This window comes from Phycicoccus sp. Soil802 (assembly GCF_001429605.1).
Lineage (GTDB): Bacteria > Actinomycetota > Actinomycetes > Actinomycetales > Dermatophilaceae > Pedococcus.
In genome coordinates this window covers 172,054-285,729 of record NZ_LMSS01000005.1, presented here as the reverse complement: position 1 = coordinate 285,729, position 113,676 = coordinate 172,054, and the positions used below count along the sequence as shown (strand labels likewise).

Sequence of the window (113,676 nt, the reverse complement as noted above, 5' to 3'; positions counted from 1 at the left end):
AGCGACTCCCTGCACCTCGGCAACTACCTCGGGGCGCTGGTCAACTGGGTGAAGCTGCAGGACGAGTTCGACGCCTTCTACTTCGTGGCCGACCTGCACGCCCTGACGGTCCCGACCGACCCGGCGGTGCTGCGCCACCGCACCCGCGCGACGGCAGCCCAGTTCATCGCCGGCGGCGTCGACCCCAAGCGGTCTGCGGTGTTCTGCCAGAGCCACGTCACCGAGCACGCCGAGCTGGGCTGGGTGATGAACTGCCTGACCGGTGACGGTGAAGCGCGGCGGATGACCCAGTTCAAGGACAAGGTCGCCAAGGGCCAGAACGCCAACGTCGGGCTGCTCACCTACCCGATGCTGATGGCCGCCGACATCCTCATGTACGACGCGGCCTACGTGCCGGTGGGCGAGGACCAGCGCCAGCACCTGGAGATCACCCGCGACCTGGCCGAGCGGTTCAACACCCGCTTCGGCGAGACCCTCGTCGTGCCGGACGCGTACATCGTCAAGGGCTCGGCCAAGATCATGGACCTCCAGGACCCGACTTCGAAGATGAGCAAGACCGGGTCCTCGCCCAAGGGCCTGATCGACCTGATGCAGGACCCGGCCAAGATCGCCAAGAACATCCGCTCGGCCGTCACCGACACAGACGGCGAGGTGCGCTACGACCCCGAGCACCAGCCGGGCATCTCCAACCTGCTCGTCATCCACTCGGTGCTGTCCGGCACCCCGGTCGAGGAGGTCGCGGCGTCCTTCGCGGGTCGTGGGTACGGCGACTTCAAGAAGGAGGTGGCCGACGTCGTGGTCGAGTGCCTCACCCCGTTCCAGGAGCGGCTGGCCGAGCTGCTCGACGACCCGGCCGAGCTCGACCGGATCCTAGCCGACGGCGCCGACCGCGCGCGCGAGGTCGCCCGGGCCACGATGGCCCGCGTGCGCGACGCCGCGGGACTGCTGCCCAGTGCCCGCTGAGCCGACAGTGCGCCCACAGAGCTTGGTCCAGAACGGCGTTGGGTAGGGTCGCCGTCGTGCCCACCATCGGTGTGTCCATCGCCATCCCGTCCCCCCACGCGGAGATGCTCCAGTCCAAGCGTGCCTCCTTCGGCGACCCCCTGGCCGACTCGATCCCCACCCACGTCACCCTGCTGCCGCCGACCGAGGTGGAGGGCGACGACCTGTCAGACGTGGTCGAGCACCTGGCCGACGTCGCCGCCCAAGGCCGCTCGTTCCCGATGGTGCTGCGGGGCACCGGCACGTTCCGGCCCATCTCGCCGGTGGTGTTCGTCCAGGTCTCCGGTGGGCTGGCCGACTGCGAGCTGCTGGAGAAGTCGGTGCGGCGCGGGCCGCTCAAGCGCAAGCTCGACTTCTACTACCACCCGCACGTGACGGTGGCCCACCACGTCTCCGACGACAACCTCGACCGCGCCTTCCACGAGCTGGCCGACTTCGAGTGCACCTTCGAGGTGACGGACTTCCACCTCTACGAGCACGGGACCGACGGCGTCTGGCGCCCGGTCCGGTCGTTCGAGCTGGACGGGGCCTGAGGGTGCAGACCCTCAGGGGCTGGTGGGCGCGCATCCAGGCGACCCCCGCCTGGCGGGCGTGGAAGCGGTACAGCGACCACCGGGGCAACCTCATCGCGGGTGGCGTCGGCTACTTCGCCTTCTTCTCGGTCTTCCCCGCGGTGCTGCTGGCCTTCACGGTGTTCGGGATCCTGCTGCGCAGCCAGCCGCAGCTGCTCGCTGACACCAAGGACGCCATCAACAACCTGCTGCCGGGCTTCGTCAAGACGCCCAGCCAGCCCAACGGCGTCATCGACGTCAGCGCGCCGACGGGCGCCGCGCTGTCGGTGCAGGGTGTCATCTCGGTCGTCGGCCTCGTGCTCGCCGGCACCGGCTGGCTGGGGGCGATGCGTGAGGGCATCCGAGCCATCTTCGGCGTGGAGGGCTCGCCGGGCAACGCCGTGCTGGCCAAGCTCCGTGACCTCGGGGTGCTCCTGCTGCTGGGTGTGGCGATCCTGCTCTCGGCGGCAGTCGGCGCCGTCGCCGGATCCACCGCCACCTGGGTGGCCGACCTGGTCGGTCTCGGCGGCCAGGAGTGGGTGCTCGGCGTCGTCGCCTTCGTCGTCGGTGTCGTCCTCGACGGCGCGATCGTGGCCGTCATGCTGCGCATCCTGTCGGGGCTCCCGCTGCCCTGGCGGGCCGTCCGCAACGGCGCGATCTTCGGTGGGGTGGGGCTGACCGTGCTCAAGACCTTCGGCGCCCTCCTCCTCTCGAGCACCACGAACAACAAGCTCTACCTCGGGTTCGCCCTGGTCGTCGGCCTGCTCGTGTGGCTCAACTTCATGTCGCGGGTCATCCTCATCTCCGCGGCCTGGGCGGCCAACGACCTCGACACGGGCGCCGCCGCCTCCGGCCTGACCGCGGGGCAGGTCGACAAGCTCGTCGAGGGCCCGGACAGCGAGGCCCTCGTCACGATCCGCCAGCGCACCGACGCGGGCCTGCCCACCTTCGGCCAGCGCGCCGCCGACCGCACCAGCGTCGCAGCGGGAGCGGTGCTCGGCGCGGTGGGCGCGGTCGCCCTCGGCACCATCGGCCGCGGCATACGGAGCCTGCTGCGCCGTAGGTGAGGCTCAGCGCTGCCGGCCGGCTCAGCGGTGCCGGCCGGCGCGCGCTCGCACGACCTGGCGCCGGGCCCGGACCGCGAGAGCGAGGGCCAGCAGCACGACGACCGCACCGACCAGGCCGGCTTGGCCCAGCCGGCTGCTCGGCCAGAACCCGGCTCCGGCCTCCGGGACGGCGGCAGCCCTGGCGGCGGCACCGGTCGCCGGGGCCGTGGGGGAAGCGGGGGCGAGGCTGTCGGAGTTGCTCGGCAGCGGGCTGGGCGGCGTCGTGACGGTGCCGGGCTGCACGAGCTCACCGACGGACCCCGCACGGTCGCCGTAGGCGAAGGCCCAGTCGTACATCGCCGCCTGCGGGCGCCACGACGAGTCCAGCCCGTACATCTCGCTCAGCAGGTAGGTCTTCCCACCACGGGTCACGGCCGAGATGAAGGTGCGGTTGGCCTTCTCGGTGTAGCCGTTCTTGATCCCGATGGTGCCCTCGTAGTTGTAGAGGAGCTTGTTGTGGTTCTGGATCTTGAAGCTCGCGCGCTTCTTGGTCCTGGGGTCGACCCGACCCGGGAAGTCGACCTGCTTGGTTGCGACGTAGGTGCGGAAGTCCTTCAGCCCCAACGCAGCCCGGCCGATCAGGGCAAGGTCGTACGCACTCGAGGTCTGCCCCGGTGCGTCCAGCCCCGACGGGTCCTTCGCGACCGTGTCGTGCGCCCCGAGGTATGCCGCGTGCTCGTTCATCGCGGCCAGCGTCGCCTCGCGTCCGCCGCCGGCCTCGGCCAGCGCGTAGGCGGCGTCGTTGCCCGACGACATCAGCAAGCCCTGGAACAGCTGGCGTCCCGTGTAGGGGAGCCCGGGGACGATGCCGACCCGGGTGCCGTCCGCGTTCGCGTCCTGCTGCGTTGCGACGATCCTGCGGGTGGCAGGGACCTCGGGGATCAGCGTGAGGGCGGTGAGCGTCTTCAGCGTGCTCGCCGGCAACAGGCGGGCGTGGGCCGCCTTCGCGGCGATGACCTCGCCCGAGTCGAGGTCGGCCAGCACCCACGACACGTCCTTGAGCGGCGGTGGAGCAGGCACCCCGGCGGGGAGGTCGGTGACGACCCCCATCGAGGCCAGCTGCGGCCCCCCGATCGACAACAGCGGCTCCACCGTCGCCCGCGGCACCGGCAGCGTCTTGGTCGTCGCCGTCGGTGTCGGCTTCGGTGTCGTCGCCGCGTGGGCAGCAGCGGGCGCCAGCGCGCTCGTCGCGACCAGGAGTGCGAGGAGTGCGCGCGACGACGCTGTCACGAGGGCCAAGAGGTCAGAAACGCGAGGTCAGGAGCGCGCGCTTCACTTCCTGGATCGCCTTCGTCACCTCGATGCCACGAGGGCACGCGTCGGTGCAGTTGAAGGTGGTGCGGCAGCGCCACACCCCCTCCTTGTCGTTGAGGATCTCCAGGCGCTGCGTGCCGCCGTCGTCGCGGCTGTCGAAGATGAACCGGTGGGCGTTGACGATCGCCGCGGGACCGAAGTACTGGCCGTCGTTCCAGAAGACCGGGCAGCTCGTCGTGCAGGCCGCGCAGAGGATGCACTTGGTCGTGTCGTCGAACCGGTCTCGGTCGGCCTGGCTCTGGATCCGCTCACGGGTCGGCTCGTTGCCCTCGGTGATGAGGAACGGCATGACCTCGCGGTAGGCGTCGAAGAACGGCTCCATGTCGACGATCAGGTCCTTCTCGACGGGAAGGCCCTTGATCGGCTCGACGGTGATCGGCTTGTCTGGGTTGACGTCCTTGATCAGCGTCTTGCAGGCGAGCCGGTTCTTGCCGTTGATCCGCATGGCGTCCGACCCGCAGACGCCGTGGGCGCAGGACCGGCGGAACGACAGGGAGCCGTCCTGGTCCCACTTGATCTGGTGCAGCGCGTCGAGCACGCGGTCGGTGGCGTGCGCGGTGACCTCGTAGGTCTCCCAGTGCTGCTCGCTGTCGGTCTCGGGGTCGAACCGCGAGATCTTGAGCGTGACGGTGAAGGACGGGACCACCCCGGCCTTGGGGGAGTCCTGGCCGCCGGTCTGGTCGGTCTTCTCGGCAGTCGCGGTCATCAGTACTTGCGCTCCATCGGCTGGTAGCGGGTGACGGTCACTGGCTTGTAGTCCAGGCGGACCTCGTCGGCGAACTTCGGGCCCTGCTCGACGTCGGTGACCGGCGCGCGGTAGGCCATCGTGTGGCGCATGAAGTTCACGTCGTCGCGGGCCTCGTAGTCCTCCCGGAAGTGTCCGCCGCGCGACTCCTTGCGAGCCAGCGCACCCAGCGTGATCACCTCGGCCAGCTCGATGAGGAAACCGAGCTCGACGGCCTCGAGCAGGTCGGTGTTGTAGCGCTTGCCCTTGTCCTGCACGACGACGGCGGCGTAGCGCTCCTTGAGCTCGTCGATGACGCCGAGGGCCTCCTTCATCGAGGCCTCGGTGCGGAACACCTGGACGTTGCGGTCCATGGTCTCCTGCAGGGCGCGGCGCAGGTCGGCGACGCGCTCGCCGCTGTCGCGGGTGCGGATGGTCTCGACCATGCCCTCGACGAGCGCGGCCGGGTTGGCGGGCAGGTCCACGAACGGTGCGTTCGCGGCATACTCCGCGGCGGCGATGCCGGCCCGGCGCCCGAAGACGTTGATGTCCAGCAGGCTGTTGGTGCCGAGGCGGTTGGACCCGTGCACGGAGACGCAGGCGACCTCGCCGGCGGCGAAGAGGCCGGGGACGATGTCGGTGTTGTTGCGCAGCACCTCGGTCTCGACGTTGGTCGGCACGCCACCCATCGCGTAGTGCGCGGTCGGGTAGACCGGCACCGGCTCGGTGTAGGGCTCGACGCCGAGGTAGGTGCGCGCGAACTCGGTGATGTCGGGCAGCTTGGCGTCGATGTGGGCCGGCTCGAGGTGGGTCAGGTCGAGCAGCACGTAGTCCTTGTTGGGACCGGCGCCGCGACCCTCGCGGACCTCGTTGGCCATCGACCGGGCGACGATGTCGCGGGGGGCGAGGTCCTTGATGGTGGGGGCGTAGCGCTCCATGAAGCGCTCGCCGTCGGCGTTGCGGAGGATGCCGCCCTCACCGCGGGCCGCCTCGGACAGCAGGATGCCGAGACCGGCCAGGCCGGTCGGGTGGAACTGGAAGAACTCCATGTCCTCCAACGGGATGCCGCGGCGGAAGGCCACGCCCATGCCGTCGCCGGTGAGGGTGTGGGCGTTCGAGGTGGTCTTGAAGACCTTGCCCGTGCCGCCCGTCGCGAAGACGACCGACTTGGCCTGGAACACGTGCAGCTCGCCGGTGGCCAGCTCGTAGGCGACGACGCCCGCGGTGTGCTCGACGCCGTCGGGGCCGGTGTTCATCAGCAGGTCGAGGACGTAGAACTCGTTGTAGAACTCCACGCCCTGCTTCACGCAGTTCTGGTAGAGCGTCTGCAGGATCATGTGACCCGTGCGGTCGGCCGCGAAGCAGGACCGGCGGACGGCGGCCTCACCGTGGTTGCGCGTGTGCCCGCCGAAGCGGCGCTGGTCGATCTTGCCCTCGGGCGTGCGGTTGAACGGCAGGCCCATCTTCTCGAGGTCGATGACCGCGTCGATCGCCTCGCGGCACATGATCTCGGCTGCGTCCTGGTCGACGAGGTAGTCGCCACCCTTGACGGTGTCGAAGGTGTGCCACTCCCAGTTGTCCTCCTCGACGTTGGCGAGGGCGGCGCACATGCCGCCCTGCGCCGCGCCGGTGTGGGAGCGGGTCGGGTAGAGCTTGGTCAGCACCGCCGTGCGGGTGCGGGTGCTCGACTCCAGCGCGGCGCGCATGCCTGCGCCGCCCGCGCCGACGATGACCACGTCGTACTTGTGCGTCTGCATCAGTGCTGGTTCCTTCGGGTTCCTGGGTCGTCCGTGGTCATCGTGCGCACACGGAGAGGGTGGAGGACGGGTCGAGGCACGGGTCGAAGGTGAAGATGACCAGGGTGCCGAGCACCATGACGAGCAGCGCGCTTGCCACCAGCAGACCCTTGAGGATCCACCGGGTGCGGTCCTTCTCGGTGTAGTCGTTGATGATCGTGCGGACCCCGTTGAACCCGTGCAGCTCGGCCAGCCAGAGCATCAACATGTCCCAGGTCTGCCAGAAGGGGCTGCTCCACTTGCCGGCGACGAACGCGAAGTCGATGCCGTGGATGCCCTCGCCGAGCATGAGGTTGACGAACAGGTGGCCGAAGACGAGGACGAGCAGCAGCACGCCGCTGGCCCGCATGAACACCCACGACCAGAGCTCGAAGTTGCCGCGGCCCTTGGAGACCCGGCGGTAGCGGGACTTCTTCTTGGAGACGGCGTCGGGGCCGGCGTGGTAGTTGGTCTCGGTGGTGGCGCTCATGACTTCCCCCGGCCTCTCAGCGCGTGAACACGATGGTCAGGTGCCGGATCGCGAAGGGCGCGAAGAGCACGACGAAGCCGATGACGACCGCCCAGAAGAGCTGTCGCTGGTACTTCGGGCCCTTGGCCCAGAAGTCGACGGCGATGATGCGCAGGCCGTTGAGCGCGTGGAAGATCACCGCGGCGACGAGGCCGGCCTCACCGAGCCCGACGATGGGGTTCTTGTAGGCCTCCATCACCTCGTTGTAGGCGTCGGGGGAGACCCGCACCAGCGCAGTGTCGAGCACGTGCGCGAAGAGGAAGAGGAAGAGGAGTACGCCGCTGATGCGGTGGGCCACCCACGACCACATGCCTTCGCGGCCGCGGTAGAGGGTCCCGTTGGCTGCCTGCGCCACTGCGCGTCCCTTTCGAAGCAGATGTCACGGCAGTCGTCGTCCAGCGTCGAGGGCCGTAGTACGCCCGTCAGGTTATCGGCCCGGCAGCGTGCACCGTGAACGCCCCTGCTGTGAGAAAGCAGACAGGCCGGGTTACCAGTCGGTATGCCGCGTGGTGGCCGGTGGCCCGGTCCTTGCCGACGTGTGGGCCGCGCTGCTCCGGGGCTTGACTTCGAGCACACTCCAACCCCCACGCTGGGACCATGGAGCTGACCACGGAGCTGACCATCGCCGAGACGGCCGAGCGGACCGGGCTCACCGCCCACACGCTGCGTTACTACGAGCGGGACGGGCTGATGCTCGACGTGCCGCGATCCACCAGCGGGCACCGCCGCTACCGCGAGGGTGACCTGGGCTGGATCGAGCTGATCACCCGGCTGCGCACCACGGGCATGCCGATCCGGGACGTCCGTCGCTACGCCCAGCTGGTGCGCGCCGGGGAGGGCAACGAGGCCGAGCGCCTGGAGATCCTCTGTCGCCATCGCGACGCAGTCCGCGCGCGCCTCGAGGCGGAGGCCCGGCACCTGGCCGCCATCGAGCGCAAGATCGCGGTCTACCTCGGCGAGGCCGACACCTGCCACTGAAGACGTGACCGTCGCCCGGCGTGACCCGGCGCCGGCGCGACGCCGGTTCACGGCGGAGTGGTCACCAGACCCGCTCGCGCTCGCCGTCGAGCATGGCCTGCTGCTCCGCCGTGAGCTCGAGGTCGACTGCCTCGATGCTCTCGTCGAGCTGGGCCACCGCCGAGGCGCCGACCAGCGGGATGGCGGGCACGGGTGCACCGAGCATCCACGCGAGCACCACCTGGTTCCGGGTCGCCCCGGTCTGCCTGGCCACCTCGTCCAGCACCGCGAGCCTGGCGGGCGTGCCCGGGTGGTCGAACGACTCCGGAAGGGGCTTGTCGGCACGGGTGTAGGCCCCCTTGAGCAGCGGCGAGTAGGCCACCAGGCTCAGGCTCGGGTCGTCGGCGAGCCAGCTCAGCACCGCACCGTCCGCGACGCCGACGGTGCCCTCGGGCGACGCGAGCCCGGGCTGGTCGGTGCGCGGCCGCAGGTAGGAGTGCTGGAACTGCACGACGTCGTAGGACGGCCGACCGCCCGCAAGGCTCCGCGAGCGCTCCAGCTCCCACGCCCAGAAGTTGCTGGCGCCGAGCATGCCGACCGCGCCGTCCTCGACCAGGCCGGCGAGCCCGTCGACCTGGTCGGCCAGCGGCGTGCCGGGGTCGCGCAGGTGCGCGTAGTAGAGGTCGATCTGCTCGATCCCGAGCCGGTCCCGGCTGCGGTCCACCTGCTCCCGGACCACGGCGGGGGACAACCCCTCGATGCTGCGGAAGTCGCGGGCCGGTGCCAGCGGGCGGGCCCCGACCTTGGTGGCGACGACCATGCTGTCGCGCTTGCCGCTGCTGGCCAACCAGCGGCCGAGCAGCGCCTCGCTCTCGCCACCCTGGGTCCCGTTGGCCCAGAAGGCGTAGTTGTTGGAGGTGTCGACGAAGGTGCCCCCGGCCTCTGCGAACCGGTCCAGCAGGGCGTAGGCGGTCGGCTCGTCCGTGGCGGTGCCGAACCACATGGCGCCGAGGGCGAGCACGCTCACCTCGCGCTGGCGGGCGGGCTGGGTGCCGATCGTGCGGTACTTCATGGTGCGCTCCTGTTCGCTCTGGTGCGAACGACCGTTCCGCTTCGAGCGCGCTGCAAGTCAAGCCCGCACCGCGTCCAGTCCTGACGGCGTCTGACGGACTGCCTACCCGACGAGCGTCCGGGACCGCTGGGCATCGGCGTAGTGCCCGAGCAGCTGGTCGGTGAGGGTGGCCCACGACCGGCCGGTCACCTGCACCCGCCCGGCGGCACCCATCGCCTCGCGCTTGACCCGGTCGCCGGCGAGGTGGGCGACCGCGTCGCGCAGCGCCGTCGGGTCGTCGGGGTCGAAGAGCAGTCCGGTGCGGGAGTGGTCGACGAGGTCGAGCGGGCCACCGCGGCCGGGTGCCACGACCGGCAGCCCGGTCGCGGCGGCCTCCTGGAGGGTCTGGCCGAAGGTCTCCCGGGTGCCGGTGTGCACGAAGAGGTCGAACGCGGCATACGCCCGGGCGAGGTCGTCGCCCTCGCGCCGGCCGAGGAAGACGGTGTCGACACCGGCCGCGGTGAGCGCGGCGCCGTCCTGGACGCGGGTGGGTCCGTCGCCGACGAGCACCACGCGCACGCCGGCCAGTCCCGCGAGGCTGGTGAGTCGCTGCAGCTCCTTCTCGGGGGCGAGCCGCCCGACGTAGCCGACGAGGACCTCGCCGTGCGGGGCCAGCGAGCGGCGCAGGGCAGCGGTGCCCGCGTCGAGCCGCCACCCGGGGTGGAACTGCACGGCGTCGACCCCCCTGGCCCAGAGGGTGACGCGGGGGATGTCGTGGGCGCGCAGCTCGGCCAGCGTCGCGGACGACGGGGCCAGGGTGAGGTCGGCCAGCTCGTGCATGCGACGGATCCACCGCCAGGCCGCCCGGGCCGCCCCGCGGCCCACCGCGCCGGGACCGTGCTGGCGGATGTAGCTCGGCATGTCGGTCTGGTAGACCGCGACGGTGGGGAGGCCGAGGCGGTCGGCGGCCGACAAGGCGCTGGCGCCGAGGACGAAGGGTGAGGCCACGTGCACCACGTCGGGCGCGAAGCCGCGCAGCAGGGTCTCCACCTCGCCACCCAGCGGGAGGCCGACCGGGAACTGGCGCACCGGCACGGACGCGAGGCCGTGCACGGCATACCCGGCGTAGCTCGTGGGGGCGGGACGGGGGGCGATGACGACCACCTCGTGGCCGCCGTCGCGCAGGCACTCGACCACCCGGCAGACGCTGGTCGTCACGCCGTTGAGGTAGGGGAGGAAGGACTCCGTCACGATGGCGACTCGCACGACTCCAGCGTCCGCACCCCGGGTGAGGGGACGGCCACGGCCAGGGGTGTGTCGGGTGAGCGGCAGGTGACCGGCTGGTGCGTGGGCTAGCGTTCCGGCCATGTCATCGCCGGCGACCACGGAGGCTGCACCACGGACCGACCACTTCTGGGCGGTGGTCCCGGCCGGCGGGGCGGGCACCAGGCTCTGGCCGCTGTCGCGGGCCAGCTCGCCCAAGTTCCTGCGCGACCTCACCGGCACCGGGCGCTCGCTGCTGCAGTCGACCTGGGACCGGTTGACCCCGTTGACCGGGCCGCGTGTGCTGGTCGTCACCGGCGTCGCCCACCGTGCTGCCGTCGCCGACCAGCTGCCGGACCTGCCCGCCGACCAGCTGCTCGCCGAGCCGGCCCCACGCGACTCGATGGCCGCGATCGGCTGGGCCGCGGCGGTGCTCGAGGCCCGCGACCCGTCGGCCGTGCTCGGGTCGTTCGCGGCCGACCACGTGATCGGCGACGAGGACGCCTTCCGGGCCTGTGTCGCCGAGGCGGTGGCCGCCGCCGAGCTGGGGTACGTCGTGACGATCGGCATCGAGCCGACCCACCCGGCGACCGGGTTCGGCTACATCGAGCTGGGCGATGCACTGGGGTCGGGCTCCGCCCATGCCGTGACCCAGTTCGTGGAGAAGCCGGACCGGGCCCGGGCCGAGGAGTACCTCGCCACCGGCCGGTTCCGCTGGAACGCCGGGATGTTCGTCGTCAAGGCGACCGTGCTGCTCGACCTGCTGGCGCAGTGGCACCCCGAGCTCGCGACCGGCCTGCGGGCGCTCGCGGCCGACCCGTCGCGGCTGGCCGACGTGTGGCCCGGCCTCGAGAAGATCGCGATCGACCACGCGGTCGCCGAGCCGGCGGCCGCCGAGGGCCGGGTTGCCGTGGTGCCCGGTGGGTTCGGCTGGGACGACGTGGGCGACTTCAGCTCGCTGGGTGCCCTGCTCCCCGACGCCGACGGTATGCCGGGGGTGCGGGTCCTCGGTGACGCCTCCGCCGTGCGGGTGGTCGACGCGAGCGGGGTCGTCGTCCCCGGGGGTGACCGCGTGGTGGCGGTCGTCGGGCTCGACGACGTGGTCGTGGTCGACACCCCGGACGCGCTCCTGGTGATGTCGCGCGACCGCGCCCAGGACGTCAAGGCGGTCGTCGACGCCCTCCGGGCCGAGGGCCGCACCGACCTGCTCTGACCGGCCCGTTCAGGTGGCGAGGTCGCGGCGCCGGAACGCGGTGGCACCGACGGCGGCCACCAGCGCGGCCACGACCAGCAGCCCCACGAGCCCGGCTGCGTTCGGGTCACCGCCGGGCAGGCTCCCGAGGTGGTCGAACGGCGACAGCCCGAGGGCCCAGCCCGGCAGTGACAGCAGCGCGCCGAACTCGCCCAGCACCACGAACTCCGCCAGCACCGCCCACGCAGCAGTCGAGAGCCGCGGGACCAGGCCGAACAGCAGCAGCGTGAGGCCGACGCAGACCAGCACGGCAGGTGCCGTGGCGAGCGCCGCAGGCAGCAGCTCGGCGACGCCCGTCGTACTCACCGATCCTGCGGCGACACCTGCGGCGACGCCCACCACGGCGAGCAGCCACACGGACCCGGCGCCCGCGATCACGAGGTGGCTGGCGAGCCAGCGCCAGCGGCTGACCGGGGTGGCCAGGACGATCTCGCCGCGCCCGGCGTTCTCCTCCGACCGCAGCCGTAGCGCGGTCGCGATGCCGTAGGCCGCTGCCCCCACCGCGAGGAAGCGCAGCTCGGTGCCGAAGAAGGCGTCGAGGAGGGAGCCCTGTCCGCCACTCATCTTTCGGAGCATCTCCTCGACGTCGGGGCTGTCGGCGATCTGGTCCACCGACGAGGCGATGTTGCCGATGACCAGGCCGAGCACGGCATACCCGATGGTCCACCCGAGCAGCGAGCCGCGCTGCAGCCGCCAGGCGAGCCCGTAGGGCGTCCCCAGCCGGGCGGCACCCCGCGCCGGTCCCGGGCGGGCGGCCCACAGCCCCGAGCCCAGGTCGCGGCGGTGCAGCAGGGCGTCGGCGACGGCGAGCAGCAGGGCGGTGGCGACCACGGCCGGGACCACGAGCCACAGCCGGTTGGCGCCATAGGGGCTGACCTTCTCGGCCCAGCCCAGGAACGACAGCCACGCAAGGTCCTGGCCTGCGCCGGTGGCGGTGTCGGCGGTGGCCCGGATGACGAAGGCCAGCCCCAGCACTCCGATCGCGATGCCGCCGGCGCCCCGCGTGGTCGAGGTCAGCTGGACGGCGACCGCGGTGACACCGGTCATGACCAGGCCGGCCACGACCTCGACCGCGCCGAGCGCGAACGACCCCACCGCGTCGACGCCGGTGGCGAGCAGGCTCAGCGCGGACAGCAGGCCGGTGGCGAGGACGGTCAGGCTCGCGAGCGCGAAGGCTGCGGCAAGGGGCGCGCGTCGCCCGACCACCCCGGCGGCGAGGAGCTCGAGGCGGCCGTCCTCCTCCTCGCTGCGGGTGTGCCGGCGGACCAGCGCGAAGGCGAGGAACGCGGTGGCCAGGCTGCCCATCATCACGGTCTTGAGCACGCCGATCCCGGCCACCGTCGCTGACGGGAGCGGTCCGTAGAGTGCGGTCAGCGACGGGTTGTCGACCATCGCGGAGGCGCCACTCGCTGCCGCGGCGTCGCTGGGGTAGAGGTCGAGGGTGGCGGCCATCGAGCCGTAGGCCGTGGCCACGAGCGCGAGCACGCTGGCGACGACGATCCACCGGTCGCGCCGCCAGGCCAGTCGCAGGAGGGTGCCGGTGCCGGCGAGCGACGTCATGCCGGGACCTCCTCCCGCGGGGCCGGGTCGGTGAGGGTGTCGCGGTACTGCGAGAGGAACAGCTCCTCCAGGGTCGGCGGCTGGCAGGTCAGTGCCTCGATGCCGTGCGCACCGAGGCGCTGGAGCACGTCGCCGACCGCGCTGGTCTCGACGGACAGCACGATCCGGTCGCGGTCCTCCCGCGCGGAGTCGACCCCGGGCCAACCGCCCGCCTCCGACCCTGCGAGCGGCCGCGCGAGGGACGCGGAGATGCTCGTGCGGGTGAGGTGGCGCAGGTCGGCGAGCGTGCCGGAGTCGACGATCCGACCGGCGCGCACGATGCTCACCCGGTCGGCGGCGGTCTCCACCTCGGACAGGATGTGGCTCGAGAGCAGGACGGTGCGGCCTTCGGCGCGGACCCGGGCCAGGTGCTCCTGGAACACCTTCTCCATCAACGGGTCGAGGCCGGAGGTGGGCTCGTCGAGGACGAGCAGCGGCACGTCGGAGGCGAACGCCGCGACGAGGGCGACCTTCTGCCGGTTGCCCTTGGAGTAGGAGCGACCCTTCTTCGTGGGGTCGAGCTCGAAGGCCTCGAGCAGCTCCGCGCGACGGCCCTCGTCGATGCCTCCCCGCAGCCGGCCGAGCAGGTCGATGACCTCGCCGCCGGTGAGGTTGGGCCAGAGCACGACGTCGCCGGGCACGTAGGCGAGCTGGCGGTGCAGCTCGGTGGCGTCCGCCCAGGGGTCCCGGCCGAGCAGGGTCACCGTGCCGCCGTCGGTGCGCAGCAGCCCGAGGAGGACGCGGATGGTGGTGGACTTCCCGGCGCCGTTGGGCCCGAGGAAGCCGTGGACCTCGCCCTCGTGGACGGTCAGGTCGAGACCGTCGAGGGCGGTCGTGGTGCCGAACTTCTTGGTGAGGCCGACGGCCTCGATGACAGGAGCCATGACTCCGACCATACACTGTTTTCAGAAAACTCTGAATGATCTAAACTTCCCTCATGACGCCCACTCCTGCTGCCGACCCCTCGCGCTTCGTCGAGCGCTTCGGGTCGGCGCTCACCGCGGCCGGGATGCAGCGGCTGCCGGCGCGCGTGTTCGCCGCGTTGCTGGCCGACGACGACGGGCGGATGACGGCGGCCGAGATCGGGGAGGTGCTCGCGGTCAGCCCGGCGTCCGTGTCCGGTGCGGTGCGCTCGCTGCAGCAGATGCGGATGATCCACCGGGAGCGCGAGCAGGGGACCCGGCGCGACGTCTACGTCGTCGCCGACGACGCCTGGCACGACATGATGATGAACTCGGCCAACATCTACGCCCCCCTCACCCAGTCGCTCAGCGAAGGCGTCGACCAGGTCGGCGGTCGGGGCACGACGGCCGGCGACCGGCTGGCGCTGAGCGTGGCGTTCCTCGAGTTCGTGACCGAGGAGATGCACCAGCTCTCCGAGCGGTGGGACAAGCGCCGGGCCGAGCTCGGCTACTGAGCGCCACACCTTTATCGGGTCTGGCAAGAACCTTGACCTTCACTCGACTTCCGAAGTGGGGTGAGGGTCAACCTTCCTCCTTGACCCGATAAAGCTGGGAGGGGGCGGGGGCTGGGTGGCGGGGTGGGGTGACCGAGGCCACGGTGAGGTGGGCCACGAGCGGCGACCACACGGCATACCGGCTCACTATCGTGGGCGGCATGGCCGCCGATGTCCCCGAAGCACGCTCCGAGTCCGACCTCCCGATCAAGGCCGTGTATGCCGCGGGCGACCTCGAGGGCTTCGACGCGGACTCCCAGCTCGGTCACCCCGGGCAGTTCCCCTACACGCGGGGCGTCTACCCGAACATGTACACGGGACGCCCGTGGACGATGCGGCAGTACGCCGGGTTCGGCACCGCCAAGGAGTCGAACGAGCGCTACCACGAGCTCGTGGCCAACGGCACCGGCGGGCTCTCGGTGGCCTTCGACCTGCCGACCCAGATGGGCTACGACTCCGACGAGGCCATCGCCAGCGGCGAGGTCGGCAAGGTCGGGGTCGCGATCGACTCGATCGACGACATGCGGACGCTCTTCGGTGGCCTGCCGCTCGGTGACCTGTCGACGTCGATGACCATCAACGCCCCCGCCGCGACGCTGCTGCTGATGTACCAGCTGGTGGCCGAGGAGAACGGCGCGGACGCGTCCCGGCTGGCCGGGACGATCCAGAACGACGTGCTCAAGGAGTACATCGCCCGCGGCACCTACATCTACCCGCCGAAGGAGTCGCTGCGGCTGATCAGCGACATCTTCGCCTACTGCCACAAGGAACTGCCGCGCTGGAACACCATCTCCATCAGCGGCTACCACATGGCCGAGGCCGGGGCGACGCCCGCGCAGGAGATCGCCTTCACGCTCGCCAACGCCAAGGAGTACGTGCGCGCGGCCCAGGCTGCCGGGCTCGACGTCGACGACTTCGCGCCGCGCCTCTCCTTCTTCTTCGTGGCGCGGACGACGTTGCTGGAGGAGGTTGCGAAGTTCCGTGCCGCCCGGCGGATCTGGGCGCGGGTCATGCGTGACGAGTTCGGCGCGAAGAACCCCAAGAGCCAGATGCTGCGGTTCCACACCCAGACCGCCGGGGTCCAGCTGACCGCCCAGCAGCCCGAGGTCAACCTGGTCCGGGTGGCCCTCCAGGGCCTCGGCGCGGTGCTCGGCGGCACCCAGTCGCTGCACACCAACTCGTTCGACGAGGCGATCGCCCTGCCGACGCAGAAGGCCGCCCGCCTCGCCCTGCGCACCCAGCAGGTGATCGCCTACGAGACCGACGTGACCAAGACCGTCGACCCGTTCGCCGGCTCCTACGTCGTCGAGTCGATGACCGACGACGTCGAGGCCGCCGCGCTCGACCTCATCCAGGCCGTCGAGGACCGCGGGGGAGCGGTCGCCGCGATCGAGCAGGGCTTCCAGAAGTCCGAGATCGAGCGCTCGGCCTACCTCCGCGCTCGACCTCATCCAGGCCGTCGAGGACCGCGGGGGAGCGGTCGCCGCGATCGAGCAGGGCTTCCAGAAGTCCGAGATCGAGCGCTCGGCCTACCGCATCGCCCTCGAGATCGACAGCAAGGAGCGCACCGTCGTCGGCCTCAACCGGTTCGCCCTCGACGAGGAGGAGCCCTACGAGCCGCTGCGCGTCGACCCGCAGATCGAGCACGACCAGCGCGAGCGGCTCGCCGCGCTGCGGGCCGAGCGCGACAACGCCGCCGTCGAGGCGGCCCTCGAGGCGGTCCGCGAGGCGGCGAGGGGCACCGACAACCTGCTCTACCCGATGCGCGAGGCGCTGCGGCTGCGGGCCACCGGCGGCGAGGTCAGCCACGCGCTGCGCGACGTCTGGGGCCTCTACGTCCCGCGTGAGACCTTCTGACCTGGCCGGGGCGTCGAGTTCGCGCGAGTAGAGTGCGCGCTGACATGACCGACAACCTCCTGATGGCGCTGTGCGCCAGCATCGACGCGCTCGCCCCGGAGCTTCTCGACCTCCAGCACGACGTGCACGCCCACCCCGAGCTGTCCCGGGGTGAGGCCCGCACGACGGCAGCGGTCGCTCGCCGACTCGCCGCGGCCGGGATCACCCACCGCACCCTGCCCGTCAGCGGCCTGGTCGCCGACCTCGGAGCCGAGCAGCCGGCCTACCGGGTGGCACTGCGCGCCGACCTCGACGCCCTGCCGGTGGGGGAGCGCACGGGACTGCCCTGGGCCTCGACCACCGAAGGCATCTGCCACGCCTGCGGACACGATGTCCACGTGGCCGCCATGCTCGGCGCGGGACTCGCCCTCAAGCAGCACGAGGAAGCCCTGCGCGAGCGCGGCATCGGCGTGCGACTGCTCTTCCAGCCCGCCGAGGAGGTCATCCCCGGCGGCGCCGTCGACCTGCTGGCCGAGGGTGCGCTCGACGGGGTCGACGCCATCTTCGCCGTGCACTGCGACCCCAGCCTCGACGTCGGCTCCGTGGGCCTGCGTGACGGCGCCATCACCGCGGCCGCCGACCGGGTCAGCGTCCACCTGAGCGGTCGCGGGGGCCACACCTCGCGTCCCCACCTGACCGAGGACCTCACCTTCGCCCTGGCCAAGGTGGTGACCGAGCTCCCCGCCGTGCTCTCCCGACGACTCGACCCGCGCACCGCGTTCGCGCTGGTCTGGGGCGAGGTGCACGCCGGCCAGGCGGCCAACGTCATCCCGTCCAGCGGCGCCATCGCCGGCACCCTGCGGATGCTCGACGCGAAGGCCTGGACCACGATCGGACCCCTCCTCGCCGAGGCGGTCGAGCACGTCGTCGCCCCGTATGCCGTGACGGCAGTCCTCGAGCACGTCCAGGGAGTGCCGCCCGTGGTCAACGACCCCGAGGCGATCGAGGTCCTCCGGGCCGCTGCCGAGGGTGCCGGGCTGGTGGCCGTCGGCACGCCCCAGTCCCTCGGCGGCGAGGACTTCGCGTGGTACCTGCGCCAGGTGCCGGGCGCGATGGCGCGGCTCGGCACCCGCACCCCCGGTGGCCCCACCTACGACCTGCACCAGGGCGACCTCGTGGTCGACGACGGCTCGGTCGTCCAGGGGGCGAGGCTGCTCGCCGGGGCGGTCGTGGCTGGTGTGGTCAAGACCCGCGCGGGTGCTCCTGCAGCTGTATGAGGGACAGTCGCGGATCGGTAACGGTTTGTGCCCCAACACCGTCAAGGCTGACCAACCTGTCGATTCGTCGGGCTATCCTCACGGCCTAGTGGCGCACCAGAGCGCCTCGTGCATACCAAAGAACAGGAGACAGCCTTGCGTCACACGATGAAGGTTGCAGCGGTGATGTCGGTGGCAGCACTGACCCTCGCCGCATGTGGTGACTCGGGCAACGGCTCGGGGTCCAGCAGTTCCAGCTCGAGCACGACCAAGAAGAGCGACGTCAAGGTCGGCATGGCCTACGACGTCGGTGGTCGTGGTGACCAGTCCTTCAACGACTCCGCTGCGGCGGGTCTGGACAAGGCCAAGTCCGAGCTCGGCGTGGACACCAAGGAAGCCGCCGCGGTCAACGGCGAGAACGAAGCAGCCCGCGAGGAGCGCCTCCAGCAGCTCATCGACGCCGGCTACACCCACGTCGTCGCGGTCGGGTTCGCCTACGCCAAGTCGGTCGGCAAGGCCGCCAAGGACAACCCCGAGGTCCACTTCGCCATCGTCGACGACGCGTCGGACGACTCCAAGGGCGCGAACGTCGACCAGATCACCTTCGCCGAGAACGAGGGCTCCTTCCTCGTCGGTGCGGCGGCTGCCCTGAAGTCCAAGACGGGCCACATCGGCTTCGTCGGTGGCGTCAACGTCCCGCTCATCAAGAAGTTCGAGGCTGGCTACATCGCCGGTGCGAAGGCCGTCAACCCGGCCATCAAGATCGACTCGCAGTACCTCACCCAGCCGCCGGACTTCAGCGGCTTCGGTGACCCGGCCAAGGGCAAGACCGCGGCTGACGGCATGTACCAGAAGGGCGCCGACGTGGTCTACCACGCCGCCGGCGGCTCGGGTGGTGGCGTCTTCACGGCGGCCAAGGCGGCCGGCAAGCTCGCGATCGGTGTCGACTCGGACCAGGCCCTCACGGCCCCCGAGGCGGTGCGCTCGGTGATCATGACCTCGATGATCAAGAAGGTCGACGTCGCGGTGTACGACTTCATCAAGTCGGCGTCCGAGGGCAAGGAGCTCACGGGCAACAACATCTACGACCTGAAGGCCGGCGGTGTGGACTACTCCACGACCGGTGGTCAGATCGACGACATCAAGTCCAAGCTCGACGACTACAAGGCCAAGATCGTCTCCGGCGAGATCAAGGTGCCAGTCACCCCCTGATCAACCCCCCTTGTAGGGCAAGTGGGCAACACACGGCCCGGGCGGCGCGGTAGCGTCAGACCCGGGCCGTGTGCTTGTCTGATCGCCCACCGCACCCGGCGGCCACCGCTGTCGGATGCGCCCCAGTTTGCGCCACCCGCCCGCGATGCCGCGGGCCCGGACCAGGAGTGTGAGCCATCACCGCCTCCCCAGCGCTGACCCCGACCTCGACCTCGGAAGGTGGTGCCCCGGCCGTCGAGCTGGAGGGGATCACCAAGCGGTTCCCGGGTGTGGTCGCCAACAAGGACATCACCTTCTCGGTGCGACGTGGCACGGTCCACGCGATCGTCGGGGAGAACGGCGCCGGCAAGTCCACCCTGATGAAGATCCTCTATGGCGTGCAGCGCCCGGACGAGGGCACCATCAAGGTCAACGGGCAGGTCGTCAACCTCCACTCGCCGTCGGACGCCATCGCGGCGGGGATCGGCATGGTCTTCCAGCACTTCATGCTGGCCGACAACCTCACCGTCCTCGAGAACGTCGTCCTCGGCGCCGAGAAGCTGCACGGCATCGGTGACGGCGCGCGCCGCGAGATCAAGCGGATCTCCGACGCCTACAAGCTCGACGTCGACCCCGACGCGCTCGTCGCCGACCTCGGCGTGGGCGCCCGCCAGCGGATCGAGATCCTCAAGGTGCTGTTCCGCGGGGCGCGGACCCTCATCCTCGACGAGCCGACCGCCGTCCTCGTGCCCCAGGAGGTCGACGAGCTGTTCGACCAGCTGGCCGAGCTGAAGGACGAGGGCCTCACCGTCCTGTTCATCTCCCACAAGCTCGACGAGGTGCTCAAGGTCGCCGACTCGATCACGGTGATCCGCCGCGGCACCACCATCGACACGGTCGACCCCAAGGCGGTCAACGCCCGTCAGCTCGCCGAGCTGATGGTCGGCTCCGAGCTCCCGTCACCCACGACCGAGGAGTCCACGGTCACCGACCGGGTGCTGCTCCGGCTCGAGGGCATCACCCTCGGCGGTGGCACCGGCCGCCCGGTCCTCGACGACATCTCGCTGACGATCCACGCCGGCGAGGTGCTCGGGATCGCGGGGGTCGAGGGCAACGGGCAGGCCGAGCTCGTCGAGGTGATCATGGGGATGCGCGAGCCGAGCGCCGGCGAGGTGTTCCTCGGCGACACCGACATCTCCGACTGGCACGTGCGCGAGATCCGTGAGGCCGGGGTCGGCTACATCCCCGAGGACCGGCACCGCCACGCGCTGCTCCTCGAGGCCCCGCTGTGGGAGAACCGGATGCTGGGCCACCAGACCGAGTCCCCCAACGTGAAGGGCCAGCTCATCGACGCGGCCGCCGCGAAGGCCGACACCGAGCGGATCGTCAAGGACTACGACGTCCGCACCCCCTCGATCTTCGTGACCGCCGGCTCGCTCTCCGGCGGCAACCAGCAGAAGCTCATCATCGGCCGCGAGATGAGCCACAAGCCCAAGGTGCTCATCGCCGCCCACCCCACCCGGGGGGTCGACGTCGGCGCCCAGTCGAGCATCTGGGACCACATCAGGGCCGCCCGTCGCGAGGGCCTGGCCGTGCTCCTGATCTCCGCAGACCTCGAGGAGCTGATCGGCTTGTCCGACACGATCCGCGTCATCCTGCGAGGCAGGCTCTCGGGTGACTTCGACCCCGACGACGTCACGGCAGAGGACCTCGGTGCCGCCATGACGGGCGCCGGCGAGAAGGAGGAGTCGCGGTGAAGTCGCTCAACGTGCGTCGCATCCTGATGAGCCTGGCCGCCCCCGTGCTGGCGCTCGTCGTTGCGTTCATCGTGACCTCGCTGGTCCTCGTCGCCGTGGGCGACCCGGTGGGCGACGTCTGGAAGACCATCCTCGCGGTGCCCAAGCCCCGCCAGACCGTCAACATCATCAACGCCGCGTCGGTCTTCTACCTCTCGGCCATCGCGGTCGCGGTGGGCTTCCGGATGAACCTCTTCAACATCGGGGTCGACGGCCAGTACCGCGTGGCAGCCTTCGCTGCGGCCATCTTCGCCGGCCAGGCCTGGCTCCCCGGGTGGCTCAACATCCTCGTCGCCATCCTCGTCGCGATGGTGGCCGGTGGGCTGTGGGCCAGCATCGCGGCATACCTCAAGGTGAAGCGTGGCGTCTCCGAGGTGATCTCGACGATCATGCTGAACGCCATCGCCACCGGCGTGGTGAGCTGGCTCCTGCTCAAGGTGTCCAGCCGCGGAGAGGGCTCCAACAGCATCGAGACCAAGACGATCCCCGAGTCCTCCCAGCTGGAGGGGTTCAAGCTGATCCCGGGGGCGACCAACCGGGTCTACACGCTGCTGATCCTCGCAGTCCTCGTCGGCTTCCTCTACTGGTTCGTGCTCAGCAAGACCCGGTTCGGCTTCGACCTGCGCGCCACCGGCCGGTCCGAGAGCGCCGCCGTCGCGAGCGGCGTCAACGTGCCCCGCATGGTGATGACCGCGATGATCGCGTCCGGCGCGCTCGCGGGGCTCGTGGGCATGCCGCTGCTGTTCGGACAGGACCACAACTACGGCACGACGTTCCAGTCGGGACTCGGCTTCGCCGGCATCGCGATCGCCCTGCTGGGGCGCAACAACGCGGTCGGCATCGGCTTCGCCGCGCTGCTGTGGGCGTTCCTCGACGTGCAGTCCAACGCGCTGCAGATCCAGGCCGACGTGGCCCAGGAGCTCGTCAACATCATCCAGGGCGTCATCCTCTTCGCCGTCGTCATCGCCTACGAGCTGATCCGCCGGGCCGACAAGCGGATCGAGCAGACCAGGGTCGCGCGCGAGCTGGCGGCACAGCGGCAAGCCGCCCCCGCCACGGAAGGAGCCCCGGCATGAGCGCCACCGGACTCGAGGTCGGCACCCAGGCCGTCGCCGACCGCCCGAAGCGCCGCCGGTTCGGCCTGCGCGAGTGGTCCATCGTGGCCATCGGCGCGATCGCCGTGATCTCGGTGCTGCGCCTGGTGACCGGCGCCGACGACATCGCCTCGTCCGGTGCCCTCGCGGCCGCCATCGGCCTCGCCGTGCCGATCGGCCTCGCCGGTCTCGGTGGTCTCTGGTCGGAGCGCGCCGGTGTGGTCAACATCGGGCTCGAGGGCATGATGATCCTCGGCACCTGGGGAGCCGGGTTCTTCGGCTACCACATGGGCCCGTGGGCGGGCGCCCTCGGCGCGATCGTCATGGGGATGCTCGGTGGGCTGATCCACGCCGTCGCCACCGTCAGCTTCGGGGTCGACCACATCGTCTCGGGTGTCGCGATCAACATCATCGGCCTCGGCGTCGCCAAGTACCTCGCCGCCCGGTTCTTCAACGGGCTGCCCGGTGGTGGACCGACCCAGTCGCCCCCGATCGACTCGCTCCCGGACTTCACCATCCCCGGGGTGTCCGACGGGCTCGGCACGATCGAGAAGAAGGACTGGTTCTTCGTCAGCGACGTCGCCGCGGTCCTGCGGGCCCTGTGCACCGACGTCTCGATCCTCACGATCATCGCGGTGCTGCTCTTCGTCGCGACCTGGTGGGTGCTGTGGCGCTCCGCGTTCGGGCTGCGGCTGCGGTCCGTGGGTGAGTCCCCGGTCGCGGCGGAGTCGCTCGGCGTCAACGTGCTGCGCTACAAGTTCCTCGCCGTGGTCGTGTCCGGTGGCCTGGCTGGTCTCGGTGGCGGGTTCCTCGCCCTCGTCGCCGCCAACATCTACCGCGACGGCCAGACCGGTGGCCGTGGCTACATCGGTCTCGCCGCCATGATCTTCGGCAACTGGCGTCCCGGCGGGCTGCTCACCGGCGCCGCGCTGTTCGGCTACACCGACGCGGTCCAGCTCCGCGGTGGCGCCACGGTGCACGCGTTCCTGCTGCTGTTCGCGGTCCTGCTCGTGGCCATCGGCGTCTGGCAGATCGTCCGCAACCAGCGGGTCGTCCAGGGCGGTCTCGCGATCGTCGTCGGCGTCCTCGTCGGCTGGTGGTACTTCGCCGTTGACGCCGTGCCCGCCGAGCTCACCGGCACCACCCCCTACGTCACCACGTTGCTGGTCCTCGCCTTCGCCTCCCAGCGACTGCGGATGCCCGCGGCCGACGGCCAGATCTACCGCAAGGGCGAGGGGCACTAGGTGTGCCCTGACCCAGGGACGGAGGGGTATGCCGCGGAGCTGGCCGCGCGGCATACCGCACCTCCTGCTCCGGAGGACGTGGACTGGGACGCCTTGCGCGCCAAGGCGATCGAGATCATGGGCAAGGCCTACGCGCCGTACTCGAACTTCCCCGTCGGGGTCGCCGGGATCGTCGACGACGGTCGGGTCGTCGTGGGGTGCAACGTCGAGAACGCCGCCTACGGCGTCGGGCTGTGTGCCGAGTGCGGCATGGTCTCCGAGCTGCACGCGACCGGTGGCGGCACGCTCGTCGCGGTCTCGTGCGTGGGTGGTGACGGGCAGCCGCTGATGCCGTGCGGGCGCTGCCGCCAGCTGCTCTGGGAGAACGGCGGCCCCGAGTGCCTGCTGCTCACCCCCGAGGGCGTGCTGCCGATGCGTGAGGTGCTGCCCCAGGCGTTCGGCCCCGACAACCTGACCGCGGCGCGCCACCCCGCCTGACCCCGCGCGCCGCCCTCCCCGAAGGACTCGGCGTCCCCGAGAGGCTCGGCGCCCCCCGAGAAACTCGGCCAATCGCCCGGTTCTGTGGGCTCTTTGCGCCTCGTGACGTCGAACTCGGCCAATTGGCCGCGTCCAGTCCGGGGCGGACGTGGGACGCCCGCGCGGATGGTCGGGGCCGTCGCCGGTCTGACACGATGGCCCCATGAGTGAAGCCTTCGATGCCGTCGACGTCATCATCGCCAAGCGGGGCAAGGGCGAGCTGTCCGATGCGCAGATCGACTGGGTCATCGACGCCTACACGCGCGGTGCCGTGGCCGACGAGCAGATGTCGAGCCTCGCGATGGCCATCCTGCTGAACGGCATGAACCGCCGGGAGATCTCCCGCTGGACCGGCGCGATGATCGCCAGCGGTGAGCGGATGGACTTCTCCGGGCTGTCCCGCCCGACGGCCGACAAGCACTCGACCGGCGGCGTGGGCGACAAGATCACCCTGCCGCTGGCGCCCCTCGTCGCGGCGTGCGGCGTCGCCGTGCCGCAGCTGTCAGGGCGCGGCCTCGGCCACACCGGCGGCACCCTCGACAAGCTCGAGTCGATCCCGGGCTGGCGGGCGGCGATGAGTAACGAGGCGATGATGCAGCAGCTCGAGGACGTCGGTGCGGTCATCTGTGCCGCGGGTGACGGCCTGGCCCCGGCGGACAAGAAGCTCTACGCCCTGCGTGACGTGACCGGCACCGTCGAGGCGATCCCGTTGATCGCCTCCTCGATCATGAGCAAGAAGATCGCCGAGGGGACCGGCGCACTGGTGCTCGACGTCAAGGTGGGCAGCGGCGCGTTCATGAAGAACGTCGACGACGCCCGCGAGCTGGCCCGCACGATGGTCGACCTCGGCACCGACGCCGGCGTGAAGACCGTGGCGATGTTGACCAACATGCAGGTGCCGCTCGGCCTGACCGCAGGCAACGCCCTCGAGGTGCGCGAGTCGGTCGAGGTGCTGGCCGGCGGCGGACCCGAGGACGTGGTCGAGCTGACCCTGGCACTGGCCCGCGAGATGCTCGCGTGCGCGGGTCGTGAGGACGTCGATCCGGCCGACGCCCTCAAGGACGGTCGCGCCATGGACGCGTGGACGGCGATGATCCGCGCCCAGGGCGGAGACCCGGACGCGACCCTGCCGGTGGCCAGGGAGAGCCAGGACATCCTGGCCCCCGCCGACGGGGTCCTCACCCAGCTCGACGCCCTCAAGGTCGGGGTCGCCGCGTGGCGGCTGGGTGCCGGCCGGGCCCGCAAGGTGGACCCGGTGCAGGCCGGGGCCGGCGTGGAGATGCACTACAAGCCGGGAGCCACGGTCCGGGCCGGCGAGAAGCTGCTGACCCTGCACACCGACACGCCGGACCGGTTCGACCGAGCCATGGAGTCACTGGAGGGCGCCTTCACGATCGCCCCCGAGGGCTCGCGACCCGACCTGCTGCCGTTGGTCATCGAGAAGATCGCCTGACGCGGTCGGCGGCCGCGGCCGCGAAGGCCGCCACCCGTTCGACGACCTCGGGACTCCACAGCACCCGGCGGTGACCGCGACCCTCGGTCGCCATCAGCCGGGCGTCGTGCCACGCATCGGTGATCCGCACGCCCGCGGCGAACGGCGCCTCCTGGTCGCTGCGGTCGTGGACGACGAGCAGGTGGGGCAGGGACGGGCGACGGGCCGCCATGGTGAGCAGGTCGAGCTCGGCCACCGGTGTGCCCACCCGCCGCTCGGCGCGACGCACCATCACCTGCTGGGACCGGGGGCCGACCCCCAGCGCCGCCGAGAAGACGGGCAGCATCGCCTCGACGCCGTCCGGTGGCGCGACGAGCACGAGCGAGTCGGGCTGCACGCCCAGCCCGAGCGCGTGCACCGCGGCAAGGCTTCCGGCAGAGTGCGCCACGACGAGCGTGGGGCGGCCGAACTCGGCGACGACCGCGGCCAGTCCCTCGGCCATCTCCAGGAACGTCGTCGAGCGACCCCCGTGCACCCCGGGTCCGGAGTCGCCGTGGCTCGGCGCGTCGAACGCGACCACGCACAGGCCGCGGTCGACCAGCGGCTGGACGTGGGCGCCGAGCTGCTGCCACCAGCCGCCCCACCCGTGCACGAGGTATGCCGTGGGGTTGCCCCAGTCGCCGTACACCCGTCCGCGCACGGTGCCGTGGGCCCACTGCACGGCGAAGGGCTCACCGCCGGCCGGGGTCCGGGCCGCCCGCACCGCTGCGGCCGGGCTCGCCGGCAGCCGGAACCAGAGGCGCTCGGCCAGCAGCCCGCCGAGCGCGGGGGACCGTCGCTCGAGCTGGGCGAACACCCTCCGCAGGGCGGGCGAGCCCGGGAGACCCGTGGCCGGAACCGCTGCGTCGACCGTCGGCTGGGTGACCTCAGGAGTGAAGGCGGTAGCGGGTTGGGGGAGCGTCACGAAACGATCGATCGTGCTTTTTTGAACGGACATGTCTGGACCTCTCTGCGTTTCCGGGATTCTGTGGGTGGGTGCTCAGCTGCGGATGTGGTCGAGCAGGCGGTCGAAGGCGTCCTGGGCCCGAGCCGCGGCGGCCGGGTCGTGGAGCAGGCGCGCCGAGAAGGCGTACCCGAGCATGATGGCGAGCAGGTCGTGGGCGAAGGCTGCCGCGTCGGTCGACTCGCGGAACTGACCCTCGGTCACGCCGCCGCGGACGATCGTCTCGATGGTGTCGAGCAGGTCCCGCTCGATCTGCACGACCTTGGTGCGGACCGGGCCCTCGGGCTCGTCGTCGTACTCGCTGGCCACCGAGATGAAGATGCACCCGCCGGGCAGGGCGTAGTCGGCGTAGCCGCCCCAGCCGAGCCACCGGTCGAACAGCGTGCGCAGGCGGGGCTCGCCCCGGGGCTCCTTGAGGGCTGGCCGGATGACGAGCTGGGTGAAGGCGTCGGCCGCGTAGTCCATCACGGCGGTCTGCAGCCCCTCCTTCGACCCGAAGTGCGCGAAGAGACCGCTCTTGGACATCTCCATGGCCTCGGCCAGGCCGCCGATGGTGATGCCGCGCAGGCCCACCCGGCTCGACTGCGCCAGCGCCACGCGAAGCACCGAGTCGCGGGTCTCGTCGCCTTTGCTCACCAGCCAATAAAAGCACGACCGTTCGCACTGGTCAACCGCCTTTCCGAGGCTGGCCTCGCGGGCGCCAGGCCCGGGTGGAGAGGCGGCACTAGGCTGGCCTGGTGCCTGAGCTCATCGCGACCCCCACGACCATCCCCGTCCCCGGCGGCAAGATCATCGACGAGCACGTCGGCCGGGTGAACACCGGCAGCGAGGCTGTCTCGGTGGCCCACATGAAGGCGCCGGCCGCCTGGACCGAGCCGTTCCAGGCGCCGGACTTCGACGAGATCACCCTGGTGATCTCGGGCACCGTGCTGGTCGACCACGACGGCGGTCAGCTCCGCGTCGAGGCCGGCCAGAGCATCGTGACCCGCGCCGGCGAGCGGATCCGCTACTCCACCGGGTCCGAGGGCGCCGAGTACGTCGCCGTGTGCCTGCCGGCGTTCAGCCCCGAGACCGTCAACCGGGACGAGGAGGAGGGCGCGTGATCTTCGGTCGCAAGGGGTCCAAGGACGACGACGACACCTCGGGCCTCGAGGACCAGGTCCTGCGCGCCCCCAAGGCGCTGCTGCACGACCACCTCGACGGTGGGCTGCGCCCCCAGACGATCATCGAGATCGCCGACCAGGTCGGGTATGCCGGGTTGCCGGCGTCCGACGCCGACAGCCTCGGCGCGTGGTTCCGGGACAGCGCGGACTCCGGGTCGCTGGTGCGCTACCTCGAGACCTTCGACCACACCCTGGCGGTCATGCAGACCACCGAGGGCCTGCGCCGGGTCGCTCGCGAGTGCGTGCTCGACCTCGCGGCTGACGGCGTCGTCTACGCGGAGAGCCGCTATGCCCCGGAGCAGCACATCTCCGAGGGGCTGGTGCTCGAGGACGTCGTCGAGGCCGTCAACGCCGGGTTCCGTGAGGGCGAGGAGCTGGCCGCCAAGGCGGGCACCCCCATCCGGGTGACCGCGCTCCTGACCGCCATGCGGCACGCCGCCAAGAGCACCGAGATCGCCGAGCTCGCGGTCCGCTACCGCGACCAGGGTGTAGCGGGGTTCGACATCGCCGGGGCGGAGGCGGGGTTCCCTCCCACCCGGCACCTCGACGCGTTCGAGTACCTCCGTCGCGAGAACGCCCACTTCACCATCCACGCGGGTGAGGCGTTCGGCCTGCCGAGCATCTGGGAGGCGATCCAGTGGTGCGGCGCCGACCGGCTCGGGCACGGTGTCCGGATCGTCGACGACCTCACCGTCGGTGACAAGGCCTTCGGCGACGACGTCGCGGCCTCGGTCGCCGCCGACCTGGACGACGTGCACCTGGGCCGCCTCGCGGCATACGTGCGGGACACCCGCATCCCGCTCGAGATGTGCCCCAGCAGCAACGTGCAGACGGGGGCCGCGGAATCCGTTGCGCTGCACCCGATCTCGCTGCTCAAGCGACTGCGTTTCCGGGTCACGGTCAACACCGACAACCGGCTCATGAGCGGCACCTCGATGTCGCGGGAGATGGGCCTGCTCGTCCAGGACGCCGGGTGGACGGTCGAGGACCTGCGCTGGGTGACGATCAACGCCATGAAGTCGGCGTTCATCCCGTTCGACGAGCGCCTCGCCATCATCGAGGGCATCGTCAAGCCCGGCTATGCGGCCCTGATGGAGCCGGTCCAGCAGGACTGAGGCGCGTCCGCGTCAGGGAGCGAACTGGTCCGGGGGCAGCAACCGGGCGAGCCGCTGGTCGTCGCGGGCCAGCCGCTCGGCGTCCCTGCGACGACGGTCGGCGATGACGGCAGCGAGCACGTGCTCGGCGTGGAAGCCCACCGGCGGCGGGGGCGAGACGTGCGGCAGCACCGAGCGCAGCAGGGCCTGGCCGAGCTCGTGGCGAGAGGCCGGGTTGAGGCCCTGTGCCCGCCCCAGGAACTGCCGGACGGCGATCGCCAGGCCGGGCGGGAGGGCGGCCAGGTCGGCGCCGGCCGCCCACTGGGCCAGGGGCGGCGGCATGACCGGCGGCGGGAGCAGCCGCAGTGACGCCCGTTGCGACACCACGTAGGTGCCGGCCGCCATGTCGCCGAGCCGCTTGGCCCGCGGGCTGACCAGGGCCGCCACCAGGGCACCGGAGCCCAGGAGCAGGTAGATCTCGGGCCACCCCACCAGGGCGCGGGTGAGGGCGTGTCGCGCGGTGATGGGTCCGCCGTCGTCACGCACCACGCGCAGGCCGAGGGCGAGCTTGCCCAGGGTGCGCCCGCGGGTGAGCGTCTCCACGACGGCGGGGAGGGCGACGGTGACCCCGACCACCAGCAGGATCGACACCGTGCGGGCCACCGCCGACGAGGTGCCGCCGAAGACGATGCCGACGAGGATCGCGCCCAGCACCAGGACCACCGCGGCGACGAGCAGGTCGATGACTCCCGAGGCCGCCCGCGAGGGCACCCCGGCGATCGGCAGCTCGACGGCGACCCCCTCGCCGGTCACCATGTCGTCGCCCGCGTAGCTGCGGTAACCGGCCCCCGTGCTCATGGCCGAAGCATAGAGTGGCGGCGTGGACCTGGATGCGTACGTCGCCGCACGCAGCCGCTACTGGGGGCGCCTGGAGGAGCTGGCCAGTCGACGTCGCCTGACCGGCGCCGAGGGCGACGAGCTGCTCGACCTCTACCAGCGGGTCTCGACCGACCTGTCGGTGGTCCGGTCAGCCACTCCCGACCCCTCGGTGGTCTCGTACCTGTCGATGCTGCTGACCCGGGCGCGGGTCACCATGGTGGCCACCAAGACCACCACCTGGTCCGACCTGCTCGGCTTCTTCACCCGCACCTTCCCGGCTGCGCTCTACCGCACCAGGTGGTGGTGGGTGACGACGGCGCTGTCCAGCGTGCTGGTGATCGCGCTCGTGGCGGCCTGGACGCTCCGGCACCCGGAGGTCTACACCAGCCAGCTCACCCCGGCCGAGATCAACGCCTACGTCGGCACCGACTTCGAGCACTACTACAGCGAGTTCCCGCACCACGAGTTCGCCACCCTGGTGTGGGTCAACAACGCCTGGGTCGCGGCCCAGTGCATCGCGCTCGGCGTGCTGGGCCTGCCGGTGCTCTACGTGCTGTTCAGCAACGTGCAGAGCGTCGGGGTCATCGCCGCGCTGATGATGGCCAACGACCGCACCAGCCTGTTCTTCGGGCTGATCCTGCCGCACGGGCTGCTCGAGCTCACCGCCGTGTTCGTCGCCGCCGCGGTGGGCCTCCGGCTGTTCTGGTCGTGGGTCGAGCCCGGCCCGCGGACGCGCTTGCAGGCCTTCGCCGCGGAGGGTCGCACCGCGGTCGCCATCGCGCTGGGGCTGGTGGCCGTGCTGCTGGTCAGCGGCACGATCGAGGGTTTCGTCACGCCGTCCGACCTGCCCACCTGGGCGCGGATCGGGATCGGCGTGGTGGCCGAGTCGACCTTCCTGGCCTACGTCTTCGTGGTCGGCCGCCGCGCCCACGTCGCGGGCGTGACCGGCGACCTCGACGCCCGCGACGTCGGGGACCTCGAGATCGTCGCCGCCTGAGTCAGACCCGCCTGGGTCAGAGCAGTCCCTGCCGCTTCAGCATGAGGTAGTGGTCGGCGAGCCGGACCGGTAGGAGCTCCGGTGGCTCGTCGAGCACGTCGACGCCCAGGTTGGCGAGGGCCGCGGCGGTGCGTCGGCGCAACGCCGTCGTCCGCTCAGCGGCGGCCGCGTCGTAGACCTCGGCCACCGTGCTGCGGGCCGTGCGCATCCGTCCGACGGCCGGGTCCGCGACCGATGCGACGACGACCCGGTGGTGAGCGCTGAGGGACGGCAGGACGGGCACCAGCCCCTGCTCGACGGCTGAGGACTCGAGCGGCGTGAGCAGCACGACGAGGGCCCGCTGCGTGCCGAGCCGCTGGATCTCGGTCGCCAGCAGACCCCAGTCGGCCTCGACCAGCCTGGCCTCCACCGGAGCGAGCGTGCTGATGGTGTCGTGCAGCAGGGTGGCCCGGTCGGCCCCGGCGACCCGCGCCTGCACCACGCGGTCACCGGCGAGCACCTGCACGCGGTCGCGGGCGTGGCCGGCCAGGGCGGTCAGGAGGAGGGCGGCGTCCATGGCGGCGTCGAGTCGCGGTGCGTCGTCGACCCGGCCGGCGGAGGTGCGCGAGGTGTCGACGACGATGACGATCCGGCGGTGCTGCTCCGGCTGCCAGGTGCGCACGACGAGGTGCTGGCGGCGAGCCGTGGCACGCCAGTCGATGCTGCGGACGTCGTCGCCCTCGACGTAGTCACGCAGGCTGTCGAACTCGGTGCCCTGTCCGCGGGTGCGCAGCGCCGCCCGGCCGTCGAGCTGGCGGAGCACGGCCAGCCGGCTGGGCAGGTGCTTGCGGGCCGGGAACGGGTGCAGGGTCCGCAGCCGTCCGGGCACCTCGAAGGAGCGCTGTCGCGCTGCCAGCCCCAGCGGCCCGGCCGAGCGGACCGTCACCCGGTGGGCGACCCGGTCGCCGCGGCGGGTGGGGTGCATGGCGGTCGTGATCCGCACGCGCTCGCCAGCGGCGAGGTCGAGGGGGTGCCGGGTGGTCTCGGCTCCGGCCGAGGGCGGCCACGCGTCGCGGATCGCCCCGCGCACCCTGCGCCGGCCGCTGTTGGTGGCCAGCACCGAGGTGGCGGTGTCCTCACCGAGGCGCACCTGGCCGGGCCCCTCGCGGGTCAGGGTCAGCCCGCGCGGCGAGGGCGCGAGCAGGACGTCGAGCCCGATGAGCACCACCATGACGACCCACCCCCACCGCACCGTGTCCCCCTCCGGCCACACGGCGACCGGCACCAGCCCCAGGAGGGCCAGCGCGACGGCGCGGTAGGTCAGGGACATCAGCGCGGGACCGGCACCGCTCCGAGCGCGCTCTCGAGGACGGCGGTCACGCTGACGCCTTCGAGCTCGGCCTCCGGGCGCAGCGAGAGCCGGTGCGCGAGGGTGGCGTGGGCGAGCGCCTTGACGTCGTCGGGGGTCACGAACCCGCGACCGTTGATCCAGGCCCACGCGCGAGACGTCGCCATCAGCGCCGTGGCACCACGGGGGCTCACCCCGAGGGCGAGCGACGGGGAGTGCCGGGTCGCCCGGGCGATGTCCACGATGTATGCCGTGACCTCGTCGGAGATCTCGACGGTGCGGACCGCTTCGGTGCCGGCGGCGAGGTCGGCGACCGAGGCGACCGGACGAAGCCCGGCCGAGTGCAGGTCGCGCGGGTCGAAGCCGGTGGCGTGCCGACGCAGGACCGCGATCTCGTCCTCGCGCGGCGGCAGGGGGAGGGTGACCTTGAGCAGGAACCGGTCGAGCTGCGCCTCCGGCAGCGGGTAGGTGCCTTCGTACTCGACGGGGTTCTGCGTGGCAGCGACCATGAACGGCTGCGGGAGCGGGTGGGCCCGGCCGTCGACGCTGACCTGGCGCTCCTCCATCGCCTCCAGCAGGGCGGACTGCGTCTTGGGGGGTGTGCGGTTGATCTCGTCGGCCAGCAGCAGGTTGGTGAAGACCGGGCCCGGGCGGAAGGTGAAGTCACTGTTCGCGGCGTCGTAGACCAGTGAGCCGGTGAGGTCGCCGGGCATCAGGTCGGGGGTGAACTGCACGCGCTTGGTCTCGACGTCGAGGGCCGCGGCAAGGCTGCGCACGAGCAGCGTCTTCGCCACGCCGGGCACGCCCTCGAGCAGGATGTGCCCCTGCGCCAGCAGGGCGACCAGCAGGCCCGCGACCGCGGCGTCCTGCCCGACGACCGCCTTGGCCACCTCGGCGCGCACGGCGAGCAGGGCGGCTCGCGCGTCCGGGGCGGCTGCGGGGGGACCGGCCGCCGCCGACGGGGGAGTGACGGCGGGGGCCGGTGCCGCGCCCGCTGCGGGCGCGTCGAGGTGGGCTGGCGGCGGGAACTCGTGCTGGTCGGTCATGACGTACGGACTCTCTCCTCGAGGTCGGCCAAGGCATTGGCCAGGGTGTGCAGCTCGACATCGGTGGTGGGCGGCGGGCCGGCGAGCAGCGCCGCGACCTGCGTCGGCGGCATACCGGCTGCGGCTGCGGCAGCAGCCTGCACGGCCTCCACGGCGTGCGGCGGCAGCGCGAGCCGTCGCGCGAGCCGCTCGGTGCTGCCGAGCCGGAGCACCGCCGCGGCGCGGCCCCGGTCACGGGCCCGGCGGTAGATCCGCCCGCGGCTCTCGGTGGTCTCGACCGCGCGGACGACGACCGGCAGCGGCTCGGTGACCAGTGCGCCCATCCGGCGTCCGCGCACGAACGCGAGGACGACCACCGCGGTGCCGAGGATGACCGCCGCCGGGGTGAGCCAGTCCGGCCAGGCGGACAGACCGGCCCCGCCCGCGCTCGCGAGGTCGCCGATACCCGGCTGGTACCAGACGAGGCGCGGCGAGTGGCCCAGCGCCCGGACGGCCAGACCGGCATGGGACTCCTCGCCCACGAACCGGTTGGTGAGGCCACTGCCGACCCCCACGGCGACGACCTCGGGGTGTTCGGCGCCAGCGGGCACGGTGGCCAGGGCGGCGCCGAAGCCGAAGTCGGCAGGGGCGGCCTCGTCGTCGCCCCGCGGGTTGGGCAGGGCGAAGCAGAGCGTGGCCGCAGGACCGCCGCCACGGTTGACGGGCACGAAGCGGGTGTCGACCACCGACGCGGTGTCGTCGGGGCGGGCGACCGTGGAGCGGCAGCCGGCCGTGACCGTCACCTGCGCGCCGAGGTCGCTGGAGGTGAGGGGCAGGTCGAGCGTGGCCAGCTGCTCCGCCGTCGGCGCGACCAGGACGAGCCGGTCGGCCTCGGACGTCGCTTCCCCCAGGAGCTCGGTGCTGTCGCTGCCGAGGTGGGCGGGATTGCCCACGACCACCGTCGTGCCCGGCCCGGGGTCGACGTCGAGGAGCTCGTCGACGGAGCGGACCACCTCGACCTCCACCCCGTGGTCGCGCAGCACCTGGACGAGGACCCTGCCGCCCTGGGGTCCGGCCTCGTCAGGGTCGAGGACCTGGTCGGGAGCACTGGTGGACAGGGCCATGGCTGCGAGGGCCGCCACCCCGATCGCGACCACGAGGGCCCACACCACCCGGCGGCGCACCCGCGTGGCGAGGCCGGCGCGGGCCGGCAGGTCGGTCACCGCGTCCGTCGGTGCCGTCGAGGTGGCGGCGGGGCCGGAGTCGGTCACGGGCCGACCAGCTGGCCGAGGGTCGGGCGGGACGCGAGCAGGGCGGTGTCGAGGTCGGCGGCGGCCACGGCCCGGGCCTGCGTGGTGTGCCGGTGACCGTAGCGGACCGCGTCGAACTCCGTCGCGCTCGCGGCCAGCGACTCGGCGTGGGCGGGAAAGACCAGCTCGAGCGCGAGGGCGACCTCGTGGGCGGTGCGTCCGGGCAGGTCGGTCAGCAGGGTGCGCTCCACGGCGGAGGCGGCCAGGGCGCGGTAGCTGTCGAGCAGGACGGCGTCCCAGTCGCCCCGGGTCCTCGCCGCGGCGGCGCGGGCCCGGTAGTCGGCGGCGCTGAGCCCTTCGTCGTCGAGCACCGCCTTGCCTGCGCGGCCGCCTCGGGTCGACGGCTCGGCCCTGAGCAGGCGGGCCACCACGAGCGCGACGACGGCGAGGAGCACCACCACGACGAGGGCGGCGCCCCAGGCGGGGATCAGCCCCGCCCCCGGCTGGCCGGTGAGGAGGTGCTGCAGCCACTCGACGAACCGCTGCCAGACCGAGGGCTCGGTCGTGTACCGCCCTTTGGCCAGCTCGTCGAGCACCCACTGCCGGGCCTCGGGCGAGCTCGGGTCGAGCGGTGGCCCGGCGAACACGGAGGATGGGGTCATCTCGCGGCGGTGGCTCCCGGCGCCTGACCGGCGGCGTCAGCCTGGGCTGCGGTGATCAGCTGGACGTCGAAACCTTCCCGGCGGATCCGCTGGTCGACGTAGAGCAGGGCGTCGACGCCGGCGGTGAACGGCGTGGTGAGGGCGCCGGTGAGCAGCCCGGTAAGGCCCGCCACGATGGCCTGGAAGACGTAGAGGTTCTCCGGGTCTCCCGTCGCGACGGCGCCCACCCCGCCGATCAGGCCCAGCGGGAAGGCGACGATCTGGGCTGCGAGGCCCACGATGAAGCTGGTGAGCAGCCGGATGCCGAAGACCCGCCAGAACTGGCTCCCAGAGGTGAGTCGCCACGACCGCGCGACACCCTGTCCCACGCCGACCTTCTCGAGGACCACGGCGACCCCGACGAAGGCCAGCCGGGTGGACAGGAACAGCACGAGCAGGACGGCCACGAGGCCGGCCAGGACCGCGAAGAGGATCGCCCCGACGAGCCCCGAGTTGTCGTAGGAGGTGGCCGCGCTGACCACCGCGATCACCGGCAGCACGAGGATGACGGCGAGGGCCAGCAGGATGGCCAGGCCGGTGACGAGGGTGGCCCCCACGAGCGGCAGCAGCCGAGCTCGGGTGCCCTCCCAGGTCTGGCCGGCGGTGACCTTGCGCCCCATCACGGCCTGGCTGATGACGAACGCGACGAACCCCGTCAGCAGGACGGCGGAGGCCGACGTGCCGAGGGACGGGACCAGGGAGCCGAGCGCGCCGGCCAGCGGCACCGGGTCGGAGGCCGACGACGGGTCGAGCTCTATGTCGAGGGAGTCCTTCGAGGCCACCCAGGCACCGAGCGCGGTGGTCGGCACGAGGAAGATCAACGTCGTGACGAAGGCCAGTCCCATGGTGGCGGCGACGTTGCCCCGGATCGCCTTGATGACGGCTCCGTAGAGGTCGCCCAGGTTGAGCGGGCGCAGCGGGATGATCCCGGGCCGGAACTCCATCGCGGGGTGCCCGCCCCACGGCTGCTGCCCGTGCGTCGCCATCCCTGGTCCAGGGGGCGGCTGGGGCGCGGTCAGGGGCTGTGCCGTGGGCACCGCCTGGTGTGTCGGGTGCACACCCGGCGTGGTGCCCTGCGGCTCCGCGGGGCCACCGGTGCCCGGAGCCACCCACTGTGGGTCGGTCATGTGCGTAGTCTCCCCCTCGCTGACGTGCTGGAACCCTAACCGACGGAGGTGTCGTCCGGGTGCCGAGCCGCGAGATTGGGCGAGGCTCGGACGGCCGGTGGCCACGCGGCATACCGGGGCGTGGTGGTCGCCCGGCCGGCGGGTCAGCGGGCCAGGGCGGACAGCAGCGGCTCGAGGTCCTTGGCCCGCGCGGAGACGGCGCCCAGGGACTCCTGACGGGCCACGACCCGCGGCTCGTCGCGCATCAGCGCCAGGCCGCGGCGCACCAGGGTCCAGGGCGGCTTGCGGTGCTCGGACAGGTCACGCAGCAGGCGCCAGACGAAGGTGACCACCCGGTGGTGGTGGACGCAGTAGGCGCCCGCGAGCAGGCCGCGCTCGCGCAGGTCGGCGATGATCTCGGCCGCGAAGATGCCCTCGGCGAGGACCAGGTCGTGGGGGTCCGCCCGCACGGTCGTGGTGTCGACCGCCCGGCTCAGGGAGATGTCGTAGACCGGGGTCCGGACCTCCCCCGTCGCCACGAGGGTGCTCAGCGCGTCGACCGCGGCCTGCCGGTTCCAGGAGTCGGGGTGGTCCCAGTCGACGATGCCGAGCTCCTCGCTGCGCGGCATCGCCGGGTCGTCCTCGTCCCGGTAGAAGTCGTCCAGCCGCACGATCGGCCAGCCGTGCGCGCCCTGGAGCCGGGCCGCCAGCCGGGACTTCCCGGCGCCGCTGGGACCGGCCAGGACGACCACCCGGGCGGTGGTGGTGGTCATGCCGCCCCTCTCGTCGCCGGTTCGATGTGAACGCGCCGGAGTCTGCCGGCGCGTTCACATCGAACGGACGGAGTGCCTGGGGTCAAGGGTCAGCGACCCTTGGGGTGCCAGACCGTCTTGGTCTCGAGGAACGACGTGATCCGGCCGAGGTCCGGAGTGGTCGACCAGTCGGGCTCGACCGCGCCGGAACCCTCACCTGCGGGTCGGACGACGCGCTTGAGGTTCTCCGCAGCGGCCAGCTCGAGGTCGCCCCAGCTCACGCCGTCGGCGTCGGCGGCACCGGTGAGGTCGATGGCGTTGACATCGCGGTGCGACGCCAGCCACGGGGCCACCTCGGCGGTGCGCCCGGTGATGAGGTTGATGACCCCACCCGGGACGTCGGAGGTGGCCAGCGCCTCGGACAGCGTGATGGCCGGCAGCGGTCGCAGCTCGCTGGTGAGGACGACCGCGGTGTTCCCGGAGCAGACCACGGGGGCCAGCACCGAGACGAGGCCGAGCAGGGAGGAGCGCTGGGGGGCCAGGACGGCGACGACACCGGTCGGCTCAGGCGCGGAGATGTCGAAGTACGGGCCTGCGACGGGGTTCAACCCACCCAGGACCTGCGCGAGCTTGTCGGTCCACCCGGCATACCAGACCCAGCGGTCGATGGCCTGCGAGACGATCGTCTCGGCCCGGCGCTCGGCCACGCCCTCACTGGCGCGCACCTCGGCGACGAACTGGGCCCGACGGCCCTCCATCACCTCGGCGACGCGATAGAGCACCTGACCGCGGTTGTATGCCGTGGCGCCGGCCCAGCCGGCGAAGGCACCCCGGGCGGCGACGACCGCGTCGCGGGCGTCCTTGCGTGAGCCCTGGGCGGCGTTCGCGAGGAACTTGCCGCGGCCGTCGACGACCTCGTAGGAGCGGCCGGACTCGGAGCGGGGGAACTTGCCGCCGATGTAGAGCTTGTAGGTCTTGCGCACGTCGACGCGTGCGTCAGTGCCTGTCGACCGCGTGGCGGTGGGGCTCACTTGCTGTCTCCCGTCGTGACGTAGGCGGCCAGGCCGTGCCGGCCACCCTCGCGGCCGTAGCCGGACTCCTTGTAGCCACCGAAGGGGCTGGTCGGGTCGAACTTGTTGAAGGTGTTGGCCCAGACGACACCGGCGCGGAGCTGGTCGGCCATCCAGAGGATGCGCGAGCCCTTCTCGGTCCAGATGCCGGCGGACAGGCCGTAGGGCGTGTTGTTGGCCTTGGCGACGGCCTCGTGCGGGGTGCGGAAGGTGAGGACCGACAGGACCGGCCCGAAGATCTCCTCCTGCGCGATGCGGTGGGTCTGGCTGACGCCGGTGAAGACCGTCGGCCGGAACCAGAAGCCCTTGCTCGGCAGCGCGCAGCCGTTGTCCCAGCGCTCGGCACCCTCGGCCTCGCCGGCAGCGGTGAGGTCGACGATCCGCTGCAGCTGGGCCTTGGAGTTGATCGCTCCCACGTCGGTGTTCTTGTCCAGCGGGTCGCCGACGCGCAGCGTCTCGAGGCGGCGCTTGAGCCGCTTCTCGACGTCGTCCGCGATGTTCTCCTGGACCAGGAGGCGTGACCCGGCACAGCAGACGTGGCCCTGGTTGAAGAAGATGCCGTTGACGATGCCCTCGACGGCCTGGTCGAGCGGTGCGTCGTCGAACACGATGTTGGCGGCCTTGCCACCGAGCTCGAGGGTGGCCTTCTTGCGGGTGCCGGCGATGGAGCGGGCGATCATCTTGCCGACGCCGGTCGAGCCGGTGAAGGCCAGCTTGTCGATGTCGGGGTGGTCGACGATCGCCTGTCCCGTGGCGCCGGCGCCGGTGATGATGTTGACGACGCCGGGCGGTAGGTCGGCCTGCTGCACGACCTCGGCGAAGAGGAGCGCGGTCAGCGGCGTGGTCTCGGCCGGCTTGATGACCACGGTGTTGCCGGTGGCCAGGGCGGGCGCGATCTTCCAGGCCAGCATGAGGATCGGGAAGTTCCAGGGGATGACCTGGCCCACGACCCCGTGGGGCCGGGGGTTGGTGCCCAAGCCCGCGTAGTCGAGCTTGTCGGCCCAGCCGGCGTGGTAGAAGAAGTGCGCCGCGGCCAGCGGCACGTCGACGTCGCGGCTCTCCTTGATCGGCTTGCCGTTGTCGAGGCTCTCCAGGACGGCGAACTCGCGGGCGCGCTCCTGGAGGATGCGGGCGATGCGGAAGAGGTACTTGCCGCGGTCGGCACCGGACATCCGACCCCAGGCGCCGTTGTAGGCGCGGCGGGCCGCGGCCACGGCGCGGTCGACGTCTGCCTCGCTGGCCGAGGTCACCTCGGCGAGGACCTCCTCGGTGGCGGGGCTGATCGTCTTGAAGGCGGAACCACCCTGCGACTCGGTGAACTCACCGTTGATGAACAACCCGTAGGAGGGCTTGATGTCGACGACGGCGCGGGACTCCGGCGCCGGTGCGTACTCGAACTTGGCCATGGCTTGGGGTTCCTCAGGATCCGTCGGGTGCGGGGGGCTGCTGGGGGCTGCTGGGGGCTCGCACGGTCAGTACAGGCTGGGCGAGTCGTCGGTGACGTAGTCGGCGCCGGAGTAGGCGCCGATCGCCATCCGCTGGCGTTGCAGGAGGAGGTCGTTGAGCAGGCTGGAGGCGCCGAACCGGAACCAGTGCGGGTCGAGCCAGTCGTCGCCGGCGATCTCGCTGACCGTGACGAGGAACTTGAGCGCGTCCTTGCTCGTGCGGATGCCACCGGCCGGCTTGACGCCCACCATCTCGCCGGTGAGGTCGCGCCAGTCGCGGACCGCCTCGAGCATGATCAGCGTGACCGGCAGGGTGGCCGCAGGGGAGACCTTGCCGGTGGAGGTCTTGATGAAGTCGCCGCCCGCCAGCATCGAGAGCCAGGACGCCCGACGGACGTTGTCGTAGGTGACCAGCTCGCCGGTCTCCATGATGACCTTCAGCCGGGCGCGGGTGCCGTCCGTGCGAACGCAGGCCTCGGCGACCTCGGCGATCTCGCGGAACACCGTGAGGTAGTCGCCGGAGAGGAACGCACCACGGTCGATGACCATGTCGATCTCGTCGGCCCCGGCCGACACGGCGTCGCGGGTGTCGGCCAGCTTGACCGGCATGAGTGCCCGACCGCTCGGGAAGGCGGTGGCCACGGCAGCGACCTTGACGCCGCTCTGCCCCAGGGCCTCCTTGGCGGTGGGGACCATGTCGCCGTAGACGCAGATCGCGGCGGGTCGAGGAGTGGCCAGGTCGGTGGGGTCGGGAGTGATCGCCTTCGCGCACAGGCCGCGCACCTTGCCGGGGGTGTCGGCGCCCTCGAGCGTCGTGAGGTCGATCATCGAGATCGCCAGGTCGATGCCCCACGCCTTCGAGGTCGTCTTGATCGACCGCGTGCCCAGCCCGGCAGCACGCGCCTCGCAGCCGACCTGGTCGACGCCCGGGAGCCCGTGCAACCAGCTGGTGAGGGCCGCGTTGGTGAGGCGGGAGACGCCGAGGAGATCGCGCGCCCTGGCCGTCGCGTCGACGGAGGGGGCCGCAGCTGTGGGGGTGCTCACCGACCAATCCTATCCGTGTGCCCGGGTGGGGGGAGTCCCCGGATGTTCCCCTGGTCGGAGGGGCTTCGGCGTCCTCAGTCGGCCGGGCCGGCCTGCTCAGTCGGCCGGGCCGGATCCTGTGGACATCGGAGTCGCGCGCCTCGCCCTGTGGACAGCGCGTGCGGTATCGGCGCCGGATCTGGTGGCCATCCCGGCGTGCGAATCGGATTGTGTACCAACAGGTTTCGTAGCCGGTGGGTTGTCAGACCCGGCCGGTAGGTTCGGTGGCATGGATCGGGGGATGACATTCGAACAGCGCCGCACGGCTGTCCAGGACGCCTGCGCCGCGCTGACCGGGATCGACGCCGAGCTGTGGTCCGCCGACGGTGCCGGGCTGGGCGAGTTCGCGGGGCTGCTCGACCAGCTCGCGGTGCGGGCCGACGCGGCCCGGGTGGACGTGCTCCGCGAGGCCACCGACCGGGGTGAGACCGGGGCGGGCCGGTCCGGCGGGTCCGCGTGGCTGCTGGACCACTGCCCGGCCCTGCGGGCGGGCGGGTCCGCGCGGGTCGTCCGGGTCGCCGAAGCCGCCACCGACGACCGGTATGCCGCCCTCGTGGCGGCGGTGCGTGAGGCGCGGGTGCCGCTGGTGACCGCGGTCGTGGTGGTCGAGGAGTTCGACCGGCTCGCCCCGCGGCTGGCCCCCGGGGCGCACGGCCCGGTGATGGACGGGCTGGTCGACGTCGCGTCGTGGGGCCGGCCCAAGGACGTCCGCGGGCTGCGGGAACGACTGGTCGCCAAGCACGGCGCGGCCGGGGAGCTGCAGGCCGAGCACGACCGGGCGGGTGAGCGGCGGTCGTTGTCGCAGCCGTTCGCCGACGGGACCGGGCTGTTCGAGTACACGATGGTCGTCGACACCGAAGCCAAGACCGTGATCGAGGCCGCCGTCCAAGGATTGTCCGCGCCCCGCCCCGCGCAGGGGGAGCCAGACCGGCGCCCGTCCGGGCAACGCCGGATGGACGTCCTGCTCGAGGTCGTCCGCCGCGGCGTCGCGTCCGCCGACGGGGTCGCCACCACCGACAAGGCGCAGCTGTTCGTGACCGTCACCCTCGAGGGCCTGACCGGCCGCACCCGCGCCGCCACCGTGGTCGGGTCCGGTGAGGCCGGGACCCTGCTGCCGCCGCAGACCGCCCGCAAGATCGCCTGCGACGCCGGGATCCTCCCGGTCGTGCTCAGCAAGGCCGGGCAGGTCCTGGACCTCGGCCGCAGGTTCCGGCTCTTCACCTCCGCCCAGGCCCGGGCCTTGTGGTTACGCGACCGCGGCTGCACCTTCCCCGACTGTTCGGTCCCCGCGACCTGGTGCGACGCACACCACCTGTGGCACTGGGCCGACGGCGGCCCCACCGACCTGACCAATGCGGCTACTCCTAAACCAGCCCTCTGTGAGGCTGCAGCAACCAAGCCTCGTTGACGCGCGTCCAATTGCCCGCGATCGGCGGGGCATGGCCCCGACGTCGGAGTGCAGGCCATGGCAGGATGGCTTTTAAGAAGGGAGGGGCCATGGATTGGTTCTTTGATGGTCTAGGCACCATGCTCATCGGCTTGGTTCTTGGAGGGTCAGCTGGCGGCTTCATTGGGTGGCGAGTCGGCATCAATAGCACCCGCCAATCGCAGCGTGGGGGTGACCGGTCGAGGCAAACCCAGGTCGGGCGGGACTACACCGAGGGGCCTAAGCAGTGATCGTACGGGGACAGGGGCAAAAGGCTGGCGACAATTCGAGCCAGGTCCAAGTCTCTGGCGATTTGGTAATTGTCCAAGGGGTGACAGAAGATCGTGCTCGGGAAATTGCGCGAGAGAGCGCACGTGAGGCAATAGATGGGTACACGGTAGAGGCGCAAACTATTGCGGCGGAACGCATCGCGCGGTTCGACGGCATCCTTATTGATGGTTTGGCGAGGCAAGGGCTACTTGGCGCTATGGCGGACCCGGCGTTCCAAGTCGCTCTGCGAAAGGCTCAAATCGGCGCAGCGAGTACCGAGCGCGACAACGACTACGACATCCTTGCTGCTTTGATTGAGGATCGTGCCAAACGTGCAGACGATCGGCCGGTTCGGGCGGGAATTAATCGGGCGATCGAGATCGTCGACCAAATGGATTCGCAGGCACTCCGTGGCCTCACCGTCTATGCCGCAGCGGCCCAGTATTCGCCTCTGAACGGGGACGTGGATGAGGGTCTCGGCGCGATGGATCGAATGCTTGAACAGTTGTCCGAGGGTTTGGAACTGCCGTCGGGGCGGGCGTGGATCGAACATCTGGATGTACTCGGCGCAGTACGGCAGGACTCAATACAGTCATTCAAGAAGCTCGCTGACTACTGGACTGAAAAGACACCAGGCTATTTGTCCGTGGGCTTGCCTGCGGGCGCCGAGGAGGGGACTGCCGCGATTGCAGAGCTGCGGGACGTCCACCGGATCAGCGTCGCGCCGGTGCCACACACCTTCAAGCCAGGCTACGAGCGATTGCCATTCACGGGTAGCAACGGCTTTAGGTCGCTGCTGGTGGGAGCGGGCAAGTCCGATGCGGAAGCGGAGGCCGCCGCGGCGGTGGCGAGTTCGGCCTACAAACTGGACGAGCGCGACGACTCCCTAGTGCCTGCCTACCGCGAACGCCTTTGCACGCTCCCAACCCTGAACCAAATCGCTGGGTGGTGGGATGAGTTCGCAGTCTTCTTCAGCGTCACCCCAGTTGGTTCCGTGGTCGCGCGGGCGAACTCGAAGAGGCTCGACAAGGCTGGCTTCCTGCCGCCAATTGAGTAGGCGTGGCAGGTAAGCAGGCCCATTTGGTTCGCCTGCGGATCATCGACGGTCAACGGGTCGAGATCAGATGCCCGACGTCGATCTCTTCGACGGGTCCACGAGTCGGACGATAAGCGCGCCAACTATATGGACCATTAGCCAGGCATCCGCCCGCGTGGCATCGGAGACGTGGTGGCCATCGCCAGTTTGACTACGGTCAGCCGAAGCCCAATTCAAGAAATTCTCGAGCCCATTGTTGAGCGCATCGTCATGCGGCGCTAGGAGACCCTTCTTCTTGGCGCTTTTGATGAGAGGGCCAAGCGCGTTTCCGGCGCAGCCCACGGCCGTAAGGACTTCCTGGAGGGCAGTGCCCGCATCGGTTATAGCGTTGGCAGGGCTGGCCGGAATCTCCTTGAGTGCGTCCAAATAGGCGGCGTGGGCCTTACTGAACTGCGCTCCAACAAGCAAGCGCAAAGCGGGGGCGACGACCTCGGTATGCAGTTCATCCGAACCGATGGGGATGACCTCCTGATCCACCATTCGATAGGCGACCCGGTAGTCCTCGAATACGGTATTAACGAACTGATCAAAGTCGGAAGCGAACCGCGAGATGGACCGACCGTCCTTAACGTAGAGGGCAAAGGATCCAATAACGTCGAGAGCCACATCGGCGTTCGTCGCTTTGATGAGCGAGTCCCCATCAATGGATCGGACGTTGTAACCCCCGCCGAGTCGCATCAGGTCGGCGACTTCTCGATTAATGGTGCCGACGTACTCAGAGGACTTCTCCTGTAGGAGTGCCCAAAAAGTAGCAATCTTGACGCGAGCTGCTTGGGGGACGTCCTCCACCCAGAGGTTCTCGCCTTCCGCCTCACGAGCGTCACGGTCGGCGCGTCGTTTCCGTTGCGAGTGCAGCATCACGGCAGGCTATACGCCCGACCGCGCTCTTCACTTGAAATAGCAACACAACTCGGACTCCGCCTCGGGGCATGAGGGGACGTTCTCACTGGGACCTTCCGGACTACGGCACTCCCAAGAGTTGGAGCAACAGGCGTCCCTCGGCCTCGGAAATGTGGCCATCCACCTCGTCTCCAAGCTCGTCCATACGTGAGACGGCCTCGACTATGGCGTCTTCGTAGAAGTCCTCATAGTCGACGGCAATCGGCAGGATCGGACTTCGCCAACTAGGCACGTAGCCTCGGCGCACGAAGAACGCCCACGCCTGAGCGTCCTGCCACGCGCACGAGCCATCGAGCAGGTCTCCGAGCACGGCGGCCGTCGCTGCCCCCGTCAGGATCAATGTGTGTGGCAGAGACGCAGCGGCTTTCCCAAGGTCGGCCTGATCTGCCGACTGGACTGCGGCCATGAACTTCAGTTCCCCGTTGGCCACTTGTTCCAGAGCCAAAGCCAGACTACCGATCAGCCTTCTCTCCTGGGTCTGGTCCACGGGAGCATCCTCTCCTGTTGGCACAGCAGCCGCTCGTGCTGGATCGAATTACGGCATGAAAGGGCGTCTCGCTAGGCGTCCTCGATGCTGGGGAGGAACGGGATCGACGGGTGAAGCCTGTCCAGCAGGCAACGACCATGGCAGTAGAGCCCTTGGGTTTCGCCCTCCGACCGTGGTGGGGCAACGGCCAAGGTTGTCGCCCATGCGGCCTTCAAGGCTTCACCACAGAAGCAGCAGATCATGGGCACCACACCATCCAAGCGGGTGGTCTGCGGCTCTCGGAGGTCATGGGCCGAAGCATGCCAGCCCTAGAGCGAGACGTCCGCTCATCGGCAGCATGCGTAGACGTTGCTGGGCTGCAGCCACCGCGCCCGTTTTCGTGGGGGCTCGTCCGTTCGGGTGATCTTCGCTAGCGGGTATTGCATCGTTGTGATTCGCCTTGATAGTCATGGGGTCTGCGGACGTCACAGACCGGTGGCGATACCACCCATAACTCACTCATCACGCCCCTGGTCCCGGGGGAAAAAGTAGTCGCAGTCGTGCGGCAGGGATGCGGTAACGGAATCGGAGCGCGGTCCGCAGCGCGCCTCGTGGTTGCCGTCTGAAAGGTGCCACCTCACTTAGGGCCGGTCGAGCACTCGCTCCCGGCCTTTTGTTCTGCCCCGGCTCGGGGGTGAGCGCGCTTCCCATTGGCGCTATCCCAAGAGGTGTTTCGATGTCGTCATTTTGTGTCCCTGAGCCGCAACTGCAACGCGGTTGGATGCTCACGCTGTACCCCGGTGCCGGTGAGGCCGGGGGTTGTTTCCAGTCCGCCCGTGAACGAGTCTCCGGGCATGTGGGTGGTCCCGCTGCGGACCCTGAGCGTGCGGCGGTCGAGGCGGGTCGTCGCGCCCGCGCCAGGTTGCGCCGCTACTGCGCGGCCAACCTGTTGAACAGGCTGGGCACGCTGACCTACGGCCCGCCGCGGTGCACTGACGCCCGCCAGGTGCGCCAGGACGTCGGGGTGTTCTTCCGGAATCTGCGGGAGCAAGTCGGGGAGCCGTTTCCCTACGCGTGGGTGCCCGAGTTGCACAAGGACGGGGTGCACTTCCACGTCCACTTCGCCGCAGGACGCTACATCGCCCGCAAGGACCTCGATACCGCATGGGGTCGCGGCTTCGTCCACATCAAGCTGCTAGGTGACCTGCCGGTGGGGTCGGGCAAGTTGGCAGAGGCACGACGGGCTGCGGGCTACCTGTCGAAGTACGTGGCCAAAACCTTCATGGATGAGCAGGCTGGCCACCGTCCCCGTGGGCTGCACCGGTTCGACGTCGCACAGGGCTACACCCCGGAGGTGATCCGGTTGCGTGGTGCCACCCGTGAGGACGTTCTAGCTCAGGCTGCGGACCTGATGGGTGGACTCCCCGCGACGTCCTGGTCCTCCGATGAGGTCGAAGACTGGCAAGGTCCGCCGGCCGTTTGGGTGCAGTGGGCCGGCTGAGATGACAGGGACAGGTTCCCAGCAGGTGCCGCAGGAGGTGGTGCGCCGCTGGCTGATGGATTCGTGTGCAGCCCAAGGCGTTCCGGTCCTGGTGGGCGATCCGCGGATCCTGTCCGAGGTGGCTGCCCTGATCGGCGGCGTGGGTGGGAGGCGGCCGCGGCAAGCGAAGCGCGCGCCCGCCTCCACCCTGCCGCCCTCAGAGTCGCCACACGGGTTGGACTCGGCTCGGGTCCAGTCCGCGGGCTCCTGGGGTCCCCGGACCAACGACGGCGTGCTCGAGGAGTGCGCTGATCACGGCATGCTGCCGGTCGAGGTTCAACCCCGCCCACTTGGGTCCTAGGTCCCCATCCAGTCCGGTCAAACCGTCAAGGGCGGTGCTGGCGGTCATCCGGTTCAGCCGTCGCTGTCCCTCACGCAGCCTGGCCTCGATGGGGTTGCGAGCGGCAAGCCACTCCGCCGCGTTGATCGCCTTCCGCCCGTAGAGTCCTGCCAGTTCGTCGAGCTGTTCCCGGTCGGAGTCGACCTGGTCAGCAAGGCTCGATGCTTGCTCGTCGGCGGCTGCCCTACCCGCCAACGCTTCGGACAGGGCAGGGGAGGAAAGGCGCATCAGTACCGCGTCAGCAATCATCTGCTCCACAGGCTCCGCGACGACGGTCAAGCGCCCGCACCCGCCGTGGTCAGGCCCGGAATTGCAGACGTACCGGCGTGTGGTGGCTCGGGCCGCGGAGTACAACCGGTTTCCGCATTTGCCACACCTGAGCAGACCCGACAGCAGATACCGACGCGGCGCTCGGCGTCCACTCGTCTTGCGGCTCTCGATCCGCGCGAGGACCCGGTTCCGCTCGTCGGTGCTGATGATCGGGTCCCACACCGCAGGACCAATGACCTGTCCCTGGTGCTCACGCAGACCGGCGATGCGCCCCGAAGCAATCAAGGTCCGCAGCGTTGGCGTCTTCCACGGTCCACCTGCGACCGTTCGCACCTCCTGCTGGTCCAGCCACACCGTCAGCGACCGCAGCGACTCTCCGGCCAAGAACCGCGCGACCAGTGTTCGGATCACGACGGCCTCGTCCTCACGCACGGTCACCTTGTCGTCGGCGTACCCAAAGGGTCGGCGGGGTCCTCCGGCGTGAGGTTCACCCCGCTCTGCCTTCTGCTGGAACTTCCGCTTGACCCGTCGTGACTTGGACGCCGACTCGTTCGCAGCGACCGCTGCCAGGAAGCGGACCACCATCAGGCCGTCGCCGGTCATGATGTCGCTGTCACCGACGACGAACCGCACATGCTTGACCCCGGCCGTATCCAACGCTTCGCGGAACTCTTCAAGCTCCACAGGCCGCCGAGTCAGCCGGTCCACGTGGTACACCAATACGGCGTCGCGGATGCCGTCGCGGATGTCGTCCAACATCTGCGCGTATGCGGGTCGCTTCTTGCCCGAGTAGGCCGAGAAGTCGTTGTCCGTATACACCTCAGCCACTGTCCACCCCAGTTGCTCGGCAAGACGTTCGCAGTCCTGGACCTGCCGTGTGACACCCAAGCCCGTGCCTTCGGTGTCACTGCTGATCCGTGCGTAGATCGCCGCCGCGCGAGGTGTCGTCACAAGGGGTCATATTAGCGATCAGCCGACAACGCCGCCCTGTTGTGCGGGCGACACCACACCATCGTCCACAAGCACGGCTACCACGCCCAGCTCACCCACGACGGGGTGCACTGGGACCTGACCCCCGGCGCCTACGACCACTGGCTCACCCACCGCCACACCACAGCCGGCGAGCGGGCAGCGGCAGCGACTACTGCGGCCTGGCGCCCTTGACGGTCAGGGACTGGACACGACTGACCAGCTCGCGCCCCCGAAACGGCTTGACCATGTAGTCATCGGCTCCGGCGGTGAAGGCCTGGTCGATGTCGCCCTCCTGGGCCTTGGACGTGAGCATCAGGACCGCGACGCCCTTGGTCCGAGGGTCGGCCCGGATGGCCCGGCACACCTCGACCCCGCTCAGGCCCGGCATCATCCAGTCGAGGACCACCAGGTCAGGTACGTGAGTCGTCGCGGCGGCCAGTCCGGCGTCGCCGTTGTCCCGGACGACGACGTCGTAACCGGCCCGACTCAGCAGGGCGACCACGAGGTCCTGGATGTCGAGGTCGTCCTCGACCACGAGAACCTTCATCGGGGATCCCTCCTGAGCGGACCGTCGCGGCGGCGGGTGATCTGCCGCACGCTTCACCCGCACCCTACGGCGCGAAGACTCTGACGACGAGCCCACGCGCGGGTGGGGCCCAGCCTCACGACGCAGGCCCGGATTGCCGATTCGACTCGCGTGGGACAGTCTCACCCGCATGGACCGCGTCGAATTCGTGCAACTCAGGGAGGCGATGACGGTCAACCTGCCGCCGGCCTCCGGCGCACAGACCGCTGACGCCGCCGCCAAGCTCCGGCGACGACTGGTGTCCAGCGTCATGTTCGCCGCGGTCGAGGTCGAGGCGACGGACGACCCCGAGCGCCTGCTGATCGCCATGGTCCGGTTCCGGCCGGGCACCCCGGAGCGTCAGGTGGCCAGCTTCCTCGAAGCGGTGTGGATCACCGAGCTGCGCCTGGACGGTCTCGACGTGTTCAACTTCCTCGTGGAGGACGGCCACGTCGAGTTCGAGGCCGCCACCGGGGACCAGGACTCCGGCTACTACCTCAGCCTGCAGCTGATCGCCGTCGAGGGCGCGCCACAGGACTTCGAGGGCAGGTCCAGCTCCCCGAGCGAGGTTCCCGTGGAGACCGAGACCCCGACCACCAAGAAGCGCTTCTGGAAGAAGTAGGCCGGTACGAGGGACGACGGACGAGGACGCACCTCAGACCTGGACGAGGCCCTCCATGGCGGCGCGGATGCCGGCCAACCTCGTGGCGGCGGTCTGCCGCGCCGTCTTCAGGTCGGAGGAGACCGGCTCGATCACCTCGAGGTAGACCTTGAGCTTGGGCTCGGTGCCGGACGGTCGCACGATGATCCGCGAGTCGTCGGCGAGGAAGTAGCGCAGCCCGTCGGTGGGCGGCAGTGCCTCGCTTCCCTCGGCCAGGTCGTCGGTGCGCACGACAGCGGTGCCGGCCACGTCCTGGGGCGGGTCCTGGCGAAGTCGCGCCATCACCTTCCCGATCAGCGCCAGGTCGGCCACCCGCACGGACAGCGCGTCGGTCGCGTGCACACCGTGTTCGACGGCGAGGTCGTCGAGCAGGTCGGTGAGTGAACGTCCCTCGGCCTTCAGGCTGGCCGTCATCTCCGCCACCACCAGGGCGGCGCTGACGCCGTCCTTGTCGCGCACGTGCGGTGGGTCGACGCAGTAGCCCAGCGCCTCCTCGTACCCGTACCGCAGACCCTTCACGCGCGAGATCCACTTGAAGCCGGTCAGCGTCTCCTCGTGCGGGACGCCGGCAGCCTTCGCCATCGCCGCCAGCAAGCGGGACGACACGATCGAGTTCGCGAAGACGTCACCGTTGCCCACGCCGCGGGCGAGGATGTGCGCGCCCAACAGGGCACCCACCTCGTCGCCGCGGAGCATCCGCCACCCACCGGGGCCGGGCACCGCGACGGCGCAGCGGTCGGCATCGGGGTCGTTGGCGATGACCACGTCGGGTCCGGTCTGCTCGGCCAGCTCGAGGGCCGCATCCATGGCCCCCGGCTCCTCGGGGTTGGGGAAGTGCACCGTCGGGAACGCCGGGTCGGGCTGGGCCTGGCTCTCGACCGGGATCGGCGCGGCGTACCCGGCGCGGACGAAGGCCTTGGCCACGGTCTCGGAGCCGACCCCGTGCAGGGCGGTGTGGACCACGGTGACCTCGCGGGGGGTGTCCTTCGCCACGACGGTGACGGCGTCGTCGAGGTACGCCTCGAGCACGTCGTCGCCCAGGGTCTCCCAGCCGTCGTCGGCGCGCGGCACGTCCGCCACGGCGGCGACCCGCGCGATCTGGGTCGCGATGTCGGCGTCGGACGGCGGCACGATCTGCGAGCCGTCGCCGAGGTAGACCTTGTAGCCGTTGTCCTCGGGCGGGTTGTGGCTCGCCGTCACCATCACGCCCGCGTCGGCGCCGAGGTAGCGGATCGCGTACGCCAGCACGGGAGTCGGCAATGGTGACGGCAGGATCGCCGCGCGACCGCCGGCGCCCACGACGACCGCGGCGGTGTCCCGGGCGAACACGTCGGAGTTGCGGCGCGCGTCGAAGCCCACCACCACGAACGGCGCGGGCTTGCTCGCCTGCAGGTATGCCGTGAGGCCGGCGGCCGCGCGGATCACGACGGAGCGGTTCATCCGGTTGGGACCGGCGCCGATGGCGCCGCGGAGCCCTGCGGTGCCGAACTCGAGCATCCCGGAGAACCGGTCGCCGAGGTCGTCGATGGCAGCCTGGTCGCCGGTCTTGGCCTGCGCGAGGAGGTCGCCGAGCTCGACCCGGGTCTCGTGGTCGGGGTCGTCGTCCACCCACGCCTGGGCGGCGTCGATGAGCTCCTGGGCGTGTTGGGCGGCCCGTGCCTCGATGCTCGCAGGTGAGTCGGCTCCGCGGCCGTGCCGCGCGGCATACGTCATGGCTGGGCTCCTCTCAGATGGTGGCGACGACCGCGGCCATGAGCTTCCCGCACCGCTCGGCGGAAGCCTGGCCGGTCTCCATGACCTCCTCGTGGGACAGCGGCTGGTCGCTGATCCCCGCGGCGAGGTTGGTCACGAGCGAGATGCCCAGGACCTCGAGCCCGGCCTGGCGGGCCGCGATGGCCTCCAACGTGGTCGACATGCCGACCAGGTCACCTCCGAGCACCTTGGCCATCCGCACCTCGGCGGGGGTCTCGTAGTGGGGGCCACGGAACTGCACGTAGACCCCTTCGTCGAGACCGGGGTCGACCGCACGGGCCAGGTCGCGCAGCCGCGGTGAGTACAGGTCGGTGAGGTCGACGAAGTTGGCGCCCTCGATGGGGGAGGCGGCCGTGAGGTTGAGGTGGTCGCTGATCAGTACCGGGGTGCCGGGACCCCACGCGGGGTTGAGGCCGCCGCAGCCGTTGGTGAGCACGATGGCCCGGCACCCGGCCGCTGCTGCCGTGCGGACGGCGTGCACGACGGCTCGAACGCCCTTGCCCTCGTAGAAGTGGGTGCGGGTGCCGTAGACGAGCGCCCGACGGCCGGTGTCGGCGATCGCCACCGAGCGCATCGTGCCGCTGTGCCCCGCGACCGCGGCCTTCGCGAAGCCGGGGACGTCCGCGTTGTCGATCGTGGCCAGCGTCTCGCCGATGAGGTCACCGGTCTGGCCCCACCCGGAGCCGAGGACCAGGGCCACGTCGTGCCGGTCGGTGCCGCTGCGCTCGGCGATCACCGCGGCAGCCGCCTTGGCCACCTCGAACGGGTCGGCCGCGGGGTCGGACAGGTCGGGGACGCCCGGGGACGGGCTGCTCTGCTCGCTCACTCCCGAAGACTACCGAGGCCCGGACCGGGCGGCGACGGCGACGGAGTGGACGGGTTCCGGCACGGACGCCAGACCGTTCGCCTCCGCCGGGGTGGTTGGATGGTCGCGTGAACGCGCCCCAGTCCTCAGTGGTGATCCTCGGCGGTGGCCCCGGTGGCTACGAGGCCGCCCTGGTGGCTGCCCACCTGGGTGCCCGCGTAACGGTCGTCGACCGTGATGGCGTCGGTGGCGCAGCGGTGCTCACCGACTGCGTGCCGTCCAAGACGCTGATCTCGACGGCCGACTTCATGAGCCAGTTCGAGACCGCCTCCGACCTCGGCGTGCACCTCGAGGACCACGAGGGCGACGAGGTCTCCGACTCGGTCGCCGAGCTCACCGCGGTGAACCGCCGCATCCTGGCCCTCGCTGCTGCGCAGTCCCGCGACATCGGCGCCCGGCTCGCGGCCGACGGCGTGCAGGTGCTGGCCGGCACGGGCCGGCTGCTCGAGGCGGGGTCGGTCGAGGCCACTCTCGCCGACGGGACGACCCAGACCCTCAGCGCTGACGTCGTCCTCGTCGCCACCGGCGCCACGCCCCGGGTCGTGCCCTTCGCCCAGCCCGACGGCGAGCGGATCCTCACCTGGCAGCAGATCTACTCCCTTGCCGAGCTCCCCGAGCACCTGGTCGTCGTCGGCTCCGGTGTCACCGGTGCCGAGCTCGCGCAGGCCTACCTCGGTCTCGGCTCGCGCGTGACGCTCGTGTCGTCGCGGGACCGGGTGCTCCCCGGCGAGGACGCCGACGCCGCCACCGTGATCGAGGACGTCTTCCGCAAGCGCGGCATGGACGTGCTCGGGCGCTCGCGGATGGCCTCGGTGTCGCGCACGGAGTCGGGCGTGGTGGTCCGGCTCGTGGACGGTCGCGAGGTCGAGGGCAGCCACGCGCTCCTGGCCGTCGGATCCGTCCCGCAGACCTCCGGCATCGGCCTCGAGGACGTCGGGGTGGCCGTGAGCGAGTCCGGCCACATCGTGGTCGACAAGGTCTCGCGCACCTCCGTGCGCGGTGTGTATGCCGCGGGCGACTGCACCGGCGTTCTTCCCCTGGCATCCGTGGCCGCCATGCAGGGACGCATCGCGATGGCGCACTCCCTCGGTGACGCGGTCGCTCCGCTCAACCTGCGGGCCGTCTCGGCCAACATCTTCACCGACCCCGAGATCGCCACGGTCGGGTTCTCCCAGAAGGACCTCGACGAGGGCACCGTCGACGCGACCTCGGTGATGCTGCCGCTGTCGACCAACCCCCGCGCCAAGATGCAGGGCATCACCGACGGGTTCGTGAAGCTGTTCGCCCGCAAGGGTGGCGGCACCGTCGTCGGCGGCGTCGTCGTGGCGCCGCGGGCCTCCGAGCTGATCTACCCGGTGACCTTGGCGGTGCAGCACGGGCTCACCGTCGACCAGCTGGCCGGGACCTTCACGGTCTACCCCTCGCTCTCCGGCTCGGTGGCCGAGGCCGCCCGCCAGCTCCACCAGCGCGACTGACCTGTCGGGCGCTCCGGCGGCATTTCCCCCGGGTTGGTGGGTAATGTCCCCACTGAGCGTGCTGTGGCGCGCGGACTCGGAGACTTCCGAGACGGCTCCCTAGGAAGGGCGAATCAATGGCTGGCTCCTGGCTGGACAAGGTGAAGAACTACGTCAAGGGCAACCCGCAGCAAGCGGACTCGGCTCTCGACAAGGTCGAGGACGTGATCGACAAGCAGACCGGGGGCAAGTACTCGGACCAGATCGACCAGGGCAGCGATGCCTTGCGCGACAAGCTGGGCCTGCCCGAGGAGCAGCCGGCCCCGGCACCCGAGCCGGCTCCCGAGCCTGCCCCCTCACCTGCACCCGAGCCGGCTCCGGCGCCCGCACCCGAGCCGGCTCCGGCGCCCGCCCCTGAGCCGGTGCCGTCACCGGAACCGGGGCCCGCGCCCACCCCCGAGCCGTTCCCCGCGCCCGGTGACCCCGTGCCGTCCGAGCCGGCCCCCGACCGCCCGAGCTGGGACGAGCCGGCGCCCACCACGCCGGCCCCGAACCCGTCTCCGTCCACCGGTGACCCCCAGCCGGGCTCCTCCGACGGGCCGCTCATCCCGGGTGAGCCGCAGCAACCCGGACAGCCCGGCGGCCCGCTCGACCCGGCCCTGCGCCCCGACGCGGAGTCCGGCGAGGACACCGACGGCCCGGCACAGATCCCGACCGACGCGCCGGGATCCAGCACCGTCCCCGAGCCGGGTCCGGACACCGGCGAGGAAGGCACCAAGGAGCTCCCGCCGTTCGGTCGCTGAGGCCAGGCACACGGCATACGACAGCGGCGCGGTCTCCCGGCTGGGAGGCGGCGCCGCCGTCGTGGGCGAGGTCGTGAGTAGGGCCGCCCGGCGACGTAGGCACTTTGCCGGTGGGCGGCGACCCGGGTCGTTGCCACGATGGGGTCAGCAGGGATCACACACACCAGCCGCACCTGGGAGGTCCCATGTTCCACACCATCGCGTCCATCCACACCGGCGTCCGTCCCCTGCTCGCCGCACTGTGTGCGGGGGTCATGACCATTGCGCTCGCGCCGGCCGCAGCAGCCTCCGGCAACGTGGTCTTCCGGTCCCACGAGACGTTGAAGGACAGCCACATCGAGCAGGAGGAGCACGGCGACGAGTGGTGCCCGGAGGTTTCCTTCCTCGTCCGCTGGGACGGTCGGGTCACCATCACCGAGACCGGCATCGCCCGCGGAGGTGGGGAGCTGGAGTACTTCTCGTTCCACGTCTCGGCGGAGGACACCTTCACCAACGTGGAGTCCGGGGCCTCGTTCCGGTCTGTCAACACCTTCAACGGCCGTGACCAGAAGCTGACCCTGAACGCCGACGGCACCCTCACCGTCGAGTTCATGGACCGGTTCTCGTCCAAGCTGTTCGCGAGCGACGGCAAGCTGGTCGGCCTCGACGCAGGCACCGTTGCGGGCACCTTGGTCATCGACCTCGGCGACCCCGAGGATCCTGAGGACGACACCGTCCTCAGCGAGACGATCACCAGGGACCACGGCACGCGCACCTTCGGTGAGCGGGACTTCTGCGAGGACGTCCTCGAGTTCCTCGGCTGACGTCAGTCCTTGATCTCGGCGATCACGGCGCCGTTGGTCACGGTCTGGCCGACCTCGGCGACGAGTCCGGTGATGGTGCCGGCCTTGTGGGCGTTGATCGGCTGCTCCATCTTCATCGCCTCGAGGACGACCACCAGCTCACCGGCGGCGACCTCCTGGCCCTCCTCGACGGCGATCTTGACGATGGTGCCCTGCATGGGCGCGGTGAGGGAGTCGCCCGAGGCGGCGGCACCGGCCTTGGAACCGCCGGAGCGTCGGGGCGCCTTCTTCTTCGCGGCGCTGGAGCCACCGCCGAGGGAGAGCCCGCCGGGGAGCACCACCTCGAGGCGCTTGCCGCCGACCTCGACGACCACGCTCTGGCGCTCGCCGGTCTCCTCGGGGGCCTCCGCCACGACCCCGGAGTAGGGCGGGATCTGGTTGTCGAACTCGGTCTCGATCCAGCGGGTGTGCACCGTGAACGGCTTGTCGCCCTCGGGGGCGAACGCGGGGTCGGACACGATGACGCGGTGGAACGGCAGGACGGTCGGCATGCCGTCGACGACGAACTCCGCGAGCGCGCGGCGGGACCGTTCGAGCGCCTGGTGGCGGTCGTGGCCGGTGACGATCAGCTTGGCCAGCATCGAGTCGAACGCGCCACCGATGACGTCGCCGGCGACGACGCCGGAGTCGAGGCGCACGCCCGGGCCGGACGGCGGCTCGAACACGGCGACGACGCCGGGGGCCGGGAGGAAGCCGCGGCCCGCGTCCTCGCCGTTGATCCGGAACTCGAAGGAGTGGCCGATCGGGGCGGGGTCGTCGTAGCCGAGCGGCTCACCGTTCGCGATGCGGAACTGCTCGCGGACCAGGTCGATGCCGGTGACCTCCTCGGTCACCGGGTGTTCGACCTGGAGGCGGGTGTTGACCTCGAGGAAGGAGATGGTGCCGTCCTGGCCGACGAGGAACTCGCAGGTGCCGGCGCCGGTGTAGCCGGCCTCGGTGAGGATGGCCTTGGAGGCGCGGCGCAGCTCGGCGTTCTGCTCGTCGGACAGGAACGGCGCCGGGGCCTCCTCGACGAGCGGACAGGAACGGCGCCGGGGCCTCCTCGACGAGCNATCGTCGGCAACGGTGTAGCCGGCCTCGGTGAGGATGGCCTTGGAGGCGCGGCGCAGCTCGGCGTTCTGCTCGTCGGACAGGAACGGCGCCGGGGCCTCCTCGACGAGCTTCTGGTGGCGACGCTGCAGCGAGCAGTCCCGGGTGGAGACGACGACGACGTTGCCGTGGGTGTCGGCCAGGCACTGGGTCTCGACGTGGCGGGGCTGGTCGAGGTAGCGCTCGACGAAGCACTCGCCGCGACCGAACGCGGCGACGGCCTCGCGGGTGGCCGAGTCGAACAGCTCGGGGATCTCCTCGATGGTGCGCGCGACCTTGAGGCCGCGACCGCCGCCACCGAAGGCCGCCTTGATCGCGACCGGCAGTCCGTACTCCTTGGCGAACGCGACGACCTCGTCGGCGTCGGCGACCGGGTCGGCGGTGCCGGGCACCAGGGGGGCGTTCGCGCGGGCGGCGATGTGGCGGGCCTTGACCTTGTCGCCGAGGGAGTCGATGGCCTCGGGGGAGGGGCCGATCCACCTCAGCCCGGCGTCCATCACGGCCTGGGCGAAGGAGGCGTTCTCGGCGAGGAAGCCGTAGCCGGGGTGGACCGCGTCGGCCCCGGACTTGCGGGCGACCTCGAGCAGCTTCTCCTGCACGAGGTAGGAGTCGCCGGGGGTCGCGCCACCGAGCGCGTAGGCCTCGTCGGCGACCTTGACGTGCAGCGCGTCCCGGTCCGGATCGGCATACACGGCAACGGAGCCGATGCCGCTGTCGGCGCACGCGCGCGCGATGCGGACGGCGATCTCGCCGCGGTTGGCAATGAGGACCTTGGAGATCGGCTTCGTCGTCGTCTCGGAGATGGGCGCCATGCGCCGGAGCCTAGCCCGTTTCCGTGACGTCACCCCCACCCAGCCGGTGTGGCCTGGCTGACACCTGCGCACCCCACCAGTCCCAGCTTTATCGGGTCTAGCAGGAACGTTGACGCTCACACCGGAAGCGAAGTCGTGTGAAGGTCAACCTTGTCCCTAGACCCGATAAAGATGTGACGCGGGGGGCGGCCCTAGGGTGGCGGCATGAGCAGTGACGACGCGCGGTCGGTGCGTGAGATCGAAGAGGGCGTGCAGCGGGACTTCTCCGCGGCGATGTCCTACGGCGACTACCTGGGGCTGGACCAGCTGCTGTCGGCACAGCACCCACGCAGCCAGCCCGAGCAGCACGACGAGCTGCTGTTCATCATCCAGCACCAGACCTCTGAGCTCTGGCTCAAGCTGATGCTGCACGAGCTGCGGTCGGCCCGCGCGCTGCTCACGGCCGACGAGCTCGCCCCGGCCCTCAAGCGGCTGGCGCGGGTCAAGCGGATCCAGGAGATCCTCACCGACCAGTGGTCGGTGCTGGCGACCCTCACGCCGAGCGAGTACGCCGAGATCCGCCCGTTCCTCGCGACCAGCTCGGGGTTCCAGTCGTGGCAGTACCGCGCCGTGGAGTTCCTGCTCGGCAACAAGAACGCCGACATGGTCAAGGTCTTCGAGCACGACGAGGCCGCGCGCTCGATGCTCGCGGAGCTGCTCGGTGAGCCCAGCCTCTACGACGAGTTCCTGCGCTACCTCGCCCGCCGCGGCTACGCCATCCCGGCCGAGCTGCTCGAGCGTGACGTCACCCAGCCGTACCGGGAGAACGACGCCCTGGTCGACACCTTCGCCGCCGTCTACGCCCGCCCGACCGAGCACTGGGGCGTCTACGAGACCTGTGAGGAGCTCGTCGACCTCGAGGACAACTTCCAGCAGTGGCGGTTCCGCCACCTGCAGGTCGTCACCCGCACGATCGGCCACAAGAAGGGGACCGGCGGCTCGTCCGGCGTCGACTTCCTGCGCCGCGCCCTCGACCTGACCTTCTTCCCCGAGCTCTACACGGTGCGCACCCGCGTCTGACGCGCCTCGCTAGGGCACGAGCCAGCCCTCGGGGCCGTCGGAGCCGGCGGCATACGTCTCCAACGGCACCCGCCCGTCGGCCCAGGCCTTGATCACCGGCTCCATCACCCGCCAGCACTCCTCGGCGGCGTCGCCCCGCACGGTGAGCAGCTGGCTGCCGTCGAAGATCTGCGCCAGCACCTCGCCGTAGGGCTGCATGCGCGGAGCGGCCAACCTGGCCGTGAGGGCCTTCTGCTCCAGGTCGACGGGGTCGCCCTCGGCATTCATCGTCAGGGTGAGGGAGACAGCGCCCGGCTTGAGGTCGATGGTGAGCCGGTCGCCGTCGGACCCGCCGACGAAGCCGGTCGGCAGGTGCGGGACGTCGCGGAAGTGGGCCACGATCTGCTTGCGCGGCGCACCCAGGGCCTTGCCGCTCCGGACGACGAACGGCACCCCGGCCCAGCGGCTGTTCGCGACCTCGAGGGTCACCTGCGCGAGCGTCTCGGTGGACCGCTTCGGGTCGACGCCCACCTCCTTCGCGTAGTCCGGCACCTTCCGCCGACCGATCGTGCCGGCGGTGTAGCGGGCCCGCCGCGACGAGCGCTTGGGGGAGCCGCCCCAGACCTTCGTCGCCCGCAGCACCTGCGCCTTCTGGTCCTGCAGCTCCCGGGCGTCGAGGGTCGCGATCGACTCCATCGCGAACAGCGCGAGCACCTGGAGCAGGTGGCTCTGCAACATGTCCTTCAGCGCGCCGGCCCCGTCGTAGTAGCCCGCCCGTCCCTCCAGCGCGAGGTCCTCGTCGTAGACGATCTCCACGCGCTCGATGTGCTCAGCGCTCCAGATCGGGGCCAGCACGCGATTGGCGAAACGAAGTCCCACGAGGTTGAAAACCGTTGCCACGCCGAGGAAGTGGTCGATCCGGAAGATGTCCTCCTCAGCCACCACCTTGTGCAGGAGGGCGTTGAACGCCACCGCCGACGCGTGGTCGGTGCCGAACGGCTTCTCGAGCGCCAGCCGCGTGGTGTCCGGCAGGTCGACGTGCTGGAGCAGGCCGCAGACCTTCATGGTCACCTGCGGCGGCAGGGCGAAGAAGATGACCAGCGGCCCGTCGCCGCACCCCTCGACGAGCGCGCGCAGGGCGCCTTCGTCGAGCAGGTCCGTGCGGATGTATGCCGTGTGCTTCGTGATCGCGGCGGTCACCCGGGCTGCGGGCTTGGCTGCGGCGAACGAGTCCTTGACCCGGGCCTTCCAGTCCGCGGCCGAGATGTCGACCCGGTCGGCGCCGACGACGCGGACCGCGCGTTCCGGCTCGACGGCCAGCAGGCTGGCCAGCCCGGGCAGGAGGAGCCGGTGGGTCAGGTCACCACCGGCGCCGAGGATCAGCAGGGTGGTCTCGGGAGGGGGCGCCATGTCTCGCAGCATTCCACGGGCACCTGGACGACGCGGGGGGAGCCCGGGGCGTGCGGAGAGCGTGGTCGGTGACCACGCGGCATACTCCCTCAGCATGACCACGCACGAGGGGCAGCGGCGCGGACCCCGAGTCATCCACACGGCGCAGGCCCTGGTCGACGAGGTGGTGGAGGTCGACGCGCTGCCGGTGCGTGGTGGCAATGCCGTCGCGCTGTCCTACGCGCGGTACGCCGGCGGCGCCGTGAACATCCTCGTCGCCGCTGCCCGGTCGGGCGCGGACGCGGTCCTCGCCGGGGCGGTCGGCACCGGCGCGAACGGCGACCTGGTGCGTGCGGCCCTGGCCGCCGAGGGCGTGGCCGTGAGCAGCCCCCCGGTGCCGGACCTCGACACCGGGATCTGCTTCGTGATGATCGAGCCCAGCGCCGAGCGCACCTTCGTGACGACCCAGGGTGCCGAGCGACGGATCACGGTGGAGTCGCTCGGGACCGCGGCTCCGGTGGACGGTGACCTCGTGTGCGTCAGTGGCTTCTCGCTCGTCGGGCTGACCCGTGACCCGCTGCTGGCCTGGCTCGACGGCCTGGACCACGGGGTGGTGGTGGTCCTCGATCCTGGCGCGGCGTTCGCCGACCTCACGGACGACCTCCGGGAGCGGGCGCTGGCCCGCACCACGGTGTGGACCAGCAACGCCGACGAGGCGGCCCAGCTGACCGGGCTGTCCGACCCGGTCGCAGCCACCGGGGCGGTGGCCGACCGGCTGCCGGCCGGTGCGGTGGCCATCGTCCGGGACGGTCCGAAGGGCTGCTGGGTCCGTGAGGTGGACGTCGTGGGCGAGCCGACCTACCTGCCCGGGTTCCCGCAGGACGCCGTCGACACCAATGGGGCCGGCGACACCCACACCGGGGTCCTCGTGGCCTGCCGCGCTGCGGGTGCCGACTGGGAGACCGCTGCGCGGCGGGCCAACGCAGCCGGCGCCATCAAGGTGACCAGGCGTGGCCCGGCGACGGCCCCCACGGCGGCTGAGATCGACACACTTCTCGACCAACGCGGCCTGGACCAGCAGGGCCTCGCCCGGCAGCGCGGCTAGCCCCAGGCGACGGCGAGCTGGAGGGCGGCGAGGACGGTGGCAGCGGCGCAGACGAGGACGAAGGAGGCGTTCCAGACCACCGGTGGCACGTGCGTGAGCGAGGCCAGCACGCCTGGGTCGCTGCCCGCGGTGCGCGACGCCATGACCGCGCCGAGGTGCCGCCAACCCCCGACGAGGAGCACGATCCCGGTCGCGACCAGCACCTGCGGCTGCAGACCGTCGTCGCGCCACCACCACAGCGCGCCGGTCGCCGCGAGGGCCACCAGGATGACCGCAGCGGTGAGCAGCGAGCGCACCCGCACCAGGGCGAGCAGCCAGACGCCGAGCAGCATGGTGAGGACCGGCGCGGCCCACCCCCTGCCGGCCGCCCAGACCAGTGCGGCGCCGACGACCGCGGGGGCCGGGTAGCCGGCCCACGTGGAGACGACCCGCCCGAGGCCGCGGGCGGGACCCACGGTGACCGCGTGGCCCGACATGTCGCCACGGAGCACGAACCCGGTGAAGCGGCGACCCACGGCCAGGCCCACGAGCGCATGCCCGAGCTCGTGGACGAGGGTCACGACGAGCCGCAGCACCTGCCAGACCGGTGGCACCCCGACCACGAGGAGCGCGGCGACCACCGCCACCGTCAGGGCAGGCGCGCCCATCGCCACCTCGCCGGAGGTGGTGACGATCCGGGTGTGCAGCTCGTCCCAGTCCACGGCGGCGAACCTAGCCGACATCACTGTGACCTGCATGAACGGCTCGCTGAGGCCCGAGGGGCGGTCAGACCCGGTGTGCGGCGACGAGCCGGTCGTAGAGCGCGTCGAGGTCGGCGTCGACGACGCGTCGGGCCGGGTCGGCGTCGTGCCAGTCGACGATCTCCTGCGCTCCCTGGCGGAAGGGCACGACGGCCTGCCAGCCGCGGACCAGACCCTTGATCTTGCTGTTGTCGAAGACCATCGTGTGCGCCTTGTCGCCGAGCAGGCTCGCCCCGAACTCCTCGTCGACCGCGGCGACCGCGTCCGACGGCACGTGCACGAGCCGGGGCTCGACGCCCGCGGCCTCGGCGATGTCGCGGTAGATGCGGTTCCAGCTGGGCGCCTCGTCGCCGGTGATGTGGAACGCCTCGCCGATCGCCTCACGACGCCCGAGCAGGCCGACGAAGGCCCGTGCGAAGTCGGTGTGGTGGGTGATCGTCCACAGCGAGGTGCCGTCACCGTGGACCAGCACCTCCTTGCCCTGCCGCATCCGCTCGATGGTGGTCCAGCGCCCCTCGAAGGGCGGCAGGGTGTGGTCGTAGGTGTGCGAAGGTCGCACGATGGTCATCGGGAGCTCGTCGTCCCGGTAGGCCGCGACGAGCAGGTCCTCGCAGGCGATCTTGTCGCGGGAGTACTGCCAGAACGGGTTCCGCAGGGGCGTCGACTCGGTGACCGGCAGGCGGGCCGGGGGAGTCTGGTAGGCCGAGGCCGAGCTGATGAACACGTACTGCCCGGTGCGGGTGGCGAACTGGTCGAGCTGTTGCTGCACCTGGTCGGGAGTGAACGACAGGAAGTCCACCACCACGTCGAACTCGCGCTCGCCGACGGCGTCGCTGACGGCTGCTGCATCACGCACGTCGGCCGTCAGCGCCTCGGCGTCGGGGTGGGCCGGGTGCGTGGTGCTGGTGCCACGGTTGAGGATCGTGACGTCCCAGCCCTGGGCGACCGACTCGGCGACGCAGGCCGAGCTGATCACGCCGGTGCCACCGATGAACAGGACGTTGTGACTGGCCATGTCGCGAGCCTAGGCCGCTGACCACCGGCTCGCCGCTCGCGTCCACGTCACGCCCCAGGACGCGGCGGCGGGGTCGGCGGGTCAGGCGGTGGTCGTCGAGGTCGTGAGCCGGCCACGAGCGGTGAGCGCGGCTGCCCCGATGAGCCACAGGGCGAGACCGGCCTGCAGGGGGAACAACCCGGCCACGCCGACGTCGTGCGTGAGGTTGACCAACGGTCCGGCGACGGCAGACCCGAGGCCGCCCACCACCGCGGGGATGGCGAGCACCCAGGCGGACCGGGTCCGGACCGCACGGGCTGCGGCCACCGCGAGGGCAGCGCCGGTCAGCCCGAGCAGGGGCGTCGCGCCGACCTGGAGCATGGCGTGCAGGTCGAGCATCGGCGTCTCGTGGTGGTGGGTGAGCCCGTCGAGGTCGCGGTCGGCGAGCAGGTGCGGGATGCCCTCCAGACCACCCAGGACCCACCCGACGGCGGCGACCCGGGCCCACCGGCGGACCGCGCCGGAGACCGCGGTGCGGGACAGCACCGTGAACGCCGCCGCGGCGAGCACCGTGCCGGCGAGCAGCAGTAGGTGGGCGATCGGCCAGGTCGGCGCGCCGAGCATGGAGGCCAGGTAGTCCTCGACGGTCTCGCCGTGGCCGTGCGGGTGCAGGTTGCCACCCGCGCCGAGCAGCACGCCTGCGGTGCCGAGCAGGGCGGCCGTGCGCCACGGGGCCCGATGGGCGGGGACGGAGGGTGTCGCGGCGCCGGACGGGGCTGTCGTCGCGGTGGACCGGCTGGTCGCGGTAGCCATGTCAGCGCCCGATCAGGGTGTTGTGGGTGGCCGCGACGCTCCAGCCACCGTCGGGGTCGCGGACCAGGATGCTGGTGGACATCGCCTGGTGGGTGCCCGCGAGCGGTCCGGCCGGGACCTGGAGGGTGTTGCGCGAGACCGCGAGGACGACACCGTCGGCGAGCTCACGGGCGGAGACCAGCTCCATCGTGTTGACGCTCCCGGCGTAGATGGTGGCGAAGATCCCGGCGTGCCCGGCCCCGATCGCCGCCGCGTCCTGGGCGTGCTGGCCCTGGACCGTGACGAAGGAGGCAGCGGGCTGGTAGACCGCGCCGAAGGCGGCGCCGTCGGCGCGGTTCCAGGCGCCCTCGAGGCGGCTCAGCACCTCGCTGGCGACGGTGGCGGTGGTGGTGGCGGCGGTGGTGGTGGTGGAGATGGTGGTCATGACGATCGATCCTTTCGTTGAGTGTCTGCCTATTCATTCAAGCATTGCTCAGTGAATATAGACCCGCTCAGTCAACCTGTACAGTGGTTTCCGTGACCAGTTCCCGCACCTACCGCTCCGAGCTGCGCGACCAGCAGGCCCAACGCACCCGCCTGCTGATCGCCCGCTCGGCCCGCGAGCGCTTCCTCGAGAAGGGGTGGTCGGGCACGAGCGTGCGCTCCGTGGCCACCGGGGCCGGGGTCTCGGAGGCGACCATCTACCACGTCTACGGCAGCAAGGCCGGGCTGGCGGCGTCGCTGATCGACGCAGCCGAGGAGAGCGCCGACGTCGCCCGCGTGATCGCGGAGCTGGCCTCGTTCGTGGGCGATCCCGCCGCGCAGCTGCGGGCCTTCGTCGGGTTCGACCGGCGCCTGTTCGAGCGTGGTGGCGACGTCCTGCGGGTGCTCGCGGAGGCCCGCCGCCAGGAGCCCGATCTCGCGGCGGCCTACGAGGAAGGCCGCGGGCGCGGTGAGACCCAGCGGCGCCGGCTGTTCGAGTCGTGGCCGGCCAAGGCGTGGGCCAAGGGCGTGGACGTGCAGACCGCCCTGGACACCTACGCGATGGTGGTCTCGCTCGAGGCCTACGACATCGCGGTGCGCGAACGCGGCTGGAGCCCCGAGGCCGTCGAGGCCTGGTGGAACCGCCTGCTCGCCCAGCTCCTGCTGCGCTGACGCCCCGAAGGTTTCGTCGTGCGGGTCAGCCCAGCCGGTCGAGGTCGGTCCGGCAGCGGCGCTCGAACTCGGCCAGCTCGGTCAGCGCGTCCTCGAGGTCGCGACGGCGCTGCTCGAGGTCGGTGCGGCGTTCGTCGATCTGCCCTAGCACGTACTCGAGCTGGCTCGCCTTGCCCCGCGGCCGGTCGTACAGGTCGATGATCGTGCGGATCTCCTCGAGCGGGAACCCGAGGCGCTTGCCCCGCAGGATCAGGGCCAGGCGGGTGCGGTCGCGGCGGTGGTAGATGCGGGTGGTGCCACGCCGTTCGGGGGTGATCAGCCCGAGCTCCTCGTAGTGCCGCACCGTCCGGTGGGTCACCCTGAACTCGTCCGCGATCTCCCGGATCGTCCACGTCCGGGCGACCGCCTGGTCTGCGGCCTCGTCTGCGGTCCGGTCGGCAGGCCGGTCGACCTCGGTGGCGGCGGGGGCTGGCATACCCGTGAGTATTGCTTTACGTTTACGTCAACGTCAAGCACACCCCATCCCCACGGTATGCCGCGTGGCCGGGCGACCCCCGGGCGCGCACCACGAAGGAGAAGCGATGTTCGAGCTGAGCAAGGAGCACGAGGACTTCCGCAAGGTCGTCCGGGAGTTCGCCGAGGCCGAGGTCGAGCCGCACATCGCCAAGTGGGACAAGGACCACCACTTCCCGAGCGACCTGGTGCCCAAGATGGGCGACCTGGGGCTCTTCGGCCTCGTCGTGCCCGAGGAGTTCGGCGGTATGGGTGACGACGGCGACTTCACCTCGCTCTGCGTCGCCATCGAGGAGCTCGGTCGCGTCGACCAGTCCATCGGCATCACCCTGTCCGCGGGAGTGGGCCTGGGCATCAACCCGATCCTCACTTACGGCTCGCAGGAGCAGAAGGAGCGCTTCCTGCCCGACCTGGTGGCCGGTCGCGCGCTCGCCGGGTTCGGCCTGACCGAGCCCGACGCCGGCTCCGACGCCGGTGCCACCCGCACCAAGGCGGTCCGCGACGGCGACGAGTGGGTCGTCAACGGCTCCAAGGCGTTCATCACCAACTCGGGCACCGACATCACCTCCGTGGTCACGGTCACCGCCCGCACCGGCACGAACGACGACGGTTCGGCCCAGCTCAGCGCGATCATGATCCCTTCCGGCACACCGGGATTCACGGTCGAGCCGGCCTACGACAAGCTTGGCTGGCACGCCTCCGACACCCACGGGCTGACCTTCGAGGACTGCCGCGTCCCGGCCGGGAACCTCCTCGGCAACGAGGGCGAGGGCTTCAAGCAGTTCCTCAAGACCCTCGACGACGGCCGCATCGCGATCTCGGCGCTCGCCGTCGGCATGAGCCAGCGGATGCTCGAGGAGACCACCGAGTACGCCAGGACCCGCAAGGCGTTCGGCAAGCCGATCGGCGTGAACCAGGGCGTCTCCTTCCAGATCGCCGACCTGGCCGTGATGGTCGAGGCGTCGCGCCAGCTGACCTACAAGGCCGCCTGGCTCAAGGACGAGCTGGAGCACGGCCGCCGCTCGGTCAAGGAGGTCAAGCAGGCCGCCGCGATCTGCAAGCTCTACTCGACCGAGGCCGCCGTCACCGCGACCCGCATCGCCACCCAGGTCTTCGGCGGCAACGGCTTCATGGAGGAGTACCCCGTGGCCCGGTTCTACCGCGATGCCAAGATCCTCGAGATCGGCGAGGGCACCTCCGAGGTGCAGCGCATGGTCATCGCCCGCCACCTCGGCCTGCCGACCGCGTGAGCGCGGGAGTGCGAGAGGGTATGCGGGTGACCTCCACCACGTCGTCAGGCAAGCACGGGGCAGGCGCCTCCGCGTCCACGTCAGGTCCCTCGGGCCAGCCCCCGTTCGCCGTGGGCGGCGACAGCGGGTCCGACCCCAAGGTGACCGACGTCCGCGAGCGGCTCGCCGCGGCATACCAGGCCTCTGCGACCGCGCCGGCGAAGGCGCAGGCGAAGCTCGACGACCAGGGCAAGCTCTATGTCCGCGAGCGGATCGCGCTGCTGTTCGACGAGGGGAGCTTCGTCGAGGACGCGCGCTACGCCAACGCCACGGCCACGGGGCTGCCGGCCGACGGTGTCGTCACCGGGCGGGGCACGGTCGACGGCCGACCGGCGATCGTGATCGCCAACGACCCCACCGTCAAGGCCGGGTCGTGGGGTGCGCGCACGGTCGAGAAGATCGTCCGGGCCACCGAGATGGCGCTGCGCGAGGAGCTGCCGGTCTTCTGGTTCGTCGACTCCGCGGGGGCCCGGATCACCGACCAGGTCGAGATGTTCCCGGGCCGACGCGGCGCGGGTCGGATCTTCCACAACCAGGTCGCGCTGTCGGGCAAGGTCCCGCAGATCTGCTGCCTGTTCGGGCCGAGCGCTGCCGGTGGGGCCTACATCCCGTCGTTCACCGACCTGATCATCATGGTCGAGGGCAACGCCTCGATGTACCTCGGCAGCCCGCGCATGGCGGAGATGGTGGTGGGCGAGAAGGTCTCGCTCGAGGACATGGGCGGCGCGCGGATGCACTGCACCGTGTCGGGTGTGGGTGACCTGCTCGTCGGAGACGACGCCGAGGCCATCGAGATGGCGCGGCTCTACTTCTCCTACCTGCCCTCCAGCTGGCGCACCGACCTGCCGAGCTACGCGCCGGAGGAGCCGTCGGTGCCGCTGACCCGCCACACCGTGCCCGAGCGGGAGAGCCAGCCGTTCGACATCCACGAGGTCATCGACGGGCTGGTCGACGACGAGTCGTTCTTCGAGATCAAGCCGCTGTTCGCCCCCGAGCTGGTCATCGGGTTCGGGCGGATGTCCGGAGAGACGGTCGGCATCGTCGCCAACAACTCGATGGTCAAGGGTGGCGTGCTCTTCACCGACAGCGCCGACAAGGCCGCCCGCTTCATCTGGCTGTGCGACGCCTACTCGATCCCGCTGATCTACCTCGCCGACGTGCCGGGCTTCATGATCGGCTCCGAGGTCGAGCGCGGCGGCATCATCCGGCACGGCGCCAAGATGGTCTCGGCCGTCTCCTCGGCCACCGTGCCGCAGTTCTGCGTGATCGTGCGCAAGGCCTACGGCGCCGGGCTCTACGCGATGGGTGGGCCGGGCTTCGGGCCCGACGCGACGATCGCGCTACCGACCGCACGGATCGCGGTGATGGGGCCGGAGGCCGCCGTCAACGCGGTGTACGCCAACAAGATCGCGGCGATCGAGGACGCGGGCGAGCGCGAGCAGTTCGTGCAGGACATGCGGCGCGAGTATGAGGAGGACGTCGACCTCGAGCGGCTCGCGGCCGACCTCGTGCTCGACCAGATCATCGAGGCCGACGCGCTGCGGGCCGAGCTGCTGCTCCGGCTGCGCTACGCCAAGACCCGCGAGCGCCACTTCGCGACCAAGCGCCGCGACATCCCGCCGGTCTGACCAGCGGGGTCTCGGGGGTCGCTCAGTCGCTCTGTCGCTCAGTGGCGCTCGCCCTGGGCACCGCGGTGGGCCGAGCTGAGCAGCTCGTGCCACGGGAGCCCGAGCTCGAGCAGGAGCTCACGCAGCAGCGGCAAGGACAGCCCCACGACGTTGCTGGGATCGCCCTCGATACCGGTGACGAACGGACCGCCGAGCCCGTCGAGCGTGAACCCCCCGGCGACCCGGAGCGGCTCACCGGTGGCGACGTACGCGTCGATCTCGTCGTCGGTGAGCTTGGCGAAGTGCACGGTGGTCGAGGCGGTCGCACCGAGGGTGGCCCCGGTGCCGCCGTCGGCCTCGGCGCGGGTGTCGACCACCCAGTGCCCCGTGTGCAGGATGCCCGAGCGGCCCCGCATCTGGCGCCAGCGCGCGATGGCCACCGCGGGGGACGAGGGCCTGCCGTGGATCTCGCCGTCGAGGTCGAGCACCGAGTCGCACCCGATGACGACCGCGTCGTCGATCTGGTCGGCGACGTCCTCGGCCTTGGCCCGCGCGAGCACCAGGGCGACGTCCTCGGCGACGAGCTCCCCGTAGGTCTCCCGGGCCGCCGCCGTCACGGCGTCCTCATCCACCGAGCTCACCACGATGCTGGGCTCGAGTCCGGCTGCGGCGAGCAGCTTGCGGCGGGCGGGGGAGGCGGAGGCGAGGACGAGGGTGGTCACGAGGTGAGGCTACCCACCCGGGAGCGGGCGCTCAGCCGAGCTGCTCGTCGACGAAGCACCAGCGCCAGGACTCCCCGGGCTCGAAGCTGCGCATGACCGGGTGGCCGTCCTCCCGGAAGTGAGCGGAGGCGTGCTTGTGGGGTGACGAGTCGCAGCAGCCGACGTGGCCGCAGTCGAGGCACAGCCGCAGGTGCACCCAGGTCGTGCCGTCGCGCAGGCACTCCTCGCAGCCGTGCGGGCTGGTGGGCGCGACGAAGCGGTCGTGGTGGGCGGCCAGGTGCTCGCACTCGTCCTCGCCCCGCTCCGGCGGAAGCAGCGGGTCCTCGCGCAGCTCGTCGGAGCGCTCCTCGATCCGGTCGAGCATGGACTCCTCGATGTCGAGCTGGGCGAAGACGTGGCCCAGCACCTCCTGGTCGACCGTGCCGGCGTCCCGGATCCGCAGGAGCTCCGCGCGCTCGGCGTCGAGCATGATCATGCGCACCCTGCGATAGGTCGCGCTCGGCGTCTCCACCGCGTCGGCCCGCCCCTGTCCGAGCCGCTCCCAGACGATGTTGGTGCGGTTTTCGGCGCGTCTGCGGAGCGTCTCGATGATGTCGCCCTCGACGTCGTCGTGGTCCTCCAGGGCCTTGAGACCGGCGGCCACCGACGACTGCAGGATCGTGGCCTCCTGGAGGGCGTCCTCGCGGGGGTCGGGGCCACGCACGCCGAGGGTCTTGGCCAGCCAGGGAAGGGAGAGTCCCTGCAGGAGCAGGGTCGCGACGGTGACGGCCATGGCCGCCAGCACCAGCGTCGAGCGCAGTGGCGTGTTGGGCGGCAGGGCGAACGCGGCGGCCAGGGTGACCACGCCGCGCATCCCCGCCCATGAGATGACGGCGGCGGCCTTGGGGTGGAACTTGCCCTCGCCCTCCATGAACCTGTGCTGCAGCCACTTGAACGGGAAGACCCAGACCGGCCGCAGGATGATGACGGTCCCCAGCACCGCCAGGCAGGTCCAGACGATGGTGCCCCACCCGGGACCGGTCTCGTTGGCGTCGGAGACCAGGCGGCGCATCTGCATGCCGAGCATCAGGAAGACGACGTTCTCGAGGATGAACTGGATCGTCGACCAGTTGATCCGCTCGCTGACCCGCGACGACGCGTTCTGGACGATCGGGGACTTGTGGCCGAGGAGCAGCCCCGCGACGACCACGGCGAGCACCCCGGACCCGTGGTAGTGCTCGGCCGGCAGGTAGGCGAGGTAGGGGACGATGAACGAGATCGAGGTGTCGATGGCCGACTCGGTGACCTTGCGCCGGACGTAGGCGATGACGACCCCGACCAGCACCCCGAAGCCCACGCCCAGCACGACGGCCCGGGTGAAGTCGAGGGCCACCGACCCCAGCGTCACGTCGGAGGCGTGACCACCTGCGGCAGCGGCAGCCAGGGGAAACGCCGCGATCGCGGTGCGCAGGGACACCAGGGCGGTGGCGTCGTTGACCAGCGACTCGCCCTCGAGGATCGTCACGATCCGCCGGGGCAGGCCGATGCGTCTCGCGACCGCAGTGGCCGCGACGGCGTCCGGGGGCGCCACGATCGCGCCCAGCGCGAATGCCACCGCGAAGGGCACACCCAGGAGCCAGTAGGTGACCAGGCCGACGCCGCCGGCGGTGAACAGCACCAGCCCCACGGACAGGCCGAGGATCGGGAACCAGTTGGCCCGGAAGTCCACGAGCGACGTGCGGATCGCGGCGGCATACAGCAGGGGCGGGAGGAGGCCGACGAGGACGATCTCCGAGCTCAGCTCGGGCTCGGGGATGAACGGCACGTAGCTGACTGCCACCCCCACGACCAGCAGCACGAGGGGTGCGGCCACCCGCAACCGCTGGGCGAACCCCGCGACGAGGATGACGGTCCCGATGATGGCGACGATCGCGCCGGCGGTTCTCACCGGCTCATCCTTGCAGGCACGTGGTCAGGTCAGCACGGTCAGGTCAGCACGGTCAGGTCAGCACGGTCAGGTCAGCACGGTCAGGTCAGCTCGCCCAGCACCGCCGCGCGCAGGGTGTCGAGCCCCACGCCACCGAGGTCGAGCGTGCGGCGGTGGAAGTCCTTGAGCGAGAAGGAGTCTCCCTCGCGCTCGGCGACCTGGTCACGCAGCTGCATCCAGAGCCGCTCGCCGATCTTGTAGGACGGCGCCTGCCCCGGCCAGCCGAGGTAGCGGTCGAGCTCGAACCGGAGCCACGCCTCGCCCTGGTTGGCGTGGTCGTTGAGGTACTGCCACGCCTTGTCGTAGGTCCACTCGCCGCCACCGACCTCCGCCGGCGCCTCGAACCCGCAGTGCACCCCGATGTCGATGACGACGCGGGCGGCCCGCAGGGACTGGCTGTCGAGCAGGCCCATCTTGTTGCCCGGGTCGTCCATGAAGCCGAGCTCGTCCATCAGCCGCTCGGCATACAGCGCCCAGCCCTCGCCGTGACCGGAGGTCCAGGCCGCCATCCGACGCCACTTGTTGAGCCGCTCGGACCGGAACACGGTCTGCGCGACCTGGAGGTGATGGCCCGGGACTCCCTCGTGGTAGACGGTGGTGAGCTCCTTCCAGGTGCCGAACTCGGTCACGCCCTTGGGGACCGACCACCACATCCGACCCGGCCGGGAGAAGTCCTCCGACGGGCCGGTGTAGTAGATGCCGCCGGTCTGGGTCGGGGCGATGAGGCACTCGATGGTGCGCACCGGGTCGGGGATGTCGAAGTGGGTGCCGGCCAGCTCGGCGATCGCCTCGTCGGCGCGCTTCTGCATCCAGGCCCGCAGCTCGTCGGTGCCGTGCAGCTGGTAGGTCGGGTCGGCATCGAGGGCGGCGATGGCCTCCTTGACCGTGCTCCCGGGCTTGATCTGCTCGGCGACCTGCTCCATCTCGGCCGTGATCCGGTCGACCTCCTGCTGGCCCCAGGCGTAGGTCTCGGCGAGGTCGACCTTCGCGCCCAGGAAGTACCGGGACAGCAGGGCGTAGCGCTCCTCGCCGCAGGCGTCCTCGAGCGGCGCGTCGTCGAGCAGGTGGTCCTTGAGCCAGGTGCCCAGCGCGGCGTAGGCCGCCGACGCGCTCTCGGCAGCGCCGGTCAGCGCCTCCTTGGTGGAGTCGGCCAGCTCGCCGGGGCCGGTGTCCTCGCTCAGGCGGGCGTGCGCCACCAGGGTGGCGAAGTAGCCGTCGGCGGCGACCAGGTCGGCACACTGCTGGATGCACGCCTCCACCTGCCGGCGCGGAGTGATGTTGCCCTTCGCCGACGCGCTGAGCAGGCTCACCTGCCATCCGGTGAGGGCCTCGGGCACGGCCTCGAGGCGGCGGCTGATGACGCCCCAGTCCTCGTCGGTCGCGGTGGGCATGAGGTCGAAGCAGCCCCGGATCGACTGCAGGGGCGAGGCGAGGACGTTGAGGGCCATCTCGTCGATCCCGGCCCGGTGGATCTCCTCGGCCAGCCCGAGGCGCTCGCGCATCGCGGCGAGGGTCACCCGGTCGATGTCGTCGACGGGGGTGGCCCGGTCGAGCTGGTCGAGGACCTCGGCCCGCAAGGCGGCCTGGGCCTCGTGACCCGCGGGGGAGTAGTCGTCGAGCTCCTCGTCGTGACCGGTGATGCCGAGGTAGGTCGCCGTGATGGGGCTGAGCTGCACCTCCCGGGCGAGGTAGTCGTCGGCGATGCGGTCGATGTCTGTCGCGGGGCGCGCTGCGGAGGTCGTCTCGGTGCTCACCCGAGCGAACGTACCCCAGCGTCCTGACGGCGTCCCCGCAATATCCCCCGGCCCTGCGTTGCCGGCGTCCCTAGGCTGGTCCCATGGCTGCCCACCTGCTGTCCCTCAACGTCGGCCGCTCCGAGCCCAGCACCGCGAAGAACGTCGGGGTGACCGGCATCGCCAAGCGTCCGGTGGCCTCGGCCGTGCTGCGGGCTCCGGGGCCCAAGCACGGGGGCCTCGGCAGCGGGGTCGAGGGCGACTTCCTCGGCGACACCCGCCACCACGGCGGCGACTACCAGGCGGTCTACGCGTTCGCCCGCGAGGAGCTCGACTGGTGGGGCGACCAGCTGGGTCGCGAGCTGCCGCACGGGATGTTCGGGGAGAACCTCACGACCAGCGGTCTCGACGTCGACGCGGCGCTGGTCGGCGAGCGCTGGGCGGTCGGTGACGAGGTGGTGCTCGAGGTCTGCGGCCCACGCATCCCGTGCGCGACCTTCGCGGCCCGGATGGGGGAGCGCGGCTGGGTCAAGCGGTTCAGCGAGGTGGGGCGCACCGGCGCCTACCTGTCCGTCGTGACCAGCGGCACCGTGCGACCCGGTGACGCGATCGAGGTGGTCGCCCGGCCCGCCCACGACATCACCGTGCCCGACACGTTCCGCGCGTTCATGGGTGATCTCGACCTGGCGGAGCGGGTGCTGGCGGCTGACTGCCTGGTCGAGGTCGAGGCGGCCGAGCTGCGCGAGACGGTCGCGCGTCGCCGCAGCTCCGGCGCCGAGCTCGACTGAAGGGTCAGCGGGGCCAGGCGGAGGCGCGCCAGGCGCCCGGTCCGGGGGACAGCGTCCGCCGCAGCGCGGGCGCGCGCGCGGCCCACTGCGAGGTATGCCGCGGGGCCGGCTCGGGTGCCGGCCCGGCCACCGCGGACAGCACCGCCATGACGGCGGCGACCTCTTCGGGCGTCGCGTCGCCGCGGACCAGCCGCATGGGGGGCCGGTCCGCGGGGAGGTCGGTCTCGGAGGAAGCCATCAGAGTGGGATGTTGCCGTGCTTCTTGGGCGGCAGGGTCTCGCGCTTGGTGCGCAGTGCCCGCAGCGCCTTGGTGACGTTCATCCGCGTGTTGGAGGGCGTGATGACGGTGTCGATGTAGCCGCGCTCGGCCGCGATGTAGGGGTTGGCGAGGGTGTCCTCGTACTCGGCGATGAACCGGGCCCGGGCCTCGTCGACGTTCTCGCCGGCCTCGGCTGCTGCGGCGAGCTGCTTGCGGTAGAGGATGTTGACCGCGCCCTGGGCGCCCATCACGGCGATCTGCGCGGTCGGCCAGGCGAGGTTGATGTCGGCGCCGAGGTGCTTGGACCCCATCACGTCGTACGCGCCGCCGTACGCCTTGCGGGTGATCACGGTGACGAGCGGGACGGTCGCCTCGGCATACGCGTAGATCAGCTTGGCGCCGCGGCGGATGATGCCGTCCCACTCCTGGTCGGTGCCGGGCAGGAAGCCGGGCACGTCGACGAAGGTGAGGACGGGGATGTTGAACGCGTCGCAGGTGCGCACGAACCGGGCGGCCTTCTCGGAGGCGTCGATGTCGAGGGTGCCGGCGAACTGCATCGGCTGGTTGGCGACGACGCCGACCGAGCGACCCTCGATCCGCCCGTAGCCCACGAGGATGTTCGGCGCGAACAGCGGCTGGACCTCGAGGAACTCGCCGTCGTCGAGGACGTGCTCGATGACGACCTTCATGTCGTAGGGCTGGTTCGCGCTGTCCGGGATCAGGGTGTCGAGCTCGCGGTCCTCCTCGGTCACCTCGAGCGACGGCAGCTCACCATCGTCGGCGAACGAGGGCGGCTCCTCGAGGTTGTTCGAGGGCAGGTAGGACAGCAGCTCCTTGACGTAGTCGATCGCGTCCTGCTCGTCGGTGCCCATGTAGTGCGCGACCCCGGACTTGGTGTTGTGCGCGCGGGCGCCGCCGAGGTCCTCGAACGAGACGTCCTCACCGGTCACGGTCTTGATGACCTCGGGACCGGTGATGAACATGTGGGAGGTCTGGTCGACCATCACGGTGAAGTCGGTGACCGCGGGGGAGTAGACCGCTCCGCCGGCGCACGGCCCCATGATCAGCGAGATCTGCGGGATGACCCCCGAGGCGTGCACGTTGCGGCGGAAGATCTCGCCGTAGAGCCCGAGGGAGACGACGCCCTCCTGGATGCGGGCGCCACCGGAGTCGTTCAGCCCCACGACCGGGCAGCCGACCTTCATCGCGAAGTCCATGACCTTGCAGATCTTCTCCCCGAAGACCTCGCCCAGGGACCCGCCGAAGACGGTGAAGTCCTGCGCGAACACCGCCACGGTGCGCCCGTCGACCGTGCCGTAGCCGGTCACGACCCCGTCGCCGTAGGGGCGGTTGGCCTCCTGGCCGAACGCGACCGACCGGTGCCGGGCGTACTTGTCCATCTCGATGAACGAACCCTCGTCGAGCAGCGTCCAGACCCCGTCGCCGTAGGGGCGGTTGGCCTCCTGGCCGAACGCGACCGACCGGTGCCGGGCGTACTTGTCCATCTCGATGAACGAACCCTCGTCGAGCAGCATCTCCAGCCGCTCGCGGGCGGTCTTCTTGCCGCGGGCGTGCTGCTTCTCGATGGCGCGCTCGGACCCTGCGTGCGCGACCTCGGCCACCCGACGCTTGAGGTCGGCCAGCTTGCCCGCGGTGGAGTGGATGTCGATGCCCGACTGGGGGTCGGGGACGTCGGTGCCACCCACGGAGAGCGGATCAGCGACGGAATCGGTGGTCTGCGCCATGTCGGCGAGCCTAGCCTTGCCTGCATGCGCGAATCGCTCGACCGTGAGGCATTGCACGAGGCGTTGGTCACGCCGGGTCAGCCGTGGACGGGAGTCGACGTCCACCCGGAGCTCGGCTCCACCAACCTCGAGGCAGCCCGCCTCGCCGAACCGTGGCGGGTGGTCGTGACTGACCACCAGGTGGCCGGGCGGGGGCGGCTCGGTCGGGCCTGGGACACACCGGCCCGCACCTCGGTCACGCTCTCGGTGCTGGTGCCCGCACCAGAGCAGGGCCGGGGCTGGGTGCCCCTCGCGACCGGGCTCGCGGTGCGTGACGCGCTGGCCGAGGTCGCCGGCGTCGAGGGCGGGCTCAAGTGGCCCAACGACGTGCTGCTGCCCGCCGACGAGGAGCGCAAGGTGTGCGGGATCCTCTGCGAGCTGCAGCCGGCCGGGATCGTGGTCGGGCTCGGGATCAACGTCGACCAGGACCGCGCGGAGCTGCCCGTCGACACGGCCACCTCGCTGCGGCTGGCCGGTGCCACGGAGGTGAGCCGGCAGCGCCTGGTGGTGGCGGTCCTCACCCACCTCGCGCGCTGGCACGGCGCCCTCAGCGGCACCGCGCACGAGCGCGCAGGTGTGCACGCGGCATACCGGAAGGCCTGCCTGACCATCGGACGCGAGGTGGAGCTGCACCTGGCCGGTGGGGAGGTGCGCAGGGCGCGCGCCGTCGGCGTGGATGACGAGGGCCGGCTCGTGGTCGCCAGCGCGGGCACGGAGTATGCCGTGGCCGCCGGCGACGTGGTCCACGTGCGCAGCGGCACGCCCTAGTCTGACCGCATGACCGAGGTTGGCCGGCACCGGGTGGTGCGCCCGGAGGACTTCGCGGCGCTGCGCCCGGACGACCTCGAGGCCCGCCTGCTCGGCAAGCCGGCCACGATGGCTCGGCGCGACGTCTCCCGGGGCGCCGAGGTCTCGCTGCTGTCGGCCCGCAAGTTCTGGCACGCCCTGGGTTTCCCGAACGTCGAGGACGACGACGCGATGTTCACCGAGGCCGACCAGATGGCGCTGATGGCCGTCGCCCGGCTCGTCCGCGAGCAGGAGCTCGACGAGACGACGGCGCTGGCGATGACCCGCGCGTTCGCCCGCACCACCGACCGCCTGGCGGTCTGGCAGACCCAGCTGATGGCCGAGGCGCTCGCGGCGCCCGGGCTGGAGGCCGCGCTCGACGAGGCGGACGCCAGGGCGGTCCCCGACCTCGCCGCCGCCGAGGCTGCCGCCCGCAAGCTGACCGACATGGCCGACGAGCTCGAGCCGCTCCTCATCTACGCCTGGCGCCGCCACCTCACCGCCGCGATCTCGCGCATGCTCGCGGATGCCGACCCGGAGCAGTCCGACCAGGGCGTGCGCCGGGTCGTCGGGTTCGCCGACCTGGTCAACTTCACCTCGCTCGTGCGCCGGATGACCGAGCGGCAGCTCGCCGTCATGGTGCAGCGGTTCGAGGCGCTCGCGACCGACATCGTCACGGCCCACGGCGGCCGGGTGATCAAGACGGTGGGCGACGAGATCCTCTTCGTCACCATCGGGGCCGCGCCCGCCGCTGCCGTGGCCCTCGACCTCGTCGAGACGATGGCCGAGGACGACCTCCTCCCCGACGTGCGGGTCGGCATGGCCGTCGGTCCGGTGCTGTCGCGGCTCGGTGACGTGTTCGGCACGACGGTCAACCGGGCCTCGCGGCTGACCAGCGTCGCGCCCGCTGGAGGGGTGCTCGTCGACGATGCCCTCGCCACGTCACTGGCCGCGTTGTCCGGCTTCGAGACGACCGCCCTGCGCCGCCGCACCCTGCGGGGCATCGGCCAGGTCACGCCGAGCGAGCTGCGCCGCTCCGCCGGCGGCCGCAAGACCACCCCAGACCGAAAGGCCTCCCCATGACCGACCTCGTCCGGATCGAGCGTCACGGAGAGGGCGGGCACGTCGCCGAGCTGGTCCTCGACCGGCCCGAGGCCATGAACGCGGTCTCGACCGCCATGGCGCGGGCCCTGGCCGCCGCGACGACCGAGCTCGCGCAGGACCCCGGCGTCCGGGCCGTGCTGGTGACCTCCAGCCACCCGAAGGCGTTCTGCGTCGGGGCCGACCTCAAGGAGCGCAACTCCTTCACCGACGACGACCTGCGCGCCCAGCGCCCCCTGGCGCAGGCGGCATACCGCGGCGTCCTGGACCTCCCGGTGCCCGCCATCGCTGCCGTCGACGGCTTCGCGCTGGGCGGTGGCTTCGAGATCGCGCTGTCGTGCGACCTCGTGGTCTGCGGCGAGGACGCGCTGGTCGGGCTCCCCGAGGTGAGTGTGGGCGTCATCCCCGGCGGCGGTGGCACCCAGCTGCTGACCCGGCGGGTGGGCTGGTCGCGGGCGGCCCAGATGATCTTCACCGCCCAGCGCTACACCGCGGAGGATGCCTGCCGGCTCGGTGCGGTCGACGAGGTGGTGCCGGCCGGGTCCGCGCGCGACCGTGCGCTCGAGCTGGCGACCACGATCGCCGGTCACTCCCCCGTGGGGGTGCGCAACGCGAAGGCCGCGATGCGGCAGGGTTTCGACACCGATCTGGCCTCCGGCCTGCGCATCGAGGACGACCACTGGGCCGCCACCGCCTTCTCGGCGGACCGCGCCGAGGGAGTCGCCGCATTCAATGAAAAGCGCCTACCGGTGTGGCCCGGTCGCTAGTGGGGGTCCGTTTTACATACGATCACCCCCATGACCCGTGTGCTCCTCGCTGAGGACGACCCTGCCATCTCCGAGCCGCTTGCCCGCGCACTGCGGCGTGAGGGGTACGACGTCGACGTGCGCGCCGACGGGCGGGCGGCCCTCGAGGCGTCTGCGGAGAACCCTGACCTGGTCGTCCTCGACCTCGGTCTTCCCTACGTCGACGGGCTCGAGGTGTGCCGCCGGATCCGTGCCGAGGGCCGCACGGTGCCCGTGCTGATCCTCACCGCCCGCGCCGACGAGGTCGACACCGTCGTCGGCCTCGACGCCGGCGCGGACGACTACGTCACGAAGCCGTTCCGGCTGGCCGAGCTGCTGGCGCGGGTGCGGGCGCTCCTGCGGCGCAACCCCACGGACGCCCCCTCCGCCCACGAGCTCGTGCGCATCGACCCCGAGGGGCGTCGCGCGTGGTTCAAGGAGGAGGAGCTCCAGCTCACCGCCAAGGAGTTCGACCTGCTGCGCGTCCTGGTGCGCGAGCAGGGCAAGGTCGTCTCGCGCGAGCAGCTCATGCGCGAGATCTGGGAGACCGCGTGGTTCGGGTCGACCAAGACGCTCGACATGCACATCTCCGTGCTGCGCCGGAAGCTCGGCGACGACGCCGCCCAGCCGCGCTACATCGCCACCGTCCGTGGGGTCGGCTTCCGGTTCGAGCGCGGCGACGAGATCTGACCGCTGACCATGCGGCAACAGCTGATTCGCTCCACCGTGCTCGCGGTGGGTCTGGCCATCGTCATCACGATGGCGCCGGTGGTCATCGCCATCTGGAACTCCAGCGTCAACGGCCGCGGTGCCGTGGCCCAGTGGCTCGACGAGGGCACTCCGACCGCCACGACCGTCCGGTTGTTCCTCGTCGTGGTCGGCCTGGCCGTGCTGGCGCTCGCTGCGGGGGTCTTCGTGGCGACCCGGCAGGCACGGCGGATGGCCCTGCCGATGACGCTGCTCGCCGACCGGGCCGAGCGCCTCGGTGCGGGTGAGTCCCGGATCCAGCCGCTGCACTCCGGCATCTCCGAGGTCGACCAGGTGTCGGAGGTGCTGGCGCGCAGCGCCCAGCGGCTGACCAAGTCACTCGCCTCCGAGCGCGACTTCGCGGCCGACGCCTCCCACCAGCTGCGCACCCCGCTGACCGCCCTGCTGATGCGGCTCGAGGAGATCGCCGCCACGGACGACCTCGAGGTCGCGCAGGAGGAGGCCAGCATCGCCATGGACCAGGTCGAGCGGCTGACCCGGGTGGTCGACGACCTGATGTCCCGCACCCGCCGGGGTGGCGACGAGTCGAAGGCGACCGTGTCGCTCGACTCGGTGATCGCCGCCCTGCAGCGCGAGTGGCAGCCGGCCTTCGAGCAGGCCCGGCGCAGCGTCCGGGTTCACGGCGAGCGGGGACTGGTCGTCCAGGCCAAGCCGGTCGACCTCTCCCAGGTGCTCTCGACCCTCCTCGAGAACGCCCTCGCGCACGGCCGTGGCACGGTCGACGTCCACGCCCGACGCAGCGGCCCCTCCGTGGTCGTCGAGGTCAGCGACCAGGGGGAGGGCGTCCCCGCCACCATCGCCCCGCACATCTTCGAGCGGTCGGTGACCACGACCGGCACCGGGCTCGGGCTCGCCCTGGCCCGCGACCTGGCCGAGTCCAACGGTGGGCGGCTCGAGCTGATCCAGGCCCAGCCGGCGATCTTCGCGCTCTTCCTGAGCGAGTCCGACGGCGTCTGACGCCGGGCGCTCAGCCCTTGGTCTCGGCCAGCGGCGACGTGTCGGTCAGCGGCTCGTGGCTGAACACGAACCTGCGGTAGGCCCAGAACCGGAACAAGGTGCCGAGGGCGATGCCGACGAGCTTGGCGACGTTCTCGACCACGAGGCTCTCCTGGCCGAGGAAGTGGTGCGCGAACCCGACGCAGCCGGCCTGGATGAGCAGGGCGACCCCGTTGGTCAGCGCGAACAGCAGCGCCTCGTAGTGCACCGGACGGTTGCGCCGGTGCCGGAAGGTCCACGCCCGGTTGCCCACCCATGCCACGCAGGTGGCCACGGCCGCGGAGATGATCGTCGCGATGACCGCGCGCGACAGGAGGCCGTTGCCGTACCCCGCCAGCACCGTGGCCCGCAGGATGTTGAACAGGCCGAGGTCGATGACGAAGGCGACCGCGCCGACGATGCCGAACTTGATCATCTCGCGGTAGAGGACGTCGACGGTGCCACGCAGGCGGGCGACGAGGGAGGGGCTCTCGGACACGCGAGGAGCCTAGCCGCGGCAGAGGTATGCCGTGGCCGAAAGGCTGTGGTGGGACGCCCGCCGTGGAGCGCTGCGACGCGCCCTCCGGGCGGCCGATATCCTCGCCGCGTGACGTCACCGCAGCGCGCCCCCGGAGGCTTCCCGGTCGTCGGCATCATCGGGGGCGGACAACTCGCCCGGATGTGTGCCGCCCCGGCGGCCGAGCTCGCCATCACGCTGAGTGTGCTGGCCGAGGCGCCGGATGCCGCTGCGGCCCAGGTCATCCCTTCGTCGCCGGTGGGCGACCACGCCGACGTCGAGGCCGTGCTGGCCTTCGCCCGGGACTGTGACGTCGTCACCTTCGACCACGAGCACGTGCCCGCCAACGTGCTGGAAGCCCTTGTGGCAGAAGGTATCCCGCTGCACCCGACCCCCGAGGCCCTGCGGTTCGCGCAGGACAAGCTGGCGATGCGCGAACGGCTCACCGAGATCGGGGTGGCCTGTCCCGCGTGGGCGAGGGCTCGCACGGCCGACGACGTCGAGGCCTTCGCGGCACGGGTCGGCTGGCCGATCGTGGCCAAGACGCCCCGCGGCGGCTACGACGGCAAGGGGGTCCGCGTCATCCACTCGACGGACGAGGTGCGCGACTGGCTCGAGGCCGTGGGCAGCGATGGCGCCCTGGCCGACGGGGTCCTGGTCGAGGAGAAAGTCGAGTTCGTCCGCGAGCTCGCCGTCCTGATCGCGCGCAGCCCGTCCAACCAAGCGGCGGCCTGGCCGGTGGTCGAGACCGTCCAGACCGACAGCATCTGCACCGAGGTCCTCGCGCCCGCGCCGGACCTCGACCCCACCCTCGCGGCGGTCGCCACGGAGGCCGGGCTGCGGATCGCCGAGCAGCTGGGCGTCACCGGGGTGTTCGCGGTCGAGATGTTCGAGGTGCGCGACCCGGGGACCGGTGCCGCGGCATACGTCGTCAACGAGCTGGCCATGCGCCCGCACAACAGTGGGCACTGGTCGATGGACGGCGCGGTGACGGGCCAGTTCGAGCAGCACCTGCGGGCGGTGCTCGACCTGCCGCTGGGCGCCCCCACGCCCCGCGAGCCGCACACCGTGATGGCCAACGTCCTCGGCGGTGACTACCCCGAGCTCTACCCCGCCTACCGCCACGTGATGGCACGCGACCCCGGTCTCAAGGTGCACCTCTACGGCAAGGGTGTCCGCCCCGGCCGCAAGATCGGCCACGTCAACGTCTCCGGCTCCGACCTCGCGCAGCTGCGGGAGCGCGCCGGTCACGCCGCCGACTACCTCGCAGGAGTGATCACCGAATGAGCGACCAGCAACCCCTCGTCGGGCTCGTGATGGGCAGCGACAGCGACTGGCCCGTGATGGAGCTCGCCGCGCAGGCCCTCGACGAGTTCGGTGTCCCCTACGAGGCGGACGTCGTCTCCGCCCACCGGATGCCCGAGGAGATGATCGCCTACGGGCAGAACGCTGCGGGGCGCGGGCTGCGCGTGGTCATCGCCGGCGCCGGCGGTGCCGCGCACCTGCCCGGCATGCTCGCGTCGGTGACGCCGCTGCCCGTCATCGGGGTGCCCGTGCCGCTCAAGTACCTCGACGGCATGGACTCGCTGCTCTCGATCGTCCAGATGCCGGCCGGGGTTCCGGTGGCGACCGTCTCGATCGGCGGGGCCAGGAACGCCGGCCTGCTCGCCGCCCGCATCCTCGCCGCCGGCGAGGGTGGGTATGCCGCGGGGCTGCGTGAGCGGATGACCGCCTTCCAGGCGGACCTGAGGGACCAGGCCCACGCCAAGGGCGCGGCGCTTCGCGACCGACGCGGCGCCGGGCCTGGCTCCTAGCGGGCCATGCCCGCCGAGCGGGCCTGGCTCCTAGCGGGCCATGCCCGCCGAGCGGACCCCACGCCACTCGATGCGAGGGCAGGTGTCCATCACGACGTCGAGCCCGACCTTGCGGGCCCGGTCGGCGGCGGCCTCGTCGACTACGCCGAGCTGCATCCAGATGGCGTCGATCAGCAGCCGGTCCTTGTTGGCGATCGCGTCGTCCACGACCGCGCCGACGTGCTCGGAGTTGACGAAGCAGTCGACGACCTTGATGTCGGTGCCGTCGGGGATGTCCGAGAGCGTCGCGTAACCCTGCTCACCGTGCACCGTCTCGGCCTTGGGGTGCACGGGGATCAGGCCCTTGCCGAGCTCGACCTTGAGCCATCGGGAGACGCCGAACGCCTCTCGCTCCTGGTTGTTCGAGAGTCCCACGACGACCCAGATGCCCGGGTCGATGAGGAGCTCGCGAATGAGGTCGGGGTCGTTCCGGTGGCGAAAGCTCATGGCCTCAGCATCACACGGAGCAGCTGCCTTGGGGAGGGGCAGTGGGGAGAGGCAGTAACGTCGGCGCCATGAAGTTCGGACTCTTCGTGCCACAGGGCTGGCGCATGGACCTCGTCGGCATCGACCCCAGCCAGCACTGGGGGGTGATGGCTGGTCTGGCGCGACGCGCCGACGCCAACGAGGACTGGTCCTCGATCTGGGTGTTCGACCACTTCCACACCGTGCCGGTCCCCAGCGAGGAGGCGACCCACGAGGCGTGGACGCTGATGGCTGCCTTCGCCGCGGTGACGGGGCGCGTGCGGCTGGGTCAGATGTGCACCTGCATGGCCTACCGCAACCCGGCCTACCTCGCGAAGGTCGCCGCGACGGTCGACATCATCTCCGAGGGTCGGGTGGAGATGGGCATCGGCGCTGGCTGGTACGAGCACGAGTGGCGGGCCTACGGCTACGGCTTCCCCCGGGCGGGGGAGCGGCTCCGTGCGCTGGACGAGGGCGTGCAGATCTTCCGCCAGATGTGGACCACCGGCTCGGCGACCTTGGCCGGCAAGCACTTCCAGGTCGACGGCGCCCGCTGCTACCCGCAGCCCCTGCAGGGCACGGCGGTCCCCGGGTCCAAGCACAACGGCATACCGATGTGGATCGCCGGCGGTGGCGAGAAGAAGACGCTGCGAATCGCCGCGCAGTACGCCGACTACACCAACTTCGACCCGACCCCCGAGGTGTTCGCGGCCAAGAGCGAGATCCTCAAGGGCCACTGCGACGACGTGGGTCGCGACTTCGGTGAGATCGTGCGCAGCAGCAACCTCAACGTCTTCATCGGCAGCACCGAGCGGGAGGTCGAGGACCGCTTCGCCAGCCTGCGCGACCGGCTGCTGTCGGTGGGCTCTCCCGAGGCGCGGGTCGACCAGCTGTTCGCCGACTACCGCAAGCAGGCCACGGTGGGCACCCCCGAGCAGGTGGTCGAGAAGCTCAAGGCGCTCGAGGGGCTCGGCATGACCTACGCGATCCTCAACTTCCCCGAGGGCGCCTACGACACGACGGGCATGGCGCTGTTCGAGCGCGACGTGATGCCCGAGCTCCTCGACCGCGCGGAGCACGGCCACCTCTGGCACCTGCCGCGTCGCCGCTGACGCAGCCCGCACGAGGACGGGCGGTGTGCAACGTGGTGACCACGCCGCACACCGCCCGTCGGTGTCTCGGTTGCCGGTGTCCCGGTCCTCCGTGTCCCGGGGTCAGGAGGTGAACGAGTACGGCCCCCAACCGGTGCCGACCAGGTAGACCTCGTTGCCGTCGAACCGGCCGTCACCCACCACGAGGTAGGCGAGCAGCTTGCCGTCGCCGGTCTTGGCGTAGACGAACGGGTTCGTGCCCAGGAGCTCCGGACCGGCGATCCCCTTGAAGGTGTTCCAGCCACTGCCCACCAGGCGGCGGGCGCTGAAGCCACCCGTGCCGTTGCCCGGGTAGAGCCACAGCCTGGACGTCGAGGCCTCGCGGGCGACGAGGTCCGCGTCGTTGTCGAGGTCGAAGTCGCCGACGCCGACGATGCTGTTCATGCCCTGCCAGCCGGTCCCGAGCCGGGTCCGGGTGGCGAAGGTGCCGAGCCCGGTGCCGGGGTAGAGCCAGAGCTCACCGGTGGACGAGCGGGCGATGAGGTCGGCCCGGCCGTCGCCGTTGAAGTCGCCCGGCGCCAGGGGCAGGTAGCTGCCCCAGCCCGCGCCGACCTGGACCCGGGCGGCCAGCTTGCCGCCGCCCTTGCCGTCGTAGCGCCACAGCTTGCCGCTGGTGTCCCGCGCCAGGATGTCGGCCCGGTTGTCGCGGTTGAAGTCACCGGCGGCCAGGAACGCGTTGTAGATGTTCCAGCCACTGCCGATCTTCACGCGCGTGCCGGCGATCTTGTCCGGGGTGCTGGGGTAGGCATAGAGGTTGCCACTCGCGTCGCGGGCCAGGATGTCCGGGCCGGCGTTGCCGACGAAGTCGGAGGTGCCCTTGGACTTCGGCTGGCGCACGTCGTAACCGTAGAACCCGTCCGGGCCGTCCGCGCGGCGCGCGCCGATGGCGGTCGGCTCCGGGGTGCCGGTCCCGTTCGTCGACGACATCACCGTGAACTCGTTGTCGGTCGGGTCGCTCAGGACCATGAGGTCCACGTCCACATAGAACAGCGTGCCGTCGGGCGAGACCCGCGGGCGCTCGAAGTAGTGGCTGGTGCTGGTCTGCAGGGGAGTGATGGCGCCGGTCGTGGAGAGCACGTTGAGGGCGAAGTCGGTGCCGTCGCCGGTCGTGAAGTAGGTCTTGCCGTTGGGCGCGACCTCCGGGAACCCGGCGTTGGAGGTCCCCGCCACGGGCGCCTTCGTGCCGCCGGCCGCGGCGAGGGTGAACAGGCCCTCGCCCTGCGCGCCGCCGGCCGCGATGAGGGTCGTGGCGGACCGCCAGTCGGCCTGGACGAGCCCGGTCGACCCGCTCACCGCGCTGTCGACCCCGGTGACCACGTCGATCATCCGCAGCGCCGAGCCGGTCACGTCGCCGGTGACGGCGTCGACGGTGTAGCGCGTGTAGACCAGGCGTCGGCCGTCGGGCGAGAAGCTGGGCTCGGCGGCGAGGGTGCCCGCGGGCTGGCTGCTGCTGCGGTAGCCGCCCTCGACCCCACGCGGGCTGATCTCGCTGATCTGGAGGGTCCAGCTGGTGCCGTTGGCGCTGTCCGCGGCGGCCAGCAGGCGACCGTCGGGCGAGTACGCCGGGTCGGCTCCGGTGAGCGTGCTGGGCATGGCGTAGGAGTAGAGGTCCTGCATGAGGAGGGCGCCGGTGCCGTCGCCCGCGCCCACGGTGCCGAAGACGGCATCCGGCACGCCCCAGCCGTCGTTGGTCGCCATGGTCACCCACGAGCCGAGCTGACAGCTGAGGTTGTCCGCGTCGAGCCGATACGTCGCGAGCCCACGCGGGTTGACGGTGCGGTCGAGGAACGAGCTCTTGCCCGCCCCCACGGACCCGATCTGCTTCCAGGCGCCCCCGTCGCGCTGGCGCGAGATGGTGTAGCCGGACAGGCCGAGGTCCTTCCAGTGGATCCAGACCCGGTCGTTGGTGGGGGTCCAGTCGAGCTCGAGGTCGTCGCAGGTGGCCGCGACGGCGACCTCGTCGGGCGCCGCGAGGGTCCGGGTGGCCGGGAGCTGGGGATCCGGCGCCTGGTCGATGGCGGCGGCCTTGCGGGCCGCCGGAGAGGCGACCAGCCGGCTGGTGTCGCCGGACGCCGTGGCGCGACGAGCGGACGCGGCGTGGACCATCGCGTTGACGGCGCGGACCTTGAAGGCCTCGCCGTCGTGCGTGGTCGACGGGCCGGCGGCCTGGGTCGCCGGCACGGCGCTGACGGCCAGGGCCGTGGTCAGGGCAAGGGTGAGTCCCGCGCGGAGGCGGGCAGGGCTGGTCATGGGTGGGGTCCCCCCGAGGAAGTGGCTGACGAGGCCAGGAGCATGGGTCGGGAGTTTCATACCAGTTCGCGGCGACCACGGGGGAGCAACGCTGTGAACCGTGTCCGGTTTGTCGGTGACCCGCAGTGTCGGCAAACCCACACGCGGAGCCGTTCGCACGCGGCATACCAGCGGGTAACCTGAGGGACTGTGAGCACTGGTAACCCCGCCTTCGACCTGTTCAAGATCTCCGAGGACCACGAGGCCCTGCGCGAGGCCGTCCGAGCCGTCGCCGAGGACAAGATCGCCCCGTATGCCGCGGCCGTGGACGAGGAGGCGCGCTACCCCCAGGAGGCGCACGACGCCCTGGTCGCCTCGGACTTCTTCGCCCCGCACATCGCCGAGGAGTACGGCGGTGTGGGCGCGGACGCGCTCGCGACGTGCATCGTCATCGAGGAGGTGGCGCGGGTCGACGCCTCGGCGTCGCTGATCCCGGCGGTCAACAAGCTCGGCACGATGCCGCTGATCCTCGCGGCCAACGAGGACGTGAAGAAGCGCTACCTCACGCCGCTGGCGGAGGGGCGGACGACGTTCTCCTACGGGCTGTCCGAGCGTGAGGCCGGGTCGGACACCGCGGCCATGAGGACGCGGGCCCGGCGCGACGGGGACGACTGGGTCGTGAACGGCCAGAAGTCGTGGATCACCAATGCCGGCGTCTCGGAGTACTACACCGTCCTGGCGGTGACCGACCCGGACGGCAAGCGGGGCAGCAACGTCACCGCGTTCGTGCTGGAGAAGTCCGACGAGGGCTTCACGTTCGGGGAGAAGGAGCGCAAGCTCGGCATCAAGGGCTCCCCGACCCGCGAGCTGCACTTCGACAACGTGCGGATCCCCGGCGACCGGGTCGTCGGCGAGGTCGGTGACGGCCTCAAGATCGCGCTGCGCACCCTCGACCACACCCGGGTGACGATCGGGGCCCAGGCCGTCGGGATCGCCCAGGGTGCGCTGGACTTCGCGGTGTCGTACGTCAAGGAGCGCAAGCAGTTCGGCAAGGCCGTGGCGGAGTTCCAGGGTGTGCAGTTCATGCTCGCCGACATGGCGATGGCGGTCGAGGCGGCGCGGCAGATGGTCTACGTCGCGGCGGCCAAGTCCGAGCGCGGCGACACGGACCTGCCATTCTTCGGTGCTGCGGCCAAGTGCTACGCCTCCGACGTCGCGATGCAGGTGACCACCGACGCGGTGCAGCTGCTGGGTGGCGCGGGCTACGTCCGCGACTTCCCCGTCGAGCGGATGATGCGCGACGCGAAGATCACCCAGATCTACGAAGGCACCAACCAGATCCAACGCATGGTGATAGGCCGCCACCTGCTGGCCGGCCGGTAGCCAGCCATGCGGCATACCCCCTCCCCAGCTTTATCGGGTCAAGGGGGAACGTTGACCTTCGCACAGGTTGTGAACCGGTGCGAAGGTCAATGTTGTTGCCAGACCCGATAAAGCTGGGGCCGGGGTCTGGGGGCAGGGAGGGGAGGCCGTGCGCGTGGGGTCAGTTGCCGGAGGGCTTGCCGTCGGTGCCCTCGGGGGGCGCCTCGAGCGGGGTGTCCTTGCGCAGCAACGTGAACAGCGCCTTGGCACGGGCGGTGTCCCACTTGACCGAGCTGCCGGCGCTGGTCTGGTAGTTGAGGCTCGACAGCGGCACGACCAGGCTGAGGCCCTCGTCGTTGGACACGGCCCGCATGGCGAGCAGCACGCGGCTGGCGTCGCGCATCGAGGTGTCCTCACCGACGATGAGCCCCTGGGCCGCCGCGTGGCTGAACGACCAGTAGCGCGTGGGGATCAGCACCGTCGAGGGGGTCAGGGCCTTCTTCATGATCGCGGCGAGGAACTGGCGCTGGCGCTCGGCGCGACCGATGTCGCCACGCGGGTCGGAGTAGCGGGCGCGGACGTAGCCCAAGGCGTTCGCCCCGTCGAGGACCTGGCAGCCCTTCTTGAGGTTGATCCCGGCCTTCTTGTCGTTCATCGTGAACGGGACGCAGATGTTGACGCCACCGACGCTGTCGACGACCGAGGCGAAGCCGGCGAACCCGATCTCGACGTAGCCGTCGATGTGCAGGTCGGTCACCTGCTCGACCGTCTGCACGAGGAGGTTCGGGCCACCGAAGGCGAATGCCGCGTTGATCTTGTTGCTGCCGTGCCCCGGGATCGGCACGTAGGAGTCGCGGGGCAGGGAGATGAGCGCGGGCTTGCCACCGCTGGCCGGGACGTGGACCAGGATGATCGAGTCGGTGCGCCGGCCGGCCGCGTTGCCGGTGGCGTACTTCTTGCGCTGCTCCTTGGTGAGCCCCGCCCGGCTGTCGGAGCCGACCAGCAGGTAGTTGTAGCCCTTGGAGTCCGCCGGGCGGGTGCCGGCCGGCGTGGTGTCGACCTTGGTCACCGAGTTCCAGGCGTGCAGCGGCGTGAAGACCATGAAGGCCACCCACGCGACGACGAGGAGCAGCACGACGCGACCGACGGGGAACCGGCGCCGGCGGCGGGGCGCGTCGTACCCGTCGTCGTACCCGCCGTGGTCGACCGGTGGCGGGGTGGCGCGAGGCGGGCGGTCGGAGGTAGCGCGAGGGGCCGCGCTGACGGGCATCGCCCGCGTCGCTCCCGAGCCGTCACCGGAGCGCGGCCGACGCCGGCCCCGGACGTCGACGGTGTAGACGCCCTCGCCGTCAGAGTCGCCGCCGGAGCCGTCGCCCGGGCGCGACGCGTCGTCGCCGGACCCCCTCTGGGGGATGGCTCGGGCGTCGTCGGGGCCGTTGCGGCGTCCAGTCATGTCGTCCAGTGTCCAGTGCGCTGCTGTGGACCGGCAAAACGCCGCACGGACTCGCCCGGGTCAGCGCGCGAGCCACGCAAAGCACGCAGAACGGGACGAACCACCCCCCGGTGCACGGATGGGGCGACACTCGGGAAATCCCACGCGTCACAGGAATCACACTGGTGCTGCCTGATACTGGTCCACCATGAGGCCCTCCCATGCCGCGCCCGCGAGCGCTGACGCCGGGGTCTACCTGTCCCGGCGGTCGGGCGGTGGGCTCGGCGACGCCGACTCGCTGACGCCACGGATGCGCCGCCGGCGCGCCTTCACGCTGGTCCTCCTGACCCTCCTCGTCCCCGGCAGCGCCCAGCTCGTGGCCGGTCGCCGCGGGCTCGGCCGGTTCGCCCTGCGCGTCTGGGCCTCGCTGGCGGCGCTGGCCGTGCTGGTCGCCGTCGTGTTCATGCTCAGCCAGTCGCTGGCGATCGGCATGCTCGGGCGCGGGTGGGTGCTGACCGTGCTGCAGTGGCTGCTGGCCGGCTTCGCCGTCCTGTGGGCGGTCCTGTTCGTCGACGCGTGGCGACTGGGTCGCCCGGGGACCCTCCTGCTCACGACCCGGCGCTGGCTCACCGGCGTGACCGCGGCGCTGCTCGTCGTGACCTCCGGTGGCCTCGTGTATGCCGCGAGCTCGGTGGGTGCCGGACGCGACGCGATGAACGCGCTCTTCCAGGGCAACGAGGCGGTGGGGGCGGTCAAGGGCCGCTACAACATCCTGATGCTCGGGGCGGACTCCGGTCGGGACCGCGTCGGGACCCGACCCGACAGCATCCAGCTGGTCAGCATCGACGCCGACACGGGCAGCGCCGTGACCTTCGGCTTCTCCCGCGACACCGAGAACATCAACTTCCGGCCGGGCTCCACGATGGCGCGGCTGATGCCCGAGGGCTGGAACTGCGGCGACGAGTGCCTGCTCAACGGCCTCTACACCTGGGCCCAGGACAACGCCGCCAAGTTCCCGCCCGGCACCACCAACCCGGGGGTCCTCGCCACCCGCGAGGCGGTCGAGGCGCTCAGCGGCCTCGACATCCAGTACTACGTGATGATCGACCTGCGCGGCTTCAAGAAGATGGTCGACGCGGTCGGCGGGCTGGACATCAACGTCAAGTACCGGACCCCGATCGGTGGCGGGACCTCGCCCATCGTCGGCTGGATCGAGCCGGGGGAGCAGCACCTCGACGGCTTCCACGCGCTCTGGTACGCCCGGTCCCGACAGGGGTCCACCAACTACGAGCGGATGGCGCGGCAGCGCTGTGTGATGACCGCGATGGCCGACCAGCTCGACCCGCAGACCGTGCTGGTCCGGTTCCAGAAGATCGCCGGAGCCAGCTCCGGGCTGATCCAGACCGACCTGCCGCAGTCGGAACTCGGCCGGTTCGCGGACCTGGCCATGAAGACGCGGCAGCACCCCATCCGTGGCGTCAACTTCGTCCCGCCCCTGATGAAGCCCTGGGACTACGACGCCACCCTGGTCACCTCGACGGTCCAGAAGACCATCAAGGCGTCCGAGCAGGCTGCGGCGGCCAAGGGCAAGACCTCGAGCGCCAGCAAGACCGCCAGCGCCAAGCCCAAGGTCAGCAAGAAGAAGAAGCCGGCCGCCCAGCCCGGCACAGCGGTGCAGGACCCGAACAAGGCAGCAGGCAACGCGGCGGAGAACGACCTCTCCTCCGTATGCTCAGCAGCCTCATGACGACCCAGCACCACGACGAAACCCCTCAGCCAGCCGAGACGGCGCCCTCCGCCGCGGACCGCAGCACGCCGCCGGCCGTCGGCGTGGTCATGCCGATCCTCAACGAGGAGCGGCACCTGCGCGAGGCGGTCGAGGCCGTGCTCGGCCAGGACTACGCGGGCGACCTGCACCTCGTGCTCGCACTGGGGCCCAGCTCCGACGGCACCGACCAGATCGCCGCGCAGCTCTGCGCCGAGCACCCTGCCGTCCGCAGCGTCACCAACCCGTCGGGGCGTACCCCGGAGGCGCTCAACGCCGCCATCGCCGCCCTGGGGGACACCGACGTGGTCGTCCGCGTCGACGGGCACGGGGTGCTGGACCCCGACTACGTGCGCACGGCGGTGGAGCTGCTCGCCGAGACCGGGGCGGCCAACGTCGGCGGCCTGATGGACGCCGAGGGGGTCACCTCCTTCGAGCGTGCGGTCGCGGCGGCGATGACCTCACGGCTGGGCGTCGGGGCCTCGCGCTTCCACACCGGTGGTGAGGCCGGACCCGCCGACACCGTGTACCTCGGGGTCTTCCGGCGGGAGTGGCTCACCCGGCTGGGGGGCTACGACCCGCGGTTCGTCCGGGCGCAGGACTGGGAGCTCAACCACCGGATCCGCGAGGCCGGTGGGCTGGTCTGGTTCTCACCCCGGCTCCGCGTCGCCTACCGCCCGCGGCCGACCCTGGCCGCGCTGGCGCGGCAGTACCGCGACTACGGGCGCTGGCGCCGGGTCGTGGCCCGCACCCACTCGGGCACCATCAACGCGCGCTACCTCGCCCCGCCGGTCGCGCTGGTGGGCGTGGTCGCCGGCCTCGTCGGCGGCGTGCTGTGGTGGCCCCTGTGGCTGGTGCCCGCGGCATACCTCGTGCTCACCACTGCGGGCGGACTCAGCGTCCGTGACCCGCGGCTGGAGCCGCGCGACCGGGCTTGGCTGCCCGTGATCTTGCCCACGATGCACCTGGCGTGGGGCTGGGGGTTCCTCACCAGCCGCGTGCGCATCGAGCAGGCCTGACCCGTCCGCGGCGTCACCTGAGAAGGCCCTGAACGGCCCGCCGCCGATTGGGGTGGGGAGTGCCACCTGCGTTTAGCATGGCCTGACCCCGACCGACAGACCCTGCAGACCTGCTGCGGACCGACCCCACAGAGAGAGACCCACTTCTCCATGCCTTCGCTGAGCGTCGTCGTGCCCATCTACAACGTGAGCGACTACCTCGTGGCGTGCCTGGACTCCCTGGTGGCCCAGACGCTGGAGGACCTCGAGGTCATCCTCGTGGACGACGGCTCGACGGACGGCTCCGGCGAGCTGGCCGACGCCTTCGCCAAGGACCGCCCGCACTGGCAGGTCCTCCACGTCGAGAACGGCGGCCTCGGCCGGGCCCGCAACATCGGCATGGACCACTCGAGCTCCGAGTTCGTCGCCTTCGTCGACTCCGACGACCTCATCCCGCGCGACGCCTACGAGCTGATGCTGCACGCCGTCTCCGAGAGCGGCTCCGACATCGTCTGCGGTGGCGTGCTGCGCTTCGACGGCGCCAAGACCTTCAACTCCCCGCTGCACCGCAGGGCGATCAAGCGCAACCAGATGCGCACCCACATCCGTGAGACGCCGTCGCTGATCTTCGACACCACGGCCTGGAACAAGGTCTACCGGCGGGCCTTCCTCGCGGAGCACGACCTGCGGTTCCCCGAGGGCGTCTACTACGAGGACATCCCGCTCACCCTCCCGGCGCACTTCCTGGCCCGGTCGGTCGACGTGCTGGTCGACCCCGTCTACCTCTGGCGCGAGCGGCAGACCGCCGTGCAGTCGATCACCCAGCGTCGGGCCGAGACCAAGAACCTCGTGGACCGCCTCTCGGCCGTGGCCGCCGTCGACGACTTCCTCGTCGCGCGAGATGACAAGCAGGGCAAGGCGATCCACGACGCCAAGGTGCTGTCGATCGACATCCCGCTGTTCATCGACGTCCTCCACGAGGGCAACGACGAGTTCCGCCAGCGGGTCGTGGAGCTGGTCGGCAGCTACCTCGAGCGCATCCCGGCGGCTGCCGTCGCCAAGCTCCCGCCGATCCGGCGCCTGCAGTACCACCTCATCTCGAAGGGCATGCTGCCCGAGCTGCTCGAGGTGCAGGACTACTACCGCGTGCCCGCGAACCGCGGCAACTTCGTCCGGTCGGGCGTGCGGCTCTACGCCGACCTGCCCTTCCGCACCGACTCCAGCAAGGGGATCCCGGCCTCGGTCTACGAGACGACCCGCTCCCAGCCGCTGCGCACCGGTGTCCGCGACGTGCAGTGGGACGGCGACTCCCTCGTCGTCGAGGGCCACGCCTTCATCCACCGGGTCCCGGAGGCCACCTCGGTCTCCTCGGTGCGCCGTTTCCAGCTGCGCCGCGTGGGCGCCCCAGCCGGCGAGCGCACGTCCGTCCGCGCCCGCCGGGTGCGCCGTCCCGACCTGACCGCCAACACCACCGGCACGGCGGTGTCCTACGACGCGGGTGGCTTCAGCGCCCGGATCCCGAGCAGCCGGCTGCACCTGGCCCCCGACCAGCAGGAGGCCAGCTACGAGCTGCTGGTGCAGCTCGCCACCCCCGCCGCGCGCCGCGGCTCCAGCGTGGGCAACCCCGAGCTCGGGGCGGGCCGCCACCCCCGACGCCGGCTGATCGCCCCCGACCAGCTCGCGGTGCCGGGCTACGACGCGCGCAAGCTGACCGTCACGGTGTACCGGACCGAAGCCCTCCTGGAGTCGGTGTCCGCCGAGGGGGACAACCTCCGCTTCACCCTGCGCCGGACCGTCGGCGACTGGGACGACGCGGCGCTCTACCTGCGCCGCACCGATGCCCTCCGGGGGCTCAGCATCCCCCTGACCGTCGAGGGCCGCACCGCCACCGCCGTGGTCAGTGCCGACCAGCTCGAGGTGCGGGCGGCGTCCTTCGCCGCGCGCGAGTGGGTCCTCGGCCTCGCCGACCCGGACCAGCCGCTCGACGCGCCGCCGCGCACCCTCCTGCACCTGGCGCCGGAGATGGAGGACGCCTTCGTCACCGTCCGCAACCGCTCGGTCGTCGTGCGCGAGGGCGCCGACGGCGGCGCGCGCCTCTGGGACGCGCGCCCCGGCCCGGTCCTCACGTCGTTCTCCTGGGACGACGAGGGGCTGCACCTCGAGGGCGACGCGAGTGGGTCACGGGTCGACGCGCTCTCCCTGACCACCGGCAGCGGCGCCAGCCACCAGATCCCGGTGACTGCCGAGGGCACCCGCTGGCGGGCCACCATCCCGGCCCGCGGCGAGCCTGGCTCCGCGGTGCTGCGGTGGCTCGAGGACGGTCGCTGGTTCGTCAACCTGACGACCGAGGACGACGGCCAGCGCGAACGCAGTGTGCGGACGGCCAGCACTGCAGAGGCACTGCTCGGCAGCACCGGGGTGGTCGACGGCCTGACCTACCAGCTGCGCTCGGACTCCGCCCACGAGCTGTCCCTCGTGGTCGACGCCTCCGGCGACTACAAGGACCGCGGCGCGCTGCACCGCATGCGCAACCGCAAGTACTACTACCGGCTGCAGCGCCGCCGGCCGCTCGAGGACACCATCTTCTTCGAGGCCTGGAAGGGCCGGCAGTACTCCGACAACCCGCGGGCCATCTTCGAGGAGCTGCAGCGCCAGGGCGACCCGCGCTCCTGCGTGTGGGCCGTGCAGGACCACGCGGTCGAGGTGCCCGAGGGCGTCACCCGGGTGATCACCGGCAGCCGGGACTACTACCGCCGCCTCGGCACTGCCCGCTGGGTCGTGAGCAACGACTCGATGCCGGTGCACTACGTCAAGCGCGATGGCAGCACGTACGCCCAGACCTGGCACGGCACCCCGCTCAAGCGGATCGGGTTCGACATCGAGTCGATCCAGATGTCCAACAAGAACTACCTCACCCAGTTCGCCCGCGACGTCGCGAAGTGGGACGCGCTGGTCTCACCCAACGAGTTCTCGACCGCCATCCTGAGCAAGGCCTTCCAGTACCCGGGGGAGGTGCTCGAGATCGGCTACCCGCGCAACGACATCTTCCACCGGCCCGAGCTCGCGCAGGAGCAGACCGAGGCCACCCGACGACGGCTCGACCTCCCCGAGGGCAAGCGCGTCATCCTCTACGCCCCCACCTGGCGCGACAACGACTACAACGCCAGCGGTCGCTACCAGTTCACGATGAAGCTCGACCTCGAGGCGCTCTACCGCGCCTACGGCCACGACAGCGTGCTGCTGATCCGCGGTCACCAGCTGGTGTCGTCGGAGATCGACGCCGCCATGTTCGGGGGCTTCGTCCGCAACGTGTCGAGCTACCCCGACATCCGCGACCTCTACCTGGTGTCGGACGTCCTCATCACGGACTACTCGTCGGTGATGTTCGACTTCGTCAACACCGGTCGGCCGATCCTCTTCTTCACCTGGGACCTCGCCGACTACCGCGACAACCTGCGCGGGTTCTACTTCGACTTCGAGCAGGACGCGCCGGGACCACTGCTCACCGAGTCCTCCGCCGTCATCGACGCCCTCGGGCGCCTCGACGACGTGACGACGGAGTATGCCGCGCGGTACGAGGCGTTCCGCAAGCGCTTCACCGGGCTGGAGGACGGCCGGGCCGCGGCGCGGTTCATCGAACGGGTGCTCGGCTGAGTGGCGTGACCGACCAGGCAGGCCCAGCCGATACCCTTGCCCCCACCCCGCGCGACCTTCCGGAGGAACCCTTGACCCACATCGAGAACCCGGGGCGCGAGCGCGCCCTGGCGTCCCGAGACGTGGTCGACGACCCCGACCGGACCGAGCCGACCGAGCCGACCGACCCGCGGGAGCAGCCGGGGCAGCCGGAGCGGCGGCGCGACTGGCTCGCCGGGACGCCGTGGTCGCGCGTCGACGTCCTCATGGCGGTGCTCGTCGGGGTGGCCGTGATGGTGCTGGCCTACGTGTTCCGGTCGATCGTCGTGCCCACCGACCCGTGGCACTACGTCCGGTCCGCCCTCGAGTTCCCGTCGGACGACTGGGTCCCGCTCGGCTACACGCGCTACGGCATCATCCTGGCGTCGATGGCCCCGGCCTACGTGTTCGGCAACGCCCAGGTGACCTACTACTTCTGGCCGCTGCTGTCGGCCGGGGTGCTCTCGGGCGCGATCTTCCTGCTGGGTCGCCGGTGGTGGGGGCGGCTGGCCGGACTGGTCGCGGTGCTGCTCTTCGTCTCCAACACGGTCGTCTTCTACAACCTCTCGCGGGGCTACCCCGACATCATGTCGATGGCCATCTTCACCCTCGCCATCGTGGTCGCCCTCGTCTCCCGCGACCGGGCGTCCTGGGACCGGTGGACCGTCGGCCTGGTCCTCGGCGTGGGCTTCCTGCTCGGCTGGGGGTTCGAGACCCGCGAGACCTCGATGCTGGCCTGGCCACTGATCGCCGTGATCCTCTGGCGGCGTGGGCGTTTGGTCCGCACGGCGCTCTTCCTGCTGCTCCCGCTGGCCTTCTGGGCCGCGGTCGACATCGGCATCAGCGCCGTGGCGTACGGCGACCCGCTGCTCAAGCTGCACGTCCTCAGCGGCACCGACATCAGCGCGACCAAGACGGCGACCGGCGAGCTGGCCAACGGCAACCTCGTCAACCAGCCCCGCCTGACCTACTTCACCTTCATCCCCAAGATGGCCTGGGCGATGGCGGGTGGTCCCGCCATGGTGATCATCGGGGTGGTCGCCGCGCTCGGGGTGTTCGTGCGCAACGGCGGCATCCGGCTGATGGCCTGGTGGTTCCTGGGCGTCTACCTGCTCACCGTGCTGGCTGCCGGTGGGCTCGACCCGGCCCACCCGCGTGGCCGGCTCGACATCGCCCGCTACTGGATCCCGTTCGCTCCCGCAGAGTCCCTGGTGGTGGCCGGGATGGCCGCCCTCGCGACCGCCTGGGTCGTCCGGCGGCTCTCGTCGGCCGGGGCGCGGCCCGTGGTCGCCGCGGCCCTGCCCGCGCTCGTGGCCGTCCTCGTCGTGGCCGTCCCGGTCTTCCAGGGGGCGCGCTACGCCACGACGGGCGTGGCCAGCACGGCCTTCGCGGTCAAGGGCGGCGACGCCCTCGAGGAGCTGCGCGACCACCTCGACGCGGAGGACTTCAGCACCCCGAAGGTCTGGACCGACTGGGAGACCGCGCGCATCCTGCCGGCCTACCAGCGGGACTTCTTCGGCGGAGACAAGGTCTGGCAGGGCAAGCCCGAGTCGATCACCGGCAAGGGGGCCAAGCCGGTCAGCGGTGACTACGTCCTGCTGTTCCAGCCCGGCTCGCGCACCTGCGGCTTCTGCCTCACCGCGCTGTACCCGTGGACGATCCGGAACCCCTCGGGGCCGCCGTCCACCTGGGAACCCGTCTTCGAGTCCGACGCACGCAACCTGACCCTCTACCGCGTTCGGTGACCGCGCTCCCGGGCCGGACGCCCCTCCTCAGCGTCGTCGTGGCCGTCTACGACGTCGAGCGCTGGGTCCGTGAGTGCCTCGAGTCGGTGGCGCAGGTCGTCCCGCGCGACACCGAGGTCATCGTCATCGACGACGGGTCCACCGACTCCAGCCCCGCCATCTGCGACGAGATCGCCGCCGGACGCCCCGGCTGGCGGGTCGTGCACCAGGCGAACGCCGGGCTCGGCGCCGCCCGCAACGTCGGCATCGACCTCGCGACGGGGGAGTACGTCGGCTTCGTGGACGGCGACGACGTGCTGCTGCCGGCCTACGCCGACCTGGTCCGTCGTGCCGTCGTCGACGGGGTCCACGTCGCGACCGGTGCCGTCAACCGCACCGACGGCGAGCGCGACTGGCCGAGCAGCCTGCACGCCCGGGCCCTGCAGGACGTCGGCGACCACGTGGTGCTGGTCGACGACCCGTCCCTCATCTTCGACACGACCGCCTGGAACAAGGTCTACCGGCGGTCCTTCCTCCTCGAGCACGGCTTGCGCTTCCCCGAGGGCGTGCTCTACGAGGACCTGCCCGTCACGGTGCGGGCGCTGCACTTCTCGGGCCCGGTGGCGGTCGTGCACGAGCCGGTCTACCGCTGGCGCAGCCGGCAGGGAGAGCGCTCGATCACCCAGCGGCGCAACGAGCTCGTCAACCTCACCGACCGGTTCGCGGCGGTGCGTGACGTCGACGAGTTCCTCGAGGAGCAGCAGCTCCTCGACCTGCGCGAGCACCACGACGTCAAGGTGCTCCAGCTCGACCTCCCGCTCTACACCGCGGCCCTGCCGGAGTCGGACGGCGCGTACCGCGCGGCATACCTCACGTTCTTCCGGCACGTGGTGTCCGGGCTCCCGCAGCGGCTCCTGGACGCGCAGCCCCCCACGCTGCGGCTCTACGTCGCGCTGGCCGACGCGGGCCGGATGGACGACCTCGTCAAGGTGGTCCGCGCCCGGCGCGGCCGCAAGGCCTGGGCCGACGACGACCGGGGCCGGCTGGAGCGGGCCCGCGACAACCTCGCCAGCTTCGCCATCGAGCGCGACGTGAGTCCCGCGACGACCGTGCAGCTGGTCCGGCGGGCCACGACCAGCACGCTCAAGGCCCTCCTCCCCGAGCGCCGCAAGCAGCAGGTCGGTGCGCTGCTGCGCCGGCTCCGCGGCCAGGGCGGCTGAGCGGTGCGGAGCAGTGCAGTGCCGGGTATGCCGTGTGGCGTACGCTCGGTCGGCGGGTTCGCCGCGAGAAGATGGCCTCCGATGGAACCGCCGCGGGCGCGGCACACGACAGGCAAGGACGAATGAGACTCATCTCCCGGACGCAGGCCATCGCGGCCAAGCGGAGTGTGCTCTGGACCCTCATCGTGCGTGACCTCCGGGTCCGCTACTCGCGCAGCGTGCTCGGCTACGTCTGGACCGTCCTCGACCCGCTCCTGATGTCGCTCATCTACTTCCTCGTCTTCGTCTACATCTTCAAGCGCGGCGACATCGGCCACAAGCCGTACTTCCTCTTCCTCGTGATCGGGCTGCTGTCCTGGCAGTGGTTCTCCGGCTGCCTCACGGACACCTCGCGGGCCCTGATCCAGGAGGCGAAGCTGGTCCGGTCGACCAACCTCCCGCGCGAGATCTGGGTGCTGCGGGTGGTCTTCTCCAAGGGCATCGAGTACCTGCTGTCGCTGCCGGTGCTGCTGGCCTTCACCGCGATCTACTTCGTCAAGCACGACACCCACCTCAACTGGTGGCTGCTGATGTTCCCGTTCGCGATCGTCGTGCAGGCGGTGGCGCTCACCGGGCTCGGGCTCCTGCTGGCCCCGGTGACGGCGCTCGTCACCGACATGCAGCGGGTGATCCGCATCTTCATGCGGATGCTCTTCTACGCGACCCCCGTCATCTACGCCAGCCACGTCGTCCCCAAGCCCTACGACAAGGTGACCTGGCTCAACCCGATGACCGGCATCCTCGAGATGATGCGCGCCGGGTTCTTCTCCCACGAGGGCAAGCAGGCGATCTCGTGGGGCGCCATCATCGCCTCGCTGGTCGTGAGCGTCGTGCTGCTGTTCATCGGCAACACCATCTTCGGCCGGCTCGAGCGCGCCGTCCTGAAGGAGATCTGATGGCCGATCCCGTCATCTCCGTGCACGACCTCGGGGTGGAGTTCTACCGCTCGCGTCGTCGCCGGATGCAGCTGCGCGAGCTGCTGTTCCACGGTCGCAACAGCGCGCCCAAGGAGTCCTTCTGGGCGCTGCGCAACATCAGCTTCGACATCCACGCCGGCGAGGCGGTCGGCCTGGTCGGCGGCAACGGCGGCGGCAAGAGCACCCTGCTCAAGATGATCGCCGGAGTCTTGCTCCCCGACGAGGGCTCGGTCGAGGTGACCGGGGGCGTCGCCCCGCTCATCGAGCTGACCGGTGGCTTCGTCGGCGAGCTCTCGGCCCGCGACAACATCTACCTCACGGCCGGCCTGCACGGCCTGAGCAAGGAGAAGATCGAGGAGCGCTTCGACGAGATCGTCAGCTTCGCGGGACCGGAGGTCCGGGCCGGGCTGGACACCCCCTACCGGCACTTCTCCTCGGGCATGAAGGTGCGGCTCGGCTTCGCCGTGGTCACCACGCTGGACGAGCCGATCGTCCTGGTCGACGAGGTGCTGGCCGTGGGCGACCGGGCGTTCCGCGAGAAGTGCTACAAGCGGATGGAGGCCCTGCTCGCCGACGGTCGCACGCTCTTCCTCGTGTCCCACTCCGAGAGCGACCTCAAGCGGTTCAGCACCCGCGGTCTCTACCTGCGCAAGGGACACCTGGAGATGGACGGCCCCATCACCGACGTGCTGGACCGCTACAACCACGACCTGGATGCCGGGGCGTGAGGCTCGACGAGCAGCCCTTCGTCGGCAGCGTGGCTGCCCGCGCCGTGCACGGACACTCGGCGGGCGGGTCGGTCGCCTTCCTCGGCACCGACGAGCCGTCGGCCGACCTGCGCGAGTCGCTCGACCCGTTCGGCCTGTCCCTGGCCGGTCCATGGGGTCCGGCCCGCCCCGACTGGCTGGCGTCGCTGGCCTCGCTGGCCGAGGGCGACGACGCCGCGCCACTGGTGCTGGTGGCCGCCGACCTGACGATCAGCCCGGTGGCCCTCCTCGACCTGCTCGACCGCCCCGGCGACCCCACCGCAGCCGTCACCGTCGAGCTGCCCGCGCTCCGCACCCAGGGCACCGACCTGACCCTCCTCCGGGTGCACCCGGAGCAGAAGCTCGTGCACTCGGTCGGCACCACCCACCACACGGTCACGGCGCCCACCCACCTCGGCCTCGGCGTCGTGCGGCTCTCCGGCGCGCACCGCGCCCGGGCCGCGCAGCTCTGGCGGGCCGCCTCCTCGACGCCCGCTGCGGCCGACCCCACGGTCGACCCCTTCGACCTGGCGCTGCTCGTGCTGGTGCGCGGCGGGATGCCGGTCGGCTCGTCCCCCTTGGGGCCGTTCGCCTTCCGGCGGGGGAGCGACGAAGCGCCGGGCGCCCGGGGGTCGGCCTGGCAGCAACGACTGCGCGGCGCCTCCCGCGGCGGTGACGGTTACTTCTCGACCCGCGTGATCCGACCCATGTCCCGTCGCGTCACGGCGGTCGGCCTGCGCCAGAACTGGACCCCCAACGCGGTCACCGTCACCAGCCTCGGTGTCGGGCTCGTGGCGTCGGGCCTCGCCGCGGTCGACAACCGCTGGGCCTGGGTGGCCGCGGCGGTCCTGCTCCAGGTGGCGATCGTCATCGACTGCGTCGACGGCGAGATCGCCCGGTTCACCCGCAGGTTCAGCGCGCTCGGGGCTTGGCTGGACGCCGTCGGTGACCGGATCAAGGAGTACTCGCTGATCGCGGCGGTGGCCGTCGTGGCCGAGCGCCGCGGGACCGACCTCTGGGTGCTCGCGATCCTCGCGATGGTGCTCATCACGGCCCGCCACCTCGAGGACTACGCCTACGTCCACCGCAGCCGGGTGGCCAGGGCGCACGAGACGCCCGACCTGCTGCCGGTCGACGCACCCCGCGACCTCGGGCCGGAGGGCGCCCGCCTGGCGATCCCCCCGGCGCGCCGAGGGCTCGCCGAGGCGGTGTTCTGGACCAAGAAGGTGCTCCACCTGCCGATCGCCGAGCGCTACCTCCTCCTTTCCGTCGGCCTGCTGACCTTCCACCCGCAGTGGCTGCTGTGGGCGATCACCCTCGCCGTCGCCTTCGCGCTGGTCTGGACCCAGGGCGGGCGCACGGTCAAGGCGGTGCTCGGCCTCGACGACCACCGCGCCGACGACACGCTGTCCGCGGAGCACTGGGGCCACCTCGACCACCAGGCCGACCTCGGGCCGGTCGCCCGGCTCGCGGGCCGCATCCTGCCGGCGCCGCTCGCCGTGGCCCTCCTCGGGGTGGTGGTCCTGCTCGGCGCGGCGGTGGTGGCCTGGCGCACGCAACAGCCCTGGGTGGCGGTCGCGCTGGTCGCCGTCGGCGTGCTCCTCATCGGCGCGGGCGCGCACCCCCCGCTGCAGAGCCCGTTGGCCTGGCAGCTGCCCACCTTCCTCTGGGCCGCTGAGTCGGTCCTGGTCATCGGCCTCCTGGTGGCCACCCCCGGCGTCGAGCGCTGGACCGGTTTCGCCTACCTCGCCGCCGTCGCGTGGCACCGTTACGACGTGGTCTACCGGCTGCGCGACACCGGGTCACCCGCGAGCGCGTGGGTCGCGCTGGTGACCCTCGGGGTCGACGGCCGGATGCTGCTCCTCGTCCTCGTGTGGGCCGTGGGCGGACCTGTGCAGGCCGTCCTCGCGTGGGGTGCCCTGGCCTTGATCGCCGTGTATGCCGTGGAGTCAGCCCTCGGGTGGCGCGCCTGGGCGCGCACCGAGGCCGGCCCGGTCACCTCGGGTGAGGAGGTGCTGGCGTGAACCACGACCCCTCGGACAACCACCCGTCGCTCGCCGAGCTGCGCGCCGTGGCGCAACCCCCCGAGCACATCGCGCGCTACAACGCCGAGCACTGGGCCGGGGCCCTCTACATCCGCCACCTGTCCGTCTACGCGACGCGTGCCCTGCTGCCCACCCGCATCTCGCCGAACGGCGTCACCTGGCTGATGATCCTCGTCGGGGTGGTCGGGGCGCTGCTGCTCCCGCTGCCCGGCGTCGTCGGCCCGCTGCTGTGCGTGCTGGCCATGCAGCTGCAGATCCTGCTCGACTGCAGCGACGGCGAGGTGGCCCGCTGGCGACAGCGGTTCTCGCCCGCAGGCATCTACCTCGACCGGATCGGCCACTACGCCACGGAGGCCGCCATCCCCGCGGCGCTGGGGCTGCGGGCCGACGGCTGGTCTCTCTCGGACCCGGGCGACGTGGGCGGCTGGACGGTGCTCGGGCTGCTGGTCGCGCTGGTGGTCCTCCTCAACAAGGCGTTCACCGACCTGGTCCACGTGGCGCGCGCGAAGACCGGGCGCCCGGTGCTCGAGGACGTGGCCGCCACGACCCGCTCCAAGGTGTCCGGCCTCGCGGCGGTCCGGCGCGCGATGGGCTACCTCCCGATCTTCCGCGCCTTCGTCGCCGTCGAGGCCTCGCTCCTCGCGCTGGCAGCAGGCATCGTCGACGTGGTGCGGGGCGACCTGCTCGGCACGCAGGTGCTGGTCGCCGTGATGGTCCCGCTGGCGCTCGTCACCGCGGGCGGGCACCTCGTCGGCGTCCTCACGAGCTCGCGGCTGGACTGATGGCAGGCGGCAGCGCACCCCACCGGTCGGCCCGCGTCCTGCAGTGGGCGCAGGAGCACGGCGAGGTGGGTGGGGTGCACGCCAGCCACCGCCAGCTGACCCAGGCGCTGCGCGCCGAGGGGTATGCCGTGGGCTACGTCGACACCGGTGCCGCCGCCCGGGCGGTCCGCTCGGTCCCCGGGTGGTGGGGTCGTCGCACCCTGCACCTGTTCCACATCACCCGGCTCTGGCGCGCCGTGGTGCTGGCGCCGCTGTTCGCGGTGCTGCCCGGCCGCAGCGCCGTCGTACTCCACTCGGGCTCGACGCTCCGCCAGATCGAGCGCCTGGGTGGGGCCGGCAGCGCCGTGCTGCGGCTCGCCCTGCACGCCTACGACGAGATCTGGGCCGTCAACGACGAGATCCGCGCGGTGCTGCCCGACTCGCTCCGCGACCGGGTGCGGGTGGTGACGCCGTTCGTGCCCACCCCCGCCGACCCGGCGGTCGAGGCTCCCCGGCGTGACCCGCACGCCGTGTCCGTGGCGACCAACGCCGGGCTCGCGCACTACCACGCCGAGCTCGCCGTCGAGGCGGTGCGCCTCGTCCGCGCGGCCGCCTGGCCCGACGCCACCCTCCGGGTGCTGGCCTACGGCCACGACGGCGAGCACCTGGGTCGGCTGCGCGCCGCCGTGGCTCCACTCGACTGGGTGACGCTGACCTTCGACTCGCCCGCCGAGGAGGTCCGCGCAGTCCTCGCGTCGTCCGGGGTCTTCCTGCGGCCGACGGACTGGGACGGCGACTCCGTCACCGTGCGCGAGGCGCTCGACGCCGGTGCCCGCGTGGTCGCCAGCGACACCGCGCCCCGCCCGCTCGGGGTGGAGCTCTCCGCCCTCGACGCTGCTGCCCTGGCGGTGGCCCTGGAGCGCGGTGGCCGCCCGAGTGACGGAAGCGGGCTGGCCGTCGACACCCTGCTGGTGGCTGCCGAGGCGGCCCTGGCGACGCTCGAGACCTGACGGACCGACGCGCGTCAGGCCTGCTCGGTCGCGGGAGGGGCGTCGCCGCCCGCGTTGCTGCCCTCGTCACGGCGCGGCGGCACGGTGGGGCTCGCCGTCGTGCCCGCCGTCGGGCTGCTGGTCGGACCCGTCTGGCTCGGGGTCGACTCGGCGCGGACCTCGTCGAGCGCGAGCCGGCGGGCCAGGCGGGTGTAGCGGGCCTCGAAGTCACGGAACCGCAGGTAGGTGGTCACGGTGAAGCTGAGGAAGGCCACGACGAGGGCGTAGAGGACCAGGTCGGTGCCGCGCCGGACGCCGGCGACGGCGGCCATCCGGTTCCACAGGTTCGGGAAGAGGATCGAGACCACGGCAAAGGCGGCGAAGAGCATCAGCCCCAGTCGGCGCACCGCCTGGGAGCGGGCCCCGCGCGACCGGAACAGCCGTGCGGCCACCACGACCACGACGACGATCAGCAGGACCTGGATCAGCACGATGTTCATGTCAGCGGGCTCCTGTCGACCGGCTCATCGCAGGATCAGCTCGGCCAGGATGTTGACGGCGTTCCAGAGCGACTGGCCCTTGGCCTTGGAGTAGTCGGTGTAGAGGATGTGCACCGGGCTCTCGGCATAGCGGATGTCGAGCGCGCCGATCTGCTGGACCAGCTCGGAGGCGTGCGCCATCCGGTTCTGGGTGATCTCGAGCTGCTCGACGACCTCGCGCGAGATGAGCCGCAACCCGTTGTGGGCGTCGGTCAGCCGGGTGTGGGTGGTCAGGTTGGTGTAGCCGACGGCCATCCGCAGGACGAGCTTCTTGAGCACGCCGGCGTCGGTGCGGTCGTCGAGGAAGCGCGACCCGAACACGACCGCGAGGTCCTCGGCGCGGGCCTTCTCGAGCATCGCCAGCACGTCCGAGGTCTGGTGCTGCCCATCGGCGTCGAAGGTGACGACCCACTTCATGTCGGGCCGGGTGAGCGCGTACTCGAACCCGGTCTGCAGCGCAGCGCCCTGCCCCAGGTTCACCGGGTGCTGGACCACGACTGCTCCGGCCGCTGCCGCAGCGGCCGCGCCGCCATCACGGGAACCGTCGTCGACGCACACCACGTTGGGGAACGTCTCGCGGGCCTGGGCGACCACATCGCCGATCACCTCGGCCTCGTTGTACAGAGGCACCACGAGCCAGACGTCGTCGTTCATCGCGCCCCAGCCTAGTGGTCGCCGCCGGTGGGGTGCCGCAGCCGCCCCGATAGCCTTCCGGCATGGAGTCGCAGAACCATTTCTACGGGCACAGCGCCGCCTTCGCGGTGTATGCCGGTCGGCCGAGACCACGGCACATCCACGGCTTGGTGCAACACGGCTGGACCGCGGTGTCCCCGGTGCAGACCCACTTCCGCGACTTCCCCAAGGTCGGCCTCGACGCCGGCAGCCGGCGTCGGCTGCTGGTCTGGTCGCACGAGTCGCGCGCCTGGGACCCCCGGGAGGAGCGGCACACCACGACCCCGGTCGGTGCCCAGTTCGCCTACCTCGCCCGCGCGGCGGGCCCGACGCCGAAGCCGCGGGACGAGCGCGACGAGGTCGTCCTCATGCCGGTGCACGGCATCCAGACCCAGCGGGTGCGCGGCGACCACGCCGGGCTGGCCAGGCTGTGGCGTGAGCAGGAGGGTCCGGCCACCGCCTGCCTGTATGCCGCGGACGCCGCAGACCCGGACATCCTCGGGGCCTACACCGGGGCCGGCCACCGGGTCGTCGTGCTGGGCGAGCGGATGGACGCGGAGTTCCTGTGGCGGCTCTGGACGATGCTCGGCCGAGCCCGGCGGGTGGTCTCGAACCGGCTCTCGACCCCGGTGCTCTACGGCGGGCACCTCGGCGCCGACCTCGGCGTCTACGGCGACGCGCTGCGCATCGACGGCGAGAGCGACGCGATGAACCAGCGCGTCCGGCAGACCTGGCCCGAGCTGCACGGCCAGCACCTCGACCCGGCCACCGCAGGCCCGGTGGTCGACCGTGAGCTGGGCGTGCAGCACCTCCTGCCGCCGGGCGAGCTCGAGCGGCTGCTGGGCTGGCGCGGCCTCGGCCCGGCCATCCCTGCCACGGAGTTCTGGACCACCTCGGTCGTGTCGCGGGCGGTCATCAACCTGCGTCGTCGCGCGGATGCGCCGGCCGCACCCCCTGCCGCCACGGAGGAGGCGCCCACGGGTCTGGCCTTCGGGCCGTGGCTGCGGGCGGCGATGTCCTACCTGCCGCGGCCGCTGCCCCGCACCCTGCCGGCTGCCGGACAGCTCGTCGAGCCGATCGAGGTCCGGCCCGCGGCGTGGGCCGGCTGAAGCCGGCCAGCGCGTGGGCCGGCTGAGGCCGGTCAGCGGGTGAGGACCCGGCGCAGCATGGCCAGGCTGGCCAGGAAGACGACCGCTGCCACCGCGATCCGGACCACGGTCCACGACCCCTCGACGGGCAGGGCGGCGCCCAGCGCGCAGAGGGCGAAGCCGAGGCCCAGGGCCGGGACCAGCGCACGTTCGTGCCAGCGGGTCGGGCTGACCCGTCGGGCGAGGCGCGCGACGCCCACGGCCATCGCGGCATACGTGATGGTCATGCCGACGCCCACGGCGGCGACGCCGAAGAAGTGGCCCGCGAGCCACGCCCCGGCCGTGCCCAGCACCAGCGACAACGGCGTGACCAGGGCGAGGCCCTCACTGCGCCCGGAGGCGAAGACCAGGTGGACGTTGCAGAGGTAGAGCACCGACAGCACCGTGCCGGCCGCGACGAGGCCGACCGCCGGGGTCATCTCGCCGGGGCTGTAGGAGGCCGGTGCCACGATCCGCAGGAGCACCGGCGCGGCCGCTGCGACGAACCCCGCCGCCAGGGCGGTGAGCACGGCGATGTCGCGACCGGTGTGCTCGAGCACCTCGGCCCGGTCGTGCTCGGGCGTGCGGTAGACGATCGGCGCCCACGCGTTGTTGAGGCTCGAGGTGAGCACCCCGGGGGCCGACCCGATGAGCACGGCGAGCTGGAGCCGACCGGCTTCGGCAGACCCGAACAGCCAGCCGGCGACCAGGACGAGGATGCCGCTGGCCAGGAAGATGGCCACCTGGTGCGGCACCGTCGGCACGCCCACGCGCAGGGCGCGCCGGGTGTCGCCGCGGTGGTGCTCGACCCCGCGCACGACCATCGCGAGGCCGCACAGGGCGGCGGCGAGGTAGCCGATGGCCAGACCGCCCAGGTAGCGCGCGGCGGTCGGCTCACCCGTGAGGAGCAGGACCATGCCGAGCAGCGGACCGCCCAGCGCACTGCCGAGCGACAGCAGGACGAAGGGCAGCGGACGGTCGAGCACCCGGAGGTAGGACTGGACGTTGACGACCATCGAGAAGCCGGCCGCCGAGGCGAGGGCGAGGACGAGCGCGATCGGCTCCCGGATGCCCAGCCAGCCGGCGCTCCACCCCGCGGTGAGGGCGCCGAGGGCGGTGAGGAGCACGGCAGCCGCAGCGCCCCGCAGCACCAGGCTCCGCGCGCCCGAGACGCCGGAGCTCTCGAGGATGCCGTGGCGGGTGATGGCGGCCGCCAGGCCGAGCCCGGCCACGATCATGCCCACCTGCACGACGACGAGCCCGGTCGCCACCGAGCCGTACTCCGTGCTGCCCAGCTGGCGGGTGACGAACGGCGTGACCACGGCGTTGCTGAGCACCGGCGCGGCCGTGCCCATCGTGTAGAGGAGCCCACGACCGAGCACCGCCTTGCTCGCGGTGCTGCCGGTGGAGCCGGCCGTGAGCGCGGGGTCGGACGGGAGTGGCTCAGCCACCCAGGAACTCACGGATCAGCTCGATGACCCGGTCGACGTCGGAGTCCAGCAGGTCGGGGAACAGCGGCAGCGAGATCTCCTGCTCGTAGTACTCCTCGGCCACGGGGCACATGCCGCGCTGGTAGCCCTGCGCGGCGTACAGCGGGTGCCAGTAGACCGGGATGTAGTTGACCTGCACCCCGATCCCGTTGTCGCGCAGGTGGTCGAAGAGCGCGCGGCGGCGCCCGTCCCGGATCCGCAGCGAGTAGAGGTGCCACGTGGGGTCGGCTCCATCGCGGGTCGGGGGCAGCAGCAGCTCGTCGAGCCCGGCCAGTCCCTCGGTGTAGCGCGCGTGCAGCTCGGTGCGGCGGTCCTTGAAGTGGCCCAGCCGGGTGAGCTGGTTGGACCCAAGGGCGGCCAGCACGTCGGGCAGGCGGTAGTTGACCCCGAGGTCGTGGACCTCGTACCACCAGGCGCCCTCGTCGGTGCGCTGCAGGCGCTCGGGGTCCTTGACCATGCCGATGTTGCGGAACGTCGCGGCGCGGAGCAACACCTCCGCGTCGGTGGCCACGACCGCGCCACCCTCGGCGGTGGTGAGGTTCTTGGTGGGGAAGAACGAGAACGTGGTGACGTCGGCCAGCGACCCGACCGGGGTGCCGTCGAGGCTGCCACCGATCGAGTGGGCGGCGTCCTCGAGGAGCAGCACGTCGCGGCCGGCGACCGCCGCGCGCAGGCCGGGGGCGTCGATCGGGTGGCCGCCGTAGTCGACCCCCGACACGACGCGGGTGCGGTCGGTGAGCGCCGCCGAGACGGACGCCGGGTCGAGGTTGCCGGTGTCGGGCGTCACGTCCGCGAAGACGACCGTGGCGCCGAGCATGGTGGCGGTGCTCGCCGTGGCCACGAAGGTGAGCGGGGTGGTGACCACCTCGTCGCCGGGGCCGACCCCGATCGCCGCGTATGCCGTGTGCAGGGCTGCCGTGCCCGAGGTCACCGTGACGGCCCCTTGGGTGCCGGCGAGCGCGGCGAGCTCGGACTCGAAGGAACGCACCCACGGCCCGGTGGTCAGCCAGTCGCTGGTGAGGACCTTCGAGACCGCGGCGACGTCGCTGTCGTCGACCGACTGGCGGCCGTAGGGGAGCACGCTCAGACGTCCGTCTCGAGCAGTGCGGTGAAGTCCTCCCTGGTGAACCACTCGGTGTTGTTGTCCGAGGTGTAGTGGAAGCCCTCGGGGACCGACTCGCCGTGCTCCGGAGCCGTGTAGCCCCAGGACGCGAGGTCGGGCTGGAGGACGAACCGGTCGCCGAGGCGCAGGGCCCGGCGGCCCTCCTCGGGGCTGATCATCTCCTCGTGGAGCTTCTCACCGGGGCGCAGGCCGATCTCGTGCATCTCCGCACCGGGGGCGACCGCCTGGGCGAGGTCGGTGATCTTCATCGACGGGATCTTGGGCACGTAGAGCTCGCCGCCCTGCATGATCTCGAACGAGTCGGTGACGAACTTGACCGCCTGGGGCAGGGTGATGAAGAAGCGGGTCATCCGCAGGTCGGTGATCGGCAGGGACTGGCCGGCCTCCGCGAGCTTTCGGAAGAACGGGATCACCGAGCCGCGGCTGCCCATGACGTTGCCGTAGCGGACCACGGAGAAGCGGGTCGGGTAGGCCGCGGCGTAGTGGTTGCCGGTGATGAAGAGCTTGTCGGCGGTGAGCTTGGTCGCGCCGTAGAGGTTGATCGGGGAGGACGCCTTGTCGGTGGACAGCGCGACCACGCGCTTGACGCCGGCGTCGATGCAGGCCTCGATGACGTTCTGCGAGCCGACGACGTTCGTCTGCACGAACTCCCACGGGTTGTACTCGGCGGTGTCGACCTGCTTGAGCGCGGCTGCGTGGACGACGTAGTCGACGCCGTGCATGGCCCGGTTGAGGCGGTGGCGGTCGCGGATGTCGCCGATGAACCAGCGCAGCCGCGGGTCGTCGCCGAACAGCTGGCGGCACTCGTACTGCTTGAGCTCGTCGCGGCTGAAGATCACGATCCGCTTGGGGTCGTGGTTCTTCAGGGCCTCGGTGATGAACGCCTTGCCGAACGAGCCGGTGCCACCGGTGACGAGGATCGAGGAGCCGGCGAGAACGGACGAGGGTGCAGCGGAGACGTCAGGCATGGGCGCAATAATGGCACGTCCCCCCACCCCCGGTAGGAGCCGCATGCGCGTCATCGTCGTCGTCCAGGCCCGGATGGGATCCACCCGGCTGCCGGGCAAGGTCCTCGAGGACCTCGGGGGCCTTCCCGTGCTCACGTGGGTGGTCCGTGCCTGTCGGGCCGCGCGCCTCGTCGACGACGTCGTCGTGGCCACCAGCACCCTCCCCGGCGACGACGCGGTGGCCGACCTCGCCCGCGAGCTCGGCGCACCCGTGGTGCGGGGGAGCGAGGACGACGTCCTGTCCCGCTACGTGCAGGCACTCGACGAGCAGCCCGCCGACGCCCTCGTCCGGATCACCGCCGACTGCCCCTTCACCGACCCGGCCGTCATCGACACGGTGGTCGGCGCGTGGCTGGCCGACCCCACCCTCGACTACGTCTCGACGGTGGTGGTGCGCACCCTGCCGCACGGCCTCGACGTCGAGCTGGTCACGGCGGAGGCGCTGCGCCGGGTCGCCGCGACGGCGACCGACCACCACCGCATCCACGTCACCTCGGGGATCTACACCGCGCCCGACGAGTTCGCGGTGATGGGCCTGTGCTTCGCCCCCGACACCACCGACCTGCGGATCACCCTCGACACCCCGCAGGACCTCGAGGCCCTGCGCGCGATCGTGGCCGAGCGCGGCACCGACATCGCCGAGCGACGCGAGATCGTCGCGCTGCTGAGGGCCCGGCCGGACCTGGCCGCGATCAACGCCGAGATCGCCCAGAAGTCGCTGGAAGCCGGCTGATGCGACTGCTCCTGCGGTGCGACGGAGGGCCGGGCATCGGGGTGGGCCACGTCGTGCGCAGCCTCGCGCTGGCCGAGGAGGCCACGGCGCGGGGCCACGAGGTGGCCCTGCTGGGCCGGGTCGAAGGTCCGTTCCTCACCACGCTGGCCGCCTCGGTCGGTCCCGGCCTGTCCCTGCTCGGGCCGTCGCCGTCGGACCAGCCGGCCGACCTGGCGCGGGCGGCGGCTGGCTACGACGTCCTCCACGTGGACCACTACGACCTCCCCGAGGGCCTGCTCGGTGCCTTGCAGCGGCCGACCCTGCGACCCGACGGTCCGGACTCGCCGGCCCCGGTGCTGTCGACGATGGCCGACGGCACCTTCGGGGCCCGCGCGGCCGACCTCGTCGTCGACCCCACGGTCGACGCGCAGTGGTCCGACCCCCCGGCGCCGGCCCGGTGGTACCTCGGCGGCGGGCGCTACGTGGCGCTGCGGCGGTCGGTCACCTCCCTACGCAGTGTGGACCCGACGGGGGAGCCCAGCGGTGCGCAAGCGCCTGGCGCTCCGGGGTCGCGGGCCGCGGGCTCCACCCAGCGGGTCCTCGTGGTGATGGGCGGCGTCGACCCGACCGGCGCCGCGCCGCGGGTGGTCGATGCGCTCGCGGCGACCGGCCTCGAGCTCGACGTCGTGGTGGTGGCCAACGAGCAGACCAGGTCGCCGCTGTCCGCCCGCGCCGACGACTGGCGCCACGGCACCCTCACGGTCACCGACCCGGTCGCCGACCTGCCGCGCGAGATGGCGACCGCCGACCTGGTGGTCACCGCGGCCGGCACGTCGGTGTGGGAGCTCTGCGCGATGGCCCGTCCGATGGCCGTCCTCGCCGTGGTCGACAACCAGGTCCCCGGCTACCTCGCGCTGCTGCGAGCAGGGGCGGCAGTGGGGCTCGGCTCGCCGACGGAGGTCCCGGACCCGGCGGCGATGGCGGGCGCGCTGACCGCGGTGCTCACCGACGCCACCGCCAGGCGCGACCTCGCGACCGCGGCCGGTCGCATGGTCGACGGGCTGGGCGCGTGGCGGCTGGTCTCGTCGCTGGAGGAGGTCGTCGGCGGAGCGAGGGCGTCGCGCGGACCCGGCGAGGTCTCGGTGCGGGCGGCCACCCCGGCCGACGCCGAGCTGCTCTGGCACTGGCGCAACGACCCGGCCACCCGCGAGAACTCGCGCTCGCACGAGCCGGTGCCCCTGGAGTCCCACCTCGCCTGGCTGGAGGCCAGCCTGGCCCGTGCGGACCGGCACCTGCTCGTGGGCGAGGTCGCCGGCCGTCCGGTCGGCACGGTCCGCTGGGACCGCGAGGCCACCGGGGAGTGGGAGGTCTCGATCACGGTCGCCCCGGACAGTCGCGGGCGCGGCGTCGCGGGCGGCCTCCTGGCCGCCGGAGAGGTCTGGCTGTCGCACGAGGCGACGCGCGAGGACCCGGCCGCCCCCTCCGGCGGGCCGGGCGACCGAGCCGGCGTCGCGGCATACCTCGCTGCGGTGCACACCGCGAACGCCGCGTCGAGGCGACTGTTCCTCGGGAGTGGCTACCTGCCCGACCGGCCGGCGGACGCCGACGGTTTCGAGAGGTTCGTCAAGTTCTGATCTCCTGCTGCGCCCGGAAGTTCTGATCTCCTGCTGCGCCCGGAAGTTCTGATCTCCTGCTACGCCCGGAATGTGGCCTAGACCAGGTCCCAGGTGAGCGGCGTGCCGCGCTCCACGGCGCTGGTGAAGGTGCGGCCGAGCACCTTCTCGATCTCGTCGGTCGCCAGGCCACCGGCGGGACGGATCGAGCGGATGTTGTCGCGGGTGACGGCGTCGCCGGCGGCGACGTCGGCCACGACGTAGAGCGAGCGGCGCAGCGCCAGGGTGTCGCGCTCCGACTCGGTGGGCCCGAACCGCGGGGGCTGCACGGCCTTGCGTGCGGCGGCGGACTCGCGGACCAGCGCGGTGAGCTCGTGGGGCTCGAGCGAGAAGTCGGAGTCGACCCCTCCGTCGGCCCGCGCGAGGGTGACGTGCTTCTCGAGGGCGACCGCGCCGAGCGCCACGGCGGCCACCGAGACACCGATGCCCTCGGTGTGGTCGGACAGGCCGATCGGGATGCCGAACGCCTCCTGGAGCGTCGGGATCGACAGCAGGCGGGCGTCCTCGGGGGCAGCGGGGTAGGACGCCGTGCAGGCGAGCAGGACCATCTGGGTGCAGCCGCCGTCGCGCGCCGCCGACAGCGCCCGGTCGATCTCGCCGAGGGTGGCCATGCCGCTGGAGATGATCATCGGCTTGCCGGTGGCGGCGACCTCGCGGATGAGCGGGAGGTCGACCACCTCGGCGGAGGCGATCTTGTAGGCCGGGGCGTCGAGCGACTCCAACAGCTCGATCGCCGTCGGGTCGAACGGGCTGGAGAACGGCGTCAGGCCGCGCTCGCGGGCCCGCTCGAACATCGGGGCGTGCCACTCCCAGGGGGTGTGCGCCTCCTGGTAGAGGTCGTGGAGGGTGCGGCCACCCCACAGGCCGTGGTCGGCCCGGATCTGGAACTGCGGGCCCTTGGCGTCGATGGTGATGGTGTCGGCCGTGTAGGTCTGGAACTTGACCGCCTGCGCGCCGGACTCGGCGATCGCGTCGATGATCTCCAGGGCCCGCTCGAGCGAGCCGTTGTGGTTGCCGGACACCTCCGCGATGACGAACGGGGTCTGTCCCGGCCCCACCTGGTGGCCGTCGATCTCAATGGGTGCAGGGCTGGTCATGGGACCAGCCTAGGCGACGGTCCGGCCGAGCCCCGACTCGTGGTCCGGGCGGCGGCTGCAGTCGCGGATCGGTAACAAATGCCTGTGTCTGCTGTGAAAGTTGGGAACTCGTGCTGCTTGTGCACCGGTTGTGGGGCATGGTGTCGGGTAACTCGCCCTTGACGCTCCTTTCCCCCGCACCCGACTCCTGCGAGATCTGCCATGCCTGTGCCATCCCTGACCTGGTCCACCGTGCTGCACCGGACCGCCGCCCCGACGCTCGGCCTGAGCCTGGCCCTGGTCGCGACCTCGGTCGTCACCGTCGGGCCGCTCCCCGGCAGCGCCGCCGCCGCGCAGACCCACCCGGTGAAGTCGAGCCGGGTGCAGGTGACCGCCACTCCCCGGGCCGTCGACCAGCTCGGCGGGGCGCGACCGTCGTCGACCCGTTCGGGGGCGGTCACCGCGGCCCAGCCGGTACACCGCGACCTCGCGGTGGTCGGCGCGACCTGGGTCAAGGGTCAGCTGGGGGCGGACGACGTCGTCCAGGTGCGCATCCACAAGGACGGCGCCTGGGACGCGTGGCAGACCATGGACCGCGACGACGACCACGCCCCGGACGTCGACGGGCCGGGCGGCGCCGAGGGCCGTCGCGTCGTGCGCGAGGGCACCAGCGCCTACGTCGTGGACGGCGACCAGACCCAGGTGCGGGTGCTGAGCCGCAAGGCCGTGGCGCCCACCGTGCAGGTGTCGGTCGTCGACCCCGGCACGTCGGACGCGGACGGCGCACCGGGCGCAGCCGCCCCCGGGGCGGCGACGGCTGCTGCAGCTCGGCCGACCATCCACACCCGCAAGGAGTGGGGCGCCGACGAGTCGATGCGGCAGGGGAGCGTCGGCTACGGCCAGGCGCACATCGCGTTCGTGCACCACACCGCCGGCACCAACACCTACTCGAGCGCCCAGGTGCCGGCCATCATCCGCGGCATCTACGACTACCACGTGAACGGTCAGGGCTGGAACGACATCGGCTACAACTTCCTCGTCGACCGGTTCGGCCGGATCTGGGAGGGGCGCTACGGCGGGGTCGACAAGGCCGTCATCGGCGCGCACACGGCCAACTACAACTCGTGGTCCTTCGGCGTCGCCGCGATGGGCGACTTCACCTCCGCGACCCCACCAGCGGCGATGCTCACGGCGATCGAGCGCACCATCGCCTGGAAGTTCACCCTGCACGGCAACCCCGCCACGGGCACCGTGTTCGCCCGCGACAAGACGTTCAACCGGATCTCCGGGCACCGCGACGGCGGCTCGACCAGCTGCCCCGGCCAGCAGATGTACAACCGCCTGCCCACGATCCGCAGCGCGGTGGCGTCGATGATCGGCACGTTGCAGCGGTCGGGCATCTCGCGGTCGCTCGACAGCGGGGGCACGCCCGACCTGCTCACGTACCCGGGCACGCTGAGCCCGCCGACGATGAGCGGGTCCGTGCAGCGGCTCACCAGCGCCGCACCGCAGCCGGTGAGCTCGGCGCAGACCATCGGCAAGGGGTGGAACGCCCTCGACGACATCGTCCTCAGCCCCGACCTCACCGGTGACGGCCGGGCCGACATCGTCGCCCGCGACCCCGCCCGCAACGCCGTGCGCGTCTACGCGGGGAACGGTCGGGGCGGGTTCGGCACGATGGCCGTGAAGGGTGGCGGCTGGAACGTCATGAGCCGGCTGGTCGCCGCGGGCGACCGCACCGGCGACGGCCGTGCCGACCTGCTCGCAGTGCGCAACGACGGAGCACTGCTCCTGTATGCCGGCGACGGCCGTGGGTGGGTGACCTCCGGTGTGGCCATCGGGACCGGGTTCGGTGGCGTCCGGACGCTCACGAGTGCCGGTGACCTGACCGGCGACGGTCACCCCGACCTGCTGGGCATCCGCAGCTCCGACAACCAGCTGGTGCTCTACCCCGGCACGGCGTCGGGAGGCCTGGGCGCCGCCCGGACCTGGGGGAGCGGCTGGGGCTCGCTCGACAGCATCACGGCGGGTCCCGACCTCGACGGTGACGGCCACGCCGGTGACCTCGTCGTCCGCCAGCGGGACGGCGTGATGCGCACCTACTACGCGGATGCCGCGGGC

102 protein-coding genes and 2 pseudogenes (2 of these 104 cut by a window edge) are annotated in these 113,676 nt (G+C 71.4%); 54 read left to right on the top strand and 50 right to left on the bottom strand.

Going from position 1 to position 113,676, the window contains the following annotated elements:
• The 3 genes in view from trpS to ASG91_RS12440 are tightly spaced (at most 56 nt apart) and all read left to right on the top strand, a layout consistent with a single transcriptional unit that may run on beyond the window.
• Positions 1–963, top strand: partial view of a tryptophan--tRNA ligase gene (trpS, locus tag ASG91_RS12450; RefSeq protein ID WP_056923239.1) — the 3' portion only. The gene continues 60 nt to the left of window position 1, outside the view; 963 of the gene's 1,023 nt are visible here — the last part of the coding sequence; the start codon falls outside the window, past its left edge; its stop codon occupies positions 961–963.
• A 56-nt stretch (positions 964–1,019) separates the two neighbouring features.
• Positions 1,020–1,535, top strand: coding sequence for a 2'-5' RNA ligase family protein (locus ASG91_RS12445; protein ID WP_056922949.1), 516 nt, complete (start codon positions 1,020–1,022; stop codon positions 1,533–1,535).
• 2 nt (positions 1,536–1,537) lie between these two features.
• Positions 1,538–2,620: a YihY/virulence factor BrkB family protein gene (locus ASG91_RS12440; RefSeq protein WP_056922948.1), complete on the top strand. Its 1,083-nt coding sequence runs from the start codon at positions 1,538–1,540 to the stop codon at positions 2,618–2,620.
• A 21-nt stretch (positions 2,621–2,641) separates the two neighbouring features.
• Here ASG91_RS12440 and ASG91_RS12435 read toward each other — a convergent pair whose 3' ends face one another.
• From ASG91_RS12435 to sdhC, 5 genes are read right to left on the bottom strand one after another with little or no spacing between them, the layout of a single operon-like run.
• Complete coding sequence (locus tag ASG91_RS12435) at positions 2,642–3,889, bottom strand: D-alanyl-D-alanine carboxypeptidase family protein (RefSeq protein ID WP_056922947.1); 1,248 nt, start codon at positions 3,887–3,889, stop codon at positions 2,642–2,644.
• Between the two features lie 13 nt (positions 3,890–3,902).
• Positions 3,903–4,679 (bottom strand): succinate dehydrogenase iron-sulfur subunit, encoded by a 777-nt coding sequence (locus tag ASG91_RS12430; protein WP_157606331.1) that lies wholly within the window; start codon positions 4,677–4,679, stop codon positions 3,903–3,905.
• Positions 4,679–6,454 (bottom strand): succinate dehydrogenase flavoprotein subunit, encoded by a 1,776-nt coding sequence (sdhA, locus tag ASG91_RS12425; RefSeq protein ID WP_056922945.1) that lies wholly within the window; start codon positions 6,452–6,454, stop codon positions 4,679–4,681. The genes ASG91_RS12430 and sdhA overlap by 1 nt, the downstream gene beginning before the upstream one ends.
• Before the next feature lie 37 nt (positions 6,455–6,491).
• Positions 6,492–6,962 (bottom strand): succinate dehydrogenase hydrophobic membrane anchor subunit, encoded by a 471-nt coding sequence (locus tag ASG91_RS12420; protein ID WP_056922944.1) that lies wholly within the window; start codon positions 6,960–6,962, stop codon positions 6,492–6,494.
• A 16-nt stretch (positions 6,963–6,978) separates the two neighbouring features.
• On the bottom strand, positions 6,979–7,356 hold the full coding sequence (gene sdhC / locus ASG91_RS12415) for a succinate dehydrogenase, cytochrome b556 subunit (protein WP_082594142.1): 378 nt from the start codon (positions 7,354–7,356) through the stop codon (positions 6,979–6,981).
• Positions 7,357–7,598: 242 nt separating this feature from the next.
• Between sdhC and ASG91_RS12410 the strand changes: the two genes are divergently transcribed.
• Positions 7,599–7,979 carry a MerR family transcriptional regulator gene (locus ASG91_RS12410; protein ID WP_056922943.1) on the top strand — a complete coding sequence of 127 codons (381 nt, stop codon included), beginning with the start codon at positions 7,599–7,601 and terminating at the stop codon, positions 7,977–7,979.
• A gap of 61 nt (positions 7,980–8,040) precedes the next feature.
• Here ASG91_RS12410 and ASG91_RS12405 read toward each other — a convergent pair whose 3' ends face one another.
• Together ASG91_RS12405 and ASG91_RS12400 are read right to left on the bottom strand one after the other, a co-directional pair.
• Positions 8,041–9,030 carry an aldo/keto reductase gene (locus tag ASG91_RS12405; RefSeq protein ID WP_056922942.1) on the bottom strand — a complete coding sequence of 330 codons (990 nt, stop codon included), beginning with the start codon at positions 9,028–9,030 and terminating at the stop codon, positions 8,041–8,043.
• A 102-nt stretch (positions 9,031–9,132) separates the two neighbouring features.
• Positions 9,133–10,275, bottom strand: coding sequence for a glycosyltransferase family 1 protein (locus ASG91_RS12400; protein ID WP_056922941.1), 1,143 nt, complete (start codon positions 10,273–10,275; stop codon positions 9,133–9,135).
• A gap of 100 nt (positions 10,276–10,375) precedes the next feature.
• On the opposite strand from ASG91_RS12400, the gene ASG91_RS12395 reads away from it, so the two are divergent.
• Positions 10,376–11,485, top strand: a complete 1,110-nt coding sequence (locus ASG91_RS12395) for a mannose-1-phosphate guanylyltransferase (protein ID WP_056922940.1) — start codon at positions 10,376–10,378, stop codon at positions 11,483–11,485.
• A 9-nt stretch (positions 11,486–11,494) separates the two neighbouring features.
• Here the strand turns inward: ASG91_RS12395 and ASG91_RS12390 are convergent, their stop codons facing one another.
• Both ASG91_RS12390 and ASG91_RS12385 read right to left on the bottom strand, forming a co-directional pair.
• Positions 11,495–13,084: an ABC transporter permease gene (locus ASG91_RS12390; protein ID WP_056922939.1), complete on the bottom strand. Its 1,590-nt coding sequence runs from the start codon at positions 13,082–13,084 to the stop codon at positions 11,495–11,497.
• The gene (locus ASG91_RS12385) at positions 13,081–14,007 is read right to left on the bottom strand and encodes an ABC transporter ATP-binding protein (RefSeq protein ID WP_056922938.1); all 927 of its coding nucleotides are present in this window, start codon (positions 14,005–14,007) and stop codon (positions 13,081–13,083) included. The genes ASG91_RS12390 and ASG91_RS12385 overlap by 4 nt, the downstream gene beginning before the upstream one ends.
• A 53-nt stretch (positions 14,008–14,060) precedes the next feature.
• On the opposite strand from ASG91_RS12385, the gene ASG91_RS12380 reads away from it, so the two are divergent.
• The 10 genes and pseudogenes from ASG91_RS12380 to ASG91_RS12340 all read left to right on the top strand — a co-directional run bounded on the left by ASG91_RS12380 (position 14,061) and on the right by ASG91_RS12340 (position 24,965).
• Entirely contained in the window at positions 14,061–14,540 is a 480-nt protein-coding gene (locus ASG91_RS12380) for a GbsR/MarR family transcriptional regulator (protein WP_056922937.1), read from the top strand.
• Between the two features lie 200 nt (positions 14,541–14,740).
• Positions 14,741–15,961 (top strand): annotated as a pseudogene (locus ASG91_RS12375) (methylmalonyl-CoA mutase); the annotation flags it as partial.
• Between the two features lie 67 nt (positions 15,962–16,028).
• On the top strand, positions 16,029–16,436 hold the full coding sequence (locus tag ASG91_RS21235) for a methylmalonyl-CoA mutase family protein (RefSeq protein WP_371262053.1): 408 nt from the start codon (positions 16,029–16,031) through the stop codon (positions 16,434–16,436).
• 44 nt (positions 16,437–16,480) lie between these two features.
• Positions 16,481–17,692: an amidohydrolase gene (locus tag ASG91_RS12370; RefSeq protein ID WP_056922936.1), complete on the top strand. Its 1,212-nt coding sequence runs from the start codon at positions 16,481–16,483 to the stop codon at positions 17,690–17,692.
• A gap of 147 nt (positions 17,693–17,839) precedes the next feature.
• Positions 17,840–18,883, top strand: a complete 1,044-nt coding sequence (locus ASG91_RS12365) for a BMP family protein (RefSeq protein ID WP_157581749.1) — start codon at positions 17,840–17,842, stop codon at positions 18,881–18,883.
• A 269-nt stretch (positions 18,884–19,152) separates the two neighbouring features.
• Positions 19,153–20,619: an ABC transporter ATP-binding protein gene (locus tag ASG91_RS12360; protein WP_235545591.1), complete on the top strand. Its 1,467-nt coding sequence runs from the start codon at positions 19,153–19,155 to the stop codon at positions 20,617–20,619.
• Positions 20,616–21,734, top strand: coding sequence for an ABC transporter permease (locus tag ASG91_RS12355; protein WP_200961294.1), 1,119 nt, complete (start codon positions 20,616–20,618; stop codon positions 21,732–21,734). The genes ASG91_RS12360 and ASG91_RS12355 overlap by 4 nt, the downstream gene beginning before the upstream one ends.
• Positions 21,731–22,996: an ABC transporter permease gene (locus tag ASG91_RS12350; protein ID WP_056922933.1), complete on the top strand. Its 1,266-nt coding sequence runs from the start codon at positions 21,731–21,733 to the stop codon at positions 22,994–22,996. The genes ASG91_RS12355 and ASG91_RS12350 overlap by 4 nt, the downstream gene beginning before the upstream one ends.
• A gap of 78 nt (positions 22,997–23,074) precedes the next feature.
• Entirely contained in the window at positions 23,075–23,473 is a 399-nt protein-coding gene (locus tag ASG91_RS12345; RefSeq protein ID WP_256363727.1) for a cytidine deaminase, read from the top strand.
• Positions 23,474–23,675: 202 nt separating this feature from the next.
• Positions 23,676–24,965 (top strand): thymidine phosphorylase, encoded by a 1,290-nt coding sequence (locus tag ASG91_RS12340; protein ID WP_056922932.1) that lies wholly within the window; start codon positions 23,676–23,678, stop codon positions 24,963–24,965.
• Here the strand turns inward: ASG91_RS12340 and ASG91_RS12335 are convergent.
• Together ASG91_RS12335 and ASG91_RS12330 are read right to left on the bottom strand one after the other, a co-directional pair.
• Positions 24,946–25,908, bottom strand: coding sequence for an alpha/beta hydrolase (locus tag ASG91_RS12335; RefSeq protein WP_056922931.1), 963 nt, complete (start codon positions 25,906–25,908; stop codon positions 24,946–24,948). The two genes, ASG91_RS12340 and ASG91_RS12335, sit on opposite strands and share 20 nt — an antisense overlap.
• Before the next feature lie 75 nt (positions 25,909–25,983).
• Complete coding sequence (locus ASG91_RS12330) at positions 25,984–26,583, bottom strand: TetR/AcrR family transcriptional regulator (RefSeq protein WP_056922930.1); 600 nt, start codon at positions 26,581–26,583, stop codon at positions 25,984–25,986.
• Positions 26,584–26,684: 101 nt separating this feature from the next.
• Here ASG91_RS12330 and ASG91_RS12325 point away from each other — a divergent pair, with 101 nt between their 5' ends.
• Positions 26,685–27,050 (top strand): cupin domain-containing protein, encoded by a 366-nt coding sequence (locus ASG91_RS12325; RefSeq protein ID WP_056922929.1) that lies wholly within the window; start codon positions 26,685–26,687, stop codon positions 27,048–27,050.
• Positions 27,047–28,225, top strand: coding sequence for an adenosine deaminase (locus ASG91_RS12320; RefSeq protein ID WP_371262048.1), 1,179 nt, complete (start codon positions 27,047–27,049; stop codon positions 28,223–28,225). Before ASG91_RS12325 ends, ASG91_RS12320 begins: the two co-directional genes overlap by 4 nt.
• 12 nt (positions 28,226–28,237) lie before the next feature.
• Here ASG91_RS12320 and ASG91_RS12315 read toward each other — a convergent pair whose 3' ends face one another.
• Positions 28,238–29,062, bottom strand: a complete 825-nt coding sequence (locus tag ASG91_RS12315) for an RDD family protein (protein ID WP_082592356.1) — start codon at positions 29,060–29,062, stop codon at positions 28,238–28,240.
• Between the two features lie 22 nt (positions 29,063–29,084).
• Between ASG91_RS12315 and ASG91_RS12310 the strand changes: the two genes are divergently transcribed.
• A complete protein-coding gene (locus tag ASG91_RS12310) occupies positions 29,085–30,080 on the top strand; it encodes a stage II sporulation protein M (protein ID WP_056922928.1) in 996 nt (331 codons plus the stop codon).
• Between the two features lie 16 nt (positions 30,081–30,096).
• Here the strand turns inward: ASG91_RS12310 and ASG91_RS12305 are convergent, their stop codons facing one another.
• The 9 genes from ASG91_RS12305 to deoC all read right to left on the bottom strand — a co-directional run bounded on the left by ASG91_RS12305 (position 30,097) and on the right by deoC (position 39,800).
• The gene (locus ASG91_RS12305; RefSeq protein ID WP_056922927.1) at positions 30,097–31,389 is read right to left on the bottom strand and encodes a DUF58 domain-containing protein; all 1,293 of its coding nucleotides are present in this window, start codon (positions 31,387–31,389) and stop codon (positions 30,097–30,099) included.
• Positions 31,389–32,453, bottom strand: coding sequence for a MoxR family ATPase (locus ASG91_RS12300; RefSeq protein WP_082594137.1), 1,065 nt, complete (start codon positions 32,451–32,453; stop codon positions 31,389–31,391). Before ASG91_RS12300 ends, ASG91_RS12305 begins: the two co-directional genes overlap by 1 nt.
• On the bottom strand, positions 32,450–33,703 hold the full coding sequence (locus ASG91_RS12295) for a DUF4350 domain-containing protein (protein ID WP_056922926.1): 1,254 nt from the start codon (positions 33,701–33,703) through the stop codon (positions 32,450–32,452). The genes ASG91_RS12300 and ASG91_RS12295 overlap by 4 nt, the downstream gene beginning before the upstream one ends.
• Positions 33,700–34,344: a DUF4129 domain-containing protein gene (locus ASG91_RS12290; RefSeq protein ID WP_157606330.1), complete on the bottom strand. Its 645-nt coding sequence runs from the start codon at positions 34,342–34,344 to the stop codon at positions 33,700–33,702. Before ASG91_RS12290 ends, ASG91_RS12295 begins: the two co-directional genes overlap by 4 nt.
• Complete coding sequence (locus ASG91_RS12285) at positions 34,341–35,510, bottom strand: hypothetical protein (RefSeq protein ID WP_157606329.1); 1,170 nt, start codon at positions 35,508–35,510, stop codon at positions 34,341–34,343. Before ASG91_RS12285 ends, ASG91_RS12290 begins: the two co-directional genes overlap by 4 nt.
• A gap of 143 nt (positions 35,511–35,653) precedes the next feature.
• Positions 35,654–36,262 carry a uridine kinase gene (locus tag ASG91_RS12280; protein WP_056922923.1) on the bottom strand — a complete coding sequence of 203 codons (609 nt, stop codon included), beginning with the start codon at positions 36,260–36,262 and terminating at the stop codon, positions 35,654–35,656.
• Positions 36,263–36,351: 89 nt separating this feature from the next.
• Positions 36,352–37,272 carry an aldehyde dehydrogenase family protein gene (locus tag ASG91_RS12275; RefSeq protein WP_200961293.1) on the bottom strand — a complete coding sequence of 307 codons (921 nt, stop codon included), beginning with the start codon at positions 37,270–37,272 and terminating at the stop codon, positions 36,352–36,354.
• Positions 37,269–38,717: an aldehyde dehydrogenase family protein gene (locus tag ASG91_RS12270; RefSeq protein ID WP_056922922.1), complete on the bottom strand. Its 1,449-nt coding sequence runs from the start codon at positions 38,715–38,717 to the stop codon at positions 37,269–37,271. The genes ASG91_RS12275 and ASG91_RS12270 overlap by 4 nt, the downstream gene beginning before the upstream one ends.
• A gap of 66 nt (positions 38,718–38,783) precedes the next feature.
• Positions 38,784–39,800, bottom strand: coding sequence for a deoxyribose-phosphate aldolase (gene deoC / locus ASG91_RS12265; protein WP_056922921.1), 1,017 nt, complete (start codon positions 39,798–39,800; stop codon positions 38,784–38,786).
• 280 nt (positions 39,801–40,080) lie between these two features.
• Here deoC and ASG91_RS12260 point away from each other — a divergent pair, with 280 nt between their 5' ends.
• Positions 40,081–41,247, top strand: coding sequence for an HNH endonuclease signature motif containing protein (locus ASG91_RS12260; protein WP_056922920.1), 1,167 nt, complete (start codon positions 40,081–40,083; stop codon positions 41,245–41,247).
• Between the two features lie 349 nt (positions 41,248–41,596).
• Positions 41,597–42,592, top strand: a complete 996-nt coding sequence (locus ASG91_RS12255) for an LPO_1073/Vpar_1526 family protein (protein ID WP_157606328.1) — start codon at positions 41,597–41,599, stop codon at positions 42,590–42,592.
• A gap of 63 nt (positions 42,593–42,655) precedes the next feature.
• Here the strand turns inward: ASG91_RS12255 and ASG91_RS12250 are convergent, their stop codons facing one another.
• Together ASG91_RS12250 and ASG91_RS12245 are read right to left on the bottom strand one after the other, a co-directional pair.
• Positions 42,656–43,489, bottom strand: coding sequence for a hypothetical protein (locus ASG91_RS12250; RefSeq protein WP_157606327.1), 834 nt, complete (start codon positions 43,487–43,489; stop codon positions 42,656–42,658).
• Between the two features lie 103 nt (positions 43,490–43,592).
• Positions 43,593–44,018 carry a hypothetical protein gene (locus ASG91_RS12245; RefSeq protein ID WP_056922917.1) on the bottom strand — a complete coding sequence of 142 codons (426 nt, stop codon included), beginning with the start codon at positions 44,016–44,018 and terminating at the stop codon, positions 43,593–43,595.
• Positions 44,019–45,003: 985 nt separating this feature from the next.
• On the opposite strand from ASG91_RS12245, the gene ASG91_RS21230 reads away from it, so the two are divergent.
• Positions 45,004–45,498, top strand: a complete 495-nt coding sequence (locus tag ASG91_RS21230; RefSeq protein WP_235545589.1) for a hypothetical protein — start codon at positions 45,004–45,006, stop codon at positions 45,496–45,498.
• Positions 45,499–45,694: 196 nt separating this feature from the next.
• On the opposite strand, the gene ASG91_RS12235 is transcribed toward ASG91_RS21230, so the two are convergent.
• Both ASG91_RS12235 and ASG91_RS12230 read right to left on the bottom strand, forming a co-directional pair.
• Positions 45,695–47,098 (bottom strand): recombinase family protein, encoded by a 1,404-nt coding sequence (locus tag ASG91_RS12235; RefSeq protein ID WP_082594133.1) that lies wholly within the window; start codon positions 47,096–47,098, stop codon positions 45,695–45,697.
• A 190-nt stretch (positions 47,099–47,288) separates the two neighbouring features.
• Positions 47,289–47,666 carry a response regulator transcription factor gene (locus ASG91_RS12230; protein ID WP_056922915.1) on the bottom strand — a complete coding sequence of 126 codons (378 nt, stop codon included), beginning with the start codon at positions 47,664–47,666 and terminating at the stop codon, positions 47,289–47,291.
• A gap of 169 nt (positions 47,667–47,835) precedes the next feature.
• On the opposite strand from ASG91_RS12230, the gene ASG91_RS12225 reads away from it, so the two are divergent.
• Positions 47,836–48,306 carry a hypothetical protein gene (locus ASG91_RS12225; RefSeq protein WP_157606325.1) on the top strand — a complete coding sequence of 157 codons (471 nt, stop codon included), beginning with the start codon at positions 47,836–47,838 and terminating at the stop codon, positions 48,304–48,306.
• 33 nt (positions 48,307–48,339) lie between these two features.
• On the opposite strand, the gene ASG91_RS12220 is transcribed toward ASG91_RS12225, so the two are convergent.
• Both ASG91_RS12220 and ASG91_RS12215 read right to left on the bottom strand, forming a co-directional pair.
• On the bottom strand, positions 48,340–50,058 hold the full coding sequence (locus ASG91_RS12220) for a phospho-sugar mutase (RefSeq protein ID WP_082594132.1): 1,719 nt from the start codon (positions 50,056–50,058) through the stop codon (positions 48,340–48,342).
• A gap of 13 nt (positions 50,059–50,071) precedes the next feature.
• Positions 50,072–50,923: a purine-nucleoside phosphorylase gene (locus tag ASG91_RS12215; protein WP_056922913.1), complete on the bottom strand. Its 852-nt coding sequence runs from the start codon at positions 50,921–50,923 to the stop codon at positions 50,072–50,074.
• A 107-nt stretch (positions 50,924–51,030) separates the two neighbouring features.
• Here ASG91_RS12215 and ASG91_RS12210 point away from each other — a divergent pair, with 107 nt between their 5' ends.
• The 3 genes from ASG91_RS12210 (at position 51,031) to ASG91_RS12200 (ending at position 54,022) form a co-directional block, all read left to right on the top strand.
• Positions 51,031–52,437: an NAD(P)H-quinone dehydrogenase gene (locus tag ASG91_RS12210; RefSeq protein ID WP_056922912.1), complete on the top strand. Its 1,407-nt coding sequence runs from the start codon at positions 51,031–51,033 to the stop codon at positions 52,435–52,437.
• A gap of 116 nt (positions 52,438–52,553) precedes the next feature.
• Positions 52,554–53,219: an antitoxin gene (locus ASG91_RS12205; RefSeq protein ID WP_056922911.1), complete on the top strand. Its 666-nt coding sequence runs from the start codon at positions 52,554–52,556 to the stop codon at positions 53,217–53,219.
• Positions 53,220–53,404: 185 nt separating this feature from the next.
• Positions 53,405–54,022 carry a hypothetical protein gene (locus ASG91_RS12200; RefSeq protein WP_056922910.1) on the top strand — a complete coding sequence of 206 codons (618 nt, stop codon included), beginning with the start codon at positions 53,405–53,407 and terminating at the stop codon, positions 54,020–54,022.
• Positions 54,023–54,024: 2 nt separating this feature from the next.
• Here ASG91_RS12200 and ASG91_RS20255 read toward each other — a convergent pair.
• Positions 54,025–55,112 (bottom strand): annotated as a pseudogene (locus ASG91_RS20255) (biotin/lipoyl-containing protein); the annotation flags it as partial.
• 1 nt (position 55,113) lies between these two features.
• A partial coding sequence (locus ASG91_RS20250) for a biotin carboxylase N-terminal domain-containing protein (RefSeq protein ID WP_305728750.1) occupies positions 55,114–55,962 on the bottom strand: 849 nt, incomplete at its 3' end.
• 204 nt (positions 55,963–56,166) lie between these two features.
• Here ASG91_RS20250 and kynA point away from each other — a divergent pair.
• Positions 56,167–57,021, top strand: coding sequence for a tryptophan 2,3-dioxygenase (kynA, locus tag ASG91_RS12190; RefSeq protein WP_056922908.1), 855 nt, complete (start codon positions 56,167–56,169; stop codon positions 57,019–57,021).
• Positions 57,022–57,030: 9 nt separating this feature from the next.
• Here kynA and ASG91_RS12185 read toward each other — a convergent pair whose 3' ends face one another.
• Entirely contained in the window at positions 57,031–58,410 is a 1,380-nt protein-coding gene (locus tag ASG91_RS12185; protein WP_056923229.1) for a glucose-6-phosphate dehydrogenase, read from the bottom strand.
• Positions 58,411–58,504: 94 nt separating this feature from the next.
• Here ASG91_RS12185 and ASG91_RS12180 point away from each other — a divergent pair, with 94 nt between their 5' ends.
• A complete protein-coding gene (locus tag ASG91_RS12180) occupies positions 58,505–59,494 on the top strand; it encodes a PfkB family carbohydrate kinase (RefSeq protein ID WP_056923228.1) in 990 nt (329 codons plus the stop codon).
• On the opposite strand, the gene ASG91_RS12175 is transcribed toward ASG91_RS12180, so the two are convergent.
• The 4 genes from ASG91_RS12175 to ASG91_RS12160 all read right to left on the bottom strand — a co-directional run bounded on the left by ASG91_RS12175 (position 59,491) and on the right by ASG91_RS12160 (position 62,465).
• Entirely contained in the window at positions 59,491–60,216 is a 726-nt protein-coding gene (locus ASG91_RS12175; RefSeq protein ID WP_082592359.1) for a M50 family metallopeptidase, read from the bottom strand. The two genes, ASG91_RS12180 and ASG91_RS12175, sit on opposite strands and share 4 nt — an antisense overlap.
• Before the next feature lie 43 nt (positions 60,217–60,259).
• Positions 60,260–61,249: an SDR family oxidoreductase gene (locus ASG91_RS12170; RefSeq protein WP_056922907.1), complete on the bottom strand. Its 990-nt coding sequence runs from the start codon at positions 61,247–61,249 to the stop codon at positions 60,260–60,262.
• Between the two features lie 81 nt (positions 61,250–61,330).
• Positions 61,331–62,041, bottom strand: a complete 711-nt coding sequence (locus tag ASG91_RS12165; protein WP_056922906.1) for a hypothetical protein — start codon at positions 62,039–62,041, stop codon at positions 61,331–61,333.
• 1 nt (position 62,042) lies between these two features.
• Positions 62,043–62,465 (bottom strand): SgcJ/EcaC family oxidoreductase, encoded by a 423-nt coding sequence (locus tag ASG91_RS12160; RefSeq protein ID WP_056922905.1) that lies wholly within the window; start codon positions 62,463–62,465, stop codon positions 62,043–62,045.
• Positions 62,466–62,557: 92 nt separating this feature from the next.
• Here ASG91_RS12160 and ASG91_RS12155 point away from each other — a divergent pair, with 92 nt between their 5' ends.
• Positions 62,558–63,175, top strand: coding sequence for a TetR/AcrR family transcriptional regulator (locus ASG91_RS12155; protein WP_235545587.1), 618 nt, complete (start codon positions 62,558–62,560; stop codon positions 63,173–63,175).
• A 25-nt stretch (positions 63,176–63,200) separates the two neighbouring features.
• Here ASG91_RS12155 and ASG91_RS12150 read toward each other — a convergent pair whose 3' ends face one another.
• Complete coding sequence (locus ASG91_RS12150; protein ID WP_082594131.1) at positions 63,201–63,650, bottom strand: MerR family DNA-binding transcriptional regulator; 450 nt, start codon at positions 63,648–63,650, stop codon at positions 63,201–63,203.
• A 106-nt stretch (positions 63,651–63,756) separates the two neighbouring features.
• Between ASG91_RS12150 and ASG91_RS12145 the strand changes: the two genes are divergently transcribed.
• Positions 63,757–64,938, top strand: coding sequence for an acyl-CoA dehydrogenase family protein (locus ASG91_RS12145; protein WP_056922903.1), 1,182 nt, complete (start codon positions 63,757–63,759; stop codon positions 64,936–64,938).
• Positions 64,939–65,048: 110 nt separating this feature from the next.
• A complete protein-coding gene (locus ASG91_RS12140) occupies positions 65,049–66,605 on the top strand; it encodes an acyl-CoA carboxylase subunit beta (protein WP_056923225.1) in 1,557 nt (518 codons plus the stop codon).
• A 38-nt stretch (positions 66,606–66,643) separates the two neighbouring features.
• Here ASG91_RS12140 and ASG91_RS12135 read toward each other — a convergent pair whose 3' ends face one another.
• The 3 genes from ASG91_RS12135 to ASG91_RS12125 all read right to left on the bottom strand — a co-directional run bounded on the left by ASG91_RS12135 (position 66,644) and on the right by ASG91_RS12125 (position 71,026).
• Positions 66,644–67,306: a nucleoside triphosphate pyrophosphatase gene (locus tag ASG91_RS12135; protein WP_056922902.1), complete on the bottom strand. Its 663-nt coding sequence runs from the start codon at positions 67,304–67,306 to the stop codon at positions 66,644–66,646.
• 31 nt (positions 67,307–67,337) lie between these two features.
• The gene (locus ASG91_RS12130) at positions 67,338–69,233 is read right to left on the bottom strand and encodes a Na+/H+ antiporter (protein WP_082594129.1); all 1,896 of its coding nucleotides are present in this window, start codon (positions 69,231–69,233) and stop codon (positions 67,338–67,340) included.
• Positions 69,234–69,313: 80 nt separating this feature from the next.
• Positions 69,314–71,026: a DUF885 domain-containing protein gene (locus ASG91_RS12125; protein WP_056922901.1), complete on the bottom strand. Its 1,713-nt coding sequence runs from the start codon at positions 71,024–71,026 to the stop codon at positions 69,314–69,316.
• Between the two features lie 83 nt (positions 71,027–71,109).
• Between ASG91_RS12125 and ASG91_RS12120 the strand changes: the two genes are divergently transcribed.
• Positions 71,110–71,793: an MOSC domain-containing protein gene (locus ASG91_RS12120; RefSeq protein WP_056922900.1), complete on the top strand. Its 684-nt coding sequence runs from the start codon at positions 71,110–71,112 to the stop codon at positions 71,791–71,793.
• A 4-nt stretch (positions 71,794–71,797) separates the two neighbouring features.
• Here the strand turns inward: ASG91_RS12120 and ASG91_RS12115 are convergent, their stop codons facing one another.
• Both ASG91_RS12115 and ASG91_RS12110 read right to left on the bottom strand, forming a co-directional pair.
• Positions 71,798–72,031 carry an acyl-CoA carboxylase subunit epsilon gene (locus ASG91_RS12115; RefSeq protein ID WP_056922899.1) on the bottom strand — a complete coding sequence of 78 codons (234 nt, stop codon included), beginning with the start codon at positions 72,029–72,031 and terminating at the stop codon, positions 71,798–71,800.
• Positions 72,031–73,797 (bottom strand): acyl-CoA carboxylase subunit beta, encoded by a 1,767-nt coding sequence (locus ASG91_RS12110; RefSeq protein WP_082594128.1) that lies wholly within the window; start codon positions 73,795–73,797, stop codon positions 72,031–72,033. The genes ASG91_RS12115 and ASG91_RS12110 overlap by 1 nt, the downstream gene beginning before the upstream one ends.
• 24 nt (positions 73,798–73,821) lie before the next feature.
• Here ASG91_RS12110 and ASG91_RS12105 point away from each other — a divergent pair, with 24 nt between their 5' ends.
• From ASG91_RS12105 to ASG91_RS12085, 5 genes are read left to right on the top strand one after another with little or no spacing between them, the layout of a single operon-like run.
• Positions 73,822–74,604: a biotin--[acetyl-CoA-carboxylase] ligase gene (locus tag ASG91_RS12105; protein ID WP_082594127.1), complete on the top strand. Its 783-nt coding sequence runs from the start codon at positions 73,822–73,824 to the stop codon at positions 74,602–74,604.
• A 9-nt stretch (positions 74,605–74,613) separates the two neighbouring features.
• Positions 74,614–75,705: an adenylate/guanylate cyclase domain-containing protein gene (locus ASG91_RS12100; protein WP_056922898.1), complete on the top strand. Its 1,092-nt coding sequence runs from the start codon at positions 74,614–74,616 to the stop codon at positions 75,703–75,705.
• A complete protein-coding gene (locus ASG91_RS12095; protein ID WP_056922897.1) occupies positions 75,702–76,490 on the top strand; it encodes an enoyl-CoA hydratase/isomerase family protein in 789 nt (262 codons plus the stop codon). Before ASG91_RS12100 ends, ASG91_RS12095 begins: the two co-directional genes overlap by 4 nt.
• A 30-nt stretch (positions 76,491–76,520) precedes the next feature.
• A complete protein-coding gene (locus ASG91_RS12090) occupies positions 76,521–77,198 on the top strand; it encodes a response regulator transcription factor (RefSeq protein WP_056922896.1) in 678 nt (225 codons plus the stop codon).
• A gap of 9 nt (positions 77,199–77,207) precedes the next feature.
• Entirely contained in the window at positions 77,208–78,233 is a 1,026-nt protein-coding gene (locus ASG91_RS12085; protein ID WP_056922895.1) for a sensor histidine kinase KdpD, read from the top strand.
• A gap of 10 nt (positions 78,234–78,243) precedes the next feature.
• Here ASG91_RS12085 and ASG91_RS12080 read toward each other — a convergent pair whose 3' ends face one another.
• A complete protein-coding gene (locus tag ASG91_RS12080) occupies positions 78,244–78,750 on the bottom strand; it encodes a GtrA family protein (protein WP_056922894.1) in 507 nt (168 codons plus the stop codon).
• A gap of 108 nt (positions 78,751–78,858) precedes the next feature.
• Between ASG91_RS12080 and ASG91_RS12075 the strand changes: the two genes are divergently transcribed.
• A complete protein-coding gene (locus ASG91_RS12075; protein ID WP_056922893.1) occupies positions 78,859–80,055 on the top strand; it encodes a 5-(carboxyamino)imidazole ribonucleotide synthase in 1,197 nt (398 codons plus the stop codon).
• Complete coding sequence (gene purE, locus ASG91_RS12070) at positions 80,052–80,582, top strand: 5-(carboxyamino)imidazole ribonucleotide mutase (RefSeq protein ID WP_056922892.1); 531 nt, start codon at positions 80,052–80,054, stop codon at positions 80,580–80,582. Before ASG91_RS12075 ends, purE begins: the two co-directional genes overlap by 4 nt.
• Before the next feature lie 30 nt (positions 80,583–80,612).
• Here the strand turns inward: purE and ASG91_RS12065 are convergent, their stop codons facing one another.
• Positions 80,613–81,068, bottom strand: a complete 456-nt coding sequence (locus tag ASG91_RS12065) for a CoA-binding protein (protein WP_056922891.1) — start codon at positions 81,066–81,068, stop codon at positions 80,613–80,615.
• A 68-nt stretch (positions 81,069–81,136) separates the two neighbouring features.
• On the opposite strand from ASG91_RS12065, the gene ASG91_RS12060 reads away from it, so the two are divergent.
• Entirely contained in the window at positions 81,137–82,198 is a 1,062-nt protein-coding gene (locus tag ASG91_RS12060) for an LLM class F420-dependent oxidoreductase (protein WP_056922890.1), read from the top strand.
• 102 nt (positions 82,199–82,300) lie between these two features.
• Here ASG91_RS12060 and ASG91_RS12055 read toward each other — a convergent pair whose 3' ends face one another.
• Positions 82,301–84,487, bottom strand: coding sequence for a VCBS repeat-containing protein (locus tag ASG91_RS12055; RefSeq protein WP_056922889.1), 2,187 nt, complete (start codon positions 84,485–84,487; stop codon positions 82,301–82,303).
• 189 nt (positions 84,488–84,676) lie between these two features.
• On the opposite strand from ASG91_RS12055, the gene ASG91_RS12050 reads away from it, so the two are divergent.
• The gene (locus tag ASG91_RS12050; protein ID WP_056922888.1) at positions 84,677–85,849 is read left to right on the top strand and encodes an acyl-CoA dehydrogenase family protein; all 1,173 of its coding nucleotides are present in this window, start codon (positions 84,677–84,679) and stop codon (positions 85,847–85,849) included.
• Between the two features lie 160 nt (positions 85,850–86,009).
• On the opposite strand, the gene ASG91_RS12045 is transcribed toward ASG91_RS12050, so the two are convergent.
• Positions 86,010–87,281 (bottom strand): LCP family protein, encoded by a 1,272-nt coding sequence (locus ASG91_RS12045; protein WP_235545585.1) that lies wholly within the window; start codon positions 87,279–87,281, stop codon positions 86,010–86,012.
• A gap of 187 nt (positions 87,282–87,468) precedes the next feature.
• On the opposite strand from ASG91_RS12045, the gene ASG91_RS12040 reads away from it, so the two are divergent.
• The 10 genes from ASG91_RS12040 to ASG91_RS11995 all read left to right on the top strand — a co-directional run bounded on the left by ASG91_RS12040 (position 87,469) and on the right by ASG91_RS11995 (position 102,157).
• Entirely contained in the window at positions 87,469–89,007 is a 1,539-nt protein-coding gene (locus tag ASG91_RS12040) for an LCP family protein (RefSeq protein ID WP_056922887.1), read from the top strand.
• Positions 89,004–90,044 (top strand): glycosyltransferase family 2 protein, encoded by a 1,041-nt coding sequence (locus tag ASG91_RS12035; RefSeq protein WP_082594189.1) that lies wholly within the window; start codon positions 89,004–89,006, stop codon positions 90,042–90,044. Before ASG91_RS12040 ends, ASG91_RS12035 begins: the two co-directional genes overlap by 4 nt.
• Positions 90,045–90,194: 150 nt before the next feature.
• The gene (locus tag ASG91_RS20685; RefSeq protein ID WP_056922886.1) at positions 90,195–93,677 is read left to right on the top strand and encodes a bifunctional glycosyltransferase/CDP-glycerol:glycerophosphate glycerophosphotransferase; all 3,483 of its coding nucleotides are present in this window, start codon (positions 90,195–90,197) and stop codon (positions 93,675–93,677) included.
• 71 nt (positions 93,678–93,748) lie between these two features.
• Entirely contained in the window at positions 93,749–95,440 is a 1,692-nt protein-coding gene (locus ASG91_RS12025) for a glycosyltransferase family 39 protein (protein WP_056922885.1), read from the top strand.
• On the top strand, positions 95,437–96,639 hold the full coding sequence (locus ASG91_RS12020) for a glycosyltransferase (protein WP_056922884.1): 1,203 nt from the start codon (positions 95,437–95,439) through the stop codon (positions 96,637–96,639). The genes ASG91_RS12025 and ASG91_RS12020 overlap by 4 nt, the downstream gene beginning before the upstream one ends.
• Before the next feature lie 122 nt (positions 96,640–96,761).
• Positions 96,762–97,574 (top strand): ABC transporter permease, encoded by an 813-nt coding sequence (locus ASG91_RS12015; protein WP_056922883.1) that lies wholly within the window; start codon positions 96,762–96,764, stop codon positions 97,572–97,574.
• Positions 97,574–98,323, top strand: coding sequence for an ABC transporter ATP-binding protein (locus ASG91_RS12010; RefSeq protein ID WP_056922882.1), 750 nt, complete (start codon positions 97,574–97,576; stop codon positions 98,321–98,323). The genes ASG91_RS12015 and ASG91_RS12010 overlap by 1 nt, the downstream gene beginning before the upstream one ends.
• Positions 98,320–100,365: a DUF5941 domain-containing protein gene (locus ASG91_RS12005; RefSeq protein ID WP_056922881.1), complete on the top strand. Its 2,046-nt coding sequence runs from the start codon at positions 98,320–98,322 to the stop codon at positions 100,363–100,365. The genes ASG91_RS12010 and ASG91_RS12005 overlap by 4 nt, the downstream gene beginning before the upstream one ends.
• Positions 100,362–101,168, top strand: coding sequence for a CDP-alcohol phosphatidyltransferase family protein (locus ASG91_RS12000; protein ID WP_056922880.1), 807 nt, complete (start codon positions 100,362–100,364; stop codon positions 101,166–101,168). Before ASG91_RS12005 ends, ASG91_RS12000 begins: the two co-directional genes overlap by 4 nt.
• The gene (locus tag ASG91_RS11995) at positions 101,168–102,157 is read left to right on the top strand and encodes a glycosyltransferase (RefSeq protein ID WP_056922879.1); all 990 of its coding nucleotides are present in this window, start codon (positions 101,168–101,170) and stop codon (positions 102,155–102,157) included. The genes ASG91_RS12000 and ASG91_RS11995 overlap by 1 nt, the downstream gene beginning before the upstream one ends.
• Before the next feature lie 14 nt (positions 102,158–102,171).
• On the opposite strand, the gene ASG91_RS11990 is transcribed toward ASG91_RS11995, so the two are convergent.
• Together ASG91_RS11990 and ASG91_RS11985 are read right to left on the bottom strand one after the other, a co-directional pair.
• Positions 102,172–102,636 carry a DUF2304 domain-containing protein gene (locus ASG91_RS11990; RefSeq protein ID WP_200961292.1) on the bottom strand — a complete coding sequence of 155 codons (465 nt, stop codon included), beginning with the start codon at positions 102,634–102,636 and terminating at the stop codon, positions 102,172–102,174.
• Positions 102,637–102,660: 24 nt separating this feature from the next.
• Positions 102,661–103,329, bottom strand: coding sequence for a glycosyltransferase family 2 protein (locus tag ASG91_RS11985; RefSeq protein WP_056922878.1), 669 nt, complete (start codon positions 103,327–103,329; stop codon positions 102,661–102,663).
• A 62-nt stretch (positions 103,330–103,391) separates the two neighbouring features.
• Between ASG91_RS11985 and ASG91_RS11980 the strand changes: the two genes are divergently transcribed.
• On the top strand, positions 103,392–104,456 hold the full coding sequence (locus ASG91_RS11980) for a hypothetical protein (RefSeq protein ID WP_056922877.1): 1,065 nt from the start codon (positions 103,392–103,394) through the stop codon (positions 104,454–104,456).
• A 32-nt stretch (positions 104,457–104,488) separates the two neighbouring features.
• On the opposite strand, the gene ASG91_RS11975 is transcribed toward ASG91_RS11980, so the two are convergent.
• The 3 genes from ASG91_RS11975 to pseB are packed head-to-tail and all read right to left on the bottom strand — an operon-like array spanning position 104,489 to position 108,055.
• Positions 104,489–105,925 (bottom strand): lipopolysaccharide biosynthesis protein, encoded by a 1,437-nt coding sequence (locus ASG91_RS11975; RefSeq protein ID WP_056922876.1) that lies wholly within the window; start codon positions 105,923–105,925, stop codon positions 104,489–104,491.
• Positions 105,918–107,045 carry a DegT/DnrJ/EryC1/StrS aminotransferase family protein gene (locus ASG91_RS11970; protein ID WP_082594122.1) on the bottom strand — a complete coding sequence of 376 codons (1,128 nt, stop codon included), beginning with the start codon at positions 107,043–107,045 and terminating at the stop codon, positions 105,918–105,920. The genes ASG91_RS11975 and ASG91_RS11970 overlap by 8 nt, the downstream gene beginning before the upstream one ends.
• A gap of 2 nt (positions 107,046–107,047) precedes the next feature.
• On the bottom strand, positions 107,048–108,055 hold the full coding sequence (gene pseB / locus ASG91_RS11965; RefSeq protein ID WP_056922875.1) for a UDP-N-acetylglucosamine 4,6-dehydratase (inverting): 1,008 nt from the start codon (positions 108,053–108,055) through the stop codon (positions 107,048–107,050).
• Positions 108,056–108,098: 43 nt separating this feature from the next.
• On the opposite strand from pseB, the gene ASG91_RS11960 reads away from it, so the two are divergent.
• Positions 108,099–108,827, top strand: a complete 729-nt coding sequence (locus tag ASG91_RS11960; RefSeq protein ID WP_082594121.1) for a cytidylyltransferase domain-containing protein — start codon at positions 108,099–108,101, stop codon at positions 108,825–108,827.
• Entirely contained in the window at positions 108,827–110,440 is a 1,614-nt protein-coding gene (locus ASG91_RS21050; protein ID WP_056922874.1) for a bifunctional UDP-2,4-diacetamido-2,4,6-trideoxy-beta-L-altropyranose hydrolase/GNAT family N-acetyltransferase, read from the top strand. The genes ASG91_RS11960 and ASG91_RS21050 overlap by 1 nt, the downstream gene beginning before the upstream one ends.
• A gap of 77 nt (positions 110,441–110,517) precedes the next feature.
• Here ASG91_RS21050 and pseI read toward each other — a convergent pair whose 3' ends face one another.
• Complete coding sequence (pseI, locus tag ASG91_RS11950) at positions 110,518–111,576, bottom strand: pseudaminic acid synthase (protein WP_056922873.1); 1,059 nt, start codon at positions 111,574–111,576, stop codon at positions 110,518–110,520.
• A 201-nt stretch (positions 111,577–111,777) separates the two neighbouring features.
• On the opposite strand from pseI, the gene ASG91_RS11945 reads away from it, so the two are divergent.
• Positions 111,778–113,676, top strand: the 5' portion of a protein-coding gene (locus tag ASG91_RS11945) for an FG-GAP-like repeat-containing protein (protein WP_157606324.1). The gene runs 828 nt beyond the window's last position; the window shows 1,899 of its 2,727 coding nt (coding positions 1–1,899); the start codon lies at positions 111,778–111,780; its stop codon lies beyond the right edge, outside the window.

Bases quoted from the DNA above. Each gene is read 5' to 3' on its own strand.
- ASG91_RS11985 (WP_056922878.1), bottom strand. From the start codon at position 103,329: ATGAACGACGACGTCTGGCTCGTGGTGCCTCTGTACAACGAGGCCGAG.
- ASG91_RS12065 (WP_056922891.1), bottom strand. From the start codon at position 81,068: ATGAGCTTTCGCCACCGGAACGACCCCGACCTCATTCGCGAGCTCCTC.
- ASG91_RS12300 (WP_082594137.1), bottom strand. From the start codon at position 32,453: ATGACCGACCAGCACGAGTTCCCGCCGCCAGCCCACCTCGACGCGCCC.
- ASG91_RS12350 (WP_056922933.1), top strand. From the start codon at position 21,731: ATGAGCGCCACCGGACTCGAGGTCGGCACCCAGGCCGTCGCCGACCGC.
- ASG91_RS12270 (WP_056922922.1), bottom strand. From the start codon at position 38,717: ATGGCCAAGTTCGAGTACGCACCGGCGCCGGAGTCCCGCGCCGTCGTC.
- purE (WP_056922892.1), top strand. From the start codon at position 80,052: ATGAGCGACCAGCAACCCCTCGTCGGGCTCGTGATGGGCAGCGACAGC.
- ASG91_RS12380 (WP_056922937.1), top strand. From the start codon at position 14,061: ATGACGCCCACTCCTGCTGCCGACCCCTCGCGCTTCGTCGAGCGCTTC.
- ASG91_RS12430 (WP_157606331.1), bottom strand. From the start codon at position 4,679: ATGACCGCGACTGCCGAGAAGACCGACCAGACCGGCGGCCAGGACTCC.
- ASG91_RS20685 (WP_056922886.1), top strand. From the start codon at position 90,195: ATGCCTTCGCTGAGCGTCGTCGTGCCCATCTACAACGTGAGCGACTAC.
- ASG91_RS21050 (WP_056922874.1), top strand. From the start codon at position 108,827: ATGCGACTGCTCCTGCGGTGCGACGGAGGGCCGGGCATCGGGGTGGGC.
- ASG91_RS12285 (WP_157606329.1), bottom strand. From the start codon at position 35,510: ATGACCGACCCACAGTGGGTGGCTCCGGGCACCGGTGGCCCCGCGGAG.
- ASG91_RS12340 (WP_056922932.1), top strand. From the start codon at position 23,676: ATGAGTGAAGCCTTCGATGCCGTCGACGTCATCATCGCCAAGCGGGGC.
- pseB (WP_056922875.1), bottom strand. From the start codon at position 108,055: ATGCCTGACGTCTCCGCTGCACCCTCGTCCGTTCTCGCCGGCTCCTCG.
- ASG91_RS12010 (WP_056922882.1), top strand. From the start codon at position 97,574: ATGGCCGATCCCGTCATCTCCGTGCACGACCTCGGGGTGGAGTTCTAC.
- ASG91_RS11990 (WP_200961292.1), bottom strand. From the start codon at position 102,636: ATGAACATCGTGCTGATCCAGGTCCTGCTGATCGTCGTCGTGGTCGTG.
- ASG91_RS12420 (WP_056922944.1), bottom strand. From the start codon at position 6,962: ATGAGCGCCACCACCGAGACCAACTACCACGCCGGCCCCGACGCCGTC.
- ASG91_RS12280 (WP_056922923.1), bottom strand. From the start codon at position 36,262: ATGACCACCACCACCGCCCGGGTGGTCGTCCTGGCCGGTCCCAGCGGC.
- ASG91_RS12035 (WP_082594189.1), top strand. From the start codon at position 89,004: ATGACGACCCAGCACCACGACGAAACCCCTCAGCCAGCCGAGACGGCG.
- ASG91_RS11980 (WP_056922877.1), top strand. From the start codon at position 103,392: ATGGAGTCGCAGAACCATTTCTACGGGCACAGCGCCGCCTTCGCGGTG.
- ASG91_RS12315 (WP_082592356.1), bottom strand. From the start codon at position 29,062: ATGAGCACGGGGGCCGGTTACCGCAGCTACGCGGGCGACGACATGGTG.
- ASG91_RS12175 (WP_082592359.1), bottom strand. From the start codon at position 60,216: ATGTCGGCTAGGTTCGCCGCCGTGGACTGGGACGAGCTGCACACCCGG.
- ASG91_RS12205 (WP_056922911.1), top strand. From the start codon at position 52,554: ATGGCTGGCTCCTGGCTGGACAAGGTGAAGAACTACGTCAAGGGCAAC.
- ASG91_RS12145 (WP_056922903.1), top strand. From the start codon at position 63,757: ATGTTCGAGCTGAGCAAGGAGCACGAGGACTTCCGCAAGGTCGTCCGG.
- ASG91_RS12405 (WP_056922942.1), bottom strand. From the start codon at position 9,030: ATGAAGTACCGCACGATCGGCACCCAGCCCGCCCGCCAGCGCGAGGTG.
- ASG91_RS12120 (WP_056922900.1), top strand. From the start codon at position 71,110: ATGGCTGCCCACCTGCTGTCCCTCAACGTCGGCCGCTCCGAGCCCAGC.
- ASG91_RS12055 (WP_056922889.1), bottom strand. From the start codon at position 84,487: ATGACCAGCCCTGCCCGCCTCCGCGCGGGACTCACCCTTGCCCTGACC.
- ASG91_RS12220 (WP_082594132.1), bottom strand. From the start codon at position 50,058: ATGACGTATGCCGCGCGGCACGGCCGCGGAGCCGACTCACCTGCGAGC.
- ASG91_RS12305 (WP_056922927.1), bottom strand. From the start codon at position 31,389: ATGTCCCTGACCTACCGCGCCGTCGCGCTGGCCCTCCTGGGGCTGGTG.
- pseI (WP_056922873.1), bottom strand. From the start codon at position 111,576: ATGACCAGCCCTGCACCCATTGAGATCGACGGCCACCAGGTGGGGCCG.
- ASG91_RS12045 (WP_235545585.1), bottom strand. From the start codon at position 87,281: ATGACTGGACGCCGCAACGGCCCCGACGACGCCCGAGCCATCCCCCAG.
- ASG91_RS12200 (WP_056922910.1), top strand. From the start codon at position 53,405: ATGTTCCACACCATCGCGTCCATCCACACCGGCGTCCGTCCCCTGCTC.
- ASG91_RS12370 (WP_056922936.1), top strand. From the start codon at position 16,481: ATGACCGACAACCTCCTGATGGCGCTGTGCGCCAGCATCGACGCGCTC.
- ASG91_RS12385 (WP_056922938.1), bottom strand. From the start codon at position 14,007: ATGGCTCCTGTCATCGAGGCCGTCGGCCTCACCAAGAAGTTCGGCACC.
- ASG91_RS12105 (WP_082594127.1), top strand. From the start codon at position 73,822: ATGCGCGAATCGCTCGACCGTGAGGCATTGCACGAGGCGTTGGTCACG.
- sdhA (WP_056922945.1), bottom strand. From the start codon at position 6,454: ATGCAGACGCACAAGTACGACGTGGTCATCGTCGGCGCGGGCGGCGCA.
- ASG91_RS12230 (WP_056922915.1), bottom strand. From the start codon at position 47,666: ATGAAGGTTCTCGTGGTCGAGGACGACCTCGACATCCAGGACCTCGTG.
- ASG91_RS12390 (WP_056922939.1), bottom strand. From the start codon at position 13,084: ATGACGTCGCTCGCCGGCACCGGCACCCTCCTGCGACTGGCCTGGCGG.
- ASG91_RS12060 (WP_056922890.1), top strand. From the start codon at position 81,137: ATGAAGTTCGGACTCTTCGTGCCACAGGGCTGGCGCATGGACCTCGTC.
- ASG91_RS12225 (WP_157606325.1), top strand. From the start codon at position 47,836: ATGGACCGCGTCGAATTCGTGCAACTCAGGGAGGCGATGACGGTCAAC.
- ASG91_RS12290 (WP_157606330.1), bottom strand. From the start codon at position 34,344: ATGACCCCATCCTCCGTGTTCGCCGGGCCACCGCTCGACCCGAGCTCG.
- ASG91_RS12170 (WP_056922907.1), bottom strand. From the start codon at position 61,249: ATGGCCAGTCACAACGTCCTGTTCATCGGTGGCACCGGCGTGATCAGC.
- ASG91_RS12095 (WP_056922897.1), top strand. From the start codon at position 75,702: ATGACCGACCTCGTCCGGATCGAGCGTCACGGAGAGGGCGGGCACGTC.
- ASG91_RS12100 (WP_056922898.1), top strand. From the start codon at position 74,614: ATGACCGAGGTTGGCCGGCACCGGGTGGTGCGCCCGGAGGACTTCGCG.
- ASG91_RS12160 (WP_056922905.1), bottom strand. From the start codon at position 62,465: ATGACCACCATCTCCACCACCACCACCGCCGCCACCACCACCGCCACC.
- ASG91_RS12150 (WP_082594131.1), bottom strand. From the start codon at position 63,650: ATGCCAGCCCCCGCCGCCACCGAGGTCGACCGGCCTGCCGACCGGACC.
- ASG91_RS11995 (WP_056922879.1), top strand. From the start codon at position 101,168: ATGGCAGGCGGCAGCGCACCCCACCGGTCGGCCCGCGTCCTGCAGTGG.
- kynA (WP_056922908.1), top strand. From the start codon at position 56,167: ATGAGCAGTGACGACGCGCGGTCGGTGCGTGAGATCGAAGAGGGCGTG.
- ASG91_RS11960 (WP_082594121.1), top strand. From the start codon at position 108,099: ATGCGCGTCATCGTCGTCGTCCAGGCCCGGATGGGATCCACCCGGCTG.
- ASG91_RS12165 (WP_056922906.1), bottom strand. From the start codon at position 62,041: ATGGCTACCGCGACCAGCCGGTCCACCGCGACGACAGCCCCGTCCGGC.
- ASG91_RS12015 (WP_056922883.1), top strand. From the start codon at position 96,762: ATGAGACTCATCTCCCGGACGCAGGCCATCGCGGCCAAGCGGAGTGTG.
- ASG91_RS12250 (WP_157606327.1), bottom strand. From the start codon at position 43,489: ATGCTGCACTCGCAACGGAAACGACGCGCCGACCGTGACGCTCGTGAG.
- ASG91_RS12180 (WP_056923228.1), top strand. From the start codon at position 58,505: ATGACCACGCACGAGGGGCAGCGGCGCGGACCCCGAGTCATCCACACG.
- ASG91_RS12365 (WP_157581749.1), top strand. From the start codon at position 17,840: ATGAAGGTTGCAGCGGTGATGTCGGTGGCAGCACTGACCCTCGCCGCA.
- ASG91_RS12090 (WP_056922896.1), top strand. From the start codon at position 76,521: ATGACCCGTGTGCTCCTCGCTGAGGACGACCCTGCCATCTCCGAGCCG.
- ASG91_RS12185 (WP_056923229.1), bottom strand. From the start codon at position 58,410: ATGGCGCCCCCTCCCGAGACCACCCTGCTGATCCTCGGCGCCGGTGGT.
- ASG91_RS12040 (WP_056922887.1), top strand. From the start codon at position 87,469: ATGAGGCCCTCCCATGCCGCGCCCGCGAGCGCTGACGCCGGGGTCTAC.
- ASG91_RS12410 (WP_056922943.1), top strand. From the start codon at position 7,599: ATGGAGCTGACCACGGAGCTGACCATCGCCGAGACGGCCGAGCGGACC.
- ASG91_RS12085 (WP_056922895.1), top strand. From the start codon at position 77,208: ATGCGGCAACAGCTGATTCGCTCCACCGTGCTCGCGGTGGGTCTGGCC.
- ASG91_RS12260 (WP_056922920.1), top strand. From the start codon at position 40,081: ATGACATTCGAACAGCGCCGCACGGCTGTCCAGGACGCCTGCGCCGCG.
- ASG91_RS12115 (WP_056922899.1), bottom strand. From the start codon at position 72,031: ATGGCTTCCTCCGAGACCGACCTCCCCGCGGACCGGCCCCCCATGCGG.
- ASG91_RS12110 (WP_082594128.1), bottom strand. From the start codon at position 73,797: ATGGCGCAGACCACCGATTCCGTCGCTGATCCGCTCTCCGTGGGTGGC.
- ASG91_RS12395 (WP_056922940.1), top strand. From the start codon at position 10,376: ATGTCATCGCCGGCGACCACGGAGGCTGCACCACGGACCGACCACTTC.